The sequence below is a fragment of the Streptomyces sp. NPDC001890 genome (genome assembly GCF_042891445.1).
Taxonomy (GTDB): Bacteria; Actinomycetota; Actinomycetes; order Streptomycetales; family Streptomycetaceae; genus Streptomyces.
The window spans coordinates 1-115,343 of sequence record NZ_JBIATE010000012.1 but is presented as its reverse complement, the minus strand read 5'-3'; the positions used below and the strand labels follow the sequence as shown (position 1 = coordinate 115,343).

General features: G+C 70.0%; 90 protein-coding genes, 1 tRNA gene, 2 pseudogenes and 1 riboswitch (1 of these 94 running past the window's edge). Of the genes and pseudogenes, 34 read left to right on the top strand and 59 right to left on the bottom strand.

The features are described 5' to 3' along the window. From ACFYY1_RS26180 to ACFYY1_RS26140, 9 genes are all read right to left on the bottom strand, one after another. A protein-coding gene (locus ACFYY1_RS26180; protein ID WP_388589869.1) for a DUF4157 domain-containing protein crosses the window boundary here: on the bottom strand, window positions 1-2,797 show its start. The gene continues 4,031 nt to the left of window position 1, outside the view; only the first 2,797 of its 6,828 coding nucleotides appear in the window; the start codon lies at window positions 2,795-2,797; its stop codon lies off the left edge, out of view. Then, complete coding sequence (locus ACFYY1_RS26175) at window positions 2,794-3,087, bottom strand: hypothetical protein (RefSeq protein WP_388589866.1); 294 nt, start codon at window positions 3,085-3,087, stop codon at window positions 2,794-2,796. Before ACFYY1_RS26175 ends, ACFYY1_RS26180 begins: the two co-directional genes overlap by 4 nt. Continuing rightward, window positions 3,078-5,162: an ATP-binding protein gene (locus tag ACFYY1_RS26170; protein ID WP_388589864.1), complete on the bottom strand. Its 2,085-nt coding sequence runs from the start codon at window positions 5,160-5,162 to the stop codon at window positions 3,078-3,080. Before ACFYY1_RS26170 ends, ACFYY1_RS26175 begins: the two co-directional genes overlap by 10 nt. Window positions 5,163-5,195: 33 nt before the next feature. Continuing rightward, window positions 5,196-6,182, bottom strand: a complete 987-nt coding sequence (locus ACFYY1_RS26165) for a DUF4255 domain-containing protein (RefSeq protein WP_388589861.1) — start codon at window positions 6,180-6,182, stop codon at window positions 5,196-5,198. An 87-nt stretch (window positions 6,183-6,269) separates the two neighbouring features. Continuing rightward, window positions 6,270-7,034: a hypothetical protein gene (locus tag ACFYY1_RS26160; RefSeq protein WP_388589858.1), complete on the bottom strand. Its 765-nt coding sequence runs from the start codon at window positions 7,032-7,034 to the stop codon at window positions 6,270-6,272. Continuing rightward, the gene (locus ACFYY1_RS26155; RefSeq protein WP_388589855.1) at window positions 7,027-7,782 is read right to left on the bottom strand and encodes a hypothetical protein; all 756 of its coding nucleotides are present in this window, start codon (window positions 7,780-7,782) and stop codon (window positions 7,027-7,029) included. The genes ACFYY1_RS26160 and ACFYY1_RS26155 overlap by 8 nt, the downstream gene beginning before the upstream one ends. A gap of 121 nt (window positions 7,783-7,903) precedes the next feature. Continuing rightward, on the bottom strand, window positions 7,904-8,428 hold the full coding sequence (locus tag ACFYY1_RS26150) for a phage tail protein (protein WP_376629912.1): 525 nt from the start codon (window positions 8,426-8,428) through the stop codon (window positions 7,904-7,906). 55 nt (window positions 8,429-8,483) lie between these two features. Then, window positions 8,484-10,349, bottom strand: coding sequence for a phage tail sheath family protein (locus tag ACFYY1_RS26145; protein WP_388589852.1), 1,866 nt, complete (start codon window positions 10,347-10,349; stop codon window positions 8,484-8,486). Window positions 10,350-10,785: 436 nt separating this feature from the next. After that, the gene (locus ACFYY1_RS26140; protein WP_388589850.1) at window positions 10,786-11,286 is read right to left on the bottom strand and encodes a carboxymuconolactone decarboxylase family protein; all 501 of its coding nucleotides are present in this window, start codon (window positions 11,284-11,286) and stop codon (window positions 10,786-10,788) included. 98 nt (window positions 11,287-11,384) lie between these two features. Here ACFYY1_RS26140 and ACFYY1_RS26135 point away from each other — a divergent pair, with 98 nt between their 5' ends. The 3 genes from ACFYY1_RS26135 to ACFYY1_RS26125 all read left to right on the top strand — a co-directional run bounded on the left by ACFYY1_RS26135 (window position 11,385) and on the right by ACFYY1_RS26125 (window position 13,154). Next, on the top strand, window positions 11,385-12,308 hold the full coding sequence (locus ACFYY1_RS26135; RefSeq protein WP_388589848.1) for a pirin family protein: 924 nt from the start codon (window positions 11,385-11,387) through the stop codon (window positions 12,306-12,308). A 20-nt stretch (window positions 12,309-12,328) separates the two neighbouring features. Next, window positions 12,329-12,673, top strand: a complete 345-nt coding sequence (locus ACFYY1_RS26130; protein ID WP_388589846.1) for a GNAT family N-acetyltransferase — start codon at window positions 12,329-12,331, stop codon at window positions 12,671-12,673. A 208-nt stretch (window positions 12,674-12,881) separates the two neighbouring features. Further along, window positions 12,882-13,154: a hypothetical protein gene (locus ACFYY1_RS26125; protein ID WP_383716823.1), complete on the top strand. Its 273-nt coding sequence runs from the start codon at window positions 12,882-12,884 to the stop codon at window positions 13,152-13,154. 1,259 nt (window positions 13,155-14,413) lie between these two features. On the opposite strand, the gene ACFYY1_RS26120 is transcribed toward ACFYY1_RS26125, so the two are convergent. The 10 genes from ACFYY1_RS26120 to ACFYY1_RS26075 form a co-directional block, all read right to left on the bottom strand. After that, window positions 14,414-14,653: a hypothetical protein gene (locus ACFYY1_RS26120; protein ID WP_388589844.1), complete on the bottom strand. Its 240-nt coding sequence runs from the start codon at window positions 14,651-14,653 to the stop codon at window positions 14,414-14,416. Window positions 14,654-14,952: 299 nt separating this feature from the next. Beyond that, a complete protein-coding gene (locus ACFYY1_RS26115) occupies window positions 14,953-16,251 on the bottom strand; it encodes a DegT/DnrJ/EryC1/StrS family aminotransferase (protein WP_388589842.1) in 1,299 nt (432 codons plus the stop codon). Then, the gene (locus ACFYY1_RS26110) at window positions 16,244-16,840 is read right to left on the bottom strand and encodes a hypothetical protein (protein ID WP_388589840.1); all 597 of its coding nucleotides are present in this window, start codon (window positions 16,838-16,840) and stop codon (window positions 16,244-16,246) included. Before ACFYY1_RS26110 ends, ACFYY1_RS26115 begins: the two co-directional genes overlap by 8 nt. Continuing rightward, entirely contained in the window at window positions 16,827-17,909 is a 1,083-nt protein-coding gene (locus tag ACFYY1_RS26105; RefSeq protein ID WP_388589837.1) for a hypothetical protein, read from the bottom strand. Before ACFYY1_RS26105 ends, ACFYY1_RS26110 begins: the two co-directional genes overlap by 14 nt. A 14-nt stretch (window positions 17,910-17,923) precedes the next feature. Beyond that, a complete protein-coding gene (locus ACFYY1_RS26100) occupies window positions 17,924-19,156 on the bottom strand; it encodes a methionine adenosyltransferase (protein ID WP_388589834.1) in 1,233 nt (410 codons plus the stop codon). After that, window positions 19,153-20,199 carry a hypothetical protein gene (locus tag ACFYY1_RS26095; protein ID WP_388589831.1) on the bottom strand — a complete coding sequence of 349 codons (1,047 nt, stop codon included), beginning with the start codon at window positions 20,197-20,199 and terminating at the stop codon, window positions 19,153-19,155. The genes ACFYY1_RS26100 and ACFYY1_RS26095 overlap by 4 nt, the downstream gene beginning before the upstream one ends. A 41-nt stretch (window positions 20,200-20,240) precedes the next feature. Then, window positions 20,241-21,272, bottom strand: a complete 1,032-nt coding sequence (locus tag ACFYY1_RS26090) for a phosphotransferase enzyme family protein (protein ID WP_388589828.1) — start codon at window positions 21,270-21,272, stop codon at window positions 20,241-20,243. Next, window positions 21,269-22,378: an inositol-3-phosphate synthase gene (locus tag ACFYY1_RS26085; RefSeq protein WP_388589826.1), complete on the bottom strand. Its 1,110-nt coding sequence runs from the start codon at window positions 22,376-22,378 to the stop codon at window positions 21,269-21,271. The genes ACFYY1_RS26090 and ACFYY1_RS26085 overlap by 4 nt, the downstream gene beginning before the upstream one ends. A gap of 85 nt (window positions 22,379-22,463) precedes the next feature. After that, complete coding sequence (locus ACFYY1_RS26080; RefSeq protein ID WP_388589823.1) at window positions 22,464-23,270, bottom strand: histidinol-phosphatase; 807 nt, start codon at window positions 23,268-23,270, stop codon at window positions 22,464-22,466. Window positions 23,271-23,279: 9 nt separating this feature from the next. Beyond that, window positions 23,280-24,059, bottom strand: coding sequence for an SDR family NAD(P)-dependent oxidoreductase (locus ACFYY1_RS26075; RefSeq protein ID WP_376422346.1), 780 nt, complete (start codon window positions 24,057-24,059; stop codon window positions 23,280-23,282). Window positions 24,060-24,472: 413 nt separating this feature from the next. On the opposite strand from ACFYY1_RS26075, the gene ACFYY1_RS26070 reads away from it, so the two are divergent. Beyond that, window positions 24,473-25,342 (top strand): phytanoyl-CoA dioxygenase family protein, encoded by an 870-nt coding sequence (locus tag ACFYY1_RS26070; RefSeq protein ID WP_376422348.1) that lies wholly within the window; start codon window positions 24,473-24,475, stop codon window positions 25,340-25,342. 18 nt (window positions 25,343-25,360) lie between these two features. Here the strand turns inward: ACFYY1_RS26070 and ACFYY1_RS26065 are convergent, their stop codons facing one another. From ACFYY1_RS26065 to ACFYY1_RS26055, 3 genes are all read right to left on the bottom strand, one after another. Then, the gene (locus ACFYY1_RS26065; protein ID WP_388589820.1) at window positions 25,361-25,852 is read right to left on the bottom strand and encodes a PPOX class F420-dependent oxidoreductase; all 492 of its coding nucleotides are present in this window, start codon (window positions 25,850-25,852) and stop codon (window positions 25,361-25,363) included. An 85-nt stretch (window positions 25,853-25,937) separates the two neighbouring features. After that, on the bottom strand, window positions 25,938-27,719 hold the full coding sequence (locus ACFYY1_RS26060) for an ABC transporter ATP-binding protein (RefSeq protein WP_388589817.1): 1,782 nt from the start codon (window positions 27,717-27,719) through the stop codon (window positions 25,938-25,940). Beyond that, window positions 27,716-29,524, bottom strand: coding sequence for an ABC transporter ATP-binding protein (locus tag ACFYY1_RS26055; RefSeq protein WP_388589814.1), 1,809 nt, complete (start codon window positions 29,522-29,524; stop codon window positions 27,716-27,718). The genes ACFYY1_RS26060 and ACFYY1_RS26055 overlap by 4 nt, the downstream gene beginning before the upstream one ends. 497 nt (window positions 29,525-30,021) lie before the next feature. On the opposite strand from ACFYY1_RS26055, the gene ACFYY1_RS26050 reads away from it, so the two are divergent. Genes ACFYY1_RS26050 through ACFYY1_RS26035 form a run of 4 tightly spaced genes read left to right on the top strand, consistent with a single transcriptional unit; the run spans window position 30,022 to window position 35,068 of the window. Further along, a complete protein-coding gene (locus tag ACFYY1_RS26050; protein WP_388589811.1) occupies window positions 30,022-31,032 on the top strand; it encodes an HAD family hydrolase in 1,011 nt (336 codons plus the stop codon). Window positions 31,033-31,039: 7 nt separating this feature from the next. Next, window positions 31,040-32,593 carry a class I adenylate-forming enzyme family protein gene (locus ACFYY1_RS26045; protein ID WP_388589808.1) on the top strand — a complete coding sequence of 518 codons (1,554 nt, stop codon included), beginning with the start codon at window positions 31,040-31,042 and terminating at the stop codon, window positions 32,591-32,593. Further along, a complete protein-coding gene (locus ACFYY1_RS26040; RefSeq protein WP_388589806.1) occupies window positions 32,590-33,876 on the top strand; it encodes a type III PLP-dependent enzyme in 1,287 nt (428 codons plus the stop codon). Before ACFYY1_RS26045 ends, ACFYY1_RS26040 begins: the two co-directional genes overlap by 4 nt. Before the next feature lie 40 nt (window positions 33,877-33,916). After that, window positions 33,917-35,068 carry an acyl-CoA dehydrogenase family protein gene (locus ACFYY1_RS26035; protein ID WP_388589803.1) on the top strand — a complete coding sequence of 384 codons (1,152 nt, stop codon included), beginning with the start codon at window positions 33,917-33,919 and terminating at the stop codon, window positions 35,066-35,068. A gap of 81 nt (window positions 35,069-35,149) precedes the next feature. On the opposite strand, the gene ACFYY1_RS26030 is transcribed toward ACFYY1_RS26035, so the two are convergent. The 5 genes from ACFYY1_RS26030 to ACFYY1_RS26010 all read right to left on the bottom strand — a co-directional run bounded on the left by ACFYY1_RS26030 (window position 35,150) and on the right by ACFYY1_RS26010 (window position 41,013). Then, window positions 35,150-36,289: a nucleotidyltransferase family protein gene (locus tag ACFYY1_RS26030; protein ID WP_388589800.1), complete on the bottom strand. Its 1,140-nt coding sequence runs from the start codon at window positions 36,287-36,289 to the stop codon at window positions 35,150-35,152. Beyond that, on the bottom strand, window positions 36,286-37,359 hold the full coding sequence (locus tag ACFYY1_RS26025; RefSeq protein WP_388589796.1) for a hypothetical protein: 1,074 nt from the start codon (window positions 37,357-37,359) through the stop codon (window positions 36,286-36,288). Before ACFYY1_RS26025 ends, ACFYY1_RS26030 begins: the two co-directional genes overlap by 4 nt. A gap of 287 nt (window positions 37,360-37,646) precedes the next feature. Continuing rightward, a complete protein-coding gene (locus ACFYY1_RS26020; RefSeq protein WP_388590121.1) occupies window positions 37,647-39,653 on the bottom strand; it encodes a BTAD domain-containing putative transcriptional regulator in 2,007 nt (668 codons plus the stop codon). Window positions 39,654-39,767: 114 nt separating this feature from the next. Next, window positions 39,768-40,019, bottom strand: a complete 252-nt coding sequence (locus ACFYY1_RS26015) for an acyl carrier protein (protein WP_388589793.1) — start codon at window positions 40,017-40,019, stop codon at window positions 39,768-39,770. A 742-nt stretch (window positions 40,020-40,761) separates the two neighbouring features. Next, the gene (locus tag ACFYY1_RS26010) at window positions 40,762-41,013 is read right to left on the bottom strand and encodes a hypothetical protein (protein WP_388589790.1); all 252 of its coding nucleotides are present in this window, start codon (window positions 41,011-41,013) and stop codon (window positions 40,762-40,764) included. A 375-nt stretch (window positions 41,014-41,388) separates the two neighbouring features. Between ACFYY1_RS26010 and ACFYY1_RS26005 the strand changes: the two genes are divergently transcribed. The 6 genes and pseudogenes from ACFYY1_RS26005 to ACFYY1_RS25980 form a co-directional block, all read left to right on the top strand. Next, window positions 41,389-43,095 (top strand): condensation domain-containing protein, encoded by a 1,707-nt coding sequence (locus ACFYY1_RS26005; RefSeq protein ID WP_388589787.1) that lies wholly within the window; start codon window positions 41,389-41,391, stop codon window positions 43,093-43,095. 127 nt (window positions 43,096-43,222) lie between these two features. Further along, window positions 43,223-43,510: a phosphopantetheine-binding protein gene (locus ACFYY1_RS26000; protein ID WP_376422381.1), complete on the top strand. Its 288-nt coding sequence runs from the start codon at window positions 43,223-43,225 to the stop codon at window positions 43,508-43,510. Between the two features lie 199 nt (window positions 43,511-43,709). Beyond that, entirely contained in the window at window positions 43,710-44,183 is a 474-nt protein-coding gene (locus tag ACFYY1_RS25995; RefSeq protein WP_376422384.1) for an NUDIX domain-containing protein, read from the top strand. Between the two features lie 729 nt (window positions 44,184-44,912). Beyond that, window positions 44,913-45,353, top strand: a complete 441-nt coding sequence (locus tag ACFYY1_RS25990) for a cupin domain-containing protein (RefSeq protein WP_388589783.1) — start codon at window positions 44,913-44,915, stop codon at window positions 45,351-45,353. 189 nt (window positions 45,354-45,542) lie between these two features. After that, window positions 45,543-47,147 (top strand): class I adenylate-forming enzyme family protein, encoded by a 1,605-nt coding sequence (locus ACFYY1_RS25985; protein WP_388589781.1) that lies wholly within the window; start codon window positions 45,543-45,545, stop codon window positions 47,145-47,147. A gap of 54 nt (window positions 47,148-47,201) precedes the next feature. Then, window positions 47,202-47,387: pseudogene (locus tag ACFYY1_RS25980) on the top strand (transposase family protein); the annotation flags it as partial. A 215-nt stretch (window positions 47,388-47,602) separates the two neighbouring features. Here ACFYY1_RS25980 and ACFYY1_RS25975 read toward each other — a convergent pair. Then, window positions 47,603-47,676 (bottom strand) — tRNA-Pro (locus tag ACFYY1_RS25975). A gap of 126 nt (window positions 47,677-47,802) precedes the next feature. Here ACFYY1_RS25975 and ACFYY1_RS25970 point away from each other — a divergent pair. The 4 genes from ACFYY1_RS25970 to ACFYY1_RS25955 all read left to right on the top strand — a co-directional run bounded on the left by ACFYY1_RS25970 (window position 47,803) and on the right by ACFYY1_RS25955 (window position 54,063). Next, on the top strand, window positions 47,803-48,513 hold the full coding sequence (locus tag ACFYY1_RS25970; RefSeq protein ID WP_388589778.1) for a transketolase: 711 nt from the start codon (window positions 47,803-47,805) through the stop codon (window positions 48,511-48,513). Window positions 48,514-48,550: 37 nt separating this feature from the next. After that, window positions 48,551-49,453 carry a transketolase family protein gene (locus ACFYY1_RS25965; RefSeq protein WP_388589776.1) on the top strand — a complete coding sequence of 301 codons (903 nt, stop codon included), beginning with the start codon at window positions 48,551-48,553 and terminating at the stop codon, window positions 49,451-49,453. A 257-nt stretch (window positions 49,454-49,710) separates the two neighbouring features. Continuing rightward, window positions 49,711-53,193: a ThuA domain-containing protein gene (locus tag ACFYY1_RS25960; RefSeq protein ID WP_388589773.1), complete on the top strand. Its 3,483-nt coding sequence runs from the start codon at window positions 49,711-49,713 to the stop codon at window positions 53,191-53,193. A 15-nt stretch (window positions 53,194-53,208) separates the two neighbouring features. Next, window positions 53,209-54,063 (top strand): sugar phosphate isomerase/epimerase family protein, encoded by an 855-nt coding sequence (locus ACFYY1_RS25955; protein ID WP_388589771.1) that lies wholly within the window; start codon window positions 53,209-53,211, stop codon window positions 54,061-54,063. 67 nt (window positions 54,064-54,130) lie between these two features. Here ACFYY1_RS25955 and ACFYY1_RS25950 read toward each other — a convergent pair whose 3' ends face one another. The 3 genes from ACFYY1_RS25950 to ACFYY1_RS25940 are packed head-to-tail and all read right to left on the bottom strand — an operon-like array spanning window position 54,131 to window position 56,909. After that, window positions 54,131-54,991, bottom strand: a complete 861-nt coding sequence (locus ACFYY1_RS25950; protein WP_388589768.1) for an ABC transporter ATP-binding protein — start codon at window positions 54,989-54,991, stop codon at window positions 54,131-54,133. Further along, on the bottom strand, window positions 54,988-56,007 hold the full coding sequence (locus ACFYY1_RS25945) for an ABC transporter substrate-binding protein (RefSeq protein ID WP_388589765.1): 1,020 nt from the start codon (window positions 56,005-56,007) through the stop codon (window positions 54,988-54,990). The genes ACFYY1_RS25950 and ACFYY1_RS25945 overlap by 4 nt, the downstream gene beginning before the upstream one ends. Before the next feature lie 38 nt (window positions 56,008-56,045). Beyond that, complete coding sequence (locus ACFYY1_RS25940; RefSeq protein ID WP_388589763.1) at window positions 56,046-56,909, bottom strand: ABC transporter permease; 864 nt, start codon at window positions 56,907-56,909, stop codon at window positions 56,046-56,048. Between the two features lie 247 nt (window positions 56,910-57,156). Between ACFYY1_RS25940 and ACFYY1_RS25935 the strand changes: the two genes are divergently transcribed. Further along, window positions 57,157-58,182 (top strand): LacI family DNA-binding transcriptional regulator, encoded by a 1,026-nt coding sequence (locus ACFYY1_RS25935; RefSeq protein ID WP_388590119.1) that lies wholly within the window; start codon window positions 57,157-57,159, stop codon window positions 58,180-58,182. A 49-nt stretch (window positions 58,183-58,231) separates the two neighbouring features. Here the strand turns inward: ACFYY1_RS25935 and ACFYY1_RS25930 are convergent, their stop codons facing one another. From ACFYY1_RS25930 to ACFYY1_RS25910, 5 genes are all read right to left on the bottom strand, one after another. Next, window positions 58,232-60,448: a right-handed parallel beta-helix repeat-containing protein gene (locus tag ACFYY1_RS25930; RefSeq protein WP_388589760.1), complete on the bottom strand. Its 2,217-nt coding sequence runs from the start codon at window positions 60,446-60,448 to the stop codon at window positions 58,232-58,234. Then, window positions 60,445-61,911 (bottom strand): M1 family metallopeptidase, encoded by a 1,467-nt coding sequence (locus ACFYY1_RS25925; protein ID WP_388589757.1) that lies wholly within the window; start codon window positions 61,909-61,911, stop codon window positions 60,445-60,447. The genes ACFYY1_RS25930 and ACFYY1_RS25925 overlap by 4 nt, the downstream gene beginning before the upstream one ends. Continuing rightward, a complete protein-coding gene (locus tag ACFYY1_RS25920; RefSeq protein WP_388589755.1) occupies window positions 61,908-63,581 on the bottom strand; it encodes an extracellular solute-binding protein in 1,674 nt (557 codons plus the stop codon). Before ACFYY1_RS25920 ends, ACFYY1_RS25925 begins: the two co-directional genes overlap by 4 nt. 74 nt (window positions 63,582-63,655) lie before the next feature. Next, window positions 63,656-64,516 carry a carbohydrate ABC transporter permease gene (locus ACFYY1_RS25915; RefSeq protein ID WP_388590116.1) on the bottom strand — a complete coding sequence of 287 codons (861 nt, stop codon included), beginning with the start codon at window positions 64,514-64,516 and terminating at the stop codon, window positions 63,656-63,658. Between the two features lie 82 nt (window positions 64,517-64,598). Further along, a complete protein-coding gene (locus ACFYY1_RS25910; RefSeq protein WP_388589752.1) occupies window positions 64,599-65,612 on the bottom strand; it encodes an ABC transporter permease in 1,014 nt (337 codons plus the stop codon). Between the two features lie 339 nt (window positions 65,613-65,951). Between ACFYY1_RS25910 and ACFYY1_RS25905 the strand changes: the two genes are divergently transcribed. The 5 genes from ACFYY1_RS25905 to ACFYY1_RS25885 all read left to right on the top strand — a co-directional run bounded on the left by ACFYY1_RS25905 (window position 65,952) and on the right by ACFYY1_RS25885 (window position 74,054). After that, the gene (locus tag ACFYY1_RS25905; protein WP_388589749.1) at window positions 65,952-66,938 is read left to right on the top strand and encodes a hydroxyacid dehydrogenase; all 987 of its coding nucleotides are present in this window, start codon (window positions 65,952-65,954) and stop codon (window positions 66,936-66,938) included. 62 nt (window positions 66,939-67,000) lie between these two features. Further along, the gene (locus tag ACFYY1_RS25900) at window positions 67,001-68,095 is read left to right on the top strand and encodes a LacI family DNA-binding transcriptional regulator (protein WP_388589747.1); all 1,095 of its coding nucleotides are present in this window, start codon (window positions 67,001-67,003) and stop codon (window positions 68,093-68,095) included. A gap of 153 nt (window positions 68,096-68,248) precedes the next feature. After that, window positions 68,249-69,658 (top strand): M60 family metallopeptidase, encoded by a 1,410-nt coding sequence (locus ACFYY1_RS25895; protein WP_388589744.1) that lies wholly within the window; start codon window positions 68,249-68,251, stop codon window positions 69,656-69,658. 71 nt (window positions 69,659-69,729) lie between these two features. Next, window positions 69,730-72,105, top strand: coding sequence for a polysaccharide lyase 8 family protein (locus ACFYY1_RS25890; RefSeq protein WP_388590114.1), 2,376 nt, complete (start codon window positions 69,730-69,732; stop codon window positions 72,103-72,105). A gap of 38 nt (window positions 72,106-72,143) precedes the next feature. Then, on the top strand, window positions 72,144-74,054 hold the full coding sequence (locus ACFYY1_RS25885; RefSeq protein WP_388589741.1) for a DUF2264 domain-containing protein: 1,911 nt from the start codon (window positions 72,144-72,146) through the stop codon (window positions 74,052-74,054). A 12-nt stretch (window positions 74,055-74,066) separates the two neighbouring features. On the opposite strand, the gene ACFYY1_RS25880 is transcribed toward ACFYY1_RS25885, so the two are convergent. From ACFYY1_RS25880 to ACFYY1_RS25830, 11 genes are all read right to left on the bottom strand, one after another. After that, entirely contained in the window at window positions 74,067-74,630 is a 564-nt protein-coding gene (locus tag ACFYY1_RS25880; RefSeq protein ID WP_376635602.1) for a GAF domain-containing protein, read from the bottom strand. A 20-nt stretch (window positions 74,631-74,650) separates the two neighbouring features. Beyond that, complete coding sequence (locus ACFYY1_RS25875) at window positions 74,651-75,211, bottom strand: ATP/GTP-binding protein (RefSeq protein WP_388590111.1); 561 nt, start codon at window positions 75,209-75,211, stop codon at window positions 74,651-74,653. A 337-nt stretch (window positions 75,212-75,548) separates the two neighbouring features. Continuing rightward, entirely contained in the window at window positions 75,549-75,920 is a 372-nt protein-coding gene (locus ACFYY1_RS25870) for a DUF742 domain-containing protein (protein ID WP_351259008.1), read from the bottom strand. A 2-nt stretch (window positions 75,921-75,922) separates the two neighbouring features. Continuing rightward, entirely contained in the window at window positions 75,923-76,357 is a 435-nt protein-coding gene (locus ACFYY1_RS25865) for a roadblock/LC7 domain-containing protein (RefSeq protein ID WP_388589738.1), read from the bottom strand. 7 nt (window positions 76,358-76,364) lie between these two features. Further along, window positions 76,365-78,347: an ATP-binding protein gene (locus ACFYY1_RS25860; RefSeq protein WP_388589736.1), complete on the bottom strand. Its 1,983-nt coding sequence runs from the start codon at window positions 78,345-78,347 to the stop codon at window positions 76,365-76,367. A 387-nt stretch (window positions 78,348-78,734) separates the two neighbouring features. After that, a complete protein-coding gene (locus tag ACFYY1_RS25855; protein ID WP_388589733.1) occupies window positions 78,735-80,036 on the bottom strand; it encodes a hypothetical protein in 1,302 nt (433 codons plus the stop codon). A 73-nt stretch (window positions 80,037-80,109) separates the two neighbouring features. Further along, window positions 80,110-83,508 carry a PQQ-binding-like beta-propeller repeat protein gene (locus ACFYY1_RS25850; RefSeq protein ID WP_388589732.1) on the bottom strand — a complete coding sequence of 1,133 codons (3,399 nt, stop codon included), beginning with the start codon at window positions 83,506-83,508 and terminating at the stop codon, window positions 80,110-80,112. 54 nt (window positions 83,509-83,562) lie between these two features. Beyond that, complete coding sequence (locus ACFYY1_RS25845) at window positions 83,563-83,748, bottom strand: hypothetical protein (protein ID WP_388589730.1); 186 nt, start codon at window positions 83,746-83,748, stop codon at window positions 83,563-83,565. A gap of 353 nt (window positions 83,749-84,101) precedes the next feature. Beyond that, window positions 84,102-86,849, bottom strand: coding sequence for a bifunctional YncE family protein/alkaline phosphatase family protein (locus ACFYY1_RS25840; protein WP_388589727.1), 2,748 nt, complete (start codon window positions 86,847-86,849; stop codon window positions 84,102-84,104). 4 nt (window positions 86,850-86,853) lie between these two features. Further along, entirely contained in the window at window positions 86,854-88,212 is a 1,359-nt protein-coding gene (locus ACFYY1_RS25835; protein WP_388589725.1) for an ABC transporter permease, read from the bottom strand. Further along, window positions 88,209-89,150 carry an ABC transporter ATP-binding protein gene (locus ACFYY1_RS25830; RefSeq protein WP_388589722.1) on the bottom strand — a complete coding sequence of 314 codons (942 nt, stop codon included), beginning with the start codon at window positions 89,148-89,150 and terminating at the stop codon, window positions 88,209-88,211. Before ACFYY1_RS25830 ends, ACFYY1_RS25835 begins: the two co-directional genes overlap by 4 nt. A gap of 882 nt (window positions 89,151-90,032) precedes the next feature. Here ACFYY1_RS25830 and ACFYY1_RS25825 point away from each other — a divergent pair. Next, on the top strand, window positions 90,033-93,797 hold the full coding sequence (locus tag ACFYY1_RS25825) for a S8 family serine peptidase (RefSeq protein ID WP_388589719.1): 3,765 nt from the start codon (window positions 90,033-90,035) through the stop codon (window positions 93,795-93,797). Between the two features lie 146 nt (window positions 93,798-93,943). Here the strand turns inward: ACFYY1_RS25825 and ACFYY1_RS25820 are convergent, their stop codons facing one another. Further along, window positions 93,944-95,185, bottom strand: coding sequence for an MBL fold metallo-hydrolase (locus tag ACFYY1_RS25820; RefSeq protein ID WP_388589716.1), 1,242 nt, complete (start codon window positions 95,183-95,185; stop codon window positions 93,944-93,946). A gap of 98 nt (window positions 95,186-95,283) precedes the next feature. Then, entirely contained in the window at window positions 95,284-95,724 is a 441-nt protein-coding gene (locus ACFYY1_RS25815; RefSeq protein ID WP_388589714.1) for a PPOX class F420-dependent oxidoreductase, read from the bottom strand. 147 nt (window positions 95,725-95,871) lie between these two features. On the opposite strand from ACFYY1_RS25815, the gene ACFYY1_RS25810 reads away from it, so the two are divergent. Both ACFYY1_RS25810 and ACFYY1_RS25805 read left to right on the top strand, forming a co-directional pair. Then, entirely contained in the window at window positions 95,872-96,435 is a 564-nt protein-coding gene (locus ACFYY1_RS25810; protein ID WP_388589713.1) for a carboxymuconolactone decarboxylase family protein, read from the top strand. 394 nt (window positions 96,436-96,829) lie between these two features. Further along, window positions 96,830-97,420, top strand: a complete 591-nt coding sequence (locus ACFYY1_RS25805; protein ID WP_266727884.1) for a TetR/AcrR family transcriptional regulator — start codon at window positions 96,830-96,832, stop codon at window positions 97,418-97,420. A gap of 74 nt (window positions 97,421-97,494) precedes the next feature. Here the strand turns inward: ACFYY1_RS25805 and ACFYY1_RS25800 are convergent, their stop codons facing one another. Both ACFYY1_RS25800 and ACFYY1_RS25795 read right to left on the bottom strand, forming a co-directional pair. Continuing rightward, the gene (locus ACFYY1_RS25800) at window positions 97,495-98,496 is read right to left on the bottom strand and encodes a DUF6745 domain-containing protein (RefSeq protein ID WP_388589710.1); all 1,002 of its coding nucleotides are present in this window, start codon (window positions 98,494-98,496) and stop codon (window positions 97,495-97,497) included. Window positions 98,497-98,664: 168 nt separating this feature from the next. Further along, window positions 98,665-98,991: a hypothetical protein gene (locus ACFYY1_RS25795; protein ID WP_266727887.1), complete on the bottom strand. Its 327-nt coding sequence runs from the start codon at window positions 98,989-98,991 to the stop codon at window positions 98,665-98,667. A gap of 206 nt (window positions 98,992-99,197) precedes the next feature. Between ACFYY1_RS25795 and ACFYY1_RS25790 the strand changes: the two genes are divergently transcribed. Genes ACFYY1_RS25790 through ACFYY1_RS25765 form a run of 6 tightly spaced genes read left to right on the top strand, consistent with a single transcriptional unit; the run spans window position 99,198 to window position 105,362 of the window. Next, the gene (locus ACFYY1_RS25790; protein WP_388589709.1) at window positions 99,198-100,154 is read left to right on the top strand and encodes an STM4015 family protein; all 957 of its coding nucleotides are present in this window, start codon (window positions 99,198-99,200) and stop codon (window positions 100,152-100,154) included. A 6-nt stretch (window positions 100,155-100,160) separates the two neighbouring features. After that, complete coding sequence (locus ACFYY1_RS25785; protein ID WP_388589706.1) at window positions 100,161-101,132, top strand: STM4015 family protein; 972 nt, start codon at window positions 100,161-100,163, stop codon at window positions 101,130-101,132. Then, window positions 101,113-102,267 carry an STM4014 family protein gene (locus tag ACFYY1_RS25780; RefSeq protein ID WP_388589703.1) on the top strand — a complete coding sequence of 385 codons (1,155 nt, stop codon included), beginning with the start codon at window positions 101,113-101,115 and terminating at the stop codon, window positions 102,265-102,267. The genes ACFYY1_RS25785 and ACFYY1_RS25780 overlap by 20 nt, the downstream gene beginning before the upstream one ends. 31 nt (window positions 102,268-102,298) lie before the next feature. Continuing rightward, the gene (locus ACFYY1_RS25775) at window positions 102,299-103,114 is read left to right on the top strand and encodes an STM4013/SEN3800 family hydrolase (RefSeq protein WP_388589701.1); all 816 of its coding nucleotides are present in this window, start codon (window positions 102,299-102,301) and stop codon (window positions 103,112-103,114) included. Further along, window positions 103,111-104,475, top strand: coding sequence for an STM4012 family radical SAM protein (locus ACFYY1_RS25770; protein WP_388589699.1), 1,365 nt, complete (start codon window positions 103,111-103,113; stop codon window positions 104,473-104,475). Before ACFYY1_RS25775 ends, ACFYY1_RS25770 begins: the two co-directional genes overlap by 4 nt. An 8-nt stretch (window positions 104,476-104,483) precedes the next feature. Beyond that, window positions 104,484-105,362 (top strand): STM4011 family radical SAM protein, encoded by an 879-nt coding sequence (locus tag ACFYY1_RS25765; protein ID WP_388589697.1) that lies wholly within the window; start codon window positions 104,484-104,486, stop codon window positions 105,360-105,362. Between the two features lie 48 nt (window positions 105,363-105,410). Here ACFYY1_RS25765 and ACFYY1_RS25760 read toward each other — a convergent pair whose 3' ends face one another. From ACFYY1_RS25760 to ACFYY1_RS25750, 3 genes are all read right to left on the bottom strand, one after another. After that, entirely contained in the window at window positions 105,411-106,256 is an 846-nt protein-coding gene (locus ACFYY1_RS25760) for an SGNH/GDSL hydrolase family protein (RefSeq protein WP_385820319.1), read from the bottom strand. 189 nt (window positions 106,257-106,445) lie between these two features. After that, window positions 106,446-107,366 (bottom strand): peptidoglycan DD-metalloendopeptidase family protein, encoded by a 921-nt coding sequence (locus ACFYY1_RS25755; protein WP_388589694.1) that lies wholly within the window; start codon window positions 107,364-107,366, stop codon window positions 106,446-106,448. Between the two features lie 3 nt (window positions 107,367-107,369). Continuing rightward, window positions 107,370-107,526, bottom strand: a riboswitch (cyclic di-AMP (ydaO/yuaA leader). Between the two features lie 297 nt (window positions 107,527-107,823). Then, window positions 107,824-109,920, bottom strand: a complete 2,097-nt coding sequence (locus tag ACFYY1_RS25750; protein WP_388589692.1) for an alpha-galactosidase — start codon at window positions 109,918-109,920, stop codon at window positions 107,824-107,826. Window positions 109,921-110,145: 225 nt separating this feature from the next. On the opposite strand from ACFYY1_RS25750, the gene ACFYY1_RS25745 reads away from it, so the two are divergent. Then, window positions 110,146-110,961 carry a tyrosine-protein phosphatase gene (locus tag ACFYY1_RS25745; protein WP_388589690.1) on the top strand — a complete coding sequence of 272 codons (816 nt, stop codon included), beginning with the start codon at window positions 110,146-110,148 and terminating at the stop codon, window positions 110,959-110,961. Window positions 110,962-110,970: 9 nt separating this feature from the next. On the opposite strand, the gene ACFYY1_RS25740 is transcribed toward ACFYY1_RS25745, so the two are convergent. The 5 genes and pseudogenes from ACFYY1_RS25740 to ACFYY1_RS25720 all read right to left on the bottom strand — a co-directional run. After that, complete coding sequence (locus tag ACFYY1_RS25740) at window positions 110,971-111,138, bottom strand: DUF6126 family protein (RefSeq protein WP_176729046.1); 168 nt, start codon at window positions 111,136-111,138, stop codon at window positions 110,971-110,973. A gap of 33 nt (window positions 111,139-111,171) precedes the next feature. Next, window positions 111,172-111,780, bottom strand: coding sequence for a helix-turn-helix domain-containing protein (locus tag ACFYY1_RS25735; RefSeq protein WP_376632635.1), 609 nt, complete (start codon window positions 111,778-111,780; stop codon window positions 111,172-111,174). A gap of 67 nt (window positions 111,781-111,847) precedes the next feature. Next, window positions 111,848-113,248, bottom strand: coding sequence for an aspartate aminotransferase family protein (locus tag ACFYY1_RS25730; RefSeq protein ID WP_388589687.1), 1,401 nt, complete (start codon window positions 113,246-113,248; stop codon window positions 111,848-111,850). After that, window positions 113,245-115,146: a 1-deoxy-D-xylulose-5-phosphate synthase gene (dxs, locus tag ACFYY1_RS25725; protein WP_388589684.1), complete on the bottom strand. Its 1,902-nt coding sequence runs from the start codon at window positions 115,144-115,146 to the stop codon at window positions 113,245-113,247. The genes ACFYY1_RS25730 and dxs overlap by 4 nt, the downstream gene beginning before the upstream one ends. Before the next feature lie 26 nt (window positions 115,147-115,172). After that, a pseudogene (locus ACFYY1_RS25720) lies at window positions 115,173-115,343 on the bottom strand (4-hydroxy-3-methylbut-2-en-1-yl diphosphate synthase); the annotation flags it as partial.

The window sequence follows — 115,343 nt, the reverse complement described above, 5'->3', positions numbered from 1 at the left end:
GCGGCTTGAGGTTCGACGCGGCGGACAGCCCCTCCTCCGGTGAGACCCCGGACAGGTTCGGCGCCGCCTTGGCCGCCTTCTTCCCCTTGGCAGCGCTGCCCTTGGGCCCGCCGCCGCTTCCGCCGCGCGAGGCCGAGGGGGCGGCCTTGCCGCCGGACGATCCGCCGCCGCCCCCGGACTCGGCCCTGGCCCCGGCGTTCCCGTCCGCCTTGCTCTCCGGCTGCGGAGCCTCCTCCTTCGCCTTCTCCGTACGCGGCTCCTGGGCCCGCGGGCTCGCCTTCTCCGTACGGGACGACGTACGGGATTCCGTTCGTGACGCGCTCGAACTGCCTCCGCCGGACGGGGAGTTGTCGGACTGCTGCGGCGGGGCCGAGCCGCTCGGCGACCCCGCGCCGGTGTCCGTATCCGGGTCCGTGCTCGTGCCGGTGTCCGTGGAGCTGTCCGATTCGGAGGGCGCCTTCGGCCCCTTCGACTCCTGTGGCCCCGGGGATTCCCCGGCCTTCGCCGCGCCCGACGCGCCCTCGTCCGACGTGGCCTTCTCGCCCTCCGTGCCCGGCTTGGCCGAATCCGCCGGTGACTCCTTGGCGGAGGTGTCGGAGCGGGCCTGTGCGGAACCCTTCTCCGCGCCGCCGGACGCCTTGTCCCCCGGGCCGCCCGCCGTCGGCGTGCCCTGCTCCTCCTTGGCGGCCTTCTCCTGCGTGTCGCCGCCGGACTCTTTCGAACGGTCCTTGGCCTCCTGGACGGTGGCCTCGGCGGCGACCGGTCCCGCCTTGGGGTCGTCGCCCTGCTTCGGGTCCCTGGTGGCGACGCCGGGCGCGGGCTTCGGCTCGTTCTTCTCCTCGGGGTCGAGTGCGCTCTCCGTACGACGGGACTGCTCGGCCGCCGACTCCTCCTCGCCCGCCACCGGCGGGGAATCGTCCGTGCCCGGGTCGTCCTTGGCCGCGGCCGCCTCGCGCTCGGCGTCCTCCTGGTCCTCCCGGTCGCGGGCCGCGTGCACCTTCTCGGCTCTGGTCGGGGGCGGCGCCGGGAAGGACGGCATGGACGGGGTGCCGGAGCCGCTCGACTCATCGATCTGGTCGGAGGTCGGGACGCCGGATACGTCGAGGTCCTGCTCGGGCAGGAAGTCCTCGGGCCTGAGTTTGACGTCCCAGGCGCTCTCCTCGCCGCCGCCGACCTCGACCTCGGAGTCACCGCCCCGGTCCTCGGCCTCCTCCCGCTCTTCTTCGCCCAACTCGTCCTGGGTGCGGGCACCTTCGAGCGTTCCGGAACGGGCCGGGAACTGGTCGTTCCTGCCCGCCGCCGTGGGCGTGCCCTCGTCGCGTTCGGGAGTACGATTCTTCGCCGCCTCGGCAGCGGCGGCGCTCTCCCGCTCCTTGGTGGCCTCTTTCACGGAGGCGTCGCGCGCGGCCGTGTCCTCCTGGCCGGCCTGCTCCTCGGCCTTCTTCTCGGCCTCCTTCGCCCCGGCCCGGTCGCCGTCCTGCCCACCGCCCCGCTTCCCCTTGTCCTGCCCGCCCTCCTGCTGCCCCTTCTGCCCCTTCTGCCCGTTCTTTTCGGCGCCGGACTTCTGAGCGCCGGACTTCTCGGCCTGCTTGTCGGCACTTGAGCGGGAGCCCTGCTTCGCCCCGGCCCGGGCCCCGCCCTTCCCGGCAGCCCCCGCCGTCTGCTCCGACTGCGCGGCAGGCGAACGGGGCTGCTCACCGTCGCCCTTCGGGCTCGACGCGTCCCCGCCGGTCCGCGGGTCCGACTCCTTGTCGGCCTCCGCCTTCCCGGTCTCGGCGCCCGGCGTGCCGCCCTGCGGAATGGCGCCGCCCGCGTTCTCCGGCGTACTGCCCTGTGCGGCCGGGTCATCCGAGTCCGCGGGTTCCTTCTCCGGGCCCGGCGCGGGCCCCGTCCGCTCGCTGCGGACCTGTTCCCGCTCCGCGTCCTCCTGCTCCTTGGCACGCTCGGCCCGTACGTCCTGTGCCGTGTCCTCCTCGACGGCGGGCGCGAGCAGGCCACCCACCCGCGCCGTGGCCTCGCTCTGTGCCGCGCCGTCCTCGTGGATTTCCCAGACCAGGTCCACCACGAAGTCGTGCTCGGAGGTGAGCAGCCGGTGCTCAAGGCGGTCCAGTACGCGCTCCTTCAACTCCTCCGAGAGCGGGGCCAGCACCGCGCGGACCCGCTGCGCGCTGTCCTTCGGATCGGAGCGGAGCGCTCGTGCGACCGTGCCCGTGAGGCGGTCCACCAGTGTGGCCGGGTCGAGCAGCTCCATACGATTGCGGTCGGCGTGGACGGTCGTGTAGCGCATCCAGGCCGGGATGCCGGACTCGCGGGCCACCTCGGGTGTCTGCTCGCCGCGCGCCACGGACTGCGCCGTGTCCTCGGCGGCCCGCTCCGCCGGTTGATGCGGGGCGCTGACCTCGCCAAGGTCGCGGCCGACCTTCAACGCACCACTGACGTGGGGCTGTTGGATGGTGTGCAGCAGCTCGTGCGCCAGCAGCGCCCGCCCCTGTTCCGTCCCCGGCTGGTACTTGCCCTCGCCGAAGAAGACGTCCTGGCCGACCGCCACCGCGTCCGCCCCGAGCAGCGCGGTGAGCGCCCCCGCGTCCCGGTCCGTGTGCAGCCGTACGGAGCCGAGGTCGTGGCCGAGCTGCTCCTCCAACTCCCTGCGCACGCCGATGTCGAGGGGCTGTCCGGCGCCGCTGACGATGTCCTTCGGCTCGGCCGCCCGGTTCTTGGCGGCCCGCTCCTTGCGCTTCTTGCGGCGTGCCTCCGCAGCCTGATCGGCGCGCGAGTCCTGGGTCGGGAAACCGCTCATCGGGTCACCTCCCCGCGTCCGGAAAGGCCCGCATGCACGGCGCGGGCGAGTTCCTGGCCGAGGCGGCGGGCGCTCAGCCCGGCCGGCAGCGGTGGCAGCCCGGTCAGGCCGTCCACCGCGAGGGAGCCGTCCGCGGCCAGGGGCACCCCGTGTTCCCGTACAAGGCGGGTCAGTTCATGCTCGAAGGACGCCGAGACCCGGTCGGGGTCGACGCGGAAGCCGTCGAGTACGAGTTCGCCGACGTCGATGCGTATCTCGCGCGGCTCCGGGGAACTGTGCTTCACACCCATCCGCGGACCTCCGTCGGCGTCAACGAGCGCTCCAGCTTGAGGTATTCGGTGCGGGCCGCCGCGAGCATGTGCCGCATCTGCAACCGGTCGCCCTCCTCGGCGGCGAGGAAGGCCCCGGACAGGGCGATGTTGCGGATCGAACCGCCGGCGACGGTGAGCTGGGCGAGCAGGTCCGGCTCGATGCCCTTCACCGGGGTCTGCGCGGGGAGCACCCGGCGCCAGATCTCGGCCCGCTCCTGCTCGGCCGGGAACGGGAAGTCGACGACGAAGCGGATGCGCCGCATGAAGGCCGTGTCGAGGGCCTTCTTCATGTTGGTGGTGAGGATGGCGAGGCCGCGGTAGGCCTCCATGCGCATCAGGAGATAGCTGACTTCGAGGTTGGCGTACCGGTCGTGGCTGTCCTTGACCTCGCTGCGCTTGCCGAACAGGGCGTCGGCCTCGTCGAACAGGAGGAGTGCGCCACCTCGTTCGGCGGCGTCGAAGACCTTGCGGAGGTTCTTCTCGGTCTCGCCGATGTACTTGCTGACCACCTGGGAGAGGTCGATGACGAAGAGGTCGAGGCCCAGCTCCTTGGCCATCACCTCGGCGGCCAGGGTCTTCCCGGTGCCGGAGCCGCCCGCGAAGAGGGCGGTGACACCGAGTCCCCGCCGCAACGTCCCTGCGAATCCCCATTCCTGGTGGACCTTCGCCCGCTGCCGCACATGCGCGACGATCTCGCGCAGCACACCGGTCTGCCGCTCATGCAGCACCAGGTCGTCCCAGCCCGCCTCGGGCTCGATGCGCCGCCCCAGCTCGTCCATGCCGACGCGGGCCTCGCCCAGTCCGGCCCGCCAGGCGAGCTGCGCCCCGTCGAGCGTGTCCTCGCCAGGCAGATCCCGCCGGACGGCGGCAGCCGCGGAGCGTACGACATGCGGGGGCAGCTGGAACTGCGCCACCAGGGAGCGCAGTTGCCTCTCCTCAATATTGACGACGCCGTCGAACTCCCGGGCCCACAGGCCGAGTTGTTCCTCGTCGTCCAGGCGCGGGACGCTCACCCGCTCGCCGTGCGCCCGTTCCGACGCCCGCGGGTCCTCGCTGGAGACGACGACGGGAACGGCGGCCCCGGCCAGGAACGCCTCGGTCGCCGCCCGCTGGTCCCGGTCCAGTTCGCCCACCTCGACGAGCAGCGCGGCCGGCAGCAGGATCGCCTCGCGCTGCCAGAGCCGGGCGAGGGCGTCGCGGGCGGCGGGGTCGGTCGGGATGTCCTCGGCGTTCATCGCGTAGATCCCGAGCCCGGCACGGGTGGCCGCGGCGGCGGCGATGTCGGCGCGGCTGCGCAGGTCGCCGCCGACCAGCTCGACGAGGAGCGGGGCGTCCGGGCGCCTGCCCGTCGTCCAGCCCGCGGTGACGCGGCTCGCCGCCAGGTCGTACGAGGGCGGCAGGCCGTCGGCGACCGGGGTGCGGCGCAACTGGCCGTGCAGTCGGGCGTCCAGGTAGGGCGAGCCGAGCAGGAAGTGCAGGATGCGCTCGTCGAGCCGCAGCCGGGACATGGTCAGCCGCGACTCGTCGTCGAGCTCCACCAGGCGCCAGCGGCGCAGCGGGGCGACCGGGGTGAGCGCGCTCCAGTGCGGCTCGGTGAGCGCGGCCAGGGCGAGGGAGAAGGTGGGGTGGGCCCGCTCCGGATCACCGCTGGCGGCGGCGCAGCGGGCGGCCGTGGTGGGGTCCAGTTCGTAGGCGGCGGTGAGCAGGACGAGATCGCGCTCGAAGGGCGTGAGGCCGAAGCAGGAGGTCAGGGCCGTGAGCGGGGCGGCGGTCGCGGGGGCTGTCTCGGGTACGTGGGCGGGCTTGGCCTCCGCCGCGGGTGCGGTGCGGTCGTCCGACGGGGACGCCGGGGGTGCGGTGCGGTCGGACGACCGGGACGTCTCCGGTGCGGGGGATGCAGTGGCAGCGTCCGTATTAGTGGTGTCCGCAGTGGTGGCGGCGCCGCCCGCGCGCGCCGCATGCGCGTCCACGAGGGCGAGGACCCGTCGGATCTCCGCCGTCAACGACAGGGCTCCGCCCCGCCCGTCCGCTGCGCCCGGCCCGTTCGCCGCCATGTCGTCACCTGCCCCCGTCGTCCGCACGCCGTCTCAGCTCTCCGCGTCCTCGGCGCCCGCGCCCTTGGACCGTGGGGCGGCGGCGCCTGCACCCCTGGCTGCGCCCCGTGACGTGGTCTTGCGCGTCCGGGCCGGGGTCCTGGCGGCGGCGGCCGCCTTGACCGGTGCTTTCGCGGAAGACTTGGCCACCGCCTTGGCCGGGGCCTTCGCGGATGCACCGCCCTTCGTGGGCGCGGCGGCATCGGCCGAGGCCGGTCCCGCCCCGACAGCGCGGCCCGAACCCGTAACGGAACCGGAGCCCGCGCCGGACCCCGTAACGGAACCCGTACCCGAGCCCGCGCCGGACCCCGCGGCCGGTTCGGCACCGCCCCCGTCCCCACCCGCCGCCACCGGCCGCTGCGGCGCCCCCGGCGCCCCGAACGGCAGCACCCGCACCGTGTGCCGGTCCACCGGCTCGGCCGGGACGGGCTGTTCGCGGCCCTCGATGAAGACGAGCGCCGCCTGGTACACCACGGACAGCGAGTACGGCGTCTGGTGCAGCATCCCCCACAGCTTCGACGTCTCGTCGATGTCCATCACGGTCGGTGTGAACCGCACCCGCTGGACGGCATCGGCCAGATCACTGCCCGCCAAGTAGGGCTTCTCGCCAGCCAGTTCGATCATGTCCTTGGGCAGGACGGGTATCTCGTGCAGTGTGCGCACCACGGAGCCGATGAGCCGCTGTCCGACGAGTGTGGCCTCGTCGCCGTACGCGCTGATCACGAAGTGCAGGTCGAGGGCGGCGGCCGGGCGTTTGACGAGCCTGCCGTCGGACGCCCTGCTCGGCAGGTCGTTGTTGCGCTGCGAGGTGTCGGGCGTGACCTGGTAGAGGAACACCGTGATGGTGGGGTCCGTCGGCGGATCGGCCGGCGGCTTGCGCGGTTCGACGTTGACGGCGATGTCGATCTCCGGCTGCAGGTTGTCCTCGATCAGCAGGGCGAGGGCCTGGGTGACGTGGGCGAGTGCGAGTGCGTTGCTCATGGCGTCAGTTCCTCAGTCCCTCGGTGCCCCGATGGCTCGGTGTCTCGTCGATGCGTCCGCTGCCGGAACGTCCTCTGCGTGCGTCGTTCACTCGCGCCCCCGTGCCAGGTAGTCCTGGAGGCTCACCGTCGCGCCCTGTCTGGAGGGGGCGGACGGCCCCGTACGCCGCGTGTCGGGCGACGACGCGCCGGCCGCGGTGACCTCCAGCCGCCCGATCTGCACATGCACCACCTGCTCGGCGCCGCGCGCCCCGCGCCGCCCCGGCGACTGCCGCACCGCGTCCCGCGCCGCCGCCGCGTCCATGGCGCTGGGCCGGAGGGGGGCTGGTACGGCGGCGGCCGCGACGTCCGCACCCGGTGGGACGGGCGCCGAGACCACACTCCGGGGCGGCGTTCCCGGGGTGCGCTCGCGTGCCGCGGCGCGGCGCGAGGTCTCCGGGAGAGTGCGTGGCACCGGTGCGGCGGCGGGCCGCAGCAGTGGAACCTCCGGCGGGGCCGGGGTCGGTGAGCCCGGGGTGAGCCGTGCCGGCGCGGGTGGTGTCTCGGTGCGTACGACGGTGTGGTCGTGCTCCGAGTGGTAACGGACCTCACGCGTCTCCCGGCTCGACTCCCCATGCTGGACGATCGGTTGAGCATGCGTGGGCCACAGGGGTTCGGAGTCGTCCGGCTCCGGGAGCCCGGTCGCGCGCACGGCCTCGACCCGCTCGAAGGGTCCGGCGAGCCGCGGCCGCACCCGGGTCACACCGGCGCGCGGCGCCGCTCCCCCGGTGTGCCGGGCGAGCAGTCGGTCGAGGTGGTCCGGGGCACCCGCGTCCGGGGACTCGGCGCCCGGTACGCCCTTGGGCTCAGGCATCCGCACACAGCTCCAGGTAGTAGCGGCGGCGCATCGGGCTGAGCGCCAGGATCTCCGGCTCGCTCCAGCCGTAGGCGGTCGCGAGCAGATGGACGTCGAGCAGGACGTCGCGCGCCCAGGCGTCCAGCTCCGTCCACAGGTAGGAGGCGATGTCCAGTTCGGCGCGGGTGGCCGCGGAGCACTCGGGACAGTTGATGTTGAGCGTCACGTCGGCGGCCGGGTCGACGGCCTCGGCGGCTTCCGCGATCTTGCGCTGTACGGATACGGGCAGGGCGTCGGCAGCGACGGTGTCCCCGTCGTGGACCGCCGAGACGACACAGCGGGCCAGCAGCGCCCGTCGCGACCCGTCGGCCGAGAGTGCCGCGTCCGGGTGCCGGGCCGCCGCCGTCAGATCGGCGACGGTCGGCACCCGGAACGCGACTTTCCAGCCACCTTCGTCGAGGTGTGCCACGGGCTGGTCCGGCGGTCGCAGGGAGCGTGCGAACTCCCCCGCGTCCAGATCGAATTCCATGTCCGTGCCGCAGGCCGAGCAGTCGACTCTGACCTGCATGCGCTCGCCGAACAGCGCCCGGCGCAGCGCGAAGAGATCGGCCTCGCGGGCCCCGACGGGAAGAGCAAGCAGCGCCTCGCTGTCGCCGCCGAGCCCGGGACGGGCGGCGCGGTGCAGGAGCAGCGCACGGCCGTGGCCGTCGCGCCCGATTCCCGCCTCCCAGGTCGCCAGGAGGTCGCCGGCCTGAATGACCGTCACACCCGCCCCCGTTCCGTGCCCTCGCCGCCGCCGATGCGGTGGAGTCCGTTCGTCCGGTGCCGTGCGCCGCAGCCGTTCCGATGCCGCGACCCTTACTAAAGATCCCCCAACTCAGCTTCTGTCAGGCTGGGTTGAGGAAGGAGGGCTCCTCCGGCTCGGGCACCTCGTAGTCGCGCTCCCAGCCCTCGCATTCGAGCTTGAGGCTCTGTATCGCCACCGCGTTGGCGTTGGCGTCCAGCTCGCCGAGGACCTGGTACTCGCTGGGCCAGGTCCGGTAGAGCTTGTGCGAGACGGCGACCTGCCCGGCCTCGTTGAGGACCTGGATCACGATGTCCTTGCGGAAGTCGGCCAGGGACACCTCGGAGCCGAGACCCGCGCCGATCTGCCACACCTTGTTGGCCCAGCGGTCGAACTCGGGGTCGTGGGTAACCCCTCGCTCCAGCGTGATGCCCTCGAACTCGGAGCGGCCCGGCGACTTGCGCGGGGAGCTCGGGTCGCCGCCGTTGCGGTGCTTGACGACCTCGGTGGTCCGCTTCAACGGACTGATCTTGCTGATGCCCGCGACCGTACGACCGTCCCACAGGACAAGGAACTTGAAGTTCTTGTAGGGGTCGAAGCGATGGGCGTTGACGTTGAACTCAGCCATCGGATTCCTTCACGCTCTCCTTCTCGCTCTCCGGTCCGTCTCGGGTTCGGGGACCTCAGAGCTCGAACTGGCCGGACGTCTGCTGGATCTTGACGATCACGAACTCGGCGGGCTTGACCGGCGCGATGCCGACCAGGACGTTGACGACGCCGTTCGCGATGTCCTCGTCCGTGGTCGTATCGTGGTCGCACTTGACGAAGTACGCCTCGCGCGGTGTGCCGCCCTTGAAGGCACCCTGGCGGAAGAGGTTGTGCAGATACGAGGAGGCGCTGAGGCGGATCTGCTGCCACAGGTTCTCGTCGTTGGGCTCGAACACGACCCACTGCAGACCTCGTTGCAGGCTCTCCTCGACATGCAGGGCGAGCCGGCGGACGGGCACGTACTTCCACTCGCTGTCCAGGGCGTCGGAGCCCTCCAGCGTGCGGGCGCCCCAGACGGTCGGGCCGACCAGCGGGAAGGTCCGCAGACAGTTCACGCCCAGCGGGTTGAGCAGGCCGCTCTCCCGGTCGGTGAGCTTGACCGCGAGGGAGTGCACCCCGGCGAGCCGCGCCTCGGTGCCCGCGGGAGCCTTCCACACTCCGCGCTCGGCGTCCGTACGCGCGAAGACACCCGCGACCGCTCCGGACGGCGGGAAGGAACGCAGCCGGCCCGTGAGCGGATCGGTGAGCTGGAGCTGCGGGAAGTACAGGCCCGCGTGGTTGCCGCGCACCTGGTCGAAGGCGGCGAGGCCGGCGCGGGCCGCGTCCACACTGCCCCAGGAGTTCGGGGCGTCGACCAGGAGGAAGACGCGCCGCTCCTCGCACAGCCGCTGTGCCGCCGAGACCACCGTGATCGCGTCGTCGGTGTTCTCGTACGCCGCCAGCTCGGGGAGCACCAGAAGATTTACGTCGTCCTCGTCGCGCAGCGCCTGGATGCCGCTCTTGTCGGCCTCGGAGCCGATGAGGTCGCGCGCTCCGGGCGGGTCGCCGTCCTCGCCGCCCTTGAGCGGGAACACCGGCGGGTTGACCGAGCCTTCGAGGCCCAGGTCGTTCGCGCATTCGCCGACGAAGCGGACGACGTCCTCGGGGTCGGTGGAGCCCGCCACGACCTGGATGCGCCGGCCGAACGCGGTGACCTGGACGCCCGCGAAGGCGTGCTTGCCGGGGGCGTCGGGCAGGGCCCGCAGCTTGCGTTCGAGGAGCAGCGCCAACTCGGCGACAGTGCACGGGGCTTCGCCGTCGCACCGGGGGTCGTAGAGGGTGAACTCGCGCTCGGAGTCTCCGATCTTGACCGTAAGGTCGACGGCCAGGTCGGGCAGCTCCTGTCCGAACCTCTTGGAGACGGTGCCCGAGGGATCGGGGCGGCCCTCACCGACGACGTCGACGCGGATGAGCCGGGAGCCCGAGTTGATGACGGCCGGCGCGTAGCGTCCGTGCGAGGCGTCCATGGACAGGCCGGTGAAGGACTCGCGGGCGCCGCCCCGGGCGTCGTACACGCGCAGGTTGAACTCGTCGTCCGGGCGCGTGGTGTCGTAGTCGACGGCGACCCGGAGTCCGTTGCCCCAGTGTCCGGGCTCCTTGGCGTGCACCTCCAGGACCGGGCACTCGCTGTGGCCCTCGGTGGACTCCAGGGTGGCGCAGGCGGCCTTTCCGCTGCCCGCCCTGGTGACGCGGACGATCACGGCGACCGTGCCGCCGTTGCCGAAGAACTGGTGCACCGCGTAGCCGACGGCACTCTGCGAGCTGAGCCCTCCGAAGCGGCGCTCGAATTCGGCGAAGCTGGTGACCCGCACCGGCTGGTTCAGCGGCCCGCGCCGGGTGTGACCCACGAACGCGGTCACCGAGGTCGTGACGGTCGAGATGGTGCGGACACTGCTGGGAAGCTCTTCGACGTATACGCCGGGATATGTCGGCTTTGCTGCGCTCACTGCATTCGTCGGCATTCCCCCTCCTATCCCTGCTCAGGCACCAGATGAAGGCACCAAGAGATGGCAGAGGGAATGCTCCGTCGAGGCACGCGAGCAAGGACCGCCGCTGGTCACGGCGAGTCACGTACACCTCATCAAGTTCCCCCGTCAACGCCCGGGCGGTTGGCCGCCGGACCAAGCTGTGCGCTCGTGACTCCTGATGCGTTTGTGTGCTCAACGAAGTATTGAATGCTGGCGAGTTGAGGAGCAAGGCGTGTTCCGGTCACACCACGAGGAGGTTCTGTGAAGAGCGATGGGCCGCCTGACCGCCGGGGCGAGCCCCGCAGCGTCTCGCGGAATGGACATCGTCCAGCCACGCAGGGTCACGCCACCGGCTCGGCCAGGCCGCACAGCCCGGCCGAGCACGCGGGGGTTCCGGCGTCACTGGCACCGGTTGCCGCCGTCGACGACGTCAGCGCACGGGAGTCTCCCGCACCGGGTGCTTGCTGAGGATCGAGACCCGGTTGAAGGCATTGATCGTGATAGCCACCCAGATCGCGGCGGAGATCTCGTCGTCCGTCAGGACCTCCCGCGCCTGTGCGTACGCCCGCTCCTGGGCGAGGGCGTCGGCGGGGTGGGTGGTGGCCTCCGCGAGGGCGAGGGCGGCGCGCTCGCGGGCGGTGAAGAGTTCGGTGTCGCGCCAGGCCGCGAGCACGCCGAGGCGCCGGGTGGTCTCCCCGGCACGCAGCGCGGCCCGGGTGTGGACGTCGAGGCAGAAGGCGCAGCCGTTGAGCTGGGACACGCGAAGGTTGACCAGTTCGACCAGGATCCGGTCGAGGCCGGCCTCGGCGGCCGTCGCGCGGGCGGCGTCCGCGGTCTTCACCAGCGCCTGGTACGCGGCGGGGCTCTGCTTGTCCAGGTAGATCCGGCCTGCGGTCCGGGGAACCGCCGCGGTCTGTACCGTCTCCGTCACCCTGTGCTCCTTCGCCTGTTGTCGCGGGTTGTCATCGCGACTATGATCCCCCATAATTGTTGAAAGCGAAACTACTTTGGAGCGAGAAAGGCCGCGAGATGGATCACACGGAGGTCGAGATCCTCACCGCCCGGGACGTCCCGCTGGGCGGACCGCGAGCGATGACCGTACGACGCACACTGCCCCAGCGGGCCCGTACGCTGATCGGCGCCTGGTGCTTCGCCGACCACTACGGCCCCGACCGGGTCGCCGACTCCGGCGGCATGGACGTCGCACCCCACCCGCACACCGGACTGCAGACCGTCAGCTGGCTGTTCAGCGGGGAGATCGAGCACCGCGACAGCCTGGGCACCCACGCCTTCGTGCGGCCCGGCGAGATCAACCTCATGACCGGCGGGCACGGCATCAGCCACACGGAGGTCTCCACCCCTGGCACCACCGTGCTCCACGGCGTCCAGCTCTGGGTCGCCCTCCCCGACGAACACCGCCACGCCCCCCGCGCCTTCCAGCACCACGCACCCGAGCCGCGTCGCGTCGACGGGGCGGAACTGCGGGTCTTCCTGGGCACCCTCGCCGGCGAGACCTCCCCGGTCCGCACCCACAGCCCGCTCCTCGGCGCCGAGATCCTGATCGACGCCGGTGCCACCGTCATCCTCGACGTCGACCCCGACTTCGAACACGGCCTGCTCGTCGACGAGGGCGACGTCCACTTCGACGGCACCCTCCTGCGCCCCGCCGAACTCGGCTACGCCGCCCCCGGCCGCACCATCCTCACCCTCTCCAACGCGTCCGATCGCCCGGCCCGGACGGTGCTCCTGGGCGGTCCGCCCTTCGAGGAGGAGATCGTGATGTGGTGGAACTTCATCGGCCGCAGCCACCAGGACATCGTCGAAGCGCGGGAGGAATGGGAAAGGGCCTCCGACCGCTTCGGCACCGTCGACGGCTACCCGGGCCACCGGCTGCCCGCCCCCGCCCTGCCGAACGCCGTCATCACACCCCGCAAGAACCCCTCCCACCGCTGAACCGAACCGAAAGGCCCATCATGAGCGACCGCACCACCACCGACCCCGTCGTCCGCCACGTCGACGCCCGCCACCGCTACGAGATCCTCGTCGACGACAACCGCGCCGGCCTGACCGCCTACCGCGACCGCGACGACCGCCGGGTCTTCTTCCACACCGAGATCGACGACACCTACGCCGGCCAGGGACTCGCCGCGATCCTGGTGGAGCAGGCCCTCACCGATGTCCGCACCTCCGGAATGCGGATCGTGCCCGTGTGCCCCTACGTGGCCAAGTTCCTCAAGAAGCACCAGGAGTTCGCGGACATCACCGACCCGGTGACCCCCGAGATCCTCACCTGGCTCGACGGTCAGCTGGGACGCTGACACCGGGAGACGCAGTTCCTCGCGGACCACGCACCCATCAGGATCTGTTGTGAGCTCGCTCTTCGGCCTTCGCCCGGCCACGGCGGTGACGGTCGGCTCCGGACGATGTCTCCAGTGCCAACTCGCCGCCGGAACGCCAGGTTTACGAGGCCGCCGGAGGTGACGGGGCCGACGAGGGTTGGAGCAGGCCGCAGGCTACAGTCACGGCATGAACAAGACAATTGTGTGGCTTCTGGCATGCGCCGGAGCCGGCGTGATCCTGTGGTTGCTGGCCAGCGCGCCGGACATCAGCTCGGCCTACCCCCGCTCCGAGTGCCACTCCGTCCTCGGCAACGACTCAAGCCCCGCGCACGGGTCGATGGAGGACGGAGTGGAGGCGAGCTGCGCCACGTACCAGTCGCGCCGCCTGGGCTGGGCGGTCCTGGTGTCGGTGCCGACGGTGGTGCTCGCATCAGCGGGCATGCGCAGCCGAAGCGCCTGACGGAACTACTCCCGTATCCGTTCCTCGGCTCCGTCCCCCACCACGGCCCGCGTGGCCGCGACCGCCGGGCGACCACATCCACCGCCTCCGCCCAGCCCCCACACGCTCCGCTCCTTCGCACCGCCCACCTCGAACGCACTGGCGAACCGCCCCAAGTCCGGGCGTGCGTCCACACGGCAACCGCCACGCTCCCCAACACGTGAAAGGCCGCCCTCCCACGGATGAGAGAACGGCCTCCGACCTGCGTTTCCGCACAGTCGGGACGACAGGATCTGAACCTGCGACCCCTTGCCCCCCAGCCCCAAATGGTCCCCAGGGCAGTGGTGAAAGCGTGCGCATCTGCCTGCCGTAGACCAATAGGTCCCGGACGGATCGAGCCACGCTCGATCCGTGTCTCGGTCGCGGCAGGTCGCGCACCCGTCGTTCGTGCTCGCCGGCGTCACTCACCACCAGCGTCGTCCTCGGCAGCAGCGTGGACTTCACGACGACTGCACTGCACCCCCATGACAGGCACCCCCGGTTGCACGGCGGTGGGGTGACGAGGCCCACATCAGCTCCAGCCGGGCCCGTCCACGTGATCACTGCTTGCCGAAAGTACCCGACCGTCAGGACGCAACATTACGGCTGAGAGGCTGAGGTCCAGGTGCAGCAGCCCCTTACGATGGAGCTCGGCGAGCATCCCCGCCATCTGCCCGCCAATTTCTCTCATCTTCTCTATAGGCAGAGTGCCTGGCGCAAGGTTCAGCAGTTGCCCCAAGTCCTCGCCGTCGTGCCCGGATCACGGCTCAGCTTCCGTGCGGTCTTCTCGGGAACCATGGCCAAGGGCTCCCCGTGCGGTCGGCCTCCCTTTGCGGTGTTCTCGCCCGGCACCGCGATGGGGAACTCCCCTGCCGACGCTCGGTCGGCCGTCGGGTCTCCGGAGCCAAGGGCGAACGCCTCGGCCAGATCGGCGGCGGAGGGTCTACGGGTGGGGTCGTATTCCAGACAACGCCAAAGAACATCTGTTTGGCGCGCCGCCGTCGCCCCCGTGCTTCTCCAGCGACCGGTCCGGCGGCCAGGTCGTACAGAAGGTCCGGCCGCACTCCGGTCTTCGCATGGACGCCGCGGAGCTTTCCCGGCAGCACGTCGAAGCTGCTGAGGCCGCCGGTCGTGTGGGTCCAGTCGAACAGAACCTCGCTGGCGGCGCTCATCACTCCGAGCCCGGTGCACTCGCTGACGAAGCGCTGAATGTGGCCGGCGCTGGAGTCGAGTGCGGAGCACTAGACGCTGAGTTGCCCCTTGCCCTGGTCACCCAGGATGTAGCTGAGCAGCAGGCGGATCTCGTGATCGCGCACACGCTTGTCGACTGTCTTACGAAGGTCGCAGGCGAGGGCGTTGACGTTGATCATGGCAGCCAGGGAGACCGGGAGCTGCCCGATCTCAACGGCTTGGACCGCCTCCGCGCCGGCCTTCCCCTTCTCGATCGTGAAGCGCCACACCCGGGCGCGCACCGTACTCATAGGAGAACCCTACGGTCCGCTGTTCGTGACGGTTCCCGCCTCAGCGGACACCGGAAGGCGTCCCGCGCACGCTTCTGTAAGACAGATACAGGACGTACAGAAGATTGTGGTGGGGGAGCTGTGAACATGCAGACCAGAGCGCTGACGGGGCGCGTCCGTCGACATCTGCACTCTGCGCTCCCGAGCGAAACCGCCGGACCACACGCCCTCGAACTGCTGCGCAGCTGTGTGCGACGAGGGCCGTACTCACCGATCGGTGAGTACGGCCCTCGTCGCGTGCCCTTCTTCACTGCGACCGGTCAGGCGGACGCGACGCTCGTCCTGCGTTCGAGGTCGTGGAGGGCTCCCACGTTGCGCGCAACCTTCGCGCACGCCTCGCCGAAAGCGTCCAGTTCGGGGCGGACGTCCCGTGAGTACACGGGGAGCCGCAGGACCGAGGAGACGTACTTCTCGCTGCGCGGCAGGTCCGTGTCCCGGTAGTGGCGGTAGGAGGTGCCTGCCCCGCCGGGCGGGCTGTACGTGTCCAGCTTCCAGGCCTTGTCCTGGAAGGCCGGCTCCCTGTGCAACGGTGGGGAGTTGGGGCGGGTCACCGGGACGCCTTCGGCGGCCAGCGCGCGGACCAGCGTGGCCCTGGAGAGGCCGTCCAGATCTTGGGAGCGGTAGAGCGGCTGGTGACTGTAGTGGGCGACCCGGGTCATGTGCGGCCGGCGCGCGGGAGGGAGGATGCCGGGGATGTTCGCCAGCATCGCGTCCATCTTGTCGCAGTTCAGACCGCGGGTCTCCAACACCTCGTCCAGCCTGCCCATGGACCGGTCGGCGAGGAGCGCGGCGACCGGATGCATGCGGAGGTTGAGGCCGAAGCCGGTGCTGGCGAACCGGCGGTACTCGTCGCTGACGACATCACCCTCCGAGCGTCCGAGGGAGTGGCCGAACAGCACGGCCCGCTCGTATATTCGGTCGTCGTTCGAAGTGAGCATCCCTCCGGCACCAGCGGTTACCTGCTTCCTGGACTGCATACTGAAGGCGGCGACGTCGCCCAGGCTGCCGACCGGGCGGTCGTCACACCTGGCTCCATGGGCCTGCGAGCAGTCCTCGACCACCTTGAGGCCGTACGTGCGGGCCACGGCGAGCACCGGTTCCATATCGACCGGATAGCCGTTCAGGTGGGTGACCACGACGGCCTTGGTGCGCTTGGTGATGTGTGCCTCAAGAAGGGCCGGGTCGATGTTTCCCGTGGACTCGTCGGCGTCCACCAGTACCGGTACGGCGTTGCACGCGAAGATCGGCATCACCGTGGCGTGAAAAGTGTAGGTGGGCGCCAGTACCTCGTCACCGGGTTCGATTCCGATGGCGAAGAAGGCAGAGTGCAGCGCAGAGGTGCCGGAGTTCACAGCCAGCGCATGCCGGACCCCTGTGTATGCGCGGACGTGATCCTCAAGGTCGCGCACCGTGCCTTCTCGGCCGTTGTACGAGATCTCGCCGCGGCGGATCAGCTCGGCGGCCGCCTGAATGTCGTCCTCGGTGAAGAAGGGCCATTCATTCGCCGGTGCCCGGGTGATCACCGGGTCACCCCCGAGCAGGGCCAGCTTCTCAGACAATTCCCTTCCTCTCTGTCATGGGCCGCGAGGTGGTGCGGTTTGTTCCGGGGCGTGTGTCGGATCCAGCCAGGAGGCGGTCCCACTCCGCGCTCGTACGTACGCAGATGCAGCGCGTGCCGTGCGGGGACAACCGGTTCAACAGCGCCTCGTTCTGCTGCCTGATCCCGGAGTAGGAGCGCAGTGCCCACCACCAGAACCCCACTGCTTTCAGAGGGCCTTCGCGGTTTCCGTTGCACAGCACATGCCGGTGCAGCATGTGCCGCACCGACCGGCGCACCATCCTGATGAATGCGGTCCGCGAGCGGATGTCGAGCTGGATCAGCGTGTCCGCCGCCGCAGCCAGGACGGGGTGAACCGACGGGTACTGGCCCTCGATGATCCACCCGTCTTCCTCGGCGATGCGGGCGACGGCCGCTTGGAACTCCCGCTCGTCCGTCTTGCGCCAACCGGGCTGCCAGAAGAGCTGGTCGAGTTCATGGAGCGGCAATGCCGACCGGCGGTGGAGAGCGCGTGCGAGGGTGCTCTTCCCCGATCCCGGAGGGCCGACAATCCAGATGCGGCTGCCGAGCGCACCGTCACCGTCGCCCATCGCGGTTCCCCTCGTGTCCGCTCTGCGGCCGGGCCGCTTCCGGCGCCGGCCCGTCGTCCAGCAGCCGGAGCAGCAGGTGCTGCACCGCAACCGTGTCCATGTCCTCGGTGATCTCGAACAGCGGTCCCCGCAGGCCCGATACCTCCACCTCCGGGTCGTGCTCCAGAGCCTGGAGCCGCTTGCGGTCCGCACCGGCGGCCAGGAGCCGTCTCCCCAGCAATGTGTCGTCCAACGAGAGCCGCCGTCCTTCGGAACCGAAGAACCGCTGTACGGCGAACATGGCTTCCACGTCACTCGGCGAGACATGGATGGCGTTGAGGCTGGTGGAGACGTCCCACCGCCCGCTCCACTGCGGCCGCCCGTCCAGCAGGCTCCGCCGGATCGTGCCCGGCTCGGCGTGACGGGGATCGGTTGCTCCGACGGCCCGTGCCCGGATATCCCTGAGCGGCTGTTCGGAGGTGCACTCCATGAGCACCAGCGCGCTGCCCGGGGCCGTGAAGTGAGCGGCCTGGAAGGGATGGAAGGCGTTGAGCAGTACCCATGGCTTCCCGTCCAGCACGGGCTGCACGGCGTACGTACCCGCTCCGGCCTTCGCCACGGGGAGGTTCTGCACGAGCACATCCAGCGTGCGGGGTGTGAACTCCGGGAACCGGCTGAGGAACTGGTGGCCGCCCAGGACCCGGTCAGGAACCTCGGCGGCCTGCGGGAAGTGTTCGAGAAGCCGATCCAGGGCGGCAGCCGAGACAGAGGGGAGGCCGTGCCGGGAGATCGCGTTGAGCATCGCGTAGTGACTCTCCACCACGCGTTCGTACGCCACGTGGGCGCCGGACAGCACACGGGCAGCCCCCGGCCGCACCCCGTGGTCGGCGAGGACAGCGAGGACCCACGCGAGCAGCTTCCGGCCGTCCGGCGCCCGGGTCGCCGAGGTGAGTTCGGGCTTGAGCATGACCAGGAACTGGTGTGGACCGGGAGCCGCGGACGGCGTCCGGTAGGGCCGGATCCACTCCGCCAAGCGTTCCTCGGGGTGCTCGGCACAGCGCGCGACAGCGCGAAGCATCTCATCGATCATTGGCAGGGCACCTCTCACCACATGGTGACGCCGGAGCGGATCAGGCTCCTCGTCAGGTCGTCTGTCGATTCGAGCGCCCCCGTGACCAGATCGCGCACCCGTGCCTCCGTGTGAGCATCGCCGTCCCACCCATGGATGCGGACGACCACTTCCTCCGGCTGGTTGAGCGGTGCCTCCTTGGAGGTGAAGATGTGGAGCTCCACCGGTTGGCCCGCCAGCTCGCTGACCTCCGTGGCCAGCCGGTGCGCCATGACGTTGTAGAGCTTGCCAGTGTGGTCGAGAGGGTTCTTGCCGGCGGGCGCCTCGATGCTCATGGCTCGCATGGGCGTGATCAGGCCATTGACCCGGTTGCCCCGGCCGACTGCGCCCACATCACCGGTGTCGGCCACCGAGCCCAGAGCGGTGAGGTACGGGCGTACACCCCGGTCCGCGGCGTTGAGCAGCACGTCCGGGGTCACCCCCAGGAACGTCTCCAAGCGGTCGACCATGGCCTGGTGGCACTCTGCCGCACGCTGCCGGTAGTGCTCGAACGACTTGATGTCGGCGGCGATGAACGGCATGTTGACGATCAGGGTGAAGCGGTCCTCGCGACGGCTGCCGAACACCTTGACGTCCCAGCCGGTATCGGGGTTCGTCGCCTTGAACTCGTCGCCGGTGATCCACTGCTCGATGTCCAGCACCGCGCGTTCGAGGCGGCTCAGCGGCGCGAAGCCGTGCAGCAGGTTGCAGTCGTTGGACGTGAGGCCCGAATCACCGAGGGCGACCATGTCGTTCCGGTCCCGCGGCCGGTATCGCGAGACTCCGCGGCCCGGCCCTTGGTGGTCGACGACCCGGTTCTCCACCCGCAGATGCCGTTCCGGGACGAAGCCGGTCGTCACCTCCGTCAGTACGTCCTCGGCGGCACGCCGCAGAATATCGGTGAGCGGAATTTCCTCGCTCCCGCAGCGCAGAGCCGCCTTGCCGGCGAAGAGCACGGTATAGGGGCTGGTCAGTTCTCCCCTGCCGTAGTCGAAGTCCGCCTCTCCGCCGAAAATCATGACCTTGTCGAACCAGTGGTGGGCCACGCGGTCGAAGTGCTCCAGGCAGTACAGGCAGTAGTAGCGCGACGCCCTCTCGGCGATGGCGTCGCACATCGTGTCCGGGTGCCCGAGACCCTTGCGCTCCACGAGTTCGTACGGCAGGTCCTCGACGTGCGGCGTGTTGTCCGACTGGATCCTGACGAAGTCCCGAAGGGGTGAGAAGTTCAACGGATGCTCCTGAACCGAGTGGTTTCTGCGGGTGCGGAGAGCAGGTCGGCGACAGCCAGCGCGCCTTCCCGTAAGGCGGAAAAGTGCTGAACCAGTTCGTACGCGGGGGAGACGGCGGCGATCTGCTCCGCCAGACCCAGGGCGCGCGGATCCGGGCCGGGCGGGAAGTGGGGCCGGAGGAATCGCTCGTCCTTGACGAGGACAGGCAGGAGATTGGCGGCGAGCCTGCGTGCCGCCTCCGGCGGGGCCAGCGGGACCAGCCGCGTTCGGTCGGCCGAGGAGTCGGCGAACCGGGGGAAGAGCAGGACACTGACCTCCGCGTTCGGCTGCGGAGGAGGAGCATCGAGGAGCTCGGCAAGCTCTTGTGGGCGAAGCAGTACGGTGTCCTGGCCGCCGTCCCGCCCGGGGACCCGGCGGACGGAACGGGAGGCACCTCGCGCGCCCTCGTGCGGACCGTGTCCGGAGGGCAGTCCCAGTGCGGTGAAGGTGTCTTCGCGGACCGAGACGGTGCGAGGCCAGCCCCTGCCGGTCCATCCGCCGCCCGTGCGGGCCATGCTCAGGTCGTCGTTGGCGACGAAGGCCCGGCCGGCCAGCATGGATGCCATGACGGTCGAGGTCTTGCCCGCCCTCTTGGCGCCGATCAACGCGACGCCCCTGCCGTTCTCGGCGACCATCCCGCCGTGGACGAAGACCTCATCGCCGCGCGCGTGCGCCAGCCGCAGCAGGATGCGGAGGTAGCGGACCAGGTACTGCAGGACCAGCGGCCCGGGTGCGCCGGTGTCGATCACCAGATCGCGCCGCGCTGGGTGCAGCCACATGCGCACGGTGGCCTCCCCGCGCCCCGCCACGTCGATCCGCTGGTGCTCGGGAAACTGCTCGCCTGCCTGCGCCGTGGTGCGCACCTGCCACCAGTCGCGGTGCGCCGGCCCGCTGGTCGCGCCGGCCTTCCCATCGCCGTCCCGAGCCACTGACACGAACGGGACGAAGGGTTCTGACAGCTCGCGGACCGCGTTGGCGACGGCCATCGGTGCGACCAGGTCCACGCGGTGCACGGCACCGCCGCAACGATGTCGCAGCGGGGCGGTCACCGGGCGATCCGGGCGGAGGCCCCGGCCACGGCGGCGGCGAGGGTGGCACGCACCATCGACGCCCCCTCTGCCGTCCAGCCGAGGTACCACTGGAGGGTGTCGGGGCTGTGTTCCGCGAGTTGCTCCACATAGCGGACCGTCGGTACACAGTAGAGCTCCAGGATGGGGATGATCGCTGCCAGTTCACGGGGCTCGGCCGGCCGACCCCGCGTGGCCTCCACCAGCAGTCCGGCCGCCAGGTTCGGGTGGACGGTGAAGCCACCGCGCCGCTTCCGGCCGAGGAAGAGCGCCGCCCTGGCCAGGTCGTACGCTCTTGGCCGTATGTCCACGGCGTCCCAGTCGAGTACGCAGGAGATGTCGCCGCGGTCGTCGAAGACTAGATTCGAACCAGCGAACTCACCGTGGGTGAGGGTCTTGGGGAGCGCCTGATAGAGCGGCCAGTCGAGTTCCGCGCGTGCGCGGCGGTAGGCGTCCGCGAGGGCCGGGCGCACGGCCTCCCACAGTGCGCGGGGAACGGCCGCGGAGGCGACCCTGCCGACCTCCTCCAGTCCCGACTCGTCGGTGGTCAGCCAGTGTTCGAGATCCTGCACCGGGTTTTCCGCCGCAGGTGACAGGCCGTCGAGCGGCACGGAGTGGACAGTGGCAAGGCATCTCGCGGCCTTGCCCAGGTCGGAGGCGTCCCCATCCGTGCAGGGCCGCCCCTCGACGTAGGGACGCAGTTGCCACTGGGTGCCGTTGTGATCCACCGTCGTGCGGCCGTCGACGGCGATGACGAGTGGCTGGACCGGCACGCCCTGGTCGTGGGCCCGTGCCGTGGCGGTGCCCTGGAACTCCAGCCATCCGGCAGAGGCCCGGCGGCCCAGACGCTTGAGCACGAAGTCACCGTCGGGCGAGCGCAAGCGCCATACGGTGTTGACGCTCCCGCGCAGCAGCCGTTCGACCGTGTGCGGCTGGAGGGCGTAGTGGTCGTGCAGAACCTCGTACGCCTCGCAGGCCGTGGCGGCCTGCCAGCTGACGGCCGCGCTCACGTGGTGTGCGCCAGTGCGGCGGGGGCGGGGGCTGCCGACTTCTCGACGAACGTCTGGAAGCAGCGCAGCGCCTCGGATTCCGGCATGCCCAGGGGCGGACTCTTGAAAAGGAAGGCACACACCGGGTCCACCACTCCGCTCAGCCGCTGGTCGGCAGCGCTGCGGGCGACGCGCACGGCGTTGGCCACCACGGCGGCGGCGTTGGGGCTGTCCTCCACCTCCAGCCGGATCTCCATGGAGAGCGGGGAGCCGAGCATGCCCTCGGCCTCGATGCGAAGGAAGCACACCTTTCGGTCTCCGAGGTACTTCACATACCCGTTGGGGCCCGCCGCCACGTCGGTCGCGTCGAGACCCGTGCTCGCCAGCGCCCGGCGCTTGGACAGCTGCTTGCTGTGGGAGCGTGCCGGGTCGGAGAGGTTGTAGAAGTCCATGTTGCCGCCCACGTTGAGCTGGTACGTGTCGGCGATGCGGACACCGCGTGAACCCAGGAGTTCGATGAGGGCCGTGTGCAGGGTGGTGGCGCCCAGATGACTGCGCAGGTCGTCGCCGAGCAGCGGGACTCCCCGTTCGAGGAACAGGGCGGCCAGCTCCGGGCAGTTCGCGACCGGCTCCGGAGTGGCGTTGACGAAGGCTGCCCCGGCCTCGGCGCACGCCCGGGCGTACATCTGCACGGCAGCCCGGGCACCGGTCGGCAGGAAGCACACCAGCACGTCAGCCTCTGCGTCCCGCAGTGCCGCCGTCACCATGGACGCCGTGACCGACCCGCAGTCGGGGTGCGGCTCGACAATCTTCGACAGCTTGCCCTCCACTCCGTCGAGAAGCGGGCCGGCGCCGACCTTGAGGCCCATCGGGGGCACAGCCACATGCCGTACGGCGACGGTTGGAGCGGTATCGATGGCCTCCGCCAGGTCGATGCCGACTTTGCGGTGGTCGACATCGAAGGCGGCGACGAATTCGACGTCACCGAGCCGGTAGCCACCGATTCGGTGGTGCATCAGCCCGGGCATGTCCTGCTCCGCGCTCCGGGAGAGGACGACTGCCTGAACGAAACTGGACGCACACGAGCCGACGCCGGCCAGGGCGACACGGATGCAGCGTTCGGTCATGACACACCTTTGTCTTGAGTTCTGTCTTGAGTACGAGGACGGTGGGCGGTGCGAAGGCCATGCATGAGGGCGTGGCGTCGGGTCCTCACAGGGGCAGCCGTCGCCGCTTGCGCTGCTCGAACACGTACCACTCGCGGTAGCCGATCCCCCGCAGGCGTTCCCGGACCCGTTCGTGGTCCTCGGCGACCCGCTCAGGGTCGTGGGCGTCGGAACCGAAGGTCATTTTGATGCCGTGGAATCGTGCCCGGTCCAGCAGATCCGGTGCCGGGTACCAGCCGCCACACTTTTTGGTGCCGCCCGAAGTGTTCACTTCCACGACGGTGTCGGTCTCCGCGATGGCACGCAGCATCCGCTCCACCGCGGGGCTTTCCACCGCCCCCAGTTCCGGGCAGTTGCCGCGTATGGCGTCAATATGGCCGAGAATGTCGAAGGCGCCACAACGGGCGGATGCGGCTACCAGGTCGCAGTAGCGCTCTTTCTCCTTGAGCAGGAGGGCCGGTGAGGCGTTCTCCCAGCGTTCCAGGTTGAAGATGTCCACTCCGCCTACCACGTGGACGGAGCCAATGACGTAGTCCAGGGGGAGGTTCTGGTAGATGTTCCGATAGAGCTCGATGTGCTCGGGGAAGAAGTCCGACTCGACGCCGATGAGGATGCGGATGCGGTGCCGGTACTCCTCGCGCAGCGCGGCAGCCTCGGCGAGATAGCCGGGGAAGTCGCTCTTGGCCATCGCCACCCAAGGCTTGTGGTGGTCGGCCCGCTCCCCGAAGAACGGCGAGTGGTCGGAGAAGCCGATCGTGTCGAGCCCGGCCGAAAGAGCGGCTTCGACGTACTCGCGCAGCCCACCGCGGGCATGGCCGCACCGTGAGTGATGGGTATGGAGATCAAAGGTCATGGGCCCCCCTCACATCGCCGTGTAGCCGGCGTCCACCATCAGGTTCTCCCCCGTGATGAAGCTGGCCTCGTCGGAGAGGAGGAAGATCACGCTCGATGCGATCTCCTCGGGGTCCGCCGTCCTCCCGAGCAGGTGGCGGCCGCCGATGTCAGGATCCCGTTCGGCCTGTTCCCGGTCCATGCCTAGGACTTCGCGGTGGAACCGCTCGTTGTTCCTGTTCCAGACCGTGGCGGGGTTCACGGCGTTGACCCGGATGTTGTCGGGAGCGAGTTCGAGGGCCATGCACCGTGTCATGTTCACTACGGCGCCTTTGGTGGTGCTGTAGGTGAGCAGTCCGGGCTGTGCGATATGCCCGGAGATGGAGGCGATGTTGACGATCGCCCCGCCTCCGGTCGCCTTCATCCGCGCCGATGCGTGCTTGACGCACAGGGCCTGCCCCATGATGTTGACGTCCATGACGCGACGCCAGTCGTCGACCGTCGCCGTCACACCGCGCATGATGAAGGCTGCGGCACAGTTGACCAGGAAGTCGAGCCGGCCGAACGTCTCGGTGGCCGCTGCCACGGCCCGCTCGACGGCCTCCTCGTCCGCGATGTCCGTAGGGACGTAGCGTGCGACGCCCGAGCCCGCCTTGTCGTTGATCTCCTTGACGGCTGACGGGCCGAACTCCTCGTTCACATCGGCGATCAGCACACGGGCGCCCTCTTCGACGAGTCTGTCCGCCACAGCTCTGCCGATACCCTGGGCGCCGCCCGTCACCAGGGCAGAGCGACCCGCTATCCCGCGCATTCAGTACTCCTTACACAACTGTTCGGCTGGGCATACCCTCGCCAGACAGGCCAGTTCGAGGCTGCTGAGTGTGCGAGACGGATGCCTGGGGGCTCAGATCAACCAAAGGCCTGACCCTTGCTCCGTGCTTGCGAACCTCTTGCGCCGGACGGTGCATGACGGTTGTTCAGCTCCGCAGGGAGGGCATTTCGTCGACGGCCCTTGGGCAGTGCGGCGATGAAGCTCTCCGAGGGGCGGATGCTCCGCATGGCCGGCCGCGATTGAGACCGGCGGCGCTCCTTGAAGGGTCCCGCTGCGCAAGTGCCCGGCAAGAAGGGGGCAAGCGAACCGTTGTGGGATGGCGTCACTCATCGCTCCCGGAAGCTGCCCTGGGCGACTCTTGCGACCGCGTCGTGAACCGGCAAGGAGACCTGATGGACCATCACGTCACGGAGTTCCTGACAGAAGGATTCACCGTTGTCAGAGCGGTCTTCACCGAGGAAGAGGTGGCGGACTTCCTGATCGCGAACGAGCGGATCGTGGCGAAGGTCCGTACGGACCCGACGAGGTACGTCGGCACTCGCTACACCGCCCGTGACGACGACCTGCTGGACACGTGGGGCGTCAACAACATCTTCCAGCCCGGCCTGTACGAACCGGAGCTGGCCCGGGCCTTCGGCAACCAGCGGTTCATGGAGCCGGCGGTCAGAATCCTGGGACCGAACCTTCGTTTCTGGTCTGCGCACACGCTGTGGTCACCAGAGCACGTGGATTACGAGCTCAACTGGCACAAGGACAACTACGAGCACGAGCACTTCAGTCCGGATGGGACGCCTCGGCATGTGCAGTTCAACGTCTGTCTCACCGAGGACAGCTCCTTCCGTGCGGTGCCGGGTTCCCACCGTCGGCCGTTGACCGCCATGGAGCGCGAGCAGATAGAGGCCTTCGGCACGGGGCCGCTGCCGGGAGAGGTCGTGGTGCATTGCCGGCCGGGTGACGTGATCTACATGAACTACCACATGGTCCACCGCGGCTCGTGTGCGGCGAGGACCCACCGCCGCACGTTGCACATGAACGTCCAGTCGATGGAGGAGCCGACCGGCGGCCAGACCTCCTGGACGTGGGTGCGCGAGCCGGGCTACCTGGACGGTGTGGAGCCGGCGCTCGCCGTGCTCATGCGCCGGGCCATCGAGTGGGACGACAGGCACCCCATCTCCCGGGCCGAGGCCCGACGCCGGATGCGGGTCCGGCGGGACATCCGGCACCAGATCACGGGGCCGGTCCATGGGGACAGCGGTCGCTGACCACCGGGGAACCGCCCGTCAGCGACCGCGGGGACACCCACCTTCAGCGACCGCCGGAAAACCGCCCGTCAGCGACCGCCGGGAAGCGTCCTCATTCACCCGTCGCCGGGTGAATGAGGACGTGCCCACAGGGCGCACCACGTAGACGACGCGCTGTGCCGCATCGGCGGGCGGACCCTCGACCGAGTCCCCGTAGCGCGCGGCGAGGCGCAGCCAGACGATGCCCTCGGTGTCTGGTTCGATGCGCTCCACCCGGCCCCGTACCTCCAGATGCCGGTATGGGTCGTCCGGGTCGCTGACGGAGACCGCGACGGAGGGGCGAGCAGTGACGTTGCGGTGCTTGTAGCGTGCGATCGTGCTGGTGAAGTAGAGGTAGGCACCGTCCCAGTCGAACCACATGGCATTGATCTGGGGGGTGCCGTCAGGACGGACCGTCGCGAGGTGGGCGAAGAGCGGCCTTTCCAGCAGATCCCGGTAGTCGGCGGGGATGATGTCGTCCGGTACGGTCATCGGAACTGGTCCTCTCGGTGCGGCTGGTCCGCTTCGTTCATGGGTGTCCTTCTGAAACACCTGCGGCAGGGACCCGCGGCGCGGGTCAGCGGTACGCGGTGGCCTGGGTGGTGTACAGCTGGGAGTACCGTCCGCCCGACGCCATCAGCTCGTCGTGAGAGCCGTGCTCGCTGACCTGGCCTCCGTCCAGGACGACGATGGTCTCGGCGTTGCGAACCGTGGAGAAGCGGTGCGACACGAGCAGGGTGATCCGGCCGTGCCCACCGGTCTGCCGGAGAAACAGCTCATGCAGTTCGTGCTCGGCCAGCGGATCGAGTGCGGCGGTGGGCTCGTCGAGCACCAGCAGTGTGGGCCGGCGCCGCATCAGCGCCCGGGCGAGGGCGAGTCGTTGCCACTGCCCATGGGACAGCTCCTGACCCTCGTAGAGCCTGCCGAGCTGTGTGCCGAGCCCGTCGGGAAGCCCGTCGACGAGAGGGGAGGCACCTGCTTCGCGAACCGCGTGGGACACGTCCTCCTCGTTGTCCGTCGAGGGCAGGTGTCCGATGCCGACGGTGTGCCGGACCGGGAGCTGGAACCGGACGAAGTCCTGGAAGACACCGGTCAGCTCGTGGCGCCAGGCCGGCATGTCGAACTCGGCCAACGGAACGCCGTCGACGGTCACGGTCCCGGCCGTCGGCGTGTACATCCCGCTCAGGAGCTTGACCAGGGTGGTCTTTCCTGCCCCGTTCACCCCGACGAGGGCCACCGTGGAGCCGGCCCGCAGTGTGAGGTTCACGCCGCGCAGCACCGGTTCACCGGCGCCGGGGTAGGTGAAGTCGACGTCGCGCAGTTCGATGCCGCGCTCCAGCCGGTCCGGGACCCGCCGCGTTCCGGTCGGCCGCTGCTGCTCCGCGTACTCCCGGAGCCACACGTAGTGCTCGGAGGCGTGGCCGGCGTCCGCGATCCGGCTGAAGCCGTTGACCGCGGCGCGCACCTGTCCGCGGAGCTGGGTGCCGAGCGTGATGACCAGCATCAGGTCCCCCAGAGAGACCTCACCGCGACTGACCATTCGTGCGGTGAGCACCAGGGCGGCGATGTACCCGAGGGCATAGCAGGCCCAACCGGACAGCTGCCAGCTCACCGCTCGTACACGGGCCTTGAGCACGCCCGTGAGTACACGCTGGCAGGCGTCGTCGGCCAGCCGGTCCAGGAGGGGGCCCGCGCCGGAGACGTACAGTTCCTTTCCGGTGTCCGGCTCGATGCACATCCGGTGCAGATGGTCCTCGTGGCGCTGGCTTTCCGCCGTGCTCTTGCGGGCTTGCGCCAGGTGGCTCTGCGCGCGCTTGGCGGCCCAGAGCGGCGGCAGCGCCAGCAGAGCCAGTCCGGCGAGCGCCGGGTGGACGCCGACGAGCAGACAGAGCGAAAGACCGGCGCTGATCACGGAGATCGCCGTGTCGCTCATGGCCCAGCAGGAGCCGGCGAGGGCCTTGGTGTGGCGCCGCAACAGCGCGAGCCGGTCGAGATAGTCGGTGCGTTCGAGATGCTCGACGCTGGGGATGGTCGACGTGACCGTGAGGATCTCCTCGCTGACCACGGTGTCGACGCGGTCGGTCAGATCGTGCTGGTAGTTGTAGCGGGTGCGGTTGCCGGCTGCGATGGTCACGTGGGCGACCGCGCCGACGGTGACAGCGAGGAGGAGTCCTGGCGCAGCGTCACCGGACGCCCCGTGCACGGCGTCGACGACCCAGCGCTGGCTCAGTCCCGTGGCCGCGACCGCCAGAGTCTGCGCTGCGGCCAGTGCGATGATCACGGACACGACGGTCTGATCGGTTCGCCAGGCCAGGCGCAGCATGTGAGAGGTGCCCGATCCCTTCGTCAGGAGCGTCATCGTTCCGCCTCCGCGTTCTCGGGATTGGTTTCGGTTTCGGATTCGGTGAAGCGGGCCGCCTGCAGACGGAACAGTCCTGCGTAGTCTCCGCCGTGTGCGACGAGCTGGTCGTGACTGCCCTGTTCCGTCACCCGGCCCTCCCTCAACAGCACGATCCGGTTCGCGTTGCGGACCGTGGACAGGCGGTGCGAGATCAGGACGACCGTGGCTCCGCTGACCTCTGCGACCACCTGCCCGTAGAAGCGTGCCTCGGCCTCGACGTCCAGGTGCGCCGTCGGTTCGTCCAGGATCAGCAGGTCCCTGCCATGGGCGACGGCGAAGATGGCCCGGGCGATGGCGACCCGCTGCCACTGGCCGCCTGAGAGGTCCATGCCGCCCGTGCGGTGCGATGCCAACAGCGTCTGATAGCCGTCGGGCATCGCCTCGATGAAGGTGTCGGCGCCGGCCCTGATGGCGGCGGACCGGATTCCGGCCAGGTCGTCGCGGTGTTCGGGGGCGGCGAGCGCAATGTTGTCGGCGGCGGACAGCGGGTACCGGTTGAAGTCCTGGAAGACAATGGCGACGCGGCGGCGCCAGGCGGACAGGTCTGCCGGCTCCAGCGGCTGACCGTCGATCAGCAGTCTGCCTGAGGCAGGAACGAGCAGGCCGGCGATGAGCTTGATCACCGTTGTCTTGCCGACCCCGTTGTGCCCGACCAGAGCCAGCACTTCACCGGGGCGGATCGTCAGGTCGAAGCCGTCGACAACTCGGCGGTCGGCGCCCGGGTACCGGAAGGCCAGGGACTCGGCCCGGACGGTGGCGGGGCCCGTCCGGCCGGCTGCTTCCGGGATGGCGGGCGGTGCCGCTGGAGACGTCCCACCGTAGGCGGCGCCCAGCCGGTCCAGCGCGCGCACCGCGAGGAGTCCGTACTCGATGTCGAACGCCTCGTAGCCCATGGAACTGATGGCGAAGATGCCCCACGCCGCCACCATCACCGTCATCAGATCACTGACGGGCAGCGAGCCCCGTTCGGCGGCCAAACCGGGAAACAGTAGCGCACAGGAGGCTGCGACGGCTGCGAGGACGGCGATCCACCCCTGCTTCCGAAGGACGCCTCGCCGGGTGGACCAGACTATCTCCGTCCAGGCGAGGAACTCGCGTGTACGGTGCCGGACGACCCAATCGTGCAGGCCGAAGAGCCGGACCTCCTTGGCGGCCGGTCCGGCGGATGCGATGTCGGTCCAGTACTCCGCGCGGCGTCGCATGGGCTCGCGCTCGTCCCGTACCTGCGAAAGATGCACCCACCAGCGGCGGATGAGCGCGCGCATGACGAGGCAGGTGCCCAGGAGCACCACGGCCAGAAGCGGGGAGAACTTCACGGCCACGACGCACGCGGAGCCCAGCGCGGCGATCATCCGGAAGACCAGCCGTAGATAGCCGACGGCCGCGGCGCCCGGTGAGTGGGATCGCCCCTCCCCGACGTCCGAAGCGCGCGCCGCGTCGTCGGCGAAGGACGGCGTCTCCAGGTGGGCCATGTCCTGGGGCGACAGCGCGAAGGCGCGCACCTGCCGTCGTACGCGGGCGTCCACCCGGCCTGCGGTGTACTGCTCAATCGCATGGCCCAGGGCATTGAGGATCTCGTCCGCGACCAGCAACGCGGCCATCGTGACGAGCGGCCAGACCGTCATCGAAGTCGACTCGCGGCCAGCTGCCGCGGCGGTGAGTACCGCCACCAGCCAGCCCGTCACCAGCGCTGTGGTGGCCGGCACGACGGCGGTCCACAGGTGCACGAGGACGAGCACGGAACCGGCTCGGCGGTCGAGCACGGAAATCCTCAGCAGCCGGGCCCGTTCGCTGGCCAATATTCGGAGCGACGCAATTCGAAGAGAGGGCACAGTGGATTGGAACATCTCCGCCATGATGCGTCAATCGCCTTCGGGTGACGAGGTGTTCGAGGAATGCGATATGCGCCTCACTTCTGCGGTTCCGACCCTGGGTGAGCGCCTTTCCGACCGCCCGGATGCAGATTTCGCCGGCGCGTCCATGACTCATCTGAGCTGCGCGTTCCCCTGTCAGTAGCACCCAGCACCACCCTGGCAGGAATCAACGCAAGGAGAATGCAAGCGGCCGACAAGACGCCGACTATTGGATTGCGGAAGGACGTGCGTGATTCGCGTCAGGGAGAATGCGAATGGAGAGCATGCAGAGCTGCCATGAAAGAGACCACGGGGACCTGCAGGCCACTCGACGGCGCGTTATTCACCGGGGCATCACCGGCAGACGGCCGATCCATGACAGCAGGCGCCCGGACCCGGACCCCTCGGTGACGGCCGCCTCTCCGGACCACCTGGTGCCCGCGGACCCTCACACGTACCCGGAAGCGTGCGCGGACAGGCCGCGCACCCCGCGCCACCATCCCCTGCGCTACGCGGCGTTCGACTTGGACGGCACCCTTCTGGACCGCCGGGGTCGCTTCCTCCCCGGACTCGCCGACGGTCTGACCCGGTTGCGTGATCAGGGTGTCCGCCCTCTGCTCGTCACCGGGCGGTCACTCAGTTCGTTCCGCGGGATCAGCCCAACCGACCCCGTCCTGACCGCGTTCGACGACCCCCTCCTTCTCAGCCACGGGAACGTCCTGCTGCGCCGCACCGAAGGCCTCATCACCGTCACGCGGGCGCTGCCGGAGGGGATCGCCCTCCGGCTGGCCGCCGCCGGCCTCCCCGACACGGTCACCGAGACCGGCGACGCCCTGGTCGCCCGCACCCGCCGGGCCGCCCTCGCCTACTCGCTCGCCTATGATCTGCCGCGTTCGGCCGTGGCAACCGAACCTGCTGGGCCGGCCAAGGGCGAAAGCGCCGCGGCGGTGACGGTGTTCGGTGCCGCCGCCGGACTCTCCGGACTCTCCGGCAAGCTGGCCGGCCTGTCACACGACCTGGATCGCATCTCGGCGTTCCAGGGTTGCGTCGTACGTCCCGAGGGCACCTGCAAGGCCGCCGCGCTCGACGCCCACCTGCGAGAGACGTACGGCGAGGAGCAGGGGCTGTCAGCCGTCATAGCCTTCGGAGACTCCCGCAACGACGGCTGCCTCCTCGGCTCCGCCGCCTACGGAGTGGCCGTCGAGGGCTCCGACGAGATCGCCGTACGCCACTGCGACCAGCTGCTCACCGGCCCGCTCGCCGACTTCCTCGCCACGTTCGACGCACACCGTCGGCTGCCACAGGCGTCCGTGACCGCTCACACCACGGCGCGGCCTCCATGCTTCGGCGCCCATGCCGCTGGTGCCGCGGAGAAGCCGGTCGGTACGCCGTCGGCTACAGGCCGTTCCGGGAGGTGAAACGGATTTGACGAACAAACCGCAGTCCATGGCGGATCCGGTCCTGGCGGCGGGCGGCACATTGGTGCCGTCCCTGTTGGACCGAGCCGTCGAGCACCATGGCTCGCGCCCCGCGGCCCGCGACGGCTCGGGAGCATGGACCTACCGCCAACTGGACCGTTACAGCCGCGCGGTGGCCTCGAACCTCGCTTCCCTTGGCATCGGAACCGGAGCACGGATCCTGTCCCTCCTGCCAGGCGGCAGGGCCTTCACAGCGCTGCTGTACGGCGCGCTGCGGCAGGGCGCCGTCGTGATTCCGGCCGCCGAGGACATCAGCGACTATCAGCTCCGCTGGCTGTTGGCAGACGCCCGGCCAACGCTCGTGGTTGTTCCGGAAGACCATGCCGGCCGCTCCGTCACCTGCTCCGTCGCGCCCGTGGTTGCGGCGTCGGCCTTGCTGCACGCCGACCGGGCCGCTCCGCCCGGATTCCTGGGCACGGCACCCCCCGCCCAGGACGACGCCGGCCGACTGGGACCCGACGCCACAGCTCTGATGATCTACACCTCGGGTAGTACGGCGCGTCCGAAGGGCATTCTCTGCCCGCACGGCACGGTCGTGTGGGCGGCCCACGCGGTGGCTTCGACACTGGGCTACCGCTACGACGACATCGTCTACGTCCGGCTTCCGATGTCCTTCGACTACGGCCTCTACCAGATCCTGCTCTGCGCCGTGGCCGGGGCCGAGATCGTCTTCCCGTCGGAGCCGATGTCGGCAGGCGAGCTACGGGCCGTCCGGAACAGCGGGGCGACCGTTCTGCCGCTGGTCCCCACTCTGGCAGCGGTACTGAGCCGACTCGCGGCCCGCGACACCCGGCCCACCTCGCTCCGCCTGTTCAGCAACACCGGCGCGGCGTTGGTGGGCCCGGACGCCGCACGCCTCCGGTCGGCGTTCCCCGGCGCTCGCCTCATCTGCATGTACGGCATGAGCGAGTGCAAGCGCATCACCGTCGCCAGGCCGGACGAGGACCTGACGCACCCGGCAACGGTCGGGCGCGCCCTGCCCGGCACCGAACTGTTCGTGGTGGACGAGCAGGGCGAGGTGCTGCCTCCGGGCGAGGTCGGCCAGATCCTCTCGGCGGGGCCGCACGTGATGGCCGGCTACTGGCAGGCGCCGGACGCGAACGCGGAACGGTTCGTCCCGGCCCCCGGCGGGCACGGCCGCGCGGTTGCCACCGGGGACTACGGCTACCTCGACCACGAGGGACGGCTGTACTTCGTGGGCCGCCGCGACGACGTCTTCAAGCGGCGGGGGTGGCGGGTGAGCGCCCAGGAGATCGAGAGCGCCATGCTGGACATCGAAGGGGTCGAGGCCGCGGCGTGTGTTCCGCCCGGTCCCGATGGCGAGCTCACGGTGTGGGCAGTGACCGGGCGCCCGCCGAGGGCCGTGCTGAGAGGGGTGGAGGAACGGCTCGGCCCAGCCAAAGTCCCCGACCGCTGCGTGGTCGTGGATCACCTGCCGCAGACGCCACACGGGAAGATAGACAAGGCGGCGCTGCGCCGATCCGCGGAGACCACCCGATGAACGATCCCGTCTTCCTGCGAGAACTGGCCGCCCGCTACGGCACCCCCGCCTACCTCTACGACCTCGCCGCTGTGCGCGCCGCCGCCCGTGCCCTGAAGGCGGACCTGCCCCCCGGAGTGCGGCTGATGTACTCGGTGAAGGCCAATCCCCACCCACTGGTGATTGCCGCTCTCTGCGCCGAGGGCCTGGGGGCCGAGGTGAGTTCGACCGGCGAGGTAGTGGCGGCCTCCGGCGCGGGCTGTCCGCCCGAGCACATGATTCACACGGGCCCGGGCAAATCCATGCGGGAGATCGTGCAGTCCCTCAAGACGGGTGTGCGGACCTTCTCGGTGGAGTCGCCGACGGACCGGGCCCGGCTGGCGGAAGCCGCGGCGGCGGCGGACACCGACTGCGCCTACGTGGTCCGCCTCAACGGCCCGGCCGGCAGCGGCAGCGGATCGTTGCGGATGACCGGGAGGCCCACCGCGTTCGGCGTCGACACGACGGACTCCGACGCGCTCACCGAGCTGTTCCGTCCCCTGGGCCCGGCGCACCCCGTCGGAGTGCATACCTTCTTCGCGACGAACGTGGCGACCGAGGACGCGCTGCTTTCCGAGTTCGACCAGGCGCTGCGCACCGTGGCGGGGGTGTGCGAGCGCACCGGGTTCACCCCGCAAGTCCTCGACCTGGGCGGCGGTTTCCCCGCGCCGTTCGCCCGGCCCGGCGAACTCACCCGCCATCCGAGGCTCACCGACAGCCTGACCCGCATGCTCGACGAGCACGCGGCGGTGTGGCGGCAGGAAGACCTTGAGCTGATGTTTGAGTCCGGGCGCTACCTGGCGGCGACCGCGGGCACCTTGCTGACGCAGGTCCTTGACGTCAAGCGGACCGGCGACCGGACGTTCACGGTCCTCGACGCCGGGGTCAACGCCCTCGGTGGCATGTCCGGACTGGGCCGCCTCGTGCGGCCCAACGTCCAGCCGTATCGGATCGGCACGGGCCGGGCAACCGGCCACGCCGACAGGACGTCGCGGGACGAAGAGTGCATCGGCGAAACCGGGTCCACCGCACTGGTCGGCCCATTGTGCACTCCGCTCGACGTACTCAACGGCGCGGCTGCGCTCCGCACTCCCCGCGCCGGTGACCTGTTCGCGGTGCCGAACGTGGGTGCGTACGGCCTGACCGCCGGCCTCATCGGCTTCCTGAGCCACCCCGCACCGGTCGAAATCGTCCTCGACGAGGGGGAAGTGCTCTCGGCACGTCGCCTCACCCTGCGGCCCATCGAAGTGGCCCCTCGCAACTGACCAGCGCATTCTCCAGCGTACGAGCCCGGAGGAAGATCCCATGACTGATGTCGACTCCCTGGTGAGGATCCTCACCGAACACGCCACGGACGTGGACACCAAGGCCCGGTTCCCCGTGGAGGGGCTGCAGGCGTTGCGCTCCAGTGGGTATCTCGGCCTCCTGGTGCCGACCGAGTACGGGGGCATGGGGCTCGGACTCGACGCGCTGGTGGACATCGCGCGCAGGCTCGCCACCGGCTGTCTGTCCACCGCGATGATCTGGGCCATGCACTGTCAGCAGACAGACCTGCTCGTGCGGCACGCCGGCCCGCGCCTCCGGACGGAGCTGCTGCCACGGATCGCCGCAGGCGAGGTGTATCTCGCCTCCGTCACCACGGAGGAGGGCTCGGGCGGCGAACTGCTGTCCGCCCACGAGGCTCTGCGCGGCCGGGACGAGGATCTGGTCATCCGGCGGGCAGCCCCCGTCGTCACCGGAGGCGCGTACGCCGACGGGTTCCTGATCACCATGCGGGCACACCAGGACGCCGGTCCACACGAGGTCTCGCTGGTCTACGCCGACCGCGCCGACCTGGAGATCGAGCAGACCGGGGACTGGGACACCCTGGGAATGCGCGGAACGCACAGCGTGGCGCTGCGCCTGACCGGGCATGTCCCCGTGGACAACATGGTGGGGCCACCTGGCCGCTTTCGGCAGGCCGCCGCGGACAGCATGGTCCCCACGGGACATCTCGCCTGGAGCGCCTGCTGGCTGGGAGCGGCTCAGGGTGCGTTCAGCTCCCTGGTGCGCAGGCTGGCGGGGGGCGCACGCAAGGGGGGCAGCGACATCTCCTCTCCGCTGGTCCAGGAGCGCATAGCCCGCATCCGACTCGACCTCGAACTGGTCAGCGCCTACCTGGCCAAGGTCCAGGAAGAGGTGACCGGCATCCGGGCCGAGGGCGGCCGGCTGGACGGTCCCGTGGTGCGGATCCATCTCAACAGCCTCAAGCTCGCGGCCTCAGAGCTGACATTCCGGGCAGCCGACCGCATGGTGCAGTTGGCCGGGCTGTCAGTGGGATACGCGCATACCTCGCCGCTTCCCCTGGAACGGGTCTTCCGCGATCTGCGGTCGGCGGCGCTCAACTACGCCAACGACCGGCTACTGACGGCGAACGGCACCCTGTCCCTCCTCGACCGGAATGTCACGCTGGTGTGAGAGGGGGACGCGTCGGCCATGCTCCGTTCCGGTGAGCGGAGCGGCCTTGACCCGGTCCCTCGGCCGCCACCGCTGTGCACATCAGGCGTCCGCGGCCACCGGTACCAGCTCCGGGGGGTGAGGGGAACGCAGCCGTTCGCGCATGTCTCCCGACCATGTCAGCCGGCGTCCTGAGCCTCCTTGCCCGCTGGCCAGCCACGCCGGGTCGGCCGCTGCCGCGAGGCCCAGGCCGGCCACCATCTCCGTACCCAGCAGCGCGTCGGTGTGCGCGCAGACCCAGGCCACCGGACCGGCCAGCTCCCATGTGGCGACACTCTCCGCGACGCGGCGGCGCGTCTGTGGGGAGGAACGCCGCCACTGCCGTGCGATGTCCGCGAACTGCGCCAGGGAGACGTCCTTGGTCTGCACGGTTCGCTGCACCCATGCCTCGCGAAACAGGTGGAGGCAGAGGAAGAGGAAGCAGTGCGTCGGCGACAGCGTCGGCAGGGTGGTCCCGCCCAGGACGTTCACCGTCTCCCTCTGCGCCATGACCGGCCCCAGGGGGACGTGCCATGCGCTGCCGTGCCAGGTCAGGCTATTGGCTACGTCAACGGAAATGTGCGGCACGCACAGGTCGTCGACGAGCCGGTGGAAGTGCGGCAGGTGGTCGGGGGACATCCGGTACATCCGCTCTGCGGCCCGGGAGATCTTCCGTAGCTCCCTGGCCGTGGGGTCGAAGGCCACCGCGGCTTCGTAGCCCAGGTCGACAAGGGCCGCCTGTGTGCGTTCCCGATCGGCCGGTGCGATCATCAAGTCGATGTCGTTGTACGTCCGGACGCCGCTGTCGTCGTACAGGGTGGACTGCAGCACCACCCCCTTGGTCCAAGCGGCCTGGATGCCGGCCCCTTCCAGGGCCGTGGACACCCGTAGGGCCTCGTGCGTCAGCAGGTGGGCACGGTGCTCGCTCATCAGCAGGTAGGACAGCACGGGATTGCGCAGCCGGGCTGGCAGGGTGCGGCGCAGCCCGTGGCGATGAAGGTAGTGCGCAAGGGCAGCCAGCAGACCGTGGCGCATCGCCTGCTCGACGAGGCGGCCGTGGTCGAAGTCGGCCCTCGCGAGGGGCGCGGCGCGCTCGTCGGGTTCTTCGTCCAGCCCCTGCTGGAGCGCGATGAGTTGCAGGACGCCCCACACGGCGTCGTCCGAGCTGCTGCCGTCGGGGCGAGGCTCCGCTGGGGTCGTCATCGGCGCACATTCCGTTCTGCTCGGGTGGCGCGAGCGGTCGTGTCGGGCACCGTGCGCCCCGTGTCCGGAGACAGCAGCTGCGCGACCCTGTCGTCGCAGTGCAGCGCGGGATCCCAGACGAGGCGCCTCACCGGACGGCCGTCGACCAGTGCGGACAGTCGTGCCGTCGCCGCCTCGGGTGCCTCGGACCCGGGCTCGGCGGTCAGCCAGCGACTCCGGTAGTCGGGGTCGGGCGCGAGCAGGTGCGGGCGCAGGGCAGCCACGGCCTCCGCCGGGTCCAGGTCGTCCAGTCGGGGGGACGCGTGGGGCATGCTCTCCAACACCACCAGGGAGTCGGCGGGCGTCGCGGCCACGAAGCCGCACCCCAGCAGCTCGTGCACTTCAGCATTGCTCAGCGACACCTTGGGCTCCTTCGCCGTCCGCGGCCCCTCGCCGGATCGGTCGGTGCCGCCCTGTGCGAAGGGGTTGAGGCCACGGATGGGGGAGCGCTCGCGCAGGGCACGGGCGATGCCCATCGCCTCGGCGGAGCCGACACTGAGACGGGTGGACTCGGGCAGGCCGACGAGGATCCGTGTGCCTCCCCACTCCAGGAGAAAGCTGCGGTCCGTGCCCACCGCCCGGCCTCCGCCGCGCCCCACCCGGATCGCGGCAGAGGTCTTGCCCGCGCCGGAAGCACCGGCAAGCAGCACGCCGCCTCCGCCGCCTGCCAGTTCGGCTGCGGCTCCGTGGAAGGTGACGGCCCCTCGACGGAGCAGGTCCTCGCGGACCAGTTCCCGTACGGTGCGCGAGACCACCGGCCCGAGGTCCTCACGACGGTCTCCCACGACAGCCCAGGAGCGGAAGTCCCGGGTGAGAAGGGCGTGCTGGTACGCGTGCCCGTCGTCGACGAGCATCACCGCGCCGTCGCCGCCGGTCTTCCAGCACGCGTACCACACCCCGCGAAAGGACTCCCGCCGGCTCACGGGACGGCCCACTGCCGCAGACCGGATGATGCCGAGCAGCGCGGGGTCGGCGACGGCGTACAGGTCGGTGACCGGGAGCACCGCGGGGACAAAGGAAGGGTGAGCCACAACGTGGTGCTGGCTGGCAACGTACGCGCGAGTACGGCGCGAGTTGGTGTGTACTTGCAACGCACTGGTGAACCAGCGCACGGGAACCGGATGGTGACCACTGCCTTCGAGCGCCTGCTGGACCGCCCGTTCGTACAGGTTCACCGGCGCCTCCCCACGGCGGACAGGCAACTGTCCCACCGGCATCGCCAGGACAGGGAATCCGACTGCCTCGTCATGCGTCGCTCCATCCTTCTCGACATGCTTTCCGACATGTTTCGCGGCGGGGCGTGCGACTGTGTGTGCACTCACCCGCCCTCCCCCGAAGACGGGGCCCGGACAGGCATCCTGGGGGCTGCGTCCGACCTGAACGGTTGGACCGGAAGACGGACTGCCGCCGCGGGCACCAAGGACGCGTGCAAGTGAACGCACTCGGCGACAGCTGTCTGCAACCGCTTCCTCCGCACGGGCGGCAGCTCCGCGAGAACGACTTCGCGAAGCACCGGCCAGGTGAAGCGGCAGCGTCCCGGTTGCCAGGGTCCGGAACCTTCCTCCCACCGGACCGCACCCGCGGCGGCGGCTGCGCCCACCAGGTCGAGAACCTCGTCCGAGGTGCTGCCGCGCAGCCGCGCCAAGAGGTCGATGTCGACCGCCTCGTCGACCACCGCGGCGGTCTCCAGCAGGGCACGGACCGGGAGCTGGAGGCCGCCGAGGAGAGCCGTGAGAACGCTGTGAGCCGAGGCCGGGACACGCGGTGTCGTGCACCCGGTGCGGTCGGCCATCGAGCGCAGCAGCTCTGTGAGGAAGAAGGGGTTGCCGGCACTGCGCCGGTGCAGTTCACGCGCTGTCCTGTCGAGATCACGGGCGGCAACAGGAGCGGAGGAAGTGGCCTGCCACTGGCAGACGACCTCCTTCGCCTCCTGCGCCGTGAGTGGCGACAGCCGGAGATGGACACCTCCTTGACGCGCCAGCAGCGCGGAGACCCGATTCACTCCGGCCTGGGAGGCGTCGCGCGTGTTGCACACCACTGCCAGGGGGAGCTCACGCAGATGCACGGCCAGGAAAGCAAGGAGCTCACACGACTCGGGGTCGATCCACTGCATGTCGTCGATGAGACACAAGGTGGGACGGTCGGCGAGCGCGTGCTGCAGGTCCTTGGCGACGTCTTCGAAGAAGGTCAGCCGTTGCATGGGCGCGCTCACTTCGCCCGTACTCAGCGCGGCCTGAGTGAGAGTGTCCCGTTCCGGCAGCAACTGCCGCAGCATCTGCAGGGCGGTCCAGAATGGTGTGGCGCTCGCGGGGCCGCCGGCCTCTCCGCCGTGACGGGTCCATACGACAGCGAAACCACGGTCGGCGGCGCGCCGGGCGAGTTCCTCGGCCAGCCTCGTTTTGCCCCAGCCCAGCTCGCCGGAAACCATGGCCCACGCCGTCTCCCCTGATCCGGCGGCGCCCAGCAGTTCGTCCAGCCGGGACAGCTCCGCCGACCTGCCCGGCAGTAGTGGTGCGTCGCGCAGGGGCGCGGCTTTCGGGAAGGCGAGCTCCGTGCGCTGTGGCGGCTCCGGTGCGATCTGCCGGGTGTCGTGTCGCAGGATGGCGAGTTGGATGCCGCGGAGCCCGGGTCCCGGTTCCAGCCCGAGTTCCGCGTTGAGGCGGTCGCGCACCACGTCGTACTGCCGGATGGCCTCGGCGGATCGGCCCGAGAGATAGAGGGCACGCATCATGAGAATCCACGCCACCTCGTTCATGGGATGGTCAGCGGTCAGCTCCTGGGCAGCGGCTGTCGCCGCGTCGAACTGAGAGAGCGCCAGCAGCGCCGAGATCCTGACTTCCCGCGCTCTGAGCCTGCCCTCCTCCAGCCGGAAGATCTCCTGCGCAGCGAATGGATAGTCCGCGGCCTCGACGAACGGGGTTCCGCGCCAACGCACCAGCGCCCGTTCGGCCTCCCGGCAGGCGGCAGCGGGCTCTCCGGTGGACAGCTGCCGCTGGGCACGGTCGAGGTCTCGCTGGAACTGCACTGTGTCCAGACTCTCGTGCGGGACACGCAGCGCGTAGCCGGACGTCTCGGTCACCAGCAGACGGGAGTGTCCGCGGCAGGCCCTGTCGGGTTCCAAGGCGGCGCGGAGCCTGCTGATGTGCGCGTGCAGGGAGGAGATGGAGCCGCGGGAAGGGTGGCCGCCCCACACGTCATCGCGGAGGCGGTCCGTGCTGACGATGCGCCCGTTCTCCGCGAGGAGGCGAAGCAGAAGTATCCGTCGCTGCCGCGGCCCCAATGCGACAGGACCGCCGCCTCGCTGGATCTCCAAGGGACCGAGCACCTTGAAGTACGTGTCGCTCTGTTGCGCCTGCACCGACGCCTACCCCCCTTTCGAATCAGCCTGAATGGGACACACCCCGCCCGGGCGTCCACGGCGCGTCACCACGTTCGCTCCTCACCCCGACGAAGCGAGCTTCTCCTCCAGCAGGTTCACGATGCTGGCGATCGTCGCGAATCTCTCGAAGGTCATCTCCTCGTCGTTGAAGGTGACGCTGAAGACGTCTTCCAGGTCCAGGGTGACTTCCACGCTGCTCAGCGAATCGAGGCCGTGATCGGCGAGGGCATCTTCGTCATCGAAGTCGATCGCGGTGTTGAGTTGCGCCTCAATGATGCTGCGTACGCGTTGGGTGATCTCTTGTCCGTCCATCCATTTCCTCTTTCGGAAGGATTCCCTCTGAGGGGCACATTGCGGTCCATAAGCCGAGAGCTGGGCGCTGCGCAGTCCAGGAATGAGAAGTGCATGGGACACCGGGAACAGATCCGTCAGGGCATGGGCGCCGCTCTGAAGCCGAGGAGCCGGAGTCCGGAAGTGTTCCTCCCGATCTCATTTCTCCGGTCATGCAGGGGACCTTCGGAAAGGCCGAGGGCAAGCCCTCTGATCAACGTCGGGTGGGTCAGGACGTGCAGCCTCATGCCTGAATTGCGCATCGCGCCCGTTTTCTCCTGGAAAAACGTTTTAGTAAAATGCCGAACGAAATGCTACGATCAACTTCATGCCCCTGTCAACGGTTGCGATCGCAGCCTTCGGGTCTGAGGGAGTGGGACTTCGGGCGCTGCGGAGAGTTCCTGGGGCAGGCTGACGAACCTGCGTCGCAGGATCCTTGATGTGGCGCCATGGGAAGCCTGGCCGTCAGCCGTCCCCCTGTTGCGGTGCGGAGGTCATGAACAAGCCTCCTGGCCAACGGCGGCTGGGCGGGGGCGAGGCGTACAGCCTTATGTCGAAGTTGCGCAACACGCCCCATTTTCTCCTGGAAGAACGATTTACTAAACTACCGAATGGCGTGCTGTGATCGGCGGCGCGTCCTGGCTGAAAGGGCTGTCCCGGGGTGACGTTCAGATCGGTCTGTCCACATCGAACAGGAAAACGCATAAGGGGATGTCTCACGAGGTCATTCGCTGACCGGGCCGAATCCGGTCGATCGCGACAGGAAGGGCAGCGAACTGCACGAGCTGTCCGAGGCCCAGGGGCTGCCGCCGGCCGCCGCGGTGTCCGGCGCAAACATGCACGACAGCCAGGCGTTCAAGCATCTTTCTCCACATAAATCCAGCGTCGTCCCGAGCTGTTCACCCACAACTGCCCGAGCCGGGCGAAAAACGAACAGTTCCAACTGCGCGACCGGGGTCGTCTCGGACCAGCGCACGTCCGCTCCGCTGTCGGCACCCAGGCGCACCGGCCTGCGCAGACACGGGGCCTGAGAACGGAGCCGTGTCGCAGCAGGTCACAACCGCAATCCGGAGTCTCTGCCGAAACCAAAACGGTGCACGCACACCGGCCGGCCGCTGCGTGTCACCTTGCCTGCCCCATACACGAAACTTTCGCGCCCCCTGTCACCCGCGAAGACCGCTGGCTATGATCACCCGTCTGACGTGAGCACCCAACAGGCACGGGAGCAACGAAGTGGAAACCAATGGGGTTTCCGCGACGCCGTGTCTCGCGTTCACGGTTCGCCACCTCCGGCCCGGCCTGGAGACTTCACGGTTCCGAACGTCTCAACGCATAGGAGATGTAGCTCGCCATGCGAATTTCTCAAATTGCCGCACCCTTTCACGGAACCCGCAGCGGCATCCGGCCCATGACGTGGGGGCAGATAAAGTTCTCCCGTCTGCTCGAAGAGAAGCACCCTACCGAATTGGGGCTTTTCAATCTCAAGCGAGAAATTCCCGTACCCCAGGACACCCGAATTGAAACAATAGTCGAGGCCATCACGCTCGCGGTCGAACGATTCGAGTCCCTCCGAACCCGATTCAACCCGGTTTCCGATCGCCTTCAGATTCTCTCCAGCAAGGGAACCGTTCCGATCACGGTTATCGAGTTGGAGGACGACGAACATGAACCGCTCAACGAGTACATCAACCACTGGCAGCTAAATCATTTCACTGACGAGTTTTCCGTACGAGTCGCAATCACCATTGAGAATAATTCAGCACGGCGTCTTTTCCTCGTATACAACCACGTGACCATCGATGGTGCCTCCGCGGCATTGGTCGATGCCACCGTCAGGGATTCAATCAGGGGTATCAGTACGCGCGCGGATTCGGCCTACCAGTCAATGCAGCCATTCGAGATCCAGGAATACGAACACTCCCGGCCCGGTAGAGCGCGGAGCGCCAGGGCCGCAGAGCACTGGGCGCATGTGCTGCGCCACATTCCGGCCACGGCGTTCTCACCCCGCGCCGGCGGGCCTGCACGCCCGGCCGCGAGCATCGATGCCCCCCAGCGAATAATCAGAGCGTCCTACGATTCCACCAGCCTTTCGCAGTCACAGACCAAGATTGCACAACGCCTGGGCGTAAGCCCCCCTTCAATAATGGCCGCTGCATTCTTTTCGTTGATTTCAGTTCTCACGTCAAACCATTACGTAAATCTTCAGGTTCTCTGCTCGAATCGCCCGCGAGGCGAGCTGCAGGAATCTGTCGCCAATCTCGCACAGGCGGCAATCGCGCTGATTGACTGTAGCGGAGTAACATTTGACGCCCTCACGAAAAGAGTCAGCAGTGCGGCACTGCGGGCGTATCGCCATGGGCGGTACGATCCCGACATGGAGGATGATTTGATGCGTGAAATTCGCAGCGAGCGCGGAATGCACGTGACACGAGATTCCTGCATGTTCAATTACATCAACATCACCGGTGATTTTCCAGTACCAGAATTCGAATCCCTGGGTAAGGTGGAGTGGCTGAGTTCTCGTTCCCGATGGACTGCCCCTCCGTTGCGATTCGACGTTCGATCCACGAGTTCGACGGTTCGCTTGGCAATTGAAGCCGATGACGCATACCTGACCAGGGGTGACGTGGAGTCTCTCCTTCGAGGGGTGGAGAGCATCTGCGCCAGGGCCACTCATCATGATATCGAAATTTCCGACATTATCGAGATCTGCGACCTTTCCCCGATCGCTCGCTCTCGCGAATGGATATACCGAGACCGCACCTACGTAGACCTTCATTCAACTCGAAACCTCCTGGAAGGGATTCCGGGAGTTGAATCGACATCACTTGCAGTCGAAGAGAGCGACGGGAGAGATCCCAAGATCATTTGCAGGGTGCACGCCGAAGATGAGAAAATTACTGCTGCCGATGTCCACGCCGGCGTTGTCGACAGGTTGCATTCGTTCCCGAACGGCTCTGCGCCGACCTGGTATGACGTGTATCTCGCGGGGGGAAGTGGTGAGCGACTTCTCGATTCCGGGTCTGGGCGCGGCGATGCTCGTTCGGACTCCCTCTGAAGCGAAAACTCCAACTGAGTCCTGTGCATCGTGAAGTCGCAGGTCACTGCGAAGTGCTGCTCGACTCCGGGCTGGTCACCGACTCCAGCCATCTGCTTCTGACCCGCACAGCAAGGAAGGGTGAACAGTGACGAAACCACAGCGACAGGCCCCGTGGGACGACCGGTTCGAACAGATCCTCCGAAGCAACCTCAACTTCCTGGCGGCAGACACCCCGCTGGACGATGACGCCTCACTCTCTGACCTGGGTCTGGATTCCATGCAGACCGTCGCACTCCTCGTCGAGCTTGAGAAGGTCTACGAAATCGCTTTCCCCGACGAGGCCCTGACCGCGGAAACCTTCGCTACTGCGGGGAACCTGTGGACCCAGGTCGAAGCCACCGCCCGGCACACCTCGACGGCGAGCCAGACGTAGTCGCCGATCGCGCGCCGGCATCACGGAGCCGAATCCCGGCCTATTCCGCCTCCGATCTGTTGGAGCGAGGCAACCCGGGCACGGTGTGAGGAACGAGCAAGACGGCGACAAGGCTCAAGGAGTTGAATCGCTGAAAGGCACGCGGGACACACCCCGCCCCGGGCGATACTCAGGCCCGAATGAATCTGTGGAGCTTGTCATGGAGACCAGAGAGACAGTCAGAGCCCTTTTGCTGGACAGTGCTGATCGGCTCCTCATGTTCAAGCTGGTGGACTCTGAGGGTGTACCGAGATGGACATGTCCAGGCGGTGGCCTCAAGGAAGGCGAGCGGATGGACGAAGCCATTCGAAGAGAGCTTTGGGAAGAAACCGGCTTGGTCGACGTTCAGGTGGGACCGCTGGTGTGGGTGGGTACGCCGTGGATCACGCATCGACGTGGTTACGCACAACTAGTCAAACAGTCTTACGTTCTCGTGCGCACGATTTCGACGCAGGTTGACCATCGCAGCCTCCAGGACCACGAGCGCAAGTCCATTAAGGGGTACAGGTGGTGGAGTCTCTCCGAGCTCAAGGCAACACCTGAGCGGCTCCTTCCTGACGGCGACCTGGTTCCGCAACTGGAGTCGATCCTGGAGTGCGGTCCTCCACCCACACCGGTAACCGTTTCTGGCTAAGGGCTTTCCCGCAATTCCTGGCGAGCGCACGACGACAGCTACGGCACCTCGCCGCGTTGTCGAAACACCCGAATGCATCCAGTATGCGGGCGCCTCTCCGTCTTGCGATGCACCGCATCTGACGCCGCGCGCTGATCCACCAGGAATTGCGGGACAGCCCTTAGGGCAAAGGTTCATCTGGCAACGGGGCGATAGATCCGCCGCTCTCCGGCGACGTGTCCGGTGCTCTCTGGCGACCGGGCAAGGACCCTCATTCACCGCCGACCCCCTCGAAGGACAAGGTGTGTCTTGCCGCCTCGGCGTTCTTCCGCCGGCCCGCCTAAGGGCTGTCCCGTAATCCCTGGTGGATCAGCGTGCGGCGTCGGACGCGGTGCATCGCAAGGCGGAGGGACGCCCGAATACTGGATGTATTCGGGCGTTCCGACAACGCGGCGAGGTGCCGTGGCCGTCGTCGCACGCCCGCCAGGGATTACGGGACAGCCCTTAGGAGAAGGAGCCGTACCGCGCATGCCGTAGCGGCTCGTTGCAAGGCTGGACGCCGGTCCAGGCCACCGGTCCCACTACGCATGCGCGACCTCGTGACTACGAGGCTCTCGTTCCTGCCGGGCATAGCAGCTGAGGATCCGGCCGGTCCGGGCCCGTCGGCGGACGGGTCAGCGCAGAGCCTGAGACCGCAGCACCACAGCGCACCACACCATGAACACCCCACCCGTCAGAGAGGACCGAGCCATGGACACCAGGTTCAATCCCGACCGGCACATCCGAAACATCTACAGCTCACCCGAGGTGAAGCTCCTCAACTCACGAGGCGAAGTCCTCCCCGGAATCCTGGGTGCGGTGGGCGCCGGCGAGATGATCGAGAACGACGTGGCGGTCGGTGCGGACCGCATCATCATGGAACCCGGATCCCGCTTCGAACTGCACACACACCCCGGAGCGCACATCCTCTACGTACTCAGCTCCCGCGGCCACATCCACATAGACGGGGTGGACTACGAGATGGGCCAGGGCGACACCGTGTTCGTCCCGGCGAACTACGCACACGGTGTGAAGACCATGCTCCATGTGCCGAAGCCGCTGGAGATCCTCGCGTTCGGGGTGCCCCACATGCCGTTGGAGTCCGCCGAGCGGATGACCCTGGTGGAGGGCTTGTACCAGCGAAGGGGATAAGCCGGCCCCGGCGGTGGGATCGCGGTTCCGAGCTCCCGCCCGAGGTGATCAACGCCGAAACCTTCGCACCGTACGCGCCGTGGCCGACATCGTCCGGCTGGTGCGCGTGGCGAGACGGACCAGTTGAGCGGCGAGCGTGCCGTCCGAGACCGGGGATGACCGGTCGACCGATCCGAACGAGGAATCCGCATGCATGACAGTCCCCTGGCGGACGCCGATCCGGTTCGCCGATACCAGGGTGAGCTCTTCCGGTCCGACCACACGATTCGCTCCGGCATCCCGGCGTACCTGAGCCACGCGGCGGAGCTCCGGGGCAATGCCCCCTACCTCACCGCGGTCGCTGAGGACGGCGGAACAACCACCCTCGCCTACCGGGAACTCGACGAGTACAGCCGCCGGACGGCTCACTGGCTGCGTACCGAATGCGCGGTACCCCCCGGTGCTGCGGTGGGCCTGTTGCCCGTCAACGACGCCGAGTCCGTGGTCGGACTCTTCGCCCTGCTGCGCGCGGGAAACCCGGCGCTGATACTGAACCCCGCCGATCCCACGGCCCGGCTGACGGAGCAGACAGGCGCACTGGACATCGACATCGTGCTCAGGGGGCCGCGGGTGCCGGAGGACGGCCTGCCGGGCAGCATACGGTTGCCGGACCCGCGAAGACTCCCTGCCCCGCCTCCCGGGAGCGTGGAGACTCCGGCCGATCCGGCGTGCGACGCACTGTACTTCGGTACCTCCGGGTCCACCGCAGCGTCCAAGCTGGTGGCCCAGACCCACGCCAACGCCGTAGCCAACGCGGAAGCGGTCCGCCGCCATCACGGCTTGGGATCCGGCGACCGGATACTGGGCTGCCTGCCCATCCATCACGTCAACGGCGTGCACTTCACGCTGATTGCCACACTCGTGGCGGGTGCTCACGCGGTGCTGGCCGAGCGCTTCAGCCCGTTCGGCTATCCCGCGCTGCTGACCACGTACCGGCCGCGGATCGCCAGCGTCGTCCCCAGCCTCCTGGACGCCTTGACCGAGACCTGGCGCCACCGCGAACTGCCCGGGAATTTCGGCTACTTCGTCTCGGCTGCGGCACCGTTGTCGACGACGACCGCCCGCGCCGTGCACGACCGGATCGGCGCGCGCGTGATTCAGGGGTACGGCCTGACGGAGACGACGAACTTCTCCGTGACCATGCCGACGGACCTGTCCGACGAGGCGTACCGGCATCTGGTTCTCGACGCCGACATCCCGTCCGTCGGTATCGCTGTGCACGGAAACGAGGTGGCGGTTCTGACGCCGGACGGCAGCCTCGCCGAGCCGGGGGCGACGGGGGAGATCTGTATGCGCGGCCACAACGTCATGTCGCGGTACGCGAACAACGAAGCGTCCACCGCGAAGGCGTTCCGTGGCGGGTGGTTCCACTCGCAGGACCTGGGACAGCAGACGGTCGACGACGAGTCGGGCCGCACCGTGTTCGTCCTCACCGGCCGCACCAAGAACGTCGCCAAGGTGCGGGGTGAAACGGTCTCCTTGGAGGAGATGGAACGTGTGCTGCGCGCACACCCCGGCCTGCGTGACGCGGCGTGCGCGGCGGTTCCCCAGCCCCTGCTGGGCGAGGCGGTCTCGGCCGCCGTGGTCGCCCCGCCCGAACTCACGGACAGCGAGCTGCGGGCCTATCTGCGCCGGCACTTCGCCGAATGTGTGCTTCCCACCCGGATCGTGCGGGTCGACACGGTGCCAAGAACGGCCACGGGCAAGATCCTGCGGCCGGCTCTCCAAGATGTGCTGGCCCCGCCCGCTCCATGAGTCCTGCGTACTGCCTCAACGAGGACGACAACTTCCTGCTCAGGAGAGAGGCAGAAGCACCGCCGTCACGGCGTGAACGTGCAGGTCGTGGCCGATCCCACCGGCAAGCTGCTGTGGATCTCGCCCGCGCTGCCCGGCCGCACTCACGACCTGACCGCGGCCCGCGCCCACCGCATCATCCGGATCTGCGAACGCCAGGGCGTCCCCGTGCTCGCCGACCGCGCCTACATCGGGGCCGGCCGGACGTCCACAAGATCACGGCCGCCGGGGCGGCGCTCTCGGCCCACTTCAACGTGCTGCGCGCACCGCGCTCGCTGCCGAGCCCCATCGTCATGACCCGCTGCCCCGGTCAAGGACGCCGGACCTCCAACTGGTCCCCAGCTGGTCCCCAAAAAATGATCAAGGGCCGGTTTCGGATTGCTCCGAAACCGGCCCTGATCTGCGACTGTCTCCAGTCGGGACGACAGGATTTGAACCTGCGACCCCTTGACCCCCAGTCAAGTGCGCTACCAAGCTGCGCCACGTCCCGATGCCCGTCTGACCTGGGGTTTCCTCCTGGCCGAACGCGCATGAGAACAATACCGCACTCGGGAGGGTGGTTACGAACGCCTTTGGCGCTTGACCTCAACCGCGCTTGATGTTCAACGCTGGTCTTATGACGAACACCACCGCCGCACCGGCGCACGACCACCGCTCCATGAACCGCCTGATGCATCTGATGAGTCTGATGACCGGGGACGAGAAGCACGGTCCCGCGGCGACCTCCACCCTGGACGCCATCTGGGTGCTGTACGACCGGGTACTGCGCGTGACGCCCGAGACCGCCGACGCACCCGGCCGCGACCGGTTCCTGTTGTCGAAGGGGCACGGGCCGATGGCGTACTACGCGGTCCTGGCCGCGCGTGGATTCTTCGGGGAGGAGCTGCTGGCGGGGTTCGGGTCGTACGACTCACCGCTGGGGCACCACCCCGACCGGATGCTGGTACCGGGGGCCGAGATCGGGAGCGGGTCGCTGGGGCACGGGCTGCCGCTGGCCGTGGGCAGCGTGCTCGGGCTGCGGGCGCAGGGGCTCACCGATCCGCGGGTGTGGGTGCTGATCGGCGACGCCGAGCTGGACGAGGGCAGCAACCACGAGGCGCTCGCCTTCGCGGGCCCGGCCGGGCTGGAGCAGCTGCACACCGTGGTGATCGACAACGCTTCGGCTTCGTACGCCCGGCCCGGCGGGATCGCGGCCCGGTTCGAGGCGGCGGGCTGGTCGGTCGAATCCGTCGACGGGCGGGACCACGAGGCGCTGTACGCCGCCTTCACCGCGCCGCACCCCGGGCAGCCGAGGGCCGTGGTCGTACATGTCGACCCGAAGAACTGAACGCTCCGTTCGAGAACCGAGAAGAGGGACCTTTCAGATGGACACGATGCGTGACCGATTCATCGCCACCACGACACAGCTGCTGGACGAGGACCCGCGCCTCGTCCTGGTCCTGGCCGAGATCAGCCGGGACGGCTTCGGCCCCGCCGCGCGGGCTCATCCGGACCGGGTCGTCAATGTGGGAATCAGGGAGCAGCTGCTGGTCGGAGCGGGTGCCGGGATGGCGCTGACCGGGCTGCGGCCGATCGTGCACACCTTCGCCAGCTTCCTGGTGGAGCGGCCGTTCGAGCAGGTGAAGCTGGACTTCGGGCATCAGGGGGTGGGCGGGGTGCTGGTGAGCGCCGGAGCCTCGTACGACTGGCCGGCCGGCGGCTTCACCCATATGTCGCCGGGCGATGTCGCGCTCCTGGACACCCTCGACGGGTGGACGGTCCATGTGCCGGGCCACCCGGACGAGGCCGAGGAGCTGCTGCGGCGAGCCGCGGCCGGGGACGGCCGGGTGTACGTACGGCTGTCGGTGCAGTCCAACGAGCGGGCACGTCCGGTCGGGCCGGAGAGCGGGTTCACCGTGGTGCGGGAGGGGGCGAGCGGGGTGGTGATCGCGGTCGGGCCGATGCTCGACAACGTGCTCGCCGCGACCGACGGGCTCGATGCGACCGTGCTGTACGCGACGACGGTGCGCCCGTTCGACGGGGCCGGGCTGCGTCGGGCGATCGGTGATCACGGGGTTGCGGACGTGGTGATCGTCGAGCCTTATCTGGCGGGCACCTCGACGGCCGCCGCCAATGACGCGCTCGCGGATCTCCCGCACCGTGTGCTCGGGCTCGGCGTCGGGCGGCCCGAGCTGCGCAAGTACGGGGAGATGGACGAGCACCTCGCCGCGCACGGGCTGGACGCCCGGGGGCTGCGGGAGCGGATCGGCGGCTTCCTCGGACGCTGAGCAGGGGGCGGAGGTGGAGAGGGGCGGAGGAGGTGGAGGGGCGGAGGGAGCCGAGGGGGCTGCGGGGACCGAGGGGGCTCAGGGTCCCGGGCGGCTGGGGGCTCCCCCTCCCCCGGCCCGCACCGCAGGCACCGTGCGGCCATTGCATGCCGTCCCGGCCCATTGACCCCATGGAGACCTCAACCTAATCTGAACGATGCACTCCAGAAAGCGCTTTCTAAATCCCGCAGCCGGCATCTACCGCACAGGGAGCGCCCATGAGTCATCGTCCCTCGTACAGCCGCCCGTTACGGGGTCACCGGTTCCCGTCTCCGTTCGTCGCCCTCACCGCTCTCCTGGCGTTGGTCGTCGGTCTGCTCGTGGCCACGCCGCCCCGGGCCCACGCGGCGCCCTTCCGGGTACTGGTCTACTCCGAGGTCACCAACTTCCGGCACGACTCGATTCCGGCCGGAATCGACGCGATCAAGAAGCTCGGCGCCGAGAACGGTTTCGAGGTCGAGGCGACCGACGACTCCGCCGTCTTCAATGACACCGATCTGGCCCGCTTCCAGGCCGTCGTGTTCAACAACACCAACTCCACACCGGAGAAAGGTGACTTGCTGAACGCCGCAGAGCGGACGGCGCTGCAGAAGTACATCCGCGCGGGAGGCGGCTGGGTCGGCCTGCACGCCGCGTCCGCCAGTGAGCGCGACTGGGGCTGGTACGAGGGTCTTGTCGGGGCGATCTTCGACAAGCACCCCGCCGTACAGACCGGCCGGGTCAAGGTTCTCGACCACGCCCACCCGTCCACCAAGGGCCTTCCGGACCTCTGGGAGCGTACGGAGGAGTGGTACAACTGGCGCACCAATCCGACCTCCAAGGTCCACACCCTCGCGCAGATCAAGGTCCGCGACGGCGTCACGGGGCTCGACGAGGGGGTGGACCATCCATGGTCCTGGTGCCAGAACTACGACGGCGGCCGTTCCTGGTTCACCGCCGGCGGGCACGCGTCCTCGGCGTTCCAGGAGGAGGGCTTCGTCCAGCACCTGCTCGGCGGCATCGAGTGGGCCGCGGGCGCGAAGCCCGGTGACTGCACGGCGACGCGGACCGGTTCGTTCCAGCGGACCGCGCTGGCGACCAGTGATCTCGCCGATCCGTTCGAGCTGGCCGTCGCCCCCGACCGGCGGGTCTTCTTCGCCCAGCGCACCGGAAAGCTGAAGGTCATCGACCAGACGACGATGAAGGTGTCGACCGCTCTGGACTTCGCGTACACACCGGAGATGACGAGTCAGTCCGACGGACTGCTCGGTCTCGCGCTCGATCCGGGCTTCGCCACGAACAACTGGCTCTATCTGCTGCATTCCGACAAGACCGAGAAACGGCTGAACCTCTCCCGGTTCACCGTCACCGGCAACGCGGTCGATCCCGCTTCGGAGAAGCGGCTGTTGACCATTCCGACCTGGCGGGGCGAGGGACGGGCCAATTCCCACATGGCCGGTTCACTCGCCTTCGACAAGGCCGGCAACCTGTACGCGGCGACCGGTGACAACACCGATCCGTTCGCCTCCGACGGATTCAGCCCGATCGACGAGAGCCCCGGCCGCCGTGCCTGGGACGCACAGGGCACCGCGGGCAACACGAACGATCTGCGCGGCAAGATTCTGCGCATCACGCCGAAGGACGACGGCACCTACACCGTGCCCGAGGGGAATCTCTTCGCACCCGGAACGGAGAAGACACGCCCGGAGGTCTACGCGATGGGGATGCGCAATCCCTTCCGGATCACCACCGATCCGCTGAGCGGTGCGCTGCTGGTCGCCGACTACGGTCCGGACGCCAAGGCGGCGGTCGCCGACCGCGGGCCCGAGGGCACGGTCGAGTACACCCGCATCACGCGGGCGGGAAACTTCGGCTGGCCGTACTGCGTCGGTGACAACACTCCTTTCAACGACTACGACTTCGCGGCGAAGAAGTCCGGCCCGAAGTTCGACTGTGCGGCGCTCGTCAACGACTCGCCCAACAACACCGGGCTGCGGGAGCTGCCGCCCGCCCGGCCCGCCACCGTCTGGTACGCGTACTCGGCCTCCGCCGAGTTCCCGGAACTCGGCACCGGAGGCGGCGGTCCGATGAGCGGTCCCGTCTACGACTACGACCCGGACAACGCCTATCGCACCAAGTTCCCCGAGTACTTCGAAGGGAAGTGGATCAATTACGAGCTGACCCGGAAGTGGTTCAAGACGTTCTCCTTCCAGCAGAAGGACCAGACGTTCGACGATCCGCGGTTCGCTCCCGTCAAGGCCGGTGACCTCCAGTCCGTCAACGGCATCTTCCAGGACATGCAGTGGAACCAGCCCTTCGATGCCGACTTCGGTCCTGACGGGGCGCTGTACGTCATCGACTTCGGGCTCGGCAGCGGTACGGGGCGCGGTGGCAGCAACGAAGGTGCGGGCATCTACCGGATCGACTACGTCGGCGACGGACGGCTGCCCGACGCGAAGATCACCGCGGACCGCGACAACGGAACCGCACCGCTGAGCGTCGCCTTCTCCAGTACCGGGTCCGGACTCCCCGGCGACCGGCCCGTGTCGTACGCCTGGGACTTCGACGGGAACGGCACCACCGACTCGACCGAAGCGAACCCCTCGTACACCTATCGCACGAAAGGACTGTTCACCGCGCGGCTCACGGTCACCGGGCCCGGTGGGCTGACCGGTCAAGCGGTGCAGGACATCACCGTCGGCAACACCCGTCCGGAGGTGACCGTCAAACAGCCGCCGGACGGCGGGATGTTCAGCTTCGGTGACACCATCCCGTTCACCGTCAAGGTCAAGGACAAGGAGGACGGGAGCGGCGCGCCGGTCGACTGCTCGCGGGTGGTGGTGCAGTCGCAGCTCGGACACGACACCCATCTGCATCCCCTCGACAACTACACCGGCTGCGCCGGGGAGATCGTCACGGACGCCGGGGACAGTCATGGCCCCGGACAGAACCTGTACTACGGCATCTCCGCCCGGTACGAGGACAAGGGCGCCCCGGGCGCACCCCCGCTCACCGGTTCCGCCTCGCTCACCCTGCGTACCTCCTTCCGCGAGGCCGAGCACTTCACCGCCACCGGTGGAGCGCACGGCGGTGCGGTGACCGCGAGCCGGGCCGACGCCTCCGGCGGGAAGCGGCTGACCGAGATCGAGGACGGGGACTGGATCGCCTTCGACCCGGTGAACCTGAAGCACGTCGGGTCGGTGACCGTCGGCGCGGCGTCCGGCGGGATCGGCGGCGGTGTCGAGTTCCGGGCCGGATCGCCCACCGGTCCGCTGCTGGGCGAGGTGTCCGTCCCGAACACCGGCGGCTGGGGCGATCTCGTCTCGCCGACGACGGCACTGACGGATCCCGGCGGCACCGTGAAGCTGTACGCGGTGTTCAGCAACCCCGAGTGGAGCGGCGAGAAGGCCGATCTGTTCGCCGTCGACTGGCTGCGTTTCAACGGCCCCGGGGTCGAGAAGCCGTCGGGCACGAAGCTGGCGGTGACCGCGAGCGCGACGACCGGCGCCGCACCGCTCTCCGTGACGCTGAGCAGTGCCGTGCAGCCGGGCGCCGGGCGGACGATCGCCTCGTACCACTGGGACTTCGGCGACGGGGGCAAGGCGGACGGGGCGACGGCCACGCACACCTTCGGACGCAAGGGCGCGTACACCGCGCATCTGACGGTCACCGACGACCAGGGTGACACGACCACCGGTTCCGTACGCATCGACGTGAGTTGAGAGGGGAGACCCCGCATGTATCGCACACGACGCTCCTTCCTGGGCACGGCGGTGGGTGCCGCCGCAGCCGCCGGGCTCGGCACCACCCCCGCCTCCGCCGCCGGGTCCCGTCGTCGGCGCATCCCGCCGTCCGGGATCGGCATGCACCTCTACACCATGCGTACGCCACTGGCGACCGACTTCAGGGGCACCCTGGAACGGCTGGCCTCGATCGGCTACGCCACGGTCGGGGTGAGTGGCCGGCACGGGCACAGCGCGGCAGACATCCGGCGGATGCTCGACGGGACCGGGCTGCGGGCCGTCCTCGAACATGTCGGTTACGACATCGTGAAGGGGGCCGGTCTTCCGCAGGCGCTGGAGGACATCCATACGCTGGGCGGCAAGTGGATCGTCGTGCCCAGCCTGCCCGGTTCGCTGCACAGCCCGGCCGGATACCGGGAAGTGGCCAGGGAGTTCAACCGGGCAGGACTCGCCGCGCGCGAGTCCGGACTGAAGCTGCTCTACCACAATCACGGCACGGACCATCAGGTGGTCGACGGCGTCGGTCTGTACGACATCCTGCTCGCCGAGACCGACCCGGAGCTGGTGGGTTTCGAGCTGGATCTGTACTGGGCGGCCAAGGGTGGCGCCTCGGCGCCGGGTGAGCTCTTCGTGCGGCATCCGCACCGCTTCCCCGCCCTGCATGTGAAGGACATGGCGCCGAACGGGGACTTCGCGGACATCGGTTCGGGGGTGCTGGACTTCCCGGCGATGTTCGACACGGCCCGGCGGGGCGGGGTGAAGCAGTGGCTGGTGGAGCACGACGCGCCCGCTGATCCGTTCGCTTCGGCGCTCGCGAGCTACACGTATCTGTCCCGGCTGCGGTACTGAGCGGTCGGGAACACGTGACGCCCCCGGCCCCGCGCACCGTGCGGGGCCGGGGGCGTCACGCGGTGCGTCAGTCGTGTGCGGAGGCCGCCCCCAGCAGATCGCGGACGCGGGCCGCCGCGTCGCGGAACTCCGGGCGGCCCAGCGTTTCGCCGTACTCCCGTTCCGCGCCCAGCCCCACCTCGATGATCTCCGAGATCGTGCCGGGGCGCGGACTCATCACGACCACCCGGTCGGCCAGGTAGACGGCCTCCGAGATGGAGTGCGTGACCAGCAGGACGGTGGTGCGGGTCTCCCGCCAGATGCGGTTCAGTTCCATGTTCAGCTGCTCGCGGGTGAGCGCGTCGAGGGCGCCGAACGGCTCGTCCATCAGGAGCACCGGGGGTTCGTGCAGCAGCGCCCGGCACAGTGCCACCCGCTGCTGCATTCCGCCGGACAGCTCGTGCGGATACGCGTCCTCGAAACCGCCCAGGCCCGTCATCCGGATCAGCTCGTCCGCCCGGTCGCGCGCCCGCGCCGGGGGCATCTTCCGGATCTCGGCCTGGAGCAGGATGTTCCGGCGCGCCGAGCGCCACTCCAGGAGGGCGGCGCGCTGGAACACGTAGCCGATGTCGTGCCGCACCCCGTGGACCGGTTCGCCACCGAGCCGGACCTCGCCCGAGGACGGTTCCAGCAGTCCGGCGACCAGCTTGAGCAGGGTCGACTTGCCGCACCCGGACGGGCCGACGATGGCCACGAACTCGCCGGGCGCCACATCCAGCGACACTCCGCTCAATGCGGTGACGTCACGCTTCCTGCTGCGGAACCGGACCGCCACGTCGGACAGGGCGACCGCCGGCGCGGCGCCGGGGGCCGGTGCCCCGGCTCTCGTCGCGGCGCCGGGGGCCGGCGCTGCTCCGGCTTTCGTCGCGTACTGCTCGGGCATCGTCATCCCTTCAGCGCCGTCTTCTCGTCCCAGTACTCCGCGACGGCCTTCGGCTTGCTCACCATGCCGGCCTCGGCGAAGACGTCGATGGTCTGCTGCCAGTCCGCCTCGTTGTTCACCCCGGGTGCCTTCCCCTCGGTCGACGGGGTGTGCAGCAGGGTGAGCGTCGTCTTGAACTGTTCGGCCAGGACCGTCTTCGAGGGCAGTTGCTCCGAAGCGCCGTCCATCGCCGCGACCGCGGGCCCGGGGGCCTTCGCGGCGGCCGCCCAGGACTCGCTGACGGCCTTCACCATGCGCCCGGCGAGTTCGGACCTGGACGCGAGGATCTTCTGGCCGGCGAGCAGCCCGTTGGAGTAGAAGTTCAGCCCGTTCTCGGAGAACCGCAGATAGGAGACCTGTTTCCCGGCCTTGTCCTGCATGGTGGGGCCCTGGTCGCTGGCATAGCCGAGCAGTCCGTCGGTCTTCCCGGAGATGACCGCGGCGATCTTGCCCGCCGGGTCGGTGTTCTGGACCCTGACGTCGGACTCGCCGAGGCTGTTCTTCTTCAGGAAGATCGGGAAGGTCTTGGAGAGCGCGTCACCGGCGGTCCCGGCAATGGTCTTCCCCTTGAGGTCGGCCGGGGAGCTGATCCCTTCGGCATCGAAGGACTGCACCGATGCCGGGGTGGTCTGGAGGAAGACCCCGAGGCTCTTCACCTGGACGCCCTGGTCCACCCCGGCGAGCAGCGCGGGCGTGTCGGCCCAGCCGAAGTCGGTCTGCCCCGCGGCGGTGGCCTGCACCGTCTTCTGCGAGCCCTGGCCCGCCTGGATGTTCAGATCGATGCCGTGCTTCTCGAAGATCTTCTGTTGCTTCCCGTAGTAGAACGGCGCGTGTTCGCCGTACGGGTACCAGTTGAGGGTCAGCGTGACCTTGTCCAGCTTCTTGCCCGATTCGCTGGTGGTGGTGGACGCGTCGTTGCCACCGCAGGCCGTGGCCACCAGGACGAGGGGGACGACACCGATCAGGAGTCTGCGCGCATGCATGGGCTGGCCCTTCTCGCGACGAAGTCGGTACGGCGGAGTCAGTACGTGGTGGTGGCGGAGGTGTCCCGGCGACTGGCGTGCCACGGGAGCAGCAGCGTTTCGGCGATCTCCACGGCTACGAAGAGGGCGACCCCGATGAGGGACATCACGAACAGTCCGGCGAAGAGCATCGGGGTGTCGAGGTTGCCGTTGGCCTGGAGGATCACATAGCCCAGGCCCTCGTTGGCGCCGACGAACTCACCGACGACCGCGCCGGTGACGGCCAGGGTGACCGCGACCTTGAGGCCGGAGAACAGGTGCGGGAGCGAGGCCGGGAAGCGGATCTTGAGGAAGGTCTGCCAGGGCCTGGCACCCATCGTCGCCGACAGCTGGAGCATCTCCGGGTCGACCGCCTTCAGGCCGGTGACCATGGAGATCACCACGGGGAAGAAGGCGATGAGCACGGCGATGAGGATCTTCGGTCCGATCCCGAAGCCGAGCCAGACGACGAACAGCGGCGCGATCGCGATCTTCGGCACGACCTGGGCGAACAGCAGAATGGGGTAGAGGGTGCGCTCGACGGTCGAGGAGTACACCATGACCACCGCGGCCAGGACGCCGACGGCCACGGCGATCAGGAATCCGAGGAGTGTCTCGTACGTGGTCACCCAGGTGTGCTGCCAGAGGTAGCCGGCCTTGCCGGTCAGGACATCGAGCGTCGCGCCGGGGGACGGCACGAGATAGGGCTTCACCAGCTCCGCGGCGGAGATCAGCCACCACACCGCGAAGCAGACGAGCAACAGGGCGACGGGACGCCAGCTCCGCTCGGCCGCCCGGGCGATCCGCTCCCCCATCGATGGCCCGACCCGCCGGACGACTCCGGCCGGTTCGGGGGGACTTTTGGTCAACGCGCTCTGGCTCACTTTGAACTCCCTGAACTTCGGGGGCAGTTGTTGAGAGCTGTGCGATCCTGCGATGACGAGAAGGCGCTTTCAGAAAGCGCTTTCTGATAGGGTTTTCGCCACGCTAATGACTGCCTGCACGCACGGTCAATAGGTCGTCGGCAAGTTTCGGGGGCCTCCCACCACCGCGCCCTTGGGGGTCGAGTTGAGCGAGTACGGAACATCGCACCGCCCGGAGCCACCCGACAGCCACCCCTCGACCGGCCATGTGACGCTCGATGCCGTGGCCCGCGAGGCGGGCGTCTCCCCCGCCACGGCCTCGCGCGCCCTCAACGGCACGGCCAGGGTCCGGGAGGATCTGCGCGAGCGGGTCCGGGCGGCGGCCGGAAGACTCGGGTACATCCCCAACGCCCATGCCCAGGTGCTCGCCGGTTCCACCAGCAACCGTACGGTGGGCCTGATCTGTCATGACGTCAGCGATCCCTACTTCGCCGCCGTGTCGAGCGGTGTGATGCGGGCCGCGGCCGAGCGGGACCTGCTGGTGATGCTGGCCTCCACCTTCAGGGAACCGGCCCGGGAGATCGCCTATGTGTCGATGCTCCGGGCCCAGCGCGCACGGGCGATCCTGCTCATCGGCTCCGGCATCCAGGACCGGGCGTGGGAGCGGGCCCTGGACGCCGAGCTGGCGCCGTACGTCCGCGTCGGCGGCCGGGTGGCCGTGGTCAGCCGGCACCGCAGTCTGCGGGTGGACACCGTGCAGCCGGAGAACCGGGCGGGTGCTGCGGCCCTGGCCCGGACGCTGGCGGGGCTCGGGCATCGCTCGTTCGCGGTGCTCACCGGGCCGCCCGCGCTGACCACCGTCTCCGACCGGCTCGCGGGATTCCGGCAGGGGCTCGCGGAGGCGGGGATCGGCCTCGGCCGGGTCGTGGAGGGGGCGTTCACCCGCGACGGCGGGTACGCGGCGGCCCGCCGCCTGCTGGCCTGCGACGGGCCGCGGCCGACCTGTGTGTTCGCGGTCACCGATGTGATGGCGGTGGGTGCGCTCGCCGCGCTGAAGGAGGCGGGGCTGCGGGTGCCGGAGGATGTCTCGCTGGCCGGGTTCGACGACATTCCACTGGTGCGGGAGCTGTCACCGGCGCTCACCACGGTCGCGCTGCCGCTGACCGCGATGGGCGAGGACGTGATCGCGCTGGCCCTGCGGGAGCGAACGGCGGGGCAGCGGGCCCGGGTGGTGCGGGTGGCGGGCGAGGTGGTGGTGCGGGCGAGCACGGCGACGCCGCCGGTCGGGGTGTGACCGGCGGCGTCCCCGGGGACCGCCCGGTGGATCGGGGGCGTACCAGCCCCTAGGGGTGGACGAGCACCTGGGACAGTGCCACGCGTCCGGTGCCGGACGTCACGACCTTCACCGTGCGGGTGCGGCTGTCCAGGTCCAGGACGGTCGGGCGCAGCGCCTTCCCGCTGACGTGGATCGTTCCGTCGTCCGTGACCACGTCGAAGTCGGCGGTCGTGGAGGAGGAGTTGTTCCAGATCTCGATCTGGCGGATGTGCCGCTCGCCGCCCAGGTCGACCTGCCACCAGGCGCCCGCCTCGGACAGGGTGCGGGTGTCCGTGTTGGTGTCGCCGTCCAGGGCGAGTGCCGCGCCCGCCGTGCCCTCGGTGGAGGACTGGGTGGCGGTGCCGGTGCGGGCCAGGTCGGTGCGCAGCTGCTCGACCGGGCCGCCGTGGGCTCCTGCCCGGCTCGCGACGGCCAGCGCCTCGGCCGGCAGCCGGTCCAGGCCGGTGAGGTTGTCCGTCATGACCGAGCCCTTGCCGCCGAGGGCGGGCGCGGCGGTGTCGGTCCAGTTGCCCCGCGCGGTGTTCTGGATTCCGTAGTCCGCCCAGTTCGACACCCACTTGTAGCCGATGCGGGTGATGACGTTCTTCTCGACGAGGATGTGCGAGGACTGTTCGTCGAGGTAGATGCCGTTGCCGTCGCGCTCGGTGTTCCCGAAGGCGGAGCGGTTGATGTAGTTGCCGGAGATAACCGTGCCCGGCTGCGCGCCCTGGGTGTAGATCGCCCCGCCGTCGTGCTGTGCCTGCGCGACCTCCATGACGTCGGTGATCCGGTTGTCCGTCACCTTGTTGTCACGCAGCACCGACTTCTGCGACTCGGGCTGGTTCCAGCCCCAGCCGACCGAGATCCCGGAGTACGGGAGGTGGTCCAGGCTGTTGTGGTCGACGGTGAGCCCGGCCTCGTACCCGGCCCAGATGCCCACCGAGTCGGTGTACTCGACGCCGGAGCGGGTGATGGTGTTGTACGCGACGGTGTTCCGCTCCCCCGCGAGCGCCGCCGACGGCATCGGCTCGGTGTCGCCGACGTAGACGGCGCCGGAGGACAGGTCGGTGAAGGACGAGCGGGTCACGGAGCTGTCCTTGGTGCCTGCTTCGAGGATCGCGCCCGCCCCGCCGAGCCGGCTGAACCGGGCGCTGTCGATGCTGACGCGCTGTCCGCTGCGGACGGTCACCGCGGCGGACGGCTTGGTGTAGAAGCGGCCGGCGTGGTCGACGGGGCCGGTGGCCCCGGTCAGGGTGAGGCCGGCCTGCATGCCCGCGTAGCCCTCGTCGGTCCCGGGCTGGTGGTACGCCGCGTACGCGAAGCCGATCCCGCTGATGGTGACGTCATGGGCGCCGTCGACGACGAGCAGCTGTTCGGTGTGCGGGGTGACGGCCTGCGCGTGGCGCATGTTCTCGCCCTTGCGCGGCAGGTAGGTCACCGTGCGGGCCTTCGAGTTCCAGACGAACTCGCCCGGCTGGTCGAGGAGTTCGGGGGCGTTCTCGAAGAAGGCGACGCCGCTGTAGCGGGTGGAGTCGACCGTGGTGGAGTCCCAGGCGGGGCCGGTGCGGTTCGTGCCGCCGGCCGAGTTGGTCCAGCAGGGCTGGGCGAAGGTCATGACATCGCCGTTCACGGCCGCGATCCGGCAGTGGTAGTTGCGCCAGCGGACCCGGATGACGGCTTCGGCGTCAGTGGGGCGCTGCCAGTCGGCGATACCCGTGGCGACCGCGCCGGTCATGCCGGTCTTCGTGGCGTCGCAGGTGCTCGCCGCGCAGGCTTCGCCGCGGGCGCGGGTGGCGCGCCTGCCGTCGACGAAGAGCTGACGCGGGGTGACGCCGGAGGGGACCTCGGCGGTCCAGGTGCCGTCGGTGTTCTGCTGCCACCCGGTGATGTCCTGTCCGCCGGAGAGTACGGGGCGGGCGCCGGGCGCCGCGCCCCAGGTGACGGTGTGGCCGTCCTTCCCGGAGTCGGCGGCGCCGAGCCGCAGGGGCTCGTCGAGCTGGTACGTGCCGTTCTTCAGGAGTACGCGGACGTCGTGGCCGGTCTCGGTGCGGGCCCGGTCGCGGGCGCCCTCGGGGGTGCAGGGGCGGGCGACCGTACAGGAGGTGCCGGCTCCGTCCGGGGCCGCGTACAGGGTGCGGGCACCGGGTGCGGCCTGGGCGGTGGGGGCGACGAGCAGTGCGGCCAGGAAGGCGGCGGAGGCGGCAGCGGCGGTTCCTCGTACGGCGTTCAGACGGTGGCGGTTCACGCGGAGGCCTTCCAGTCGGGGTGGCCGGGCATGGGCGGGTTCACGGCTCCGAAGAGCCAGTCGCGCAGGAACGGGTCGAGGGAGGCGTCGCCGGAGACGTCGACGGTGTGCCGGATGAACTCCTCGCTGGTGTACGTGGAGTCCTTGAAGCGCTGCACCCACTCGCGCATGACCCGGTCGAACTTCCCCTGGCCGATCCGGAGGGCGAGGGCGTACAGGACGAGGGCACCACCGTCGTAGATGTTGGTGCCGCCGAGCGCCTTGGGCAGTCCGGGCGGGCCGTCGGCGGCGCGAACCGCGTCGAGCTTCTCGTACGTAGCCTTCATCTTGTCCTCGAAGACCGACCAGCCGCGCTCCTCGCCGTACAGGCCGGCGTAGTACACGGCGGGGCCCTCGTTGAGCCATGCCTGCTGCCAGTCGTTCGGGGTGACGGAGTCGCCGAACCACTGGTGGACCAGTTCGTGGACCATGGTGGTCTCGTAGCCGGGCCGGCCGTTGGCATTGAGCTTGAACCAGTTGGTGGAGAACAGGGAGAGGGTCTGGTTCTCCAGGGCGTCGGTGTAGCCGTCATAGATGTGGACGCCGTAGACGGAGAACGGGTAGCGGCCGAACTTGGCCTCCAGCCAGGCCAGATGGTCGGCGGTACGGGCGACGATCGGCCCGTACTTGTCCTCCTGGCCCTGGGGCACGATGTGGCGCAGCGGGAGTCCGCGGTGGCTGGTGCCGTAGAGATAGGTGCCCTTGACGACGGCGATGCCGATGAGTTCGGTCGCCATGCGCTCGCGCAGGGCGAAGTGCCAGACGGTGGAGCCGTCGCCGCGCGGGGTCTTGTGGAGGAGTTCGCCGTTGGCGGCGGCGACATAGCCCTGCGGGGCGCTGATGTGGAAGGTCCACGTCGCCTTGTCGGACGGGGTGTCGTTGCAGGGCAGGAAGGTGTCGGCGCGGGAGGACTGGGCGGCGGAGGCGAAGCCGCCGTCCGTGCCGAACTTCCAGCCGGTCAGGCCGAGTCGGGGCGACTTGCCGTTGCCCCGGTAGCGCACCTCGGTGGTGAACGCCTGCCCGTCGTGGAGCGGGCGGTCGGGCGTGACGGTCAGTTCCTGGCCGCTCTTGCCGGGCGCGAGCGCCCAGGTCGCGGGGCGGCCGGCGACGGTGACGGAGTCGATGGTGTGGCCGTCGGTGTCCAGGTTGAACGCGGAGAGGTCCTGGGTGGCCTTGGCGTTGATCCGCACCACGGCGGTGAAGTCGTAGGTGACCGGGGTGAAGTCGAAGGTCAGGTCGTAGTGGACGACCTGGTAGCCGCCGTTGCCGAGGGTCGGGAAGAGCGGGTCGCCGACGCCGTCCGAGCCGGGCTCCGGATCGAAGCCGTGCGGTTGTGCGAGGGCGGTCGAACCGAGTGCGGGTACGGCGACGGCTGCGGCGACCGCCGCACCGCCGAGCTTCAGGGCCGAGCGTCGCGTCGTCACTTCTTCCCCTTCTGGAAGGCTTCCTCGAACTCGCCGCGGGCCTGCTCGCCGCCCTTGGCCAGGTAGTCCTTGAGCAGCTGGTCGTAGGCGGACATGGGCTTGCGGCCGGCGATGATGTCCTTCAGCCCGTCGCCCTTCAGCGTGTTGAGGCTGCCGGTGCCCTTGGAGTCCCAGGTGGGCGAGGAGTACTGGAGCACCGGGTCCGGCACCAGCATCGGGATCATCTTGCTGAAGGCGTCGTGGACGTGCCGGACACCCTGCTCCGAGTCGGCGCTGAAGATGGCCGGGACGGCGGAGGCCGTGAACTTCCAGGGCACGGTGACGTCCTGGGTGCCCTGCTTGGTGAGCGCCGGGTTGCCCTTGGCGTCGCGGGTGAAGTCCTTGCCCTCCACGCCGTAGTTGATGAGCGTGTACTCCTGGCTGCCGAACGGGGACGCGGCGAAGTCGGCGAGGGCCAGGATCTCCTTGACGCGGTCCCCGGACGCCTTCTTGATGTGGGTGTTCTGCAGCGAGACGTTGTCCATCCAGGCGACGGCGTCCTTGCCGACCGGCACGAACGGACGCGGGTCGTACTTCTTGTCGATCGCTTTCATGGCGGCGACGTAGCCGACTCCGGGTGCCAGGTAGCTGGGCATGCCGTCGAGGACGTAGGCACCCTTGCCGTTCTTGAACATGTCCGTGTACTGGGCCTTCTGCGCCCCGGACATCTGGAGGGTGCCCGGGTAGTAGCAGCCGGCCTTGTACAGCAGCCGCGCCGTCTCGACGGCCTTGCGGTACTCCGGGGTCTCCAGGTCCAGGGTGAACTTGCCGGTCTTCTCGTCCAGCCGCCAGACGCTGGGCGCGCCCGCGGACATGGCGAGCATGCTGGTGGCGCCCGCGATGATGGCGTACTGGTCCTTCTTGGGCCGGGTCAGTTCCTTGCAGACCTCGACGAGCCGGTCGAGGTCGGTGATCTGGTCGAGGCTGGTGACGCCGACCTCCTCGAACAGGTCGTGGCGGTAGAAGCCGGCGCCGCCGGTGCCGGTCCTGGCGATCGGGATGCCGTAGAGCTTTCCGCCGAAGATCGCGGCCTGCCAGGCGGCCTTCGGAATCGCCGCCAGGTTCGGGTAGTCCTTGACCTTGTCCCCGGCGAGGTACGGGGTCAGGTCGGCGCACTTGGCCTGGAGGAAGGCGGCCTTGTTGTCGACGCCCCCGGTCTCGGGGTACATGAAGATGTCGGGCAGGCTGTCGCTGGCGACCATGGTGGAGAACTTGGTGCCGTAGTCGTCGGCGGGGACGGCGGTGATGTTCACCGTGCCGCCGAGGAGCTTCTCGATCTCCTGCCAGGCGGCGTTGTTGCCGCGCGCGGGCGGCGGCGGGGAGAACGTCTCCATCGTCGCGCTGATCGGCTTCGCCCCCTTGAGCGGGGTGCCCTGCGTGGCGCGCAGCGGCTTGGCCGGGTAGCTGAAGTAGCCCTGCGGCACGCCGGCCGCGGTGCCTGCCAGGTCGGGCTTGAGGCCGATGTTGCGGACCGCGGTGCTGGGCAGCAGCGAGGCGCTCTTGGCCTCGGCCTTCGCGGTCGTGCCGCCGTCGCCGCAGGCGGCGAGCAGCGGGGCGGCGGCCAGTCCCAGACCGACGCCCGCACCCATGCGGAACAGTGCCCTGCGATTGATGGGGGTGGAGCTCGACACCTGAATCTCCTTGAGAGAAGGGAAGGAAGGAGTGGGGGGCGGTGGTTGCGCCCGAAGGCCCGTCGGGTGGCCTGTCAGCCCTTGACGGCGCCGGTGAGCACGCCCTTGGTGAAGTAGCGCTGGAGGAACGGGTAGACGCAGAGGATCGGTACGACGGCGATCACCAGGACCGCCATCTGCACGGCCTGCTGCGGGGCGAGCACCTCGCCGGCGGAGGCGGCGTTCAGGCTCTGGCCCTGGAGCACGTAGGTGCGCAGCACCATCGGCAGCGGCCACTTGTCGGAGTCGTTGAGGTACAGGAGTGCGTTGAAGAAGGCGTTCCAGTACGTCACCGCGTAGAAGAGGCTGATCACGGCGAGTACGGCCTTGGAGAGCGGCAGGACGATCCTCACCAGCACGCGGAAGTCGCCGGCTCCGTCGACCTTCGCCGCGTCGTACAGCTCTTCGGGCAGGTTCATGAAGAAGGAGCGCAGGACGACCAGGTTGAACGCGCTGACCAGGGTGGGCATGACGAGCGCCGCGTAGGTGTCGTACAGGCCGAGTCCCTTGACCAGCAGGAAGTTCGGGATGATGCCCGCGTTGAAGAGCATCGTGAACAGGGCCGTCATCAGGATGAAGCGGGAGCCGGTGACCTCGCGGCGGGAGAGCCCGTACGCCATGCCCACGGTGACCAGGAGGCTGGCGAGGGTTCCGAGGACCGTGATGCCGACGGAGACGATCAGCGCCCGGGTGACGACTCCGCCGGTGAAGATGGTGCGGTAGGCGTCCAGGGTGGGATGGTCCGGCCACAGGACGAGGCCGGAGCTCTTGATGATGTCGGTCTGCGAGGCGAAGCTCGTGCCGATGACGCCGACCAGCGGGTAGGCGACGGCGAGGACGACCACGACGATGGCCATCGCCTTGGCGGTCTGTCCGATGCGGGTCGGCCGTTCCATCCACGGGGGCCGGCCGTCCGTCTTCGCGGCGGGTGCGGGGCGGGGCGCCGGTGCGGTGGATTCCGATGTGGCGCGCATCTTCTCAGCGGTCAGCACCGCGGTACACCCCTTCGTGGCCGAGTCGGTGGGCGAACTTGTTGGCGCCCAGGACGAGTGCGGTGCCGATGAGCGCCTTGACGAGTCCGACGGCGGCGGCGACGCCCCAGTCGTTGTCCTTGATGCCGTGGTAGTAGACGTAGGTGTCGAGGACCTCACCGGCGTCCGGGCCGACCGCGTCGCGCTGGAGCAGGATCTGCTCGAAGCCGACGGAGAGGATCTGCCCGAGGTTGAGGATCAGCAGCAGGATGAGTACGGGGGCGATGCCCGGCAGGGTCACGTGCCACAGGCGCCGGCGCGGTCCGGCGCCGTCGATGGCGGCGGCCTCGTACTGCTGCTTGTCGATGTTCAGCAGCGCGGCGAGGATGATGATCGTGCCCCAGCCGGCGTCCTTCCAGGCCACCTGGAGGGTCAGCAGCCAGGGGAAGGCGTCGGGGTCGCTCATCATGTCGTAGCGCGGCAGCCCCAGACCGCCCAGGACGTCGGGCAGGAGCCCGGCACCGCCCAGGATCTGCTGGAAGATCGAGACGATGATGACCCAGCCGATGAAGTGCGGCAGATAGACGACGCTCTGCACGAAGCGCCTGATCCGGTCGCTGGCGATGCTGTTGAGCAGCAGCGCCAGGGCGATCGGGATCGGGAAGAAGAACACCAGCTGGACGAGGGCGATCTCCAGGGTGTTGAACGTCGCGGACCAGAAGGCCGGCTCGCTGAACGCCGCGGAGAAGTTGGCGAACCCCACCCAGACGCTGTGCATGTAGCCGAGGTACGGCTGGTAGTCCTGGAACGCCACGACGTAACCGAGCAGCGGTACGTAGTGGAAGACGACGAAGTACAGCAGGCCGGGCAGGGTGAGCAGCAGCATCACCCGGTCCCGCTTGATCCGCTGCCAGAGGCTCAGCCGGCGCTGCGCGACAACGGCCCCGGCAGCGGGCGGGGAGGATGTTTCAGCCTTCTGCCGCCGCTTTGCCCGCGGCAACGGGGGTGCTGTTTCAGCCATGGTGCGTCCTGTTCGGCTGGGTGGCGCGTGGTGGGCCTTCTGGGGCCGCAAGTTAGTAAGCGGTTAACCCAAGCGTCAAGAGATCCGGGAAAAAGACGTTGAGTCGCGATGCCCCAGTGGCCGAATCCAGCATCCCGAACCCGCAAATATGCCGGTGAATTGGACAGTTGAGGCGAGAGGGAGCTTGACGGTCGGCCATCACGCTCCTTAGCGTGCCGGTCATTCCATAGAACGCGATTACTGTCCGGAGGCAGGGTGCGAACCACCGAAGAGGCACCGGCGCATTCCGGTAGCGATGCCGCAGCACCGTCCCCACGACGGCCGCGCACGCTCCTGGTCATGAGCCCCAGCCTGCTCGACGACGTCTTCCCGCCGCCGGTCCGAGCCCGTCTGGAGGAGACCGCCGAGCTGCTCAACCCGTCCGTGATCAGCGAGTTCGACTCCCCGGATGCCTCGGCGGCGCTTCGCGCCGCGGAGGTCCTGCTCACCGGCTGGGGCTGCCCGCCCGTCGATGCGGCGCTGCTGGACCGGACGCCCGCGCTGCGTGCCGTGATCCATGCGGCCGGCACGGTGAAAACGTTTCTGTCGCCGGTTGCGTTCGATCGCGGGATCGTCGTCTCGTCGGCCGCCGCCGCCAACGCCGTACCCGTCGCCGAGTACACCCTGGCGGCGATCATCATGGGCGCCAAGCGGGTCTTCCCGCTGGCCGGGCTCTTCCGCGCCCGGCGCACCCACCGCACCGGCGCCGACCTCGACCGGCAGCACTGGCTCGGCACGCACGGCCTGACCATCGGCGTCGTCGGGGCCTCCCGGATCGGTCGGCGGGTCATCGAACTCCTGCGGGTCCTCGACGTGGAGGTGCTGCTCTACGACCCCTATGTGAGTGCGGCCGAGGCGGAACTGCTCGGCGTCACCCCGACCGACCTCGACACCCTGGTGGCGACCAGCGACGTGGTGACCGTCCACGCCCCCGACACCCCGGAGACCCGCGGGATCATCGACGCCCGCCGGATCGGCCTGATGCGCCCCGGCACCCTGCTGGTCAACACCGCGCGGGGCCGGCTGGTGGACACCGAGGCACTGACCGGGCACCTGGTCAGCGGGCGGCTGGACGCGGTCCTCGACGTGACCTCGCCCGAGCCGCTGCCGGACAGCCACCCCCTGTGGGACCTGCCCAACGTCTTCCTCACCCCGCACCTGGCCGGCGCCCAGGGCAACGAGGTCGGCCGGCTGGGAGCACTCGCGGTCGACGAACTGGCCCGGTACGCGCACGGCACACCCTTCGACCACCCGGTGCAACGGGCCGATCTGGGGAGGATCGCGTGAACCCCTCCCCCGCACAGGCTCTAGGCTCGACGTCACACAACAGCCACCAGGGGGTGAGCCGGATGCGCCGGCAGAGCACGGCCGGGGACGGACAACGGCGGGCGACGGTCACCGACGTCGCACGGCGCGCAGGCGTCTCGACGGCCACCGTCTCCCGCGTACTGAACCGCAACTACCCGGTCGCCGAGGCGACCCGGGAGCGGGTCGAGTCCGCGATGCGCGAGCTGGGATATGTCGTCAACGCCCATGCCCGCGCCCTGGCCGGCGTCTCCAACCGCACCGTCGGGATCATCGTCAACGAGGTCATCGACCCGTTCTACGCCTACATCGCGCGCGGTGTGGAGCGGGAGGCCGCGCTCGGCGGACGGCTCTGCCTGGTCTGCTGCACCCAGGGCGACCCGCAGCGGGAGCTGGCCTTCATCGATCTGATGCACGAGCGCCGGGCGGACGCGGTGGTCGTGGTCGGCGGCTCCATCGCGGACCGCGGCTACACCACCGAACTGGCCCGCAGGGCGCGCGAGCTGGACGCGGGCGGATCGAAGCTGGTGCTGTGCGGCAGGCCGCCGCTGAGCGAACAGGCCCCGACCGTCGCGGTCGAGTACGACAACGAGGGCGGCGCCTTCGCCATCACCGACCACCTGCTGATGCAGGGGCACGAACGGATCCTCTACCTCGGCGGCCCGCCCAAGCTCTCCACCACCCGCGACCGGCTCGCCGGTCATCAGCGGGCACTGCGGCTGCGCGGCATCGCCCCGGACCCCGACCTGGTCCGGCCCGGCGCCTTCAGCCGCAACTTCGGCTACCGGATGATGGCCGAAGTGCTGCGGGACGGGCCCGACTTCACCGCCGTCTTCGCCGCCAACGACATGGTGGCGGCGGGCGCGGCCCAGGCGCTGGAGGAGGCCGGGATCCGGGTTCCGAAGGACGTGTCCTTGGTGGGGTACGACGACATCCCGGTGGCCCAGGAGCTGCGGCCGCGGCTGACCACCGTCCATGTCCCGCTGGAGGAAATGGGGCGCCAGGCGGTACGGCTCGCCGTGAACAGCGGGGACGAGGACGACTGGCGCGAACCCACCACGGGCGCACTGCGGCTCGGCACCCACATCGTGGTACGCGATTCCGTCGCGCCGAGGCCCGGCCGTTCCGCCGGGATGTGACCGGTTACTTCCCGCCTGTCCGCAGTTGGCCATAGAAAATAACAGTAACTTCTTGTCACCTCTTGCTTCCTCATAGCAACCGCTTACATGCTGGCGCCGAGCAGCACCGTTCCGCACGCCTCCGCCCTCACTCGTTTCCGCAGGGAGTTCCGCATGCGCATGCCCACAGACCCGGCCGGCTCCGCCACCACCTCTTCCGCCGCCGCCTCCCCCGTCGGCCGGCGTTCCGTTCTCGCCGCGGCCGCCGCTGCCGGGGCGGCCCTCGCACTCGGCGCCGCCGCCGGAACGGCTCGGGCCGCAACGTCCGGCACCGTCACGGAGCGCGCGGCCGGCCAGCCGGTCAAGCTGACCGTGACCGCCCGGCCCGCCGCCGAGGCCGAACGGCTGCGGCTCGCACAGGCCCTGCGCGGCTCGGAGTTCCAGCCCACCGGACTGTACGTCCCGGCCGGCACCCCGCTCTCCCTCACCGTCCAGCCGTTCGACGATCTGCTGCCCACCCTCTGGATCGGCGCCTGGGACTACTACGGCGAGATCACCGCGCCGCGCAGCTATCCGCTCGCCGCGGGGGCGAACACGATCACGGACCCGCACGGCGGGCCGGTCTACCTCACCCTGACGGGCAGCGGCGAGCAGGCCGGTGTGGTGTTCCGCTCCGGCGCCGTCCCCATGCCGGTCTTCACCCTGGGCCGCACCTCCGAGGCCGACTACCAGCAGCAGCTGGACACCCTCACCACCTCGCCGTACGTCGAACTGCACGCGCCGAACACCATCATGACGCTCACGCGCGAGGGCGCGCTGCTGTACCGCGACGAGGACCACGCCGCACTGCTCGGGCTGGTCGAGACGATCATCGACTCCCACGCCCGGATCAGCGGTCTGGACGGCTCGAAGCCGGTGCACCGGCGCAAGGCCGGGCCGTACCACTTCACCGAGGTCAGCAAGGTGCCCAGCGGCGTCGGCGCCTACGCCACCCATGGCTACAACGGCTTCCCGCGCGCCTACCTCGACCGGGCCACGACCGTGGAGGGGCTGCGGACCCGGGGCTGGGGGCTCTACCACGAACTCGGCCATCTCCACCAGCAGATGGCGTACAAGCCCGGCGGCCTGACCGAGGTCACGGTCAACATCTACTCGCTGGCCGCGCAGCGCACCCTGCAGCAGCCCTCCAACCTCCTCACCGTCGACCCGAAGACGGGGCTCACCTACTTCGAGTCGGCACGGCTGAAGTTCGGCACTGCCGGGCTGACGTACGAGAAGTCCTTCGGCGCGTACGAGAAGCTCGTCCCGTTGCGCCAGTTGGAGCTGGCGTTCGGCGACGACTTCTGGCCCCGGATGCACCAGCTGGTCCGCGAGGAGAACCCGCAGTCCGACTACACCGAGAACGACAAGCGCTACCGGGCCCTCGCCACCTGCTCCAGCCGTGTCGCGGGCTACGACCTCACCGACTTCTTCGTCAACACCTGGGCGTTCCCGATCGACGCCACGGGCCGGGCCGAGCTGGCCGCGCTGAACCTTCCGAAGCCGCCCGTCGACCCGTCCACGCTGGCCGACCGACCGCTGTGACAAGGGAGTTCACCGTGAACCTGAGCAGACGCACGCTGCTCGCGGCGAGCAGCGCCACCGCCGTCGCCCTCATGGCCCCGGCGGGCGCCGCGCACGCCTCGTCCGTCGCGGACCCATCCGGTGGAGCCGAAGGCGCGGCGGCACCCACCGCCGGCTTCGACACACTGCTCCAGCGGGCCGAATCCCTGCTCACCGGCGGCGGATTCGACCCGGACGACCCCGACTTCGCCACCGCTGTCGCGGCCCTGGACACCACGGCCGCCGAGCTGTGGGACACCCTCGACCGCGGCGCCGCCCGCACCGCGCTCTGGCCGGATCTCGCACCGCTGACCGACCCGGGCAACTTCGGCCAGACCTACACCCGGCTGCGTACCGTCGCGACCGCCTGGGCCACCAGGGGCACCTCCCTCGCCGGGTCGACGCGGGTGGCGGACGAGCTCGTCGCCGCGCTGCGCTTCACCCACGACACCGCGTACAACCCGGCCAGGCGCGAGACCGGCAACTGGTGGTTCTGGGAGATCGGCGCCCCGCGTGCGCTGATGGACTGCTCCGTCATCCTGCGCGACCGGCTGCCGGCGGTCGACCTGACGGACTATCTGGCGGTAGTCGACCGGTTCTGCCCGGACGCGGACCGCCGCACCAACTCCCCCACGCTCTCCGAGACCGGGGCGAACCGCACCGACAAGGCCGTCATCGTCGCGCTGCGCGGGCTCCTGGGGGAGGACCACGCCAAGCTCGTCTCGGCCCGTGACGCACTGTCCGACGTACGCGACTCGGGCCGCAACAGCCTTTTCCGGTACACGAGTTCGGGTGACGGCTTCTACGAGGACGGCTCGTTCGTCCAGCACGACGTGGTGGCCTACACCGGTTCGTACGGCGTCGTGCTGCTGGGCGGCACGGCGTATCTGCTGGCGCTGCTGGCGGGTTCCGAGTGGGCGGTGGCCGACCCGAAGGTTTCGGTGATGTACGACGCCGTCGAGCGGACCTTCGCCCCGGTGATCTTCGACGGGCTGATGATGGATTCGGTGCGCGGCCGGGCGATCTCCCGGGAGCGCGCCGGTGACCACCGTGACGGCGCGACGGCCCTGGCGGCGATCCTGCTGCTGGCGTCCGGCGCACCCGCCGCGTACGCGACGCGCTGGCGGTCACTGGTCAAGGGCTGGCTGACCCGGAACCGCGCCACCCCCTTCGAGTCCCTCGCCACCATCCCCCAACTCGCCCTGGCCAAGGCCGTCCTGAACGACGGTGCCGTACCGGCCGGACCGCGCTCCGCGGGCAGCCATGTCTTCGCGGACATGGACCGCGTCGTGCACCGCCGCCCCGGCTGGGCCTGCGCGCTGTCGCTGTCGTCGAAGCGGATCTCGGCCTACGAGGCGGGCAACGGCGAGAACCTGCACGGCTGGTACACCGGCGACGGCATGACATATCTGTACGACGGCGACGACCTCGGGCAGTTCAACGACGGGTTCTGGCCCACCGTCGATCCGTACCGCCTCCCCGGCACCACGGTCGACACCCGGCAGCGGACCGACCTCGGTACCGGCGCGGGTACGTCCACCTACCGTCCGGCCAACACCGTCGCGGGCGGTGCCGTGCTGGACGCCCGGTACGCGGCCGCCGCGATGGAGGTGATCGGAGCCCAGGGCACCACCCTGCGGTCCAGGAAGTCGTGGTTCCTGCTCGACAACGCGGTGATCGCGCTCGGCGCGGGCATCACGGCGAGCGACGGCCGGCCGGTCGAGACGATCATCGAGAACCGCAACCTGGGTACGGACGGACGCCACCGGCTGCTGGTCGACGGCGTCCACCTCCCCGTCGAGCAGGGCTGGAGCGGCGAGTTCGGCCGGGCCCGGTGGGCGCATGTCGAGTCGGTGGGCGGCTATGTGTTCCCGGAGGGAACCGCCCTGCGTGCCCTGCGTGAGGAGCGCACCGGCACCTGGCGGGCCATCGACACGGGCGCGGACACGGGTGGCAGCACCGACCCCGTCACCCGCCGCTACCTGACGCTCTGGACGGACCACGGCCCTTCCCCCACCGACGCCCGCTACGCCTATGTGCTGCTGCCGGGCGCGTCGGCCGCGGCGACCGCGGTGTGGTCGCGGTCCCGTCCGGTCCGGATCGTCGCCAACGACACCACCGCGCAGGCCGTGGAGGTGCGCCGGGCGGGGCTGACCGCGGTGCACTTCTGGGGCGCCGGAACGGCCGCCGGGATCACCGCGTCCGGCCCGGCGTCGGTGCTGGTGCGGCGCCAGGGCGGACAGGTCCGGGTAGCGGTCGCCGACCCCGGCCGGACGCTCACCACGCTCATGGTCGAACTCCCCTTCCCCGCACGGTCGGTGGCTCGGGCCGACGGCTCAGTGTCTCTCGCCCCGGGCCGCAGGCCCGTGCTCACCGTCGCCGTCGGCGGCTCACGCGGCCACACCCACCGGGCCGAACTCGTCCAGTGACCCACCCCGCGCATCACCCCCCGAGGAGCAGCACCACCATGTCCGTCGCACCGCATCTGCACCTGCCGCCACCCGACCGGATCCTGTCGTCACGAACCGGCTGGACCCGGGCGCACTGGGAGGCGACCGCCGACCGGATGCTGGACGCGCTGGTGCCGTACGCGACCCCCGGCTTCGCCCAGTACCGGCTGCCCGGCCGCGGCAGCTGGTCGGGGGTCGTCTCGGACGGTCTCGAAGGGTTCGCCCGGTCGTTCCTGCTCGCCGCCTGCCGGATCGCGGGCGCGGGCGGGGCGGTGGAACCCGCGCTGATCGAGCGGTACGCGGCGGGGCTGGCCGCGGGCACGGACCCCCGGAGCGGGGAGGCGTGGCCGAGGCTGACGGACTGTTCGCAGCAGATGGTGGAGGCGGCGTCGGTCGCGGTGGCGCTGCACGAGACCCGGCCGTGGATCTGGGACCGGCTGGACGCCGGGGTGCAGGAGCGGGTCGTCGACTGGTTCTCCGGGTTCGTCGGCGGGCGGACCTGGGACAACAACTGGCGGCTCTTCCAGGTGGTGTCCGAGCAGTTCCTCGCCTCGGTCGGCGCGCCGTACAGCCGCTCCGACATCGAGTCGAACCTGGACAGGATCGAGGACTGGTACGTCGGTGACGGCTGGTACACCGACGGGGACGGCCGCAACTTCGACTACTACATCGGCTGGGCGATGCATCTGTACCCGCTGCTGTGGTCGCGGATGGCAGGGGCCGACGACGGCGGCAGGACCGCGATCTACCGGCAGCGGCTGAGCCGGTTCCTGGAGGACTACCAGCACTTCTTCGGCTCCGACGGCGCGCCGGCCCACCAGGGCCGTTCGCTGACCTACCGGTTCGCGGCGCTGGCGCCGGTGTGGATGGGGGCACTGGCCGACTGCACCCCGCTGGCACCGGGGCTCACCCGCCGACTCGCCTCGGGCACGATGCGGCACTTCGCGGAGCGCGGTGTGCCGGACGAGCGGGGGCTGCTGACGCTCGGCTGGTACGACACGTTCCTGCCGAGCACCCAGCCGTACTCCGGCCCCGCCTCGCCGTACTGGGCGAGCAAGGGCTTTCTCGGGCTGCTGCTGCCGGCCGACCACGCGGTGTGGACGGCGCGCGAACTCCCGCTGCCCGTCGAGGAGTCCGACCAGTACACCGCGCTGCCCGCCACCGGCTGGCTGCTGCACGGCACCCGTGACGACGGCATCGTCCGGCTGGTCAACCACGGCAGCGACCACAATCCGCCGTACGACGAGTCGGCCGACCCCTCCGAGGGCACCGACGATCCGCACTACGCCCGGTTCGCGTACTCGACGGCGACGGCGCCCGAGGCCGCCCCGCACGCCGTGGCCCGTGCCGTCGACGGCCATCTGGCGCTCCTGGCACCGGACGGCACCCCGTCGCCGCGCCGCCGGATCCATCCGTTGCGCTGCGAGGACCGCGTCGCCGCCTCCTGGTACGCGGCCCGGCTGCCCGGTGACGATCACCCGTACCGGATCGAGACGACGAGTGTGCTGCACGGCCCGTGGGAGTTCCGGGTGCACCGGGTCGAGGCGCCCGAGGGCGCGGTGGTGCGGGAGGGCGGTCACGCGGTCGCCCATACGGAGCGCCCGTTCGCCCTGTCGGGTCCCGACTGGGCACTCGCCCGCACGGCCGACGGTCTCAGCAGCGTCCTGATCGGGCTGCACGGCTGGGACGGCGGCATCGAGGGGGCTGCCGTGGCACGCGATGTCCAGTCGAACGCGTACGGCCCGCACTCGGCGATTCCGTACCTCCGCAGCGGGCCGCACCCGGGCGGGCGGAGCATCCATGTCTCGCTGGTCGCCCTGTCCCGGGACGCCGTGCATCCGGAGGCGCTGCGCGACGCGGTGAGGGTGCGTGCGGGTGCCGACTCGGTGGTGCTGACCTTCCTGGACGGTACGACGGTCGAGGTCTGACCGCCGCCGGAGTCAGATCCCGATGCCGTTGCCCTCCCGCTGGTCGATGTGGACGACAAGCTCCATGGCCAGGGACTTGATCGTGTCGAGCCCTGCCCTGCCCCACGGGCGGGGCACCGTGTCGACGGCGCAGACGGCACCCAGGGCGACCCCCGTGCGGTCGATCAGGGGTGCTCCCAGATAGGAACGGATGCCTATCTCGTCGACCACCGGGTTACCGGCGAATCGCGGGTAGTCGCAGACGTCCTCCAGGACGAGCGCCTTGCGCCGTACGACGACATGCGGGCAGTAGCCGCGGTCGAGCGCCACGTACCGGCCACTGCGGCTGCTGCCCGCGGCCGCGGCTCCCAGGTCGGAGCCCTTGTGGGCACCGCCCGGGGTGTGGAGCCCGGCGAAGAACTGCCGGTTGCCGTCGATGAAGTTGACCATCGAGAACGGCACTTCGGTCACCTCGGCCACCCGGTCGGCGAAGGCGTCGAAGTTGTCGAACGACGCGTCGGGGCGCTCGCCGAGCCCGAGCGTCCTAAGCCGCTGGGTGCGGACGAGGGCGTCGCCGTCGACAGGCGTGAGCAGCATGCGGCCGGTGGTGTCCCGGATCACGGGTGGGCTCCGAAACCGGTCAACGGGGCCGGGGCCGAGGTGGCGTTGATCAGGTGCTGGACCAGGGTGACCAGGGCGCCGGTGCCCGAGCTGGCGATCCGTGCGTCGCAGAGCACCACCGGTACGTCCGGGCCCAGGTCGAGTGCGGCCCGGATCTCGTCGGGCGCGTAGCGGTAGGCGCCGTCGAACTCGTTCACGGCGACGATGAATCCGATGCCGCGCCGCTCGAAGAAGTCGACGGCGGCGAAGCATTCCGCGAGCCTGCGGGTGTCCGCGATCACGACCGCTCCCAGCGCTCCCTGGGAGAGTTCGTCCCACATGAACCAGAAGCGTTCCTGGCCCGGGGTGCCGAACAGGTAGAGCACATGCTGCTCGTCGAGGGTGATGCGGCCGAAGTCCATCGCCACGGTGGTCGCGGTCTTGGACTCGATGCCTTCGAGGCTGTCGGTGGCGGCGCTGACCTGGGTCAGCAGCTCTTCCGTGCTGAGCGGCGCGATTTCGCTGACCGCGCCGACGAACGTCGTCTTGCCGACCCCGAACCCGCCCGCCACCAGCACCTTGAGCGCGACGGGAAACCCCTCGGAGCCGGTGGGGGCGCCGAGGTCGTCGGGACCACCGGGGCCCGGCTGGGCTTCGTGACCCGGGGCGTCCGCGTAGCCCTGCGTGCCGCTGTGGTTCAGAGCGTCCCCGTAGCTCTGCGTGTCTCCGTGACTCTGCGCATCCCCGTAGCTGCGTGCATCTCCGTGGTTCCCCGGGTGTCCGTAACTCTCCGGGCCGCCGTAGCCCTCGGACTGACCGTAACCGCTGCGACTTTCATGGCTTCCGTGACTTCCGTGACTTCCGAAGCCTGCGGGGCTTGCGTTGTTCTCGTACGCGGCAGAGCTGCCGAAGCCCTCAGAGCTGTCGTCGTAAGCCATCGAGCACTGCCTCCAGCAGAGATCGGTCGGTGGGCATGTCGTGGAAGGCGGGTGGGTGGGCGGTCACTGCTCCGCAGTCGACCAGGTCGGAGACGAGCACCTTGGTGACGACCGCGGGCAGCCGCAGATGGGCGGCGATCTCGGCCACCGATGTGGGGCCGCCGCACAGCCCGAGCGCGACGGAGTGCTCGGGGCCGAGATGCATCTGCGGCTCGGTCCCCGTGGCCATGATCAGGGAGAGCAGGTCGAGCACGGTCGTGGGACGGGTCCGGCCGTTGCTCACGGTGTACGGGCGAATCAGCCGGCCGGCCGCGTCGTCGAGCAGCGGCCCGTCCTGCGGGACCGACACCCTCACAGCCCCGTGGCGCCCGGTGACCCGGCCGCTTGTCTGACCGGGGTCATCAGATAGGGCCGGACGCTCTTGACCAGCATGGTCATCTCGTAGCCGAGCACCGCCGCGTCCGCCTCGCGTCCGGCGAGGACGGCGAGGCAGGTGCCGGACCCGGCGGTGGAGACGAACAGCAGGGTCGAGTCGAGCTCGACCACCACCTGTCGTACCTCGCCGCTGTCGCCGAAGCGCGCTCCGGCGCTGCGGCCGAGCGAGTACAGGCCGGCGGCCAGCGCCGCCATGTGGTCGGCACTGTCGGCGTCCATGCCGTGAAGGGACTTCACCAGCCCGTCGGCGGAGAGGAGGACCGCGCTGCGTGTGTACGGGACGCGCTGGACCAGGCCGCTCAGCAGCCAGTCGAGGTCCGAGGCCTGACCGGACGGCATTTCGGTCGCCATGGTGCATCTACTCCTTGGAGGTGTTCGATTCGAGAGGGTCGTTGACCGGGGCGGCGTCCGGGGCAGGCCCCGAGGCGTACGGGGCGACGGTCGCGGCGGCTCCGCGTACCGGCAGCGGTTCGAGCGGGGCCCGGGGCTGCCAGGTCGCCGGGTCGGCCGCCGTCCCGGGGACCGTTTCCGGCTCCGGGACGGTGTCGGCCTCGGATTCGCTGCGGGCCTCGGCGAGTTCGATGCCCCGCCGGAAGGCCGCCATGAGTCCCGGGTCGTGGAGTGCCTGTTCGTCCTCGTTGCGCGGGGCCGGTGCCTCCCTGAGCTGCGGGACCAGGTGCTCCTGGTGGGCGCGCCTGGGCAGTTGGGGCCGGCCCATGGTGCCGCGCACCACTCCGGGCTCGGCGTGCCGGGCGTCGGGGGCGTCGTCCGTGGTCCGGATCGCGGGGGTGACCCCGTCCGGGGCGGTACGGTCCGGGCGCTCGGCGCGCAGTGGGAGCGGCGGGGCCTCGCCCTGGCCCTGGTCGCCCTGTGGCTGCTGGTGCGGTTGGTGCAGGCGCAGCGGCTGGCTGGGGACGTAGGGCTGGCGGACGGTGTTCGCCTGCGGACCCGGTGCGGTACTCGGACCGGGGTTCAGGCTCACGCCCGGTGCCGGGTTCGGGTTCAGGCCCGGCCTGTGGTGACCGGACCTGTCGTCCTCGGCCGGTGGGCGGTGTACGGGGCCGGGGGGCGGGACCGGAGCGGCGCCGCCCTCGGCCGGGGCGTCCCCGTCCACGCCGAGCAGGGACTGCGGGAGGACGAGTACGGCCTGGGTGCCGCCGTAGATGTTGCTCTGCAACCGGACCGCGATGCCGTGCCGTCGGGCCAGTGCGGCGACGACGAACAGCCCGATCCGGCCGTCCTGGAGCAGATGGGCCACATTGACCTGGTCGGGGTCGGCGAGCAGGGCGTTCATCCGCTTCTGCTCGTTGCCCGGCATGCCGAGCCCCCGGTCCTCCACCTCCAGGGCCAGTCCGGCGGTGACCTGCTGGGCGCGCAGCAGCACTTGGGTGTGCGGGGCGGAGAACACGGTCGCGTTCTCCACCAGTTCGGCCAGCAGGTGGATCACGTCCGCCACGGCGTGGCCGCGCAGGGTGCCGGCGATCGGGGGCACGAGCTTGACCCGTGGATACTGCTCGACCTCGGCGATCGCCGAGCGCAGGACCTCGGTCATGGTGACCGGGTTGCTCCACTGGCGCCGGGAGACGGCGCCGCCGAGGACGGCGAGGTTCTCGGCGTGCCTGCGGATGCGGGTGGCGAGATGGTCGACGTGGAAGAGGCCCTTGAGCAGGTCGGGGTCCTCGACCTCGTGCTCCAGCTCGTCGAGCAGCTGGATCTCGCGGTGCACCAGCGACTGCAGTCGGCGGGCGAGATTGACGAAGACCTCGACCTTCTGGTCCTCGCCGGAGTGCTCGGAGAGCCGGGACGCCTGGACGACCGCGGCCACGGCGGCCTCCTGCTGGCGGCCGAGCTCCTGGGCGAGCAGCTCGAAGCCGTCGCTGCCCGGGGCGGAGGGCTGTGCGGGCTTGCGGGCGGGCACCGGTTCGCCGTTGCGGAGCTGTTCCAGCACCCGCTGCAGTTCGGCCTGGCCCTGGGCGCTGGCGCGGCGCAGCGCCAGACAGCGGCCGAAGACGGTGGTGGCGACGCGGTTGGCGGCCAGGTATGCGGCCAGCACCGCGGCGAGCGCCAGGGTTCCGGCGGTGCCCAGCGCGATCCAGAGTTCGCCGGAGAGCCGGGCTCCGGTGGAGCGGGCGGTGAAGATGACCGCCGCGGCTCCGCTCAGTACCGCCACGACGGTCGGCAGCACCGCCGTGCGCAGGAGTTGGGGGCGTATACGTGCTTCGGGGGACGGCTGGGCGGCGCGCGGCCTGCCCGTGGCCGAGTGGGAACGGGCACCCGGTCGGCCGTGCCGTCCGCCCTCTCGGCGTTCCGGTCGGGCTTCGGGTGCGCGAAGTTGAGACATCAGTGTCCTCGGTACGTGGGGCACCAGGAATCGGCGTTCATGCGGTGGCACCTACGGTGGTCGGTCAGGCTCGGTTCATCGGTCGGGCAGGCTCGAACGTCATGAGCCCACCGTTGATCACCGGCCACACACGGTAGTCGTCAATGAAGCGGGTGCGGCGGGCAGTTGTCGAACTTGCCCGCCATCCGTCCCGCTCTGGTATGACCACTCGTACAAGAGGCCGATTACTCCGCATTGGCACCTGGCCGACCGGCACCCGAATGGCCGATCGGATTGAACCCATGAGCACACGAAACGGCCCGGCCCGGCCGGTCGTGCCGGACGGGACGGGCCGGGCCGGCGACGCCGACGGGCGCGCGGACGCTCACCGCCGCCCCTTGCCCCGGATCACGATGCGAGGACGCCGCCGGTGGCGACGGCTGCCGCCACGGTGCCGCCGATGACGACGGCCCAGGCAGCGACGACCGGGACGCGGGTGCTCCAGGCGCGCAGCGCGGGTGAGGTCGTCGCTCGGGCCAGGAACGCGTCGCGACCACGCAGTACCGCAAGCCCGACGCCGGTCAGCGTCAGCGCCATGCCGGCACCGAACGCCACCACCATCGCGACGGCCGCGCCCACCCGGCCCGTCAGCAGTCCGCCGAGGAGCACGAGGAATGCCGACGGGGAGGGGAGCAGGCCCCCGGACGTGCCGAGCAGCAGGATGCCGCGCCAGGTGAGCAAGGACGTGGACGTCGGGATGTGGTGGCCGTGGCCGTGGCCGTGGCCGTGGCCGTGCCCGTGGTCGTGCCCGTGGTGGTGACCATGGCTGTGGCCGTGCTTCCGGTTGGTCAGGTGACGTCGGAGCAGGCCGACGCCCACGGCGACCACGACCAGGGCCGCGATCAGCTGCAGCCACTTCGTCACCGCGGCGACGTCAGGTGCGTGCTGGGCGGTGAGCCACCAGCCCAGGGCGAGCACGGTGACCGACGCCGTGTGCATGACCGCCACGATGGCGCCGAGCCACAGTGCGTCCCGTGCCCTGCCCTGGCCGCCCACGAGGTACCCGGCCGCCAGTGACTTCCCGTGACCTGGAGCACAGGCGTGGAAGGCGCCCACCGCCGCCGAGACGAGAAGGGCCAGTGGCAGTACGACTCCGTGGTCCAGCAGTGCCGCAAGGTCTGTGGTCCACACCGTCGTCGTCGCGGACGCGGTGGCGGCGGAGCCGCCGGCTCGGCCGAGGGCCAGAGTGTGGGTGGGGGCGCTCGCCGTGTGCAGGCCACCGCCGCCCTTCTCCGTCACCGAGATGGTGCGGTAGGCCGGGTTGACGTCGGTCAGCGCGGTGATGCTGACGGCGACCGTGTCCACGGGTTCGGGGCAGACGTGGCGCACGACGGCGCCCTTGCTCGCGAGGTGCAGGGTGTCCACCTTGCCCGGTCGGCAATCGCGTCCGTCCTGGCGCACGGTGATGTGCGAGCCGAGATAGGCCGCCTCGGCCCCCTCGGCCGCCCGGTGCAGGACGTCCAGGTCGTCCCGCTGGGCGGACCAGGTGATCTCGACGTCACGGCCGTCGGCCTCGACCTGGGCGACCGGCGGCGTACCGAAGGGGTGCGCCTCGGCCGCGCCTGCGGCGCCGAGCAGTGTCAGTGCGGCGGCCAGGCCGATCAGCAGAAAGCGGGCGGCGTGGATGCGGGTGGTACGAAGGGTGTGCACGGTGGTGGTCCCGTCGGGAGTGGAGCGCCGCGAGTCGCCTCCCTCGGCGGGGAGGCGACTCGCGGACGGTGGATCAGTGCTCGCGCAGGTGGCGGGCGGCCAGTGCGTGGATCGTGCCGTCGTCGGTGAGGGCGAAGACGTAGTCACCGCTGACGGAGAGCGCCGAGGCCACGCCGGCGCCGAGGTCGTACTGGGTCAGCAGCTTGCCGGTGGAGCGGTCCAGGACGACCAGTCGGCCGTCGCGGGTACCCGCGTACACCAGGTCCTTGGTGACCAGGGCGTGTGCGGTGGGCGACCCGGGGCCCTCGGTGCACCCCTTGGCGACGTTCCACTTGTCGTCCAGCGGGCTCCTGCCGGGCTGGTAGCCGACCTCGGTCTCCCAGATCGGGTCGGACGGGTCGGCCGCGCCGGTGTCGTAGGCGCGGATGACTCCGTCACGCCCGGCGACGTAGGCGGTGCCGCCCCGGATCGCGGGACTGGTCAGCGGGGGCGGGCCGGGCTCGCACGCGCTGCCGCCGCCCAGCGGGGCCTGCCACAGCACCTCGCCGGTGCCGAGGTCGTGCGCGCGGACGCCGCTGTTCGTCATCGTCACCAGCTGCGGGGTGCCCGTGGCCGGGTCGGTCAGGGCCGGGGAGGAATGACTGGCGATGTCGCCGTTGGTGTCCTTCGCCCACAGCTGACGGCAGCCGACGAGGTCCATGGCGACCACCGTGTTGCTGGATCCGGTGTGCAGGTAGGCGATGTCCGAGCCGGGCTGCCGGACAGCCGTGCTGTGGAACTGGCCCCAGCTCGCCGCGCCCCCGAAGCCGCCCAGCAGCTCGCCGGTGCCGGCGTCACGGCACTCGATCCTGTCCCAGTTCTGGTAGACGGCGACCGTGCGCGTCCCGGCCTTCAGGTCGAAGACGGTGACCGGGCCACCGGCCCGGCCGTACCGGCGCACGGTGTCGCCGTGCTGCTCCTCGTCCTCGATCTTCTGCCAGACGACATGGCCGTCCTCGGCGTCCAGCGCGTAGATCCGGCCGACCGCGGTCGTCATGTAGACCTTGCCGTGGTGGTAGGTCGGCACCGACTCGGCGTCACCGTCCAGATAGGTACGCCAGATCTCGCGGCCGGACTTGATGTCGTAGGCCAGCATCATGTGGTGCGGCGAGTCGAACGCCCTGGAGGAGACGATCGCCTTGCCGTCCACGACGACCGAACCGTTGAGGTTGAACTGCTCGCCGGTGTTGGCCGCCCACTGCAGGTCGAGCGCGGTGCCGGGGTTGTCACCGCTGTCGGAGCGGCCCGCCTCGTCGCGGCCCTGACGCAGCCAGTCCTGGCCGGTCCTCGGCGCGGCGATCTTGCCTTCGGGCTTCACCGTGAAGGTGTTGGTGATGGTGGGCCACGCCTTGCCCCGGGTGTCGACCGCGGTCATCGCCGCCGTGTAGGTGCCCGGCTTCATGCCGGGGAGGCTGCCGCCTGCCCGGGTCCACGAGGTCCGGGCGGCCGGGCAGGGCTCGGTGGCGCCGCCGGGGGTCTTGTAGCAGTTCTCGACACCGGTCCTGCGGGCCTTGGCGCCGAACTCCATCCGGTCGTCGTGCCAGCGGATGCGGCCGCGGGAGTCGCGAACGATCAGCGAGGCCGTGGCAGGGGTGCGCCCGGCGTCCTCGGCGTACAGCTCGACCGGGATTCCGGCGCTGTTGCCGTGCACACTGCCCTGGGCGGGGCTGACCAGCGCGACCGCGTCGTGCACGTCGAACTGTCGGTGGGTACCCATGACATAGCCGGTGTCCTCGTTCCGCGCCGTCCTCGGATCGTCGTGGATGCCCTTGAAGTCGAGGATCTTGAAGTCCGGGTGGGAACCGTCGATGCCGTAGGTGCCCTGGTTGTTGACCTCGACCGAGCGGTCGAAAGCACCACGGCGGTACTCGGCCTGCTGGTTGTGGCCCGCGGCGAAGAGCCGCACATCGTACTTGGACAGCTCGTCGACGGTGGGCTGCATGCCGGCGCCGGGTCCCCATACGGTGAACAGGGACCGGTGTGCGAAGACGAGCACCTGCTTGCCGGCCGCGTGGCGCCTGAGGTCCTCGCGCAACCACTCCAGCTGCGGCTTCAGGCCGCTGGAGTCGTAGTTGTCCTCAAGGACGACGATGTGCCGGCCGTTGCGGTCGAAGCTGTACCACTCGGGACCGAGGTTGCGGCGGTAGTACTCCAGGCTGCCGCCGTATCCCTGCGAGGTGGCGGTGCCGCCGACGTCGTGGTTGCCGACGACGGGGTAGAAGGGCATGCCGAGCCTGCCGTCGACCAGTCCCTTGCGCAGGATGTCGTAACCGGCCTGGCGGCGCGGCTCCGCCGCGTAGTCGGTCACGGTGTTGTCACCGGTCGCGATGGCCATGGTGGCGCCGTCGACCTCGGACATCGTCTCGACCTGCCCGGTCCACTGCGGCAGGGTGGAACGCGCCGCGCCGTCCGAGGTGTTGGACACCTCGATGTCGGAGTTCATCACCCACTTCTCGCGCGGGTCGGCGGCGTTCTCGTCCGGCACGAGAGCGAAGTCGATGCCGGAACCACCGCCCTCCGGAACCCTGTGGAAGAACTGCGGTACGTAGTCGTCGCGCAGTGCCGGGGTGTAGCCGTTGGGAGAGACGACGCTGACGAGGTCGGTCTCCCGGCGGGCCGGGTCGATCTGCAGGCTGTACGAGCCGTCGGGGCCGGTCGTCGTCCAGACGGAGCCGTCCGTGACATCGACCCCGGGCATCGGAGTCTCGCCCGCGTCGCGCCTGCCGTTGCCGTTGGTGTCCTTGAAGACCGTGCCGGTGACCGTGTCCGTGGTCGCCGCCACCTGGGCGAGCGGCGCGGCCGCTGCCACCTGAGGGGCCAGGCAGGACAGCGCCACCACGCCGACGGTGGCCAGTTTCGCCGGCTTGCGGCCGGCGCCGGTCCTGGCGGCCGTCCGGCCGGGCCGGAGCCGTCCGGTGCGGATCCGCCACACCGCGAGCAGCAGCGCGGCGGCCAGTGCGACGCCGAGTGCCACCGCTGTCCACGGAAACGTGGGCAGCGCGTGGGCGCCCGACGCGTCGACGACGGGGGTCCGCGCGTTGGCATTGGCCGTGGTGCCGTCGAACTCGGCGACGACCTGGGTCAGACCGCCCTGCTTCAGCATCGCGCTCAGGTCGAGCTGGTCGACGTGGCAGTTCCACGCGAGCTCGACCACGACCCCGCCGGGGACGCCGCCAGAGTCTCCGGCGACACCGGATCCGGTGGCGGGGCAGCTGGGGACGCTCAGCAGGTTCGAGGCCCAGGCACCCGCGTTCTGCGGTGACGTCACGTCACGGTGGACGACCAGCCGCCCGCTCGTGACGTCGTTCTTGGTGGATATGACGATTTCGCCGTGCTGCGGCGACACATGCGCCGCAGCGGGCTGCACACAGAAGCCCAGGATGAGGTAAAGCAGCGCAAGGCCTAGACCTGCTGCTTTGGGGAGGAATCTCATGGGCCAGGAGGCTAGCTCGACCGGACAGCTCGCCAGTCGGGGAAGAAGCGATCTTCATCGAAGGGTCCACGGGAATTCACGCGAGCCCTTGCACCACGCGGTGAACGGCAGCCGCCCGGTGCGGAGTTCGAACAGGACGCAGCCCACCGCGTACAGATCGCTGCGCTGCTCCGGGTAGCCGCGGGCCTGCTCGGGCGCCAGATACGCAGCCGTACCGACGACCAGTCCGGTGCGGGTCATTCGACCGTCGGTGGCCGAGGGGTCGGCGGCCTTGAGGGCGAACGCAGCAGCCCCACAGCCCTGCCCGGGTTCTGCCCGGTGGATCTCGTGACTCCGGATCACCGGGAGCTCACAGAGCACGGTTGTAGCCACGGTCGGCGAACAGTTGCCGGGGCGGTGACACGGTCGGCCGGTGGCCCCTCGGACACGGGGGATCGTGTCGAGCCGCGACAACCCGGTCCAGGTCGCCTTCGGCCCGGGGCGGCAGGGTGGTGAAGCCCCGCTCCCAGGTGCCGTCGGCCGCCCACTTCCGCAGCCGGAAATGAGCGGCCTGCCACGGGCCGAGGTGTCGTCCCTCAGCCTGCCGACAGACGTCAGTCGTCAGCCTCCGCCGACGGGATGTAGGCGCCTGGCACGTCCTCCGGCGCGAAGATCTCGTCCTCGCCGGGGTACGGCTTCTTCCATCCGTGCGTCTCGTACCACGTGAAGTGATTCATCTGCGCGGGGTTCGCGAAGTCGAGCTTGGCGTTGGGCCCGGTCATCCGCTGGTGCGACTTCCAGTCGTCCCACTCCGCCGCGAGCTCCTGCTTGTCCGCCGGTACCGTCACCGACGGCGCGGGCGCCGCACTGGGGTTCTGCGGCGCGGGGGTGTCCAGGCCGCAGGCAGGCGGGGTCGCCAGACCATCGGTCAGCGGGACCCGGTTGGGCAGAGCGGTGAACGGTGTGAAGTCCGCGTTCCGGGTGAACGCCCCGCGCATCGGACTGGCCGCGCTGTCCTTCTGGTTCATCGGGTGGATCCCGAGGATCTGCTCGATGGTCCGCAACATCGTGATCTGCGAGTAGTAGCGGCTGTCGACCTTGCCGTGCTGCGCCCAGGGGCTGATGACCTGGATCGGGGAACGGTGGCCGTCGACGTGGTCGAGGCCGGCCTGGGAGTCGTCCTCGACGACGAAGACCGCCGAGTCCTTCCAGTACTTGCTGTGCGAGATCTCGTCGACCACCTTGCCGACCGCGAGGTCATTGTCCGCGACCTGGGCGGGCCCGTTCGGCGGGCCACCGGTGTGGTTGTTGGGGAACGTGAGCAGGTTCAGGTTCGCCGGGCCGTTCTTCTCGAAGTCCTGCTTCCAGATCTGGTACCTGTACACGTCCGGGACACTGCGGTCGACCGCCGGGAAACCGGGCACCGACACCTTGTTGAGCGACGGGATCGGCGAGCCCGTCTGTATGGGGTAGGCGGTCTTCTGCCCGGTCGCGTCCATGTTCTTGGCGTCGCAGTACAGGTTCTGCCAGCTCGCGCCGGACGGCTTCCTGTAGACCGAGTGGAACTCGCCGAAGTCCCGCACGGTCTTCCCCGCCGCCTGCGCACCGGTCCAGATGAAGCCGGACTTCTGGTGGCCGAGGGCGTCGTCCTCGGTGGCGTAGCTGCGCACGTACTCACCGGCCGAGGACTCGGTGTACTCCGGGTTGTCGGCCTGCATCAGCCAACTGTGGCCCTCGGCGGAGTTCGTGCCGATGGCGTACGTGTTGTCGTACAGCCCGAACTGCTTCGCCAGCGCGTGCTGGTTCGGCGTCACGTTCTCGCCGAACTGTGTGAGCGACGGGTCGCCGTTGCCCTGGGGCATGTCACCGAAGACCTGGTCATAGGTCCGGTTCTCCTTGACGAGCAGGAAGACATGCTTGATCGTCGAGGGGTCGCCGAGCTTCACCGGGACCGGCACCGGCTTCGCGTCTCCCGCGCCCCGGCTGACCGAGCTGCCGTGCCAGCCGTTCTGGGTGAACACCTTGCCGGTCTCGGACTTGATGACGCTGTCGTCCGGCAGCGTGAACTGCGTCAGGCTCGACGTCGTGTCGTAGGTGCTGTGCGCGCCTCCGCTTCTGGGGCGGCGGGCGTCGATGCCACGGGTGTTGGAGACGACGACGTTCTTGCCGACAGTGGCGATCTCCGCGGGGAAGTAGTCCGTCGGAAGCAGGCCGACGTAGCCGGCCGGCTCCTGCGGGGAGGTGTACCGGTAGACGGCGACGGCGTTCGCACGGCCGAGCGTCACCAGCAGGCGGCCGTCGTCGGTGAGCGTCACCGCGTTGGGTTCGTATCCGACCGACGCCTCGGGCCACGGCTGGGTGGCGATGGTCTGCACGACCTTGTCGTTGGCGGTGCTGATGACCGACACGTTGTCGTCGGCGGTGTTGGTGACGAACACCGCCCCGTTCCTGGCGTACACCGCGGTCGGGTGCAGACCGACGTCGATGCTCCCGACGGCGGCGGACGGGTCCGCCAGGTCGATCACGCTGACGGTGCCGGTGGTGGTGGCACCGGTGTCCGGGTCGGCCGGCACCTGGGTGCCGTAGGAGTTCAGGGTGGTCTCGCCGGCCTTGGCCGGACGACCGCCCTCGTTGCTGACGTAGAGCTTGTCGCCGGCGGTGGCGATGCCACGGGGCGCGTTGCCCACGGTCCAGCTCTGCTTGAGGGTGCCGGTCGCCGCGTCGATGGCGACCACCCGGTTCTGACCGTTGACCGCGGAGTACGCGGTGGAGCCGTCGGCCGAGAACACTGCCGCACCCACCAGCGCGCGCTTGGACCCGACCTGCGGGATGCGGATGGACTTCGGGTTGGCGAGGGTGCCGTCCGGGTTCACGGTGAACACCGTGTATCCGTCGGCCTGGCCCAGCCACAGCCGCGAACCGTCGGGCGAGTACGTGGGGCCCTCCTGGCCCACGTCGTTGCCGCTGATGCGCAGGTCCGCCGACGCCGAGTTGCCGACGCGCTGCTTCACTTGCCCGGTCTTGAGGTCCATGACGACCAGCGCCATCCCACCGGTGGTGACCGAGGCCGCGAGGCGGGTGCCGTCCGGGCTGACCGCGGACGACATGATCTTGCCGTCGTTGATGACGGTGCGGTCGCCGTACGGGGCGATGTACTGGTTCGCGGAGACGACCTGGCCGTCAGCGGTGATCTGGCCGACCTGCTGGGTGCCGAACTGATGCGTCTGGGCAACCGCGGTGCCCGTGACAGCCAGGGCGACAGCGATGCCCGCTGTTACGAGCGTGGCCCGGCGGCTGACGCGTCTGCCGAAAAGGCTGATCTGTTCCTTCTCATTGGTCCGACGCTGCCGTGTCACCTGCATGGAATTATCCCTTCGGGGTGGGGTCGAGCAGCTCGACGTTGCCGTCGAACTGCCAGAGCGGGTTCGGTGTGTCCCCGGTCGGGGTCCGCACCAGGAAGTAGCCGTTCACTTCCTTCGGTCCGTCGCCGTCGGCCACGAACCGTCCGTCCGAGGCGACGTCGATCTGGTAGATGGCTGTCCCCGGGGCCGCGGCGCCGGGGAGATACCAGGTGACGACACAACGCCAGTCGTTGCCCGCCCCCTGGGGGGCGACCTGGCCGCCGCCCTTGTTGCACGCCGCCGTGGCCCGCAACTGCGCCTCGGTGACGTCCGGGCGGTTGAGCTGCTCGGTCTGCATGCGATAGAGGTGCGCGAACGCCGTGGCGACCGACCGCTGCACCTTGTCGTGTTCGATGCCGGAGCCCGTCGACGGTGTCGCCACGGCGACGACCGCGACGGTGAGGGCTGTCAGCCCGGCCAGCGGCAGGAATCCGGTGGTGATCGCGCGGCGCCCGGAACCGTCGTAGGCCGGGTTGGTGAAGTCGCGCCGCAGGAAGAGCAGATACGCCAGCACGGTCGCGAGCACCGCCCACACCAGGCTGACCACGATGCCGATCAGAAGCGGGCCGACCTGTGCGGGGCTGGTGAACAGACCGTTCCAGGCGGTGAAGGCGTAGCCGGGCAGGGCGAGGCGCACGGCGACGGGCAGCGGCAGCATCTGGGCGACCTGCATCGCGAGCGCGACAAGCGCGGGAAGCAGCAGCCCCATCGGGGATCGTCCCAGCGCGACCGAGCCGAGCAGTCCGATCGCGGCGAGGGCCAGAGTGGGGGCGAGTGCGCAGAGCCAGGCGAGGAGAACCCTGCCGGCGGCGTCCGCCGGTGCCAGCAGATGGCCGTCGAGGCCGACCAGCGGCTGGTTGCCGGCCGTGACGACCCCGCCGACCGTGCTGGAACAGGCCAGTCCGGCCACGAGCAGCAGGATGACGGTAAGGCCGGCCAGCACCTTCGCGGCGAAGATCCGCCGGGGCGAACGAACTGCCACGAGCAGGTGGCGCCAGGTACCGAGCCGGTCCTCGGAGGCGAACACGTCGCCGGCGACCACCGAGGTCAGCAGTGGGAGCGCCCAGGTGCCCGCGAACCCGAGCACCACCAACGGCCCGGCCCAGCCCGTGGCGTGCATCCAGCGGCCGAAGAGGGTGTCGGAGGGAAGCGTGCTCTGCAGGCTCACCCCGGCGACGAACAGCGCCGGCACGATCCAGCAGACGAGGACCAGCAGGCGGACCCGCCATTGCGATACCAGCTTGACCAGTTCGAAGCTGTAGCCGCGCGACACCGGGACGCGACGGGTGCCGGTGGTGTGCTCGGGAGCGGTGGTCGCGGTCATCCGCCGGCCCCTTGCTGCTCGGTGAGGGCGAGGAACGCGGCCTCCAACGGCGAAACCACGGGGGCGAGTTCACGCAACGCGATGCCTGCCCCCACGAAACGCACCACGAGTTCGTCGAGCGCCGGCACCGGCGCGTTCACGACGAGCATCTCGGTGCCGTGCCGTGTCCCCGCGTCGCCGACGACGCGGACCCCGGCCGTACCGTCGGCCAGTTGGCGGGCGGCCTTCGGGTCGGAGGTGAGCAGCCGGTAATCGAGTTCACAGCTCTCGGCGGCGAGCCTGCTCAGCGGGCCGGAGAAGACGACCCGTCCGGTGGCGAGGATGGTGACCTCGGAGCACAGCGCCTCCAGATCCTCCATGCGGTGGCTCGAAAGCACGACGCACGTGCCGTCCGCTGCGAGCCGGGTGAGGACACTGTGCACGTGCTTCTTGCCGGCCGGGTCGAGGCCGTTGGCGGGTTCGTCGAGCACGAGCAGTTGGGGTTTGGTGATCAGAGCCGCGGCGAGCCCGAGCCGCTGGCGCATCCCGAGGGAGAAGCCGCGGGCCGAGTCGTCGGATACGTCGGTGAGCCCGACCTGGTCGAGCACGTCGTCGATCCCCGCCTTCCGCGCGTCGAGGCCGCGCAGAGCGGCCAGCGCGGCGAGGTTCTGCCGTGCGGTGAGTGAGGGGTAGAGACCGGGTCCGTCCACGAAGCCCGCGACGCCGTCGGGAGCGGCGAGCGTCCGCCCGACCGGTGTCCCCAGGATCTCCAGGTGTCCGCTGTCGGCGACGGCCAGGCCCAGCAGGAGCCCGAGCAGTGTTGTCTTGCCGGCACCGTTCGGTCCGACCAAGCCGTGAATCCGTCCCTGCATCACTTCCAGTTCGATGCCGTCGAGTGCGACGACGTCACCGAAACGCTTGGTGATCCCGCGAGCCCGGACTGCGAGATGTGGGTCCATGAGTTCCTTCCTTCGAATGCCTCAAGGACCCTAGGAACGTCATACAGAACGAAGGCAGGGACGCCAGTTGAACATTGATTGAATGGACGACGATCGGTGTCCGTCGACGTCCGCCGATGTCTGTCGGCATTTCGACCGGCACTGCTTCGATGGCCGGATCACGGAGCCCGCCGGGCCGTCAGGAACTCGCAACCGCGGGCAAGGGCCTGACCGCCCCTTCGGTCAGGCATCGAGTTGTCGCGCCACCCGGTGCCGTACTTGGCGGATCACTGTCATGTCGGCTGTCCGCCGCCGGCATCCGTGGTCGCCGTCAAAGCGCCGTGGGAGGGTCCTGGTGCCCGCTTGTCGCGCCGCGCACCCCGACCGGACGCCACCCGAACCTGGTCGGCACCGAAGAAGGCTGCAGGTGCCGGTACTTGGAGGACTCCTGGCTGACCCACGTGCGCCGCACACATGCCGGGCCGACGGGCCGGCTGCTCACCTTGTTCGGCCGGCCCGAGTCTCCGGACCCCGCAGCACAACGAGGTTCGTGTGACTGACAAGGCGACGGAGCACGGCCGCCCCATCAGCACGGCGCGCGGTCCACCGTCCCTGTGCTGTACCGCTCGCACTTGCAAGCGACACAGTTCCAGCTGGCTGCCCATCGGGGTGAACTCCCGTGCTTTACCGGCCCGTTAGCCAAATGCGCCTCCGCGTACGGCAGTTGCACCGGCCGTCCGGTGCGCGATCCACGCGCGGCCGTGCATCGCAGCGGGTGCTGGCGGGAAGCCGACATGACCCGTCCCCGCCAAGATCTGCCCTGGACCGGGCGGCACCGACCCACCACACTCTTCGCAGCACTCGGGAATCACCCTCTCCCGGGTCCGATGAAGAGAGGGATCCATGACAAGAGTTCCCCCGAAACGCAGAGCCGGGCTGATGTCGGCCGGACTCGCACTCATCCTTCTGCCGACCGGTATGGCGGGTCAGGCAGCCGCGGCCGGACCGGACGGCGGCAGCCAGGCGGCAGCGCACACCAGCGCCGGAGCCGCACGCCCCACGGCCACCGCCCACGTCACCCACACCGTCACACTCGTCACCGGCGACAAGGTCACCGTCACCGACCTCGGCCGGGGCAGGGGGACGGTCAGCGTCGACCGCCCCGAGGACGCCACCGGAGCCGTCCGCACCGAGACGGCGAACGGCCACATCACCGTCGTCCCGGACGAGGCACTGCCGTATCTGCGCGCCGGCACCCTCGACGCGCGACTCTTCGACGTGACCGAGCTGATACGCCAGGGCTTCGCCGACGGGGACGAAGGCGCGGCGGACGGACTGCCGTTGATCGTCACCTACGACAGGAAGGCACGGACGGCGCCGAATCCGCCGCAGGGCGCCGAGAAGGTGCGGTCCCTGCCCAGCGTCGGCGGCTCCGCGGTCCGCGCCGGCCAGGAGCGCGAGTTCTGGCGTTCCGTGGCCCCGCATGCCACCAAGGCCGGTGCGCGCACGGCGACTTCGGACGATGCGCACTTCGCCGAGGGCATCGAGAAGGTCTGGCTCGACGGGCGCGTCGAGGGCGACATGGCCGAGTCCAACGCGCAGATCGGCACACCGCGGGCCTGGGAGTCCGGACTCACCGGCAAGGGCGTGTCGGTCGCCGTGCTGGACACCGGCGTCGACGCCGGGCACCCGGATCTCGCGGGACGCGTCTCCCGGTCGAAGAGCTTCATCGAGGGGCAGGAGGTCGCCGACCGCAACGGACACGGCACCCATGTCACCTCCACCGTCGGTGGAACCGGCGCCGCCTCTGACGGCAAGGAGAAGGGTGTCGCGCCCGACGCCACCCTCGCCGTCGGCAAGGTCCTCACCGATCAGGGTTTCGGCAGCGAGTCACAGATCATCGCCGGTATGGAGTGGGCCGCGCGGGACGTGCACGCCAAGGTCGTATCGATGAGCCTCGGCTCGTCGGAGGGCAGCGACGGCACCGACCCGATGGCCCAGGCCGTGAACACGCTCTCCAAGGAGACCGGCGCACTCTTCGTCATCGCCGCCGGAAACGCCGGAGCCCCCGGCACGATCGGCTCGCCCGGCGCCGCCGACTCGGCGCTCACCGTCGGTGCCGTCGACTCCGCCGACCGGGCCGCGTCCTTCACCAGCCAGGGCCCCCGTTACGGCGACAACGCCCTCAAGCCCGACGTGTCCGCGCCCGGCGTGGGCATCCTCGCCGCTCGCTCCCAGCTGATCAGCGGCAGCGGCTACTACACCTCGCTGAGCGGTACGTCGATGGCCACGCCGCATGTCGCGGGCGTGGCCGCGCTGCTGGCCCAGAAGCACCCCGACTGGACCGGCGCGCAGCTCAAGGACGCGCTGATGTCTACCTCGAAGCAGCTCGGCGTGTCCTCGTACGCACTGGGCGCGGGCCGGGTGTCCGTGCCCGCCGCGATCGACGCGCAGATCACCGCGACCGGCAGCGCCGACCTGGGCTTCCACAGCTGGCCCTACGCGGACAACAAGCCGGTGACCAGGACGCTCACCTACTCCAACGCCTCGGACCAGCCGGTCGAGCTGAGCCTGGCCGCGCAGGGCGCTCCCGAGGGCGTCGTCTCACTCGCCGACACATCGCTGACCGTGCCCGCGCACGGCACCGCGTCCACCACGGTGACCGGTGACGGCGCGAAGGCGGCTGTCGGCAACACCAGCGGACAGATCGTGGCGAGCGCCGGCGGTGCCCCCGTCGCGCACACCGCCTTCGGCCTGGTGAAGGAGGAGGAGCGGTACACGCTCACCGTCCACGTCAAGGACCGCGACGGCACCGCGACCGCCGCGAACGTCACGCTGCAGCAACTCACCAAGGAAAGCGACCCGTTGCCGGCTTATGTCGGCGACTCCGGCACTCTGAAGCTGCGGCTGAAGCCGGGCATGTACAGCCTGACGTCGTTCCTCGCCGTGCGCGGCAGCCACGGCGCCGACTCGCTCGGCCTCGGCTTCCTCACTGCCCCCCAGATCGCCCTCGACCAGGACCGCGAGGTCACCCTGGACGGGCGGCAGCTGAAGGAGATCAGCGCCAGGGTCGACCGGCGCACCGAGACCCGGCAGCTGGTCATGGAGTACAGCCGCAAGGCGAACGGCGCCGACCTGCTCGGCGCGGTCCAGGTGCCGCTGACCTACGACAGCGTCTTCGCCGCCCCCACCGACAAGGTCACCGACGGCAGCTTCGAGTACCGCACGGTCTGGCGGCTCGGCAAGCCGCTCCTGGAGGCCGAGGCGGGCGGCAGGCCGCTGGAGGGTGCCACCGTCCAGGCCGGCAGCGCCCTCACCGACAGCCGCAGCACCGTGCCCGTCTTCGACGCGGGCAGCGGGGCACCCGCCGACTACACCGGCAAGGACGTGCGCGGCAAGGCCGTCGTGGTCCGCGCCACCGGCGCCATCCCGCCGGTCGAGCTGGCTCAGACGGCCCAGGACGCGGGCGCCAAGGCGCTGCTCGTCACCGACGACAAGCCGGGCCGGCTGATGAACTGGTTCGGCAACGCCGACCGCACCAGCCGGTCGCTGCTCGTCGCCACGGTCAACGCCGCGGACGGGGCCCGGCTGATGTCCGCGGCCAAGGCGGACGAGCGCGTCAAGCTGACGAGCACCCGCAACTCGCCCTACATCTACGACCTGTCCGACGGCCATCCCGGCGCCATCCCGGACCACCTGACGTACAGCCCGCGGGAGAGCGAACTCGCCCGGCTGGACGACAAGTTCCACGCGGTGAAGCCCGCCCCGGGCGGCGAGTTCCGCTACTCCATCACCGACACCTTCCGTTACGGCCTCGGTCTCCCCGAGCGCATCGACTTCCCGGCCGAGCGCACCGACTTCGTCTCCGCCGGCCCCGGTCAGAAATGGCACGAGTCCGTGATCACCGTGCCCCGCGGCATCGAGGAACGCAGCGGCCTGGTCACCTACCGGGGTGGCACCCGCAGTGAGGTCGACTGGTTCAAGCCGGTCTGGCACCCCTGGCTCGGCACCGGGCTCGCCTGGGGCCAGCAGCGGGCCGGGAACGACCTCCAGTTCAACACCCCCGGCTGGGGCGACTCCGGCCCCGACCACACCGGATTCGGCGACGTGTGGAACGACACGTCCGTCAAGCAGACCACCGAGGTCTACGTCGACGGGACACGCGTCGACCGGCGTACCGGCTCTGCCGGGTACGCGCGTAGGGCCGATCCGGCCGAGCACACCTACAAGGTCGTCACCGACACCGCGCTCGACCCCGAGCGCTGGAAGCTGTCCACGAAGGGCCACTCCGAGTGGACCTTCAAGTCCGCCGAGACGCCCGCCGACAGGTGGACGGTGCTTCCGCTGCTCAACCTCGGCTTCGACGTCGACACCGACCTCGCGGGCAACGTCCGCGCCGGGCAGCGCCTGCCCATCGGGATCTACTCCGAGTACGTCAAGGGCGCACCGGACACCGGGACCATCGGCGACGGCACCCTCCAGGTGTCGTACGACGACGGCCGGACCTGGACGTCCGTGGGCCTGGACCGCGACGGGAACAAGGCCGCCTGGCGCGGCACCCTGAAGGTGCCCGCCGACGCGCGGTTCGTCTCGCTGCGCGCTTCCGCCCGCGACGACCGGGGTGGCCAGGTCACCCAGGAGATCACCCGGGCGCTCGGCGTGAAGTGACGCCCTCCGGCCCCCGTGGCCATGGGGTGAGCCGTAGGCGGCGCACCCCCGAATGACAGGACGGCGCCGTCTCCCGCGGGACCCGGGAGGCGGCGCCGCTTGCTTCGGTTCAGCCCGTCACGTTCCGGTTCTCGTTCTGACCCGAGTCACCGCTCACCGGCGAGATCAAGATCGTGATCGTCCTGGCCCCGGGCCATGCCCGATGCCCCGCCGCGGCGCCAGGGGTGCCCGAGCGGAGCGGCCACGGACCGCCACCAGGGATCCAGGGGAAGTGTTCCCGCGGGCTCGAAGGGCTCGCCCGGCCGGGGGAACGCAGCCGGCTGCTCGGCTTCCTCGGCGGCGTCCCTGGTCCACTCGCCGGGCTCCGCCCAGGGGTGCAGGGAGAGGTTGAACGTGCCCCAGTGGATGGGCATCATGACGCCGTTCGGCCTGCCCCCTTGCAGGTCGAGGTGGGCCTGGATGCCTTGGGCAGGCGTCATGTGGATGTCCGGCCACCCACCGGGCAGTGGGGCACTGTCCGTGTGGTTCTCGGGCCAGTACTGGGAGTACGCACCGATCTGGATCATCGTCGCGTCGAACGGGCCGTGCTCGGCGCCGATGTCCTTGAAACCGGGAAAATAGCCGGTGTCGCCGCTGTGGTAGATCCGGTGCTCGGGGCCGGTGACGACCCAGGACGCCCAGAGCGTGTGCTGCTGGTTGCGCAGCCCTCGCCCGCAGAAATGGCGCGCCGGGGTGGCGGTCAGCCTGATCCCGGCGATGTTCGTGGACTCGTTCCAGTCCAGTTCGCGCATCCGGTCGGTGGACACGCCCCATCGCTCCAGGTGGGCGCCGACACCCAGCGGGACGGCGAACACCGTGTCCGTGCCGGCGAGGGCCCGGATCGTCGGAAGGTCGAGGTGGTCGTAGTGGTCGTGCGAGATCACCACCGCGTCCACCGGCCCGAGAGCGGCGAGCGGCAGCGGGACGGGGTGCAGGCGCTTGGGCCCGGCGAAGGCGAAGGGGGAACAGCGCTCGCCCCAGACCGGGTCGAAGAGCACCCGTCGGCCGTCGATCTCGGCGAGCACACTGGAATGGCCCATCCAGGTGAGCCGCAGCCCCGTGGCGGGCGGCTCGGCGAGGTCCGCGTAGGTGGTGGCGTGGACGGGCACGGTGCCGGCCGGTGCCCTGCGTGCCCGCTCCTCCTTGCGGAAGTAGACCTTGGCGAACTCCAGGGCTGATCCGGACGGCCTGGTCCGCGCCCCCACCGGGTTCTGGAAGACCCCGTCGGCGAAGTTGGGCGAGCGGCGGATGCGCTCCATGCGGGCACCGCCCGGGTCCGCGCCGAATGCGGCGGGGCGCAGCGAGCGCAGCCGGGTGCGGAGCGGAGGCAAGGGGTCGGCGCCGGTCACAGCATCTCCTGGGGGAGTCGGTGTCGTCTCATTATGGGTGGGGGTACGACGGTGCGAGAGCGGAGAGTCCGGAGGAACGCCGGCCGGACCGGGCCGCGTCAGCCACGCGGCTGCCCGTACACGTGCTCGATGCGCAGCCGCAGCACGATGCGCCGGTCCCGGACCATGGCAGTGCGGTAGTCGTCCCAGTCGGGGTGTTCGCCCTGGACGTCGCGGTAGAGCGCGACGAGTTCCTCCACCGTCGCGTCGTGCGGATCGGCGGCGACCGGGGACAGCTCGGCGGTGGCGTCCACGACCGTCCACGCCCAGCGGTCGGCGCTGGTCACGTGGTAGCTCGCCCGGGGGTCGCGGCGCAGGTTCTTCGTCTTCGCCCGGTCGTCGGTGAGCGAGACGCGGACGATCCGCTCCTGGGGGTAGTAGAAGTGGTTGACGTTGGACAGCTGGGGCCTGCCGTCCCGCTTGAGTGTCACGAGCACTCCGCCGCTCTCCTCGGCGAGCAGCCCGAGCAGTGCTTCCTGCTGTGCGTCGAATCCCGTCATGCCCGGTCCAACGTCCCTACCGGCCGCAGGATTCCGCATCCGCCCGGATCGCGATGTCACATCCGGGGCCCCTCGTCCGTCGCATCGGTGCAATCGGCCCCGTGGCACCGCCCCGGGGTACCGCAGCCGTACCGAAGGAGACCGGCCATGACCGCCCGAATCCCGCTCGACCCGCCCCGTACCCTCCTGTTCCGTGCCGTGTCGTGGTACTCGAACCGGACGTACGGCAAGGTCATCGATCCGCTTCGGGCCGCCGCCCATCACACCGGGGTGCTGTGGGCCACGGCCCGGTTCGAGCTGTCGGCGGGCCGCTGGAAGAAGCTGGACGCGCAGCTCAAGGCGCTGGCCGTGATGGCGTCGGCGGCCACCATCGGCTGCAGCTGGTGCATGGACTTCGGCTACTGGGAGAACCACCGCCACGGCATGGACCCGCGCAAGCTGCGCGATGTGCCGATATGGCGGGAGAGCGAGGTGTACACCCCGTTGGAGCGTGACGTCATGGAGTACGCGGAGGCGATGAGCGCGACTCCGCCGGAGGTCGGCGACGAGCTGGCGCAGCGGCTGCGGGCCGCGCTCGGTGATGCGGCGTTCGTGGAGCTCACGACGATGGTCGCGCTGGAGAACATGCGATCCCGGACGAATTCCGCTCTCGGTCTGACCAGTCAGGGCTTCAAGGACCGGTGCGAGGTGGAACGCCCCACGAACCGCTGACCCGGTAGTCCGGCCGGTACGTCCGTCCCGGTTCGCCGCCCCGGTTCGCCGTCCCGTGCGGCGGGTAGCTGCCATGTCAGCTACCCGCCATCGCACACCTGGGCCCGTTTCGCCATGCTCCTGACACTCTCACCTCACTACCCCCGAGAACCCACGAGTTCACGAGGTGAGAATGAGACGCACCAGCTGGACGGACGCCTCGGGTGCCTCGCTGACGGAGGCGCTGACCGACGCGTACGACTCCGGCTGCGCCGACATCTGGTGCTGACGGCGCGGGCCGGCGCCGACGGCGCCGGTCGAGGAAGGGGGGCGGGGGCGCGTACGGCTCCGCCCCCGCTCTTCCCGCGCCTGGCATATTCGCTAGGGTGACGCCGTGGCGAGAGTGCGGTTGAGCGTGGCGGAACGGCGTGAGGAGCTGTTGCGCGCTGCCATCGAACAGATCGAGGTACGGGGCGTCTCGGCGGTCCGGATCGCCGATGTCGCCGCCGTGCTCGGAGTGAGCAACGCGCTCGTGCTCTATCACTTCTCGACCAAGGAGAAACTGGTCGCGGCGGCTTTCGCGCATGCCGCCGAGGCCGACCTCGCCCAGCTGCGCAAGGTGCTGGGCCGCCGCACCAGTGCGGTACGGCGGCTGCGCGCCGCCGTCCGCTGGTACGCGCCGACGGGGCAGGCCAAGGGGTGGCGGCTGTGGATCGAGGGCTGGGCCGCCTCGCTGCGCGACCCGGCGCTGCGCAATGTGGCCGGCGACCTCGACCAGCAGTGGAAGGCGGAGCTGGCGGAGGTCATCGAGGAGGGTGCCGCCGCCGGTGAGTTCCACTGCGACGACCCGATGTCCGCGGCCTGGCGGCTGACCGCCCTGCTGGACGGCCTGGCCGTCCAGACGACCTCGTACGCGGGCCCGCTCTCCCGGGCCACGATGCTGGCCTGGACCGACGAGGCACTCGCCCGCGAACTCGGCATCGACCACGAGGCATTGACGGCCTGAACCCGCCCGCCCCGTCGGCGCTCCGGGCCGTGGTCCCACGGCGCGGTCCTGGCGGTCCGGGCCGCCGATGGTGGTCAGGTCTGCCGCACCGGCGCGTACGCCTCGCCCTGTAGTCCGAACGTCCACGCCACACCGTCCTTCGCGGTCCTCGTCCTCGGCGGCACCCGAAGCCAGTAGACGCGGTGCGTGCCGTCCGGCTCCGGGGTGGAGTTGATCACCTCGACCATCACCACGTCCTCGTCGCCGTCCATCGCGATGCGCCAGAGCACGCCCGTCTCGTCGCGGTGGACCGGCTCGGCGCCTGATTCGGTGAGGTAGCGGTCGTATCCGTAGAACTCCAGCATCACGCGGCGCAGTTCCGCGTTCTCCTCCTCGCGTATCCGCTTCGGGGTGAGGGAGTTCAGCTCCTCCAGGAACTCGGCCGGTACGGGCATGCCGCGCCAGGCGTGGAGGGCGAAGCCGTCGCGGAAGGCGAGTGCCGGGCCGTCCCCGCGGTCCAGCCGGCCCGCTTCGTCCCGGTGCAGCGCCTCCGGGCGCTCGCTGATCACCACGGCCCGCTCGTAGGGCCACCACCAGCCCGCATGCCTGGCCACCTCGGCCAGACCGTCGAGCCGGTCGCCCCGGCCGTCGAAAGCGGCGAGCCAGGCCGCGTCGTGCTGGCCGAGGACCGCGTCGAGCAGCACCAGCCGGACGTCGGACTCGTCCTCGGGGCACTGGGCGAGATCCGCGACCACACCGGCCCTGATCCGCTCGGCGAGTGCGGCCGTGGTCTCCCAGAGCTGCGCGCCCGTGGCGGACCACAGCGCGGACCAGCCCGCCGGACCCAGTTCGTCATACATCCGGCGGCGCTCCTGCGCCCAGGGCCGGGTCCTTATCTCGTCGCGCACCGAGCGCCCGGCGTCGACAAGCTTCTCGACGGCCTCCACCGCGGCCCTGGGCGAATCGACCCAGACAATCTGCTCCGGCTCGGCGAGTCCGGCGCTGCGGTAGGCGAGCCGCAGCCCGTCCTCGGCCGCGGACCGGTCGGCCGCGCCGGTCGCCGCTGCCACGGCCCGCCATGAGTCCACGTACTGCATCGGTATTCCCCGTCCCCTGTGTTCTGCGATCGGTGTTCTACGCGCTGTGCGTTGTGCGTTGTGCGTTGTGCGTTGTGCGTCGTGTGCTGCGTGCTGTGTTCTGTCCTGTGCGTGGGCGCGCCGCGCGTCGTGCGGCGCGGGGCCTCCGGGCCCCTTGCCCGGGCGCCGTCAGTCCGCGACGACGCGGAACGCGCCCGGTGTGTACTCCCGCTGGCGCACCACGCGGTACCAGCCCTTCGACAGCGGGATCACCGCGTGCTCCTCGTGCACCACCCGTCCGCCCTCGGGAAGATGGAGCAGCATCGGCCCGAACACCCCCGCCTCGCGCATCAGTCGGCCCGGCCCCTGGACCGCGTGGGCATGGCCGGTGACCTCGCCCAGCGCGAGGACCATGCGGCCCTTGCCGTCCCTCGGCTCACCCGGCGCGTCCACGAGATGCGCGGGCACCGCCGACTCGTCCAACGACACGATCAGTACATCGCCCTGCCGGTACACAGACGTCTCCCCTCGATGGCCGCACCCGCTGTGCCGGCCACGGAGAAAACGCTACGGGGAGGGTCTGACAATCGACCGGCAGCGGCGCGGACCGGCGGACCGGCGCGCCGGTCCCGGTCGCGGCGGTCCCGGTCGCGCCGTTGTCAGTGCGGCTTGATAAACCTTGTGGACATCAGTCCGTCCCCCAGTACCAGGAGCTCAGGGTCATGTCCGGTGTGGACCATCTGCACGAGTTGCTCGGCCTTCCCACTGTCGACTTCCAGCACACGACGGGTGAGGCGCCCGTGCAGGCCGCCGATGCGGCAGCCTGGCGCATCTCGGTCGATCCGTACGAAGACGAATCCGAGACCACCTGGGAGGATGCCTTCCAGGAGTTCCTGAAGGCGGTCGACCCGACCGGGGTGCGGGCCCTGATCGTCGGTCAGTGGGGCGAGTCGTACGAGGAGGACGCGTCCTACCCGATCGATCTGATCATCGCCGCCGCCGACCGGCTGACCTCGTTGGAGGCCGTCTTCGTCGGCGACATGGTCTCGGAGGAGAACGAGATCTCCTGGATCGAGCAGACGGATGTCACGACGCTGCTGAATGCCTTCCCCGGTCTGCTGGAGCTGGGTGTGCGCGGCGGCACCAAGCTGGTCTTCTCCCCCACGAAGCACGAGCGGCTGCGTTCGCTGACCATCGAGACCGGCGGTCTGCCGGTCGGGGTGATCCGGGGCATTCTGGACAGCGAGCTGCCCGCGCTGGAGCGGCTCGACCTCTGGCTCGGTGTCTCCGCGTACGGGGGCGACGCCGATGTGGCCGACCTGGCCCCGCTGCTCTCCGGTACCCGCTTCCCCCGGCTCACCCATCTCGGTCTGCGCAACAGCGAGCTGCAGAACGAGATCGCGGCGGCCGTGGCCTCCGCCCCCGTCATCGCTCAGCTGCGTGTTCTCGACCTGTCCAACGGCACCATGGGCGATGAGGGCGCCGCGGCGCTGCTGGACGGCCAGCCGCTGACCCATCTCGAACTGCTCGATCTGCACCACCACTTCATGACCGAGCCGATGGAGCGCCGGATCGTGCAGGCGCTGGAGCCGCACGGTGTGCGGGTCGATGTGTCGGAGCGCGAGAAGCCCTGGGGCGACCGGGGCATCGAGGGCCGGTACACCTCGGCATCGGAGTGACGTGCGATGACTGACATCGAACACCCCGAGTCGTTCCACGGCCTGCCCGTCCACACCCTTCCCGGGCCCGGCCGGGCCGCCGACGCCCCGCTCCCGGACGCCGGATCGGTCGCGTGGCGGCTGGAGAGCGCCTGGCAGGGCGATCTGACGTTCGGCCCGCTGTGGCAGCACTTCCTCGACACGGTCGACACGACACAGGTGCGGGCCCTGGTGATCGGCGCCTGGTGGCAGGAGGAGTACGAGCCGTTCGCCCCGGTCGTCGATCTGCTGGTCGCTCACGCCGACCGTTTTCCCGCCCTGCGGGCGCTGTTCCTCGCCGATGTCGTCAGCGAGGAATGCGAATTGTCGTGGCTGCAGATGTGCGACATCACCCCGGTGGTCGAGGCGTTCGGGGAGCTGGAGGAGCTGACGGTGCGCGGCTCCGGCGAAGAGGTCGGCGACCGGCCGACGATCGGGCTGCGGCCGGTGCGGCACAAGTCGCTCACGTCACTGCGGTTCGAGTCCGGCGGGCTCCCGTCCGACGTCGTGCGCGCGATCGGCGCCTGCGAACTGCCCGCGCTGGAACGCCTCGAACTCTGGCTCGGCGTCACCGAGTACGGCGGGGACGCCACGGTCGAGGACCTTGCGCCGCTGCTCTCGGGTGCGACCTTCCCCGCCCTGCGCCATCTGGGCCTGCAGAACAGTGAGATCCAGGACGAGATCGCGGCCGCCGTGGCCTCCGCCCCGGTGGTCGCCCAGCTGGAATCGCTGTCCCTCTCGATGGGGACCCTGGGCGACGAAGGCGCCGAAGCGCTGCTCTCGGGCCAGCCGCTCACCCACTTGAAGTCGCTGGATCTGCACCACCACTACATGAGCGACGCGATGGTGGAACGACTGAGGGACCTGCTCGGTACCGAGCGGGTGAACGGCGATATCGACGATGTCGAGTACTGGGATCCGGAAGAGGACATCGACCGCTATGTCGCCGTCAGCGAGTAATACGGCGAGCCCGGCGCCGCGCTTCGCCGTCGTGGGTGTGCCCGGCAACCGCCGGGTCACGTTCTTCCAGGACGCCGTGCGCGCCGCCGGGCTGCCGGCGGCGCGCGTCGTGCCCTGGCGGGAGGTGCTGCGCGGCGACGCCGCCTTCCTGCCCGGCGAGACCGTACGACTGGACTCGCCGGGTGAGGACGCCGAGGTGGAGCGGCTGCTGCGGAGGGTCGACGATCCGACCAGGGTCGAGGGGTCCGCGCTCTGGTACGCCCGGTTCACCGAGGCCGTGCGGACGGTGGCGCGGGCGGCGGGCGCAGCCGGTGCCGAGCTGCTCGACGATCCCGGTGACGTGGCGGTGCTCTTCGACAAGCGGCTCTGCCATGAAGTGCTGGACGGAGCCGGGGTACCGGTCCCGGCGTCACCGACCTCGGGGGCCGCGGCGCCCGTGGTGCGGGACTGGGCGGACGTACGCGGGCGGATGGCGGACCATGGCATGTCCAGGGTCTTCGTCAAGCTCGCGCACGGCTCGTCCGCCTCGGGGGTCCTGGCCGTGGAGACGGCCGGGCCGGGCCGCATCAGGGCCACCACCTCGGTGGAGCGCGACGCGTCCGGCCGGCTCTTCAACTCGCTGCGGGTGCGCCGCATCACGACGGAGCCGGAGATCGCGGCGGTCGTCGACGCGCTGGCACCGGACGGGCTGCACATCGAGCGCTGGCTGCCCAAGGCCACCCGGCACGGCCGGGCGACGGACCTGCGGGTCGTGGTGGTGGCCGGCCGGGCCACCCACGCCGTGGTGCGCACCAGCCGCTCCCCCATGACCAATCTTCACCTCGGCGGCGAGCGCGGAGATCTCGACGCCGTCCGCGCGGCCGTCGAGGCGGCGGGCGGCAGCTGGAGCGAGGCGCTGGCCGTGTGCGAACGGGCCGCGGCCTGCTTCCCGGACACCCTGTGCGTGGGAGTCGATCTGCTGCCCTCGGCCGGCTGGCGGCGCTTCGCCGTCGGCGAGGTCAACGCCTTCGGTGACCTGCTGCCGCGCCTGACCGGGCTTCCCGGCAGCGGCGCCGAGGGACTGGACACGTACGCGGCGCAGGTCGCCGCCGTACAGAACAGAGCAAGGAACCACCGTGCAACCGCCATCGCCTGACACCGCCCCCGCGTACGCCGGAGCCCCGGACATGAGCGGGATCGTGGGCAGCCACGATCTGCTGCTCGTCACTCTCGACACGCTGCGCTACGACGTGGCGGTGGAGCTCGCCGCCGAAGGACGCATTCCGCATCTGGCGCGTCATCTGCCAGGCGGTGTCTGGGAGAAGCGGCATGCGCCCGGCAGCTTCACCTACGCCTCCCACCAGGCGATCTTCGCGGGATTCCTGCCGACGCCGGCCGGCCCCGGACCGCACCCCCGGCTGTTCGCGGCACGTTTCGCGGGCAGCGAGTCCACCGCCTCGGGCACCTTCGTCTTCGACACGCCGGATCTGCTCTCCGGCCTCGCCGAGGAGGGCTACCGCACGGTGTGCATCGGCGGCGTCGGCTTCTTCAACCGGCAGCCGCCGCTCGGTTCCGTACTGCCGGACATGTTCCAGGAGAGCCACTGGGAGCCGGAGTTCGGCGTGGCGTCGCCCACCTCCTTCGAGGCCCAGGTGACCCGTGCCGAGCAGGTCGTCGCCGGGCTCCCGGCGGAGCAGCGGCTGTTCCTCTTCGTCAATGTGTCCGCCCTGCACCAGCCCAACTGGTTCCACCGGCCGGGGGCCACCCGCGAGGCGGGCGATTCCCGCGCCACCCACGCCGCCGCCCTGGAGTACGTCGACGCCCACATCGGCAGGCTCTTCGCCGCCGCGAGCAGCCGCCGCCGCTGTTTCGCCATCGTCTGCTCGGACCACGGCACGGCGTACGGGGACGACGGCTACACCGGGCACCGGCTCGGCCACGAGTCCGTCTGGACCGTTCCGTACGCGCACTTCTTCCTGGAACCGGGGGCCACCGCACCATGAGCCGCACCACGACCGCCGCGCCGGCCGTCCGGCCGTACCAGAGCTATGTGTACGCCTACCCGCACAAGACCGCCTACCGGCCGCTCGTCGGCCGGCCGGGGCTGCGCGAGCTGTGGGCCGCCGAGCGCAAGGACGCGCTCTCGCTCTATCTGCACATCCCGTTCTGCGAGGTCCGCTGCGGCTTCTGCAACCTGTTCACCCGGATCGGTGCTCCCGACGAGCTGACGACCCGGTACCTCGACGCGCTGGACCGGCAGGCGAGCGCGGTCCGGGACGCGCTGGGCGACGACGGTCCGGTGCGGTTCGCCGCCGCGGCGTTCGGCGGGGGAACGCCCACGTTCCTGACCGCGGCGGAGCTGGAGCGGCTCTGCGACATCGCGGAGAAGCGGATGGGCGCCGATCTGCGGTCCGTTCCGCTCTCGGTCGAGACGTCGCCGTCGACCGCGACGGCCGACCGGCTGGCCGTCCTCGCCGACCGCGGCACGACCAGGATCAGCATCGGGGTGCAGAGCTTCGTCGAGGCCGAGGCGCGGGCCGCCGTACGCCCGCAGCGCCGGGCCGAGGTGGAAGCGGCGCTGGACCGGATACGTGACGCCCGCATCCCGGTCCTCAACATCGACCTGATCTACGGCATCGACGGGCAGACCGAGGAGAGCTGGCGCGCCTCGCTGGACGCGGCGCTCGGCTGGCGGCCGGAGGAGCTGTACCTCTACCCGCTGTACGTGCGCCCCCTGACCGGACTGGGACGGCTCGGTGCCGGCGGCGAGGCCGCGGCGGACGCGGCCTGGGACGAGCAGCGGCTGCGGCTGTACCGCGCGGGCCGGGACCACCTCCTGGCCCATGGCTACGAGCAGGTGTCGATGCGGATGTTCCGCCGCGCCGACGCCCCGCGGACCGACGGGCCCGACGACTACGCCTGCCAGACCGACGGCATGATCGGCCTGGGGTGCGGCGCCCGTTCGTACACCACGCAGCTGCACTACTCCTTCGACTACGCGGTGGAGATGCGGGAGGTGCGGGCGATCATCGACGGCTACGCCGCCACCGAGGACTTCTCGCGCGCGGAGGTCGGGCGGTACGTCGACGGCGACGAGGCACGTCGGCGCCACCTGCTTCAGTCGGTGCTCCAGGCCGAGGGGCTGCCACTGGCCGACTACCGGGAGCGGTTCGGCACCTCGCCGGCCGACGACTTCCCGGCCGAGCTGGCCCGGTTCGAGGCGCGCGGCTGGCTCGACGCGTCGGCCGGGGCGTCCGGACGGCTGCGGCTCTCCCCCGAGGGCCTGGCCCACTCCGACGCGCTGGGACCGGAACTCTTCTCCCCCGGGGTACGCGCCGCGATGGCCGCGTACGAACTGAAGTGAGCACGCCGATGGACCTGACGATCCTCTACCGCGGGCCGCTCTCCTCGTGCGACTACGACTGTCCGTACTGCCCGTTCGCCAAGCGGCGCGACAGCCGGGAGCAGCTGCGCGCCGACCGGGCCGCGCTGGAGCGGTTCACGGCGTGGGCCGCGGCGCAGACCGGTGACCGGATCTCGGTCCTGTTCACGCCGTGGGGCGAGGGCCTGGTCCGTTCCTGGTACCGCCGTGCCCTGGTCGAGCTGGCGCAGCTGCCGCACATCCGCCGGGTCGCGATCCAGACCAACATCAGCAGCCGTACGGGGTGGCTGGCCGAGGCCGGCGCGGCGGGCCGCGAGAAGATCGCGCTGTGGTGCACGTACCACCCGGGGCAGACGCCGTACGAGCGGTTCCTCACCAAGTGCCGGGAGCTGTCCGCGCTCGGCATCCGGCACAGCGTCGGTGTGGTCGGGCTCGACGACCATCTCGACGAGGCGCGGCGGCTGCGCGCCGCGCTGCCGGACGAGGTCTATCTCTGGGTGAACGCGGCGGAGGGACACACCTACACGGACGAGGAGGCGGACCGCTGGACGGCCATCGACCCGCTCTTCGGATACAGCCGGCATCCGCACCGGTCGGCCGGGCTGCCCTGCCGGACCGGTGAGTCGGTCATCTCGGTGGACGGTGACGGCACTGTGCGCCGCTGTCATTTCGTACCGGCGGAGCTGGGCAATCTCTACGACGGGAGCTACCGGCGGGCGCTCGGTCCGCGCGCCTGTCCGCTGGCGGTCTGCGACTGCCACATCGGGTACGTGCACCTGGAGACGCTTCCGCTGTACGACGTCTTCGCGGGCGGTGTGCTGGAGCGGATCCCGGCGGCTGTGCTGCCGTCGCTCGCCGGACCGGCCTGAGGTTTCAGGCGGGTCGGGCGAGCGACGGCGCCACGGCCCCGGAGACCGTCAGAGCGGCAGGAGGTCGGGGCGCTTCGCTTCGACGTGGTCGCCGGAGGACTCGCCGCGCAGCCGCCGGCCGATCCATGGAACCAGGTACTCGCGCGCCCAGTGGATGTCGTCGCGCCGTACTTCGAGGGTGCCGCGCTGTGCCTGCGGGGGCCATTCCTGGTCGGGGTCGGCCGGTACGTCGATGCCGAGGACCTGGGCGGCGCGCAGCGCGACCCTGGTGTGTCCTTCGGGCGACAGGTGGAGCCGGTCGTCGTCCCAGGCGCGCCGGTCCTGGACGGACCGCAGCGACCACAGGTCCAGGACCGGGCAGTCGTAGCGGTCGGCGATGGCCCGCACATGGGCGGTGTAGGTGGCGATCTTGCCGCGCAGATGGCGCAGCACGGGAACGCCACGGGTGTCGAAGCCGGTGGTGACCATGACCGTGCCGACCGCCCCGGTCAGCTCGGCCACCGCGCGCTCGAAGCGCTCGGCCACGTCGTCGGGGTCGGTGCCCGGCCGGATGATGTCGTTGCCGCCCGCGCAGAAGCTCACCAGGTCGGGTGCGAGCTCCTTGGCGCGCGGCACCTGCTCCTCGACGATCTGGTCGAGGAGGCGTCCGCGTACGGCGAGATTGGCATACCTGAAATTCCCGTGCGCGGAACCTTCCGTTCCCGTCGCCGCGTCGGGGTCCGGGAGCTGGTCCGCGAGAAGTACCGCGAACCGGTCCGCCCAGCCGACGAAGGTCCCGTCCGGGCCGGGGTCGCCGACTCCCTCGGTGAAGCTGTCGCCAATCGCCGCGTACGACCCGATGACGCCCTGTCGATTGTTGACGCCACGTTGGTTTTTTCTCGAATCGTCTGCCACAAACGCTTATCCTGCACCGCCGAATGTGACCTACGCGACCGTAATAAAGGGTTGACGGGTGGTGAGATAGACCACCCGGTCAGTTTTTGGTAAAGGGGGAATAAGCAGAAGAGGCGGTGCGCCGCCGCGCACCGCCTCTTCCGTGTTGCTCAGGTCATGCTCTGTCGCTCAGCTGCCAGGCCGTTCGGCTCAGACGTAGATGCCGTGCGAGGCCAGGAAGGCGATCGGGTCGATGTCCGAGCCGTACGCCGGGCCCGTGCGGACCTCGAAGTGCAGGTGCGGGCCGGTGGAGTTGCCGGTGGAACCGGAGAGGCCGATCTGCTGGCCCACGGTCACGGTCTGACCCGCCGAGACGGAGAGCGAGGACAGGTGGCCGTACTGCGAGTAGTGGCCGTCGGCGTGCTTGACGACGACCTGGTTGCCGTACGCGCCGCCCCAGCCGGCGGTGACGACGGTTCCGGAGGTGATGGTCTTGACGCTGGTACCGGCGGCGACGGGGAAGTCGATTCCGCTGTGGCTGCCGCTGGACCAGTTGGAGCCGGAGGCGCGGTAGTTGGTGGTGTGGTTGCCGGGGACCGGGTGGACGTAACCGGAGCCGGTGCTCTGGGTGGCGGCCGGGGCGGAGGCCGGGGCCTTGGACTCCGGGGCGGCGGTGGAGGGCTTGGCCGGGGCGGCCTTCTCGACGGTCACCGAGGGCGCCTTCGACGGGAGGGCCGAGGCGGTGCCGGCGCCGGTGGGCGCGGTGTGGCCGGCGGCCTTGGCGCCGAGGGTCAGCTTCATGCCCGGGAAGATCAGACCGGGGTTCTCGCCGACGACCTCGCGGTTGTCCTGGTACAGCTTCTGCCAGCCGCCCTTGATCTGGTGCTCGGCGGCGATCTTCGACAGGTAGTCGCCGGAGACGACGGAGTACGTCGTGGTGGCGGCCTGCTTCTGCGCGGCCGGGGCGGCGTGCGCGACGGCGGCCGACTGCGGCGCGGCGGCCGGGGCGGCCTGGGCGCCGGTGGCACCGAGCAGCGGCAGTGCGACGACGGCGCCGCCGGCGCTCACCGCGGCGACGCCACGGGCGATGGTGCTGATCTTCGGACGACGGTGCTTACCCGATATGGGCATGGCGTGTTTCCTCTCCGGCGCCTGCGAGGTGAGCTGTCGGGTTCGGGCTGGAGATGCCCGGCCGCGCTGAGCGCGACTTCACCCCGAGCCGGCCGGATTTCTCCGGTCGGCGGCTTACCTGGTTCCCCCGCTCCTGCCACGCGATGAGTGGATGTGAATTCCGGACGGCGGCAGGATTAGGCGGTCCGACCGGATTGACGGTGACCGTAAGCGAGTCGGGACGACGAGAACAAGCCACGGGTTCCACACCGGAATCCACGCCCGGGAATTCGGCGCGGAATTCCGGTCACACTCCGTGGATTAAGGATCTTGGCTTTCCGCGCGGCGCACGGAATACCCGACCCTCCCGTCGCCACACACCGTCACGGATATGATCCCGCTCACGAGGCGCCCCCCATGTCCCTTATAAGCAGGCCATGTTCAGGCAAATCCCATCATTACGGACATATGCCGCCCATCATCCCCGGCGGAGCCTCAGCACCCGGGCGTCGAGATCACCCCGGAGTCCGGTGTGCAGCCCCTGGTGCAGCAGTGCCGAACCGTGGTGCACCTCCCCCGTGTCCAGGCAGGTGTACGTCGCCGAGGCGTCGAGCCCGCGCAGCCGCAGGACCGGGGGCCGCTCCCCGTACCGCTGCGCCTCCAGCCACATCAGGACCACGGCGTCGTCCCCGTGGACGTACTGGACCGCGCTCAGCGAGCCGCGCGGCTCACGCAGCCGGTACAGCGCGCCCTGCTGCACGACCGGCCGGATCTCCTTGTAGAGGTCCACCCAGGTCCGCGCCTCCGCCAGCTCCGCCTCGCTCCACCGGGTAAGGTCCCCGCCGACCCCGAGCACACCGGCCATCGCGCTCACGAAACGGAAGCGCAGCGAGCTGACCCTGCCGTTGAGCTGGTCGTTCGGGCTGTCGGTGACCCAGGCGGCCATCACCCGGGCCGGGTGGAGGTGGCCGAAGCCCTCCTGGATGGCGAGACGGTCGAGCGGGTCGGTGTTGTCGGAGGTCCACACCTGGTCCGTACGGGACAGGATCCCCAGGTCGATCCGGCCCCCGCCGCCCGAGCAGGATTCGAAGGCGACCGCGGGATGCGCGGCCCTGAGCCGGTCGATCAGTGCGTACAGGGCGTCCACATGCTCGATCCAGAGCTTCTGCGGGTACTCCTCGCCCGGCCAGCCCGCGTCGGTGAAGCAGCGGTTGAAATCCCATTTCACATAGTCGACGGGAGTTTCGGTGAGCAGTGTGTCCAGCTGTTCCCAGAGATATGCCTGCACATCGGGGCGGGCCAGATTGAGCACCAGCTGGTTGCGGTACTCCGTCCGCGCCCGCCCGGGGAAGTGCTGCACCCAGTCGGGATGCGCGCGATGGAGATCGCTGTCGGCATTGACCATTTCCGGCTCGACCCAGATACCGAACTGCATGCCGAGCCCGTGCACTTCGTCGGCGAGCGGCTTCAGCCCGCCGGGAAAACGGTCCGGATTCGGCGTCCAGTCGCCGAGCCCGGCCCGGTCGCTGGTCCGCTGCCCGAACCACGCGTCGTCCACGACGAACAGCTCGACGCCCATCGCGGCGGCCCGCTCGGCGAGGGCCCGCTGCTGGTCCAGCGAGATGTCGAAGCCCGTCGCCTCCCAGGAGTTGTAGAGCACCGGCCGCAGGTTCTCCGCGTCCGGGATCACATGGGCCAGCTGCCAGGCGTGCCAGGCGCGGCTCGTCCCGCCGAACCCCTGCCCGCTCCACAGACCGGCGAAGACGGGCGTGGTGTACGACTCCCCCGGCGCCAGCCGCAGCAGTCCGGAGTCGTCGTAGCCGGCGCCTCCGGTGATCTGTACGAGCCCGTCGGGCAGCCGCTGCACACAGATCCGCCACGACCCGGACCAGCCGAGCGCGCAGCCGTACACCTCGCCGTTCTCCTCGGTCGCGGCGCCGTCGGCGTCCAGCGCGACCCAGGGCAGGAACTGGTGGCCGGTGTGGCCCCGCCTGCTGGAGATGACGCTCTCGCCATGGATCAGCTCCGCCCGCTCCAGCCGCGATTCCGCCGCCCAGCGCCCGTGCAGCCGGCTCAGCCGCCAGCCGTCACGGGCCGGGAGCGACCACGCGGCCGCGTCGGCGCGCAGCAGTTCCAGCGGCGGGCCGTCCGGTCCGGCGTGGGCGACGGTGGCCCAGCGCTCCACGACGTCGAAGTCGTCCCGCATCCGGTAGTGCAGGGTCAGGGCGAGCCGGTGCACGGAGTCGGTGAAGGCGATCCGCAGCTCGTCCCCGTCCGCCTCGGCGGCACCGAAGGTCCACTCGGTGCCCCGGACCTCGGGGGTACGCACCGAGAGGGCCGGGCGGACGAACCTGGGCCCGCCCTCCACCGGATACTCCTCCCGGCCGTCGAGATGGGACTCGAAGGCCCTGAAGGGCAGCTCCGGGGCGGCGGCCAGCGCCTCCGCCGCCGCGAGGCCGATCCTCGGCCCCCAGTGCAGATGGACCAGCTCGTCCTGATCGGTCAGTCGCAGTGCGTAGCTGCTGCTCGCCCCGGTGAGCAGCCAGGTCCGGCCGGTCTTGCCCGTCTCGATCATCGCATCCCCACATTCGAACAGTTCCGCACATCATCGACCATCAGCGGGGCGCGGGCAACGGCCCGGCGAGGAATTGGCCGGGCGGATTCGCCGCGGGAGAACCGGAGTTCACCCGGGTATCGACAGGGAAAGGCCGAGATGATTGCCTGAAGAATCAATGTCGTATCGTCGCGGGAGTGGCCTTGCCCGCGACTCGCGCCGGCATCAGAAACTCCAGGAGTCACCGTGACGCAGCAGCTGCCGCAGATCCCGTCGACGGAACCCGAGCTGGCGGGTGTCCGCAACTTCCGCGACGTGGGCGGGCTGCCCACCGTGGACGGGCGTCGGGTGCGGCACGGGCGGCTCTTCCGCAGCGGTCACCTCGCGCGCGCCACCGCCGAGGACGCCGCGTTCCTCGCCGGGCTCGGTCTGCACACGATCTTCGACTTCCGCAACGCGGCCGACCACCGGCTCGACGGGCTGGACGTCGAGCTGCCGGGCGTACGGAATGTGAGCATCCCGCTCTCCGACCCGGCGGACGGCTCGCAGTTCTGGCACATGGTCCGCAACGGCGATGTCGAGCAGTTGCGCTCGATCCTCGGCGACGGCAAGGGGACGGACCGGATGGTCGCCTCCTACCGCTCGATCATCCGGGAGCGCACCGCCGAGCACAGCCGGGTGCTGCACGCCCTGGCCGAGGACAGCGTTCCCGCCCTGATGCACTGCGCGGCGGGCAAGGACCGGGCCGGGCTGTCGATCGCGGTGTCACTGCTCGCCGTCGGCGTCGAGCGCGAGGCCATCGAGGCCGACTACCTGAAGTCCAACGACGCCCACCGCCGCTACGAGGTGAAGCGCAGCGACACCTCGGCGGACGGCATGTCGGCCGAGGTGATGGAACTGCTGAACCCGCTCTTCGGCGCCCATGCCGAGTACCTGACAGCGGCGTTCGACACCATCGAGGAGACCTGGGGCAGCACGGACCGCTACTTCTCCGAGGGCCTGGGGCTCACCCCCGGGACCCGGGACCGGCTGCGTGACCGGCTCCTGGCCGAGGCATCGTAGCGGGCCCGGTCAGCCCTTGCCGGCCACCGCGAAGAGCAGGTAGAGGAAGGCCGCGAAGATGTGTCCGGCGATGAGGTAGGCGAACAGCCTGATCACCACGCCGCGCGGAAACTTCCGCTCCTGGGCCTCGTAGTTCTTCCTCGACCCCAGCGGGTCGAAGTTCTCTGAATCGGACATGACGATCCTCTCTGGCGACCGGAGGAGCCGGTCTCAGCGACGGTGGACCCCGCTGCCGAGGCACAGCTCGGCGGCGGGGCTCTGCAGCAGGGTGTGGACGAAGAGCAGCTCGGCACCGTCACGGTCGACGGCCGTGATCCGGTGCGGGGTGAGCGAGTCGAAGTGCGCGCTGTCGCCCGGCGCGAGGTCGTGCACGGTCTCCCCGAGCCAGACCCTCAGGTGCCCGGCGAGCACGTACAGCCATTCCTCGCCGGGATGGACCCGCACGAGATCGCTCTGCGCGGCCTGCGGGACCCGGACGCGGAGCGCCTGCATCGCCCGGCCGGAACCGCCGGCCTGCCGGTACATCCAGCCGTCCGCCTCGGCCCCCTCGTACTTCCCGCCGCGGATGATCGCGTCACGTTCCGGGGGCTTCTCGCCGAGCAGTTCGGAGACCGTCGTACCGTAGATCCTGGCGAGACCGAGCAGCATCGGCAGCGAGGGCTGACGGCGGCCCGTTTCCAGCCGGGAGAGATGGGCGGGCGAGAGCCCGGCGCGCTGGGCGGCGGTCTCCAGGGTGAGACCACGGCTCCGGCGCAGATCGCGCAGGCGTGGTGCGACTCCGGGCAGCTCGTCGGCCGCCCCTCCGTCTGGAGGATTCATGTACCCATTGGGCCAGGAGCCTGCCTGAGAGGCAAATTTCTTGCCTCTCAGGCAAAGACCTCCGGGATCAGCGGTTGGCGACCGCCTGCTTCACCAGTGTCCTGCCGAAGTCCCACATCAGCCCACCGCCGCTGTGTGCGTCGTCCATCACAGCGGTGAACGCCGTGACGAACCGGTCGACGTCCGCCTCGTCGATCACCAGCGGCGGAATCAGCTTGATCACTTCCAGGTGGTCGCCCGAGACCTGGGTGAGGATGCGGTGCTTCTGGAGCAACGGGACCACCACCATCTGCGCGAAGAGCCCCTTGCGGGCCGCCTGCAGCATGGTCCAGCGGCTGCGCAGCTTGAGCGAGGACGGCCGGCCGAACTCGATGCCGATCATCAGCCCGCGCCCGCGCACCTCGTGCAGCAGCTCGTAGCGGTCGACCAGTGCGGTCAGCCGGTCGCGCAGCAGATCGCCGGTGCGGCGCGCACGGGCCACGATCTGCTCGTCCTCCATCACCGCGAGGACCGCGAGCCCGGCCGCCATCGCCTGGGCGTTGGAGCCGAAGCTCGCGGAGTGCACCAGCACCCGGTCCATCGACGAGTAGACGCGGCGGAAGATCCAGTCCTTGCCCAGGGTCGCCCCGACCGGCACATAGCCGCCGGAGAGGGCCTTGGCCACACAGACCAGATCCGGCTCGACGCCCTCCTCGTGCTGGTAGGCGTAGAAGTCACCGGTCCGGCCGAGGCCGGTCTGCACCTCGTCGGCGATGAGCAGGGCCTTGTTCTTGTGCAGCAGCTCCTGCGCCTCCCGCAGGAAGCCGGGCGGCGCGGCGTGGACGCCCTTGCCCTGGATCGGCTCGACGACCAGTGCCGCCACGTCGCCGCGCTTCAGCTCGCGCCGCAGGGCGTCGAGATCGCCGAGCGGGACGGCGGTGTCCGGCAGCAGGGGCGCGAAGCCGTCCCGGAAGCCGTCCTCCCCGTTGACCGAGAGGGAGCCGGTCGTCAGCCCGTGGAAGGCGTGGGTGCAGTAGAGGATCCTGGGCCTGCCGGTGGCGCAGCGGGCGAACTTCAGGGCCGTCTCGACCGTTTCCGTGCCGCTGTTGCCGAAGAAGACCCGGTCCAGGTGCGGGCTGTGCGCGAGCAGCTGCTCGGCCAGCAGTCCGGGCAGCGGCTGGCAGTCGAAGCGGGTGAGGTCGGCGAGCGAGGCGTCCAGGACGTCGTGCAGGGCCTTGCGTACGACGGGGTGGTGCCGGCCCAGGCCCATCACGCCGAATCCGGCGAGCATGTCGAGGTAGTCGTTGCCGTCCGCGTCCCAGAAGTGTGCACCATCGGCCCGTTCGTAGACCTTGTCGAAGCCGATGGTGTGGAGCATCCGGGGCAGCTGGTGATTGAGGTACTTGGTGTGCAGCTCGTAGCGCTCGCCGCCGCGCTCGGTCAGGAGCCGCGCCAGATCGAAGCCTCCCGGCCCGTCGTCGTCCTTCATGCCCCGCTCTCCTCGGTCCTCGTCGCCGCCTCCTTGGCGGCCAGTGCGGCACTGATCCGGCCGGCGATCTCGACCGGGGTGAGCCCGATGTCGGCCAGCACCTCGGCACGCTTGCCGTGCGCGAGGAACTGCTCGGGGATGCCGAACGCGCGCAGCGGTACGTCGACCCCGGCGTCCCGCAGCGCCTGCCCCACCGCGGAGCCGACGCCCCCGGCCCGGCTGTTGTCCTCGACGACGGCGACCAGCCGGTGCCGGGCGGCGAGCGGGGGCAGTTCCCCGTCGACCGGTTTGACCCAGCGCGGGTCGACGACGGTGCAGCGGATGCCGGCCCCGGCCAGCAGGTCGGCGGCCTTCAGGCAGACCGGGGCGAGTACGCCGACGGCCACGAGCAGTACATCGGGGTCGTCCGCCCGGTGCAGCACGTCCATACCGCCGATCCGGCCGACCGCCGGGACCTGCTCCCCCACCGACCCCTTGGGGAATCGGATCACGGTGGGGGCGTCGTCGACGGCGACGGCCTCGCGGAGCTGGGCGCGCAGTTCGCCGGCGTCGCGTGGGGCGGCGATCCGCAGCCCGGGGACGACCTGGAGGACGGACATGTCCCACATGCCGTTGTGCGAGGGCCCGTCGGGCCCGGTGACTCCGGCCCGGTCGAGGACGAAGGTCACCCCGCACCGGTGCAGCGCGACGTCCATCAAGAGCTGGTCGAAGGCCCGGTTGAGGAAGGTGGCGTAGACGGCGACGACCGGGTGCAGGCCGCCGGTGGCCAGTCCGGCCGCGGACACGGCGGCGTGCTGCTCGGCGATGCCGACGTCCCAGACCCGGTCGGGGAAGGCCTCGGCGAACTTCGTCAGCCCGACGGGGTGCAGCATCGCCGCCGTGATGGCCACGACGTCCGGCCGCTCCGCTCCGATCGCGGCGATCTCGTCGCCGAACACCGAGGTCCACGAGGGTCCGCCGGCGGGCGCGAGCGGCGCACAGGTCAGCGGGTCCATCGCACCGACGGCGTGGAAGCGGTCGGCGTCGTCCAGGAGCGCGGGCGGGTAGCCGCGGCCCTTCTCGGTGAGGCAGTGCACCAGTACCGGGCCGTGGAAGCGCTTCGCCCGGTGCAGGGCGGATTCGACGGCCGCGATGTCATGGCCGTCGATCGGCCCGACGTACTTGAGCCCGAGATCCTCGAACATGCCCTGCGGGGCGAAGGCGTCCTTGAACCCCTTCTTCGCGCCGTGCAGCGACTCGTACAGCGGCTGTCCGATGACGGGGGTCTGCCGGAGCACGTCCTTGCCCCAGGCGAGGAAACGCTCGTAGCCGTCGGTGGTGCGCAGGGTGGCGAGGTGGTTGGCGAGGCCGCCGATCGTGGGGCCGTAGGAGCGCTCGTTGTCGTTCACCACGATGATCAGCGGGCGGTCCTTGGCGGCGGCGATGTTGTTGAGTGCCTCCCAGGCCATCCCGCCGGTGAGGGCGCCGTCCCCGATGACGGCCACGACGTGGTCTTCGCACCCCAGCACCTGATGGGCCTTGGCGATGCCGTCGGCCCAGCCGAGCACCGTCGAGGCGTGCGAGTTCTCGATGACGTCGTGCGCGGACTCCTCGCGGGACGGGTAGCCGGACAGGCCCCCCTTGCCGCGCAGCTTGGAGAAGTCCTGCCGTCCGGTGAGCAGTTTGTGCACATAGCTCTGGTGCCCGGTGTCCCAGAGGATGCGGTCGGCGGGCGAGTCGAACGCCCGGTGCAGGGCGACGGTGAGCTCCACCACCCCGAGGTTGGGCCCCAGGTGACCGCCGGTCCGGGCCACCGCCTGGATGAGGAACTGCCTGATGTCCTGGGCGAGTTCGTCGAGTTGTGCTTCGTTCAGCGCCTTGAGATCGTGCGGCCCCCGGATGCTCTCCAGAATCGTCACGCTCGGGCCCCCTCTCTGGTTCTGTTTCAGCTCACGGTGACGGCGGGAGTCCCCGACGGCTTCCCCGCCCCGTCCATCTGCTCGGCGATCTTGAGGGCCTCTTCGATGAGCGTCTCGACGATCTTCGACTCGGGCACCGTCTTGATGACCTCGCCCTTCACGAAGATCTGCCCCTTGCCGTTGCCGGACGCGACACC

Excerpts from the sequence above, each read along its gene's own strand:
- ACFYY1_RS25985 (WP_388589781.1), top strand. The coding sequence starts at position 45,543 with ATGCATGACAGTCCCCTGGCGGACGCCGATCCGGTTCGCCGATACCAG.
- ACFYY1_RS26110 (WP_388589840.1), bottom strand. The coding sequence starts at position 16,840 with ATGGGCGACGGTGACGGTGCGCTCGGCAGCCGCATCTGGATTGTCGGC.
- ACFYY1_RS26135 (WP_388589848.1), top strand. The coding sequence starts at position 11,385 with ATGGATCACACGGAGGTCGAGATCCTCACCGCCCGGGACGTCCCGCTG.
- ACFYY1_RS25865 (WP_388589738.1), bottom strand. The coding sequence starts at position 76,357 with ATGGCGACCGAAATGCCGTCCGGTCAGGCCTCGGACCTCGACTGGCTG.
- ACFYY1_RS25740 (WP_176729046.1), bottom strand. The coding sequence starts at position 111,138 with ATGTCCGATTCAGAGAACTTCGACCCGCTGGGGTCGAGGAAGAACTAC.
- ACFYY1_RS26165 (WP_388589861.1), bottom strand. The coding sequence starts at position 6,182 with ATGAGCAACGCACTCGCACTCGCCCACGTCACCCAGGCCCTCGCCCTG.
- ACFYY1_RS26060 (WP_388589817.1), bottom strand. The coding sequence starts at position 27,719 with ATGACGCTCCTGACGAAGGGATCGGGCACCTCTCACATGCTGCGCCTG.
- ACFYY1_RS25735 (WP_376632635.1), bottom strand. The coding sequence starts at position 111,780 with ATGAATCCTCCAGACGGAGGGGCGGCCGACGAGCTGCCCGGAGTCGCA.
- ACFYY1_RS25910 (WP_388589752.1), bottom strand. The coding sequence starts at position 65,612 with ATGGCTGAAACAGCACCCCCGTTGCCGCGGGCAAAGCGGCGGCAGAAG.
- ACFYY1_RS25755 (WP_388589694.1), bottom strand. The coding sequence starts at position 107,366 with ATGCCCATATCGGGTAAGCACCGTCGTCCGAAGATCAGCACCATCGCC.
- ACFYY1_RS26170 (WP_388589864.1), bottom strand. The coding sequence starts at position 5,162 with ATGGCGGCGAACGGGCCGGGCGCAGCGGACGGGCGGGGCGGAGCCCTG.
- ACFYY1_RS26085 (WP_388589826.1), bottom strand. The coding sequence starts at position 22,378 with ATGACCGAACGCTGCATCCGTGTCGCCCTGGCCGGCGTCGGCTCGTGT.
- ACFYY1_RS25970 (WP_388589778.1), top strand. The coding sequence starts at position 47,803 with ATGACGAACACCACCGCCGCACCGGCGCACGACCACCGCTCCATGAAC.
- ACFYY1_RS26065 (WP_388589820.1), bottom strand. The coding sequence starts at position 25,852 with ATGACCGTACCGGACGACATCATCCCCGCCGACTACCGGGATCTGCTG.
- ACFYY1_RS25815 (WP_388589714.1), bottom strand. The coding sequence starts at position 95,724 with ATGACGGGATTCGACGCACAGCAGGAAGCACTGCTCGGGCTGCTCGCC.
- ACFYY1_RS26125 (WP_383716823.1), top strand. The coding sequence starts at position 12,882 with ATGAACAAGACAATTGTGTGGCTTCTGGCATGCGCCGGAGCCGGCGTG.
- ACFYY1_RS25885 (WP_388589741.1), top strand. The coding sequence starts at position 72,144 with ATGTCCGTCGCACCGCATCTGCACCTGCCGCCACCCGACCGGATCCTG.
- ACFYY1_RS25990 (WP_388589783.1), top strand. The coding sequence starts at position 44,913 with ATGGACACCAGGTTCAATCCCGACCGGCACATCCGAAACATCTACAGC.
- ACFYY1_RS25775 (WP_388589701.1), top strand. The coding sequence starts at position 102,299 with ATGAGCGGGATCGTGGGCAGCCACGATCTGCTGCTCGTCACTCTCGAC.
- ACFYY1_RS25730 (WP_388589687.1), bottom strand. The coding sequence starts at position 113,248 with ATGAAGGACGACGACGGGCCGGGAGGCTTCGATCTGGCGCGGCTCCTG.
- ACFYY1_RS26070 (WP_376422348.1), top strand. The coding sequence starts at position 24,473 with ATGGACCATCACGTCACGGAGTTCCTGACAGAAGGATTCACCGTTGTC.
- ACFYY1_RS25880 (WP_376635602.1), bottom strand. The coding sequence starts at position 74,630 with ATGCTGCTCACGCCTGTCGACGGCGACGCCCTCGTCCGCACCCAGCGG.
- ACFYY1_RS25895 (WP_388589744.1), top strand. The coding sequence starts at position 68,249 with ATGCGCATGCCCACAGACCCGGCCGGCTCCGCCACCACCTCTTCCGCC.
- ACFYY1_RS25810 (WP_388589713.1), top strand. The coding sequence starts at position 95,872 with ATGACCGCCCGAATCCCGCTCGACCCGCCCCGTACCCTCCTGTTCCGT.
- ACFYY1_RS25950 (WP_388589768.1), bottom strand. The coding sequence starts at position 54,991 with ATGACGATGCCCGAGCAGTACGCGACGAAAGCCGGAGCAGCGCCGGCC.
- ACFYY1_RS26145 (WP_388589852.1), bottom strand. The coding sequence starts at position 10,349 with ATGCCGACGAATGCAGTGAGCGCAGCAAAGCCGACATATCCCGGCGTA.
- ACFYY1_RS25845 (WP_388589730.1), bottom strand. The coding sequence starts at position 83,748 with ATGACCCGCACCGGACTGGTCGTCGGTACGGCTGCGTATCTGGCGCCC.
- ACFYY1_RS25770 (WP_388589699.1), top strand. The coding sequence starts at position 103,111 with ATGAGCCGCACCACGACCGCCGCGCCGGCCGTCCGGCCGTACCAGAGC.
- ACFYY1_RS25850 (WP_388589732.1), bottom strand. The coding sequence starts at position 83,508 with ATGAGATTCCTCCCCAAAGCAGCAGGTCTAGGCCTTGCGCTGCTTTAC.
- ACFYY1_RS26175 (WP_388589866.1), bottom strand. The coding sequence starts at position 3,087 with ATGGGTGTGAAGCACAGTTCCCCGGAGCCGCGCGAGATACGCATCGAC.
- ACFYY1_RS26120 (WP_388589844.1), bottom strand. The coding sequence starts at position 14,653 with ATGAGTACGGTGCGCGCCCGGGTGTGGCGCTTCACGATCGAGAAGGGG.
- ACFYY1_RS25750 (WP_388589692.1), bottom strand. The coding sequence starts at position 109,920 with ATGATCGAGACGGGCAAGACCGGCCGGACCTGGCTGCTCACCGGGGCG.
- ACFYY1_RS25860 (WP_388589736.1), bottom strand. The coding sequence starts at position 78,347 with ATGTCTCAACTTCGCGCACCCGAAGCCCGACCGGAACGCCGAGAGGGC.
- ACFYY1_RS26130 (WP_388589846.1), top strand. The coding sequence starts at position 12,329 with ATGAGCGACCGCACCACCACCGACCCCGTCGTCCGCCACGTCGACGCC.
- ACFYY1_RS25955 (WP_388589771.1), top strand. The coding sequence starts at position 53,209 with ATGTATCGCACACGACGCTCCTTCCTGGGCACGGCGGTGGGTGCCGCC.
- ACFYY1_RS25780 (WP_388589703.1), top strand. The coding sequence starts at position 101,113 with ATGTCGCCGTCAGCGAGTAATACGGCGAGCCCGGCGCCGCGCTTCGCC.
- ACFYY1_RS25915 (WP_388590116.1), bottom strand. The coding sequence starts at position 64,516 with ATGGAACGGCCGACCCGCATCGGACAGACCGCCAAGGCGATGGCCATC.
- ACFYY1_RS25785 (WP_388589706.1), top strand. The coding sequence starts at position 100,161 with ATGACTGACATCGAACACCCCGAGTCGTTCCACGGCCTGCCCGTCCAC.
- ACFYY1_RS25995 (WP_376422384.1), top strand. The coding sequence starts at position 43,710 with ATGGAGACCAGAGAGACAGTCAGAGCCCTTTTGCTGGACAGTGCTGAT.
- ACFYY1_RS26075 (WP_376422346.1), bottom strand. The coding sequence starts at position 24,059 with ATGCGCGGGATAGCGGGTCGCTCTGCCCTGGTGACGGGCGGCGCCCAG.
- ACFYY1_RS25890 (WP_388590114.1), top strand. The coding sequence starts at position 69,730 with ATGGCCCCGGCGGGCGCCGCGCACGCCTCGTCCGTCGCGGACCCATCC.
- ACFYY1_RS25960 (WP_388589773.1), top strand. The coding sequence starts at position 49,711 with ATGAGTCATCGTCCCTCGTACAGCCGCCCGTTACGGGGTCACCGGTTC.
- ACFYY1_RS26040 (WP_388589806.1), top strand. The coding sequence starts at position 32,590 with ATGAACGATCCCGTCTTCCTGCGAGAACTGGCCGCCCGCTACGGCACC.
- ACFYY1_RS26080 (WP_388589823.1), bottom strand. The coding sequence starts at position 23,270 with ATGACCTTTGATCTCCATACCCATCACTCACGGTGCGGCCATGCCCGC.
- ACFYY1_RS25830 (WP_388589722.1), bottom strand. The coding sequence starts at position 89,150 with ATGGACCCACATCTCGCAGTCCGGGCTCGCGGGATCACCAAGCGTTTC.
- ACFYY1_RS25825 (WP_388589719.1), top strand. The coding sequence starts at position 90,033 with ATGACAAGAGTTCCCCCGAAACGCAGAGCCGGGCTGATGTCGGCCGGA.
- ACFYY1_RS26005 (WP_388589787.1), top strand. The coding sequence starts at position 41,389 with ATGCGAATTTCTCAAATTGCCGCACCCTTTCACGGAACCCGCAGCGGC.
- ACFYY1_RS26015 (WP_388589793.1), bottom strand. The coding sequence starts at position 40,019 with ATGGACGGACAAGAGATCACCCAACGCGTACGCAGCATCATTGAGGCG.
- ACFYY1_RS25840 (WP_388589727.1), bottom strand. The coding sequence starts at position 86,849 with ATGCAGGTGACACGGCAGCGTCGGACCAATGAGAAGGAACAGATCAGC.
- ACFYY1_RS26035 (WP_388589803.1), top strand. The coding sequence starts at position 33,917 with ATGACTGATGTCGACTCCCTGGTGAGGATCCTCACCGAACACGCCACG.
- ACFYY1_RS25800 (WP_388589710.1), bottom strand. The coding sequence starts at position 98,496 with ATGCAGTACGTGGACTCATGGCGGGCCGTGGCAGCGGCGACCGGCGCG.
- ACFYY1_RS26150 (WP_376629912.1), bottom strand. The coding sequence starts at position 8,428 with ATGGCTGAGTTCAACGTCAACGCCCATCGCTTCGACCCCTACAAGAAC.
- ACFYY1_RS25765 (WP_388589697.1), top strand. The coding sequence starts at position 104,484 with ATGGACCTGACGATCCTCTACCGCGGGCCGCTCTCCTCGTGCGACTAC.
- ACFYY1_RS26030 (WP_388589800.1), bottom strand. The coding sequence starts at position 36,289 with ATGACGACCCCAGCGGAGCCTCGCCCCGACGGCAGCAGCTCGGACGAC.
- ACFYY1_RS25965 (WP_388589776.1), top strand. The coding sequence starts at position 48,551 with ATGGACACGATGCGTGACCGATTCATCGCCACCACGACACAGCTGCTG.
- ACFYY1_RS26105 (WP_388589837.1), bottom strand. The coding sequence starts at position 17,909 with ATGATCGATGAGATGCTTCGCGCTGTCGCGCGCTGTGCCGAGCACCCC.
- ACFYY1_RS25790 (WP_388589709.1), top strand. The coding sequence starts at position 99,198 with ATGTCCGGTGTGGACCATCTGCACGAGTTGCTCGGCCTTCCCACTGTC.
- ACFYY1_RS25945 (WP_388589765.1), bottom strand. The coding sequence starts at position 56,007 with ATGCATGCGCGCAGACTCCTGATCGGTGTCGTCCCCCTCGTCCTGGTG.
- ACFYY1_RS25835 (WP_388589725.1), bottom strand. The coding sequence starts at position 88,212 with ATGACCGCGACCACCGCTCCCGAGCACACCACCGGCACCCGTCGCGTC.
- ACFYY1_RS25905 (WP_388589749.1), top strand. The coding sequence starts at position 65,952 with ATGAGCCCCAGCCTGCTCGACGACGTCTTCCCGCCGCCGGTCCGAGCC.
- ACFYY1_RS26160 (WP_388589858.1), bottom strand. The coding sequence starts at position 7,034 with ATGCCTGAGCCCAAGGGCGTACCGGGCGCCGAGTCCCCGGACGCGGGT.
- ACFYY1_RS25900 (WP_388589747.1), top strand. The coding sequence starts at position 67,001 with ATGCGCCGGCAGAGCACGGCCGGGGACGGACAACGGCGGGCGACGGTC.